The organism is Ktedonospora formicarum (assembly GCF_016587355.1).
GTDB classification, from domain to species: Bacteria; Chloroflexota; Ktedonobacteria; order Ktedonobacterales; family Ktedonobacteraceae; genus Ktedonobacter; species Ktedonobacter formicarum.
This window is the reverse complement of the sequence record NZ_BNJF01000008.1, coordinates 111,659-227,001: the sequence shown is the minus strand read 5'-3', so window position 1 is coordinate 227,001 and position 115,343 is coordinate 111,659. Positions and strand designations below refer to the sequence as shown.

Below are 115,343 nucleotides of genomic sequence, written 5' to 3'. Positions count from 1 at the left end.
AGCAGGATGTCGGATAGCTGACTATTTGCAGTTGTGCTATGAACAAAGTAAGGAGATACTGGCGCATCGGGGCCTCCATACGGGAAACCATCCGGCTTCAGTCACGGCCACCGTACAGCTCTCGCTAGAGCAGGTTGCGCTGGAACACCCTACTGCGCCCAAATTGCTCCAATTATGTGCTTTCTTCTCTCCTGATACCATTCCTGAAGATCTGCTCGTGGCGGGGGGCTCTGAACTGGAACCTGAATTAAGTGCCGCTGTGGCAGACCCCTATCAGTTCAATCTCATCTTGGCTGCCTTGCGCAGTGCTTCGCTGGTGACTCGTCATCCCGAGACAAAGACGATCTCAGTACATCGATTGGTGCAAATGGTGGTGCGGGACCTCCTTGAGCCGACGGAGACGCGCCTGTGGAGTGAACAGATCGCGCGTCTGTTCCAGCGTACGTTGCCTGATGTGACACCGGATACCTGGGGGCACTATGAACGATATCTGCCGCATATCCTTGCTTGCCTCCCTCTCTTGGAGCAAGCAAAGGAAACAGTGATAGCGTTTAGTGAGGTGCTGTATAAAGCAGGAAGCTATTTACTGGCACGTGGGCATGTGAAAGAAGCGGAGCCATTGTTGAGGCAAGCTGTCGCGATAGAAGAGCAGGCGTCTCACCCGAACACACAGAAACTGCTTGAGCGATTAGAGAAGCAAGCTGAACTCTATTGGACACAGGGCAAATATGAGTTAGCTGAGCCCCTATTGCAACGGGTTCTTGTGCTTGAGGAACAGAAACTAGATGCTTCCCATCTTCAGACTGCTGAGACGCTCTCGAACCTGGGCCTGTTGTACTGGAGCCAGGGAAAATATGAACAGGCGGAGCCATTGTATGTGCAATCGCTGCATATCCTGGAACAGGAATCGAGCACGCCTCATGAGCTCATTGCAATCACACTGGGGAACCTCGCATTACTCTATTGTAGCCAGGGGAAGTATGAACAGGCGGAGCTATTGTATGTGCGAGCATTAGAGATTAGGGAGAACCAGTTTGGGCCAGAGCATCTTAAGGTTGCCAAAACAAAAAATAATTTGGCGGCTCTCTACAGAGACCAGGGAAAGTATGAACAGGCGGAGCCATTGTACGTGCAAGCATTAAAGATCAGAGAGAAACTCTTGGGGTCAGAGCATCCTGATACGGCCTCCAGTATTAACAATTTAGGCTTCCTCTACTGGAACCAGGGAAAGTATGAACAGGCGGAGCCATTGTACGTGCAAGCATTAAAGATCAGAGAGAAACTCTTGGGACCAGAGCATCCTGATACGGCCAATAGTTTGTACTCTCTGGCGATACTCTATCGTGATCAGGAGAAATACAAGCAGGCAGAGCCATTGTTCGTTCGTGTGCTCTCCATTCAAGAACAACAGTTGGGGCCAGAACACCCAGAAACAGCCTCCAGTCTGCATGCTCTGGCTGTGATGAGACGAGTACAAGGTCTCACAGCCGAGGCACGAACTCTCTTAGACCGTGCTTTGCAGATCCGAACCCGCACGTTGGGGCCAGAGCATCCAAAGACCAAAGAAACCTTATCACTCTCTCGGCACTGTGAGCCCAAAATCACGCGTGAGCAAGAAAGAGAATACTGACAGCTGGACTGGTTGTGTTGCAAGAATTATGAAGAAATCAAAAGAAGAATGAAGTTTCTTCCTGGTGTCGTTTAAGCGACCACTCCAAAGAACCTGGCAATGAAGGCATTCTGGCCTCGCACATCTCCTTTGTTCACGACTTGTAGTTGCCCTTTCCGAATCATGTTTATCACCTCGAAGCCTTGTACGGTTTGCCAAGCTGTCTCGAAGGAAAAGAATCTCATCCCCGGCTTCGTCAACCGCTTGATGAAGCGATGATCTTGTTCGATGAGATTATTGAGATATTTCATCTGTCTTAACTCCACGTGCTGAGGCAGCGCTCCAGCGGATTTGAGCTCACCAATGGCTTTGGGATAGGCCGCGTTCTTGTCGACGTTGATTACACGAGGGGCTGATGTGATGGTTGTGACGTCAGCTAGAGCTATAGGCTGAGTCACCTGCTCAGCAACCGGACATGCCAGAGGTACGAAACGAGCAGTCGAAGCAAGTGTTTTCAGGAAGAAACGTTTCGCTGCCTCGGCATCGCGCGTCGGGCTCAAGAGAAACTCCAGTGTGTTCCCTTCGGAATCGACGGCTCGGTAGAGATAGACCCAGGCTTTTTTTGATCTTAAGATTGGTCTCATCAGCGCGCCAGGAGTCGTTGCATGCTTTGAGATATGGTTGGCAGCGTTTTTCCAGTTCCGGCGCATACCGCTGAACCCAGCGATAGATCGTCGTGTGATCAATACGCAGACCCCATTCGAGCATTATCTCTTCCAGGTCACGATAACTGAGCACATACCGCAGGTACCAGCGCACACAGAGGAGAATCGTGTCGGGCTGAAAGTGACGCCACTTGAATGAATGCTGACGACTCATCAAGGGTACTCCTCGGCTACGCCTCAAATAAAGAAGAAGTTACCATCGCGCCCTCATTCTTGCAACACAACCCTTCTCCGTGCTTTCTGATCATCAAGGCTGATTGATAGTTTTTTACGCCAGCGCAATCGCATACGTTGTTATCGCTTTTATGGGTGCATTGTTCGTTGAGGCGCGGAACTGGTAGACGTCACAGAAAGCAACCGTCTTCCCGTCTTTGAACTTCAGGAATCCATCGGCAGCGCCATTGTATCCGTGCGTGACGATCGTATTGATGATCAGTTCCACAACCTCATCACTTCGAGACCGTTGAAGTTGTGTAAGAACGTCCTGTTTTCCGCTAATACATCGGCGCCCAACCAGGTTCCAGAGGATATCGTCGGTAATTTTGCGGGCAACAAAAGCACTGTCATTGCTGACAGCTGCAACGATAAAATCTTTCAAGAAGAGTTTCTTAGGTGCATTGCCGCAATCTTCATGAACAGTAATCATCACCATGGTGATTTGTGTCCTTTGACTGGAATTCTTGGCGTTTTTCCGCCATGATTGGCCTCTTGGCCAAATTTGGTGAATCGAGATACTGATGAGTGTTTAGAGAAGACTCCTTGAATTGACCTTTGTCATTGAGTATCCCGTATAAGCTCATGGTAACATAATGAATGCGAAAAAACTTCCTCGATCTTGCTGTATCTCGCTCTAGGGGGCGTGAGCTATCTGACTCTTTTCCCTGGTTCTCATAGCCAGGGGGAGAGGAGTACCAGTTTCCACGAACCACGACCAAGGAGTATGAACAAGGATGAACGTTATGTTTGCTCTGGTGAGTGCGATGGGGAAGGGAAGTGTAATCCTGAAGATTGTTGTGCCCTGAGAGGTTGAAGGGGATGTTGGAAGTAGATCTGAAGATACTGGGAGAGGGCATAGATGGTCTGTTGCTTCTCCACTCCGCAATTTGCCTCATAGAGGGCTTTGTGCAGTGCCTGTTCTTTATCCTCATGTTTCAGTGAGTGCTCGAGGAGGAGTACTGTGATGGAAGAAGGACCAATTTCTGAGGTATTGCAACGAGTGAACCAGGTGCATGAGGAAGCGGCCCATCTGGCGCAAGAGCACGGTTGCTGCGATAGGTTTTTCCCTTTCGGGATAGGAGCGTCCGTCCATGGAGATGTTTCTCTCCTGTGTGCTCATGTTGAGGGCACAGCACGTGTTGGTTCTGGCCCCTCTTGAAGTGAGACATCGAATTGAGCAGCACCTGTCGTCTCTGACAACCACAGGCAAGTCATGTGCCACTCAGCGCGCCGTTCGGAATGCATCTCGCTTTACAAAGCGGCCAGTCATTATTACGGACTGATATTACCGACTGGCTGCTTGTAGCGCTCGGCTTCTTGGCCAGGGCTTTCATCACAAGCTTGCTTGGACGGCGTGCTAGGGAAGCGTCAAGATACGTTTGAGAGGCGTTTCAAAAACAGCATTTTCTGCTCGCAGGGGAGTTTAGAGCGTAGCTGTGTTTTTACTCATGAAACGGTTCGAGGCTGGGAAGAGAGGTTTACTCCGTTGATCGCGGACCACTTGCGAAAAAAACATTGTGGCCAAGCAGGGAGATCTTGGTATGTTGATGAAACATACATTAAAATCAATGGAAAATGGGGTTATCTCTATCGGGCCATTGATCGAGATGGCAATCTGGTCGATTCACGACTGAGTGAAAAGCGAGATATGGATGCCGCCAAACAGTTTTTCCGGCAAGCAGTTGAGATGGTTGGTCATAGTCCCGATCAAGTAACAACGGATGGGCATATATCCTCTCCCAAGGCAATCCGTGAAGCGATAGGCAACAATATACTCCATCGAACGAATACGTATCTCAATAATCGGCTGGAGCAAGATCACTAGGGCATCAAACAACGATACTATCCGATGCGTGGTTTTGGATGCTTCGAGGCTGCAGCCCGCTTCTGTCGTGTTTTTGACGAATGACGCAATTATCTTCGTCCGCGTCGGGAGATAGGAGAACCAGTTTCACTTCTGGAACAACGCCGGGCTTTCCTGGAACGACTTGCAGCTCTGCAATCATTCATCCAAGCGGCCTCATCGTTCAGAGAACGAGAGGGAAGCATACAATCTGGTAAATTTTGTGTTTTCAGTTCTGACAGAACCGCTGCAACCAGGTGGCGAAGCGACGAGCATCCTGAGTGTAAAGCACAATCGTTTTGGCAGAAAGATCGGGGCGTTCTTTTAATGTCTCCTGCCAGGCAGCAATCTCATCCCACATGGCTCCTCCTTATTCTCGGCATAGTTCCATTATCGGCTCAGTCTGATTGATCAAGGAAAGTGGGTGATCTCCCTTCCATTGTCTTTATTGATCGCAGGCTCCAGAAACTCCAGACGGAACAGCGCTTCTCCCATCAACATCAAAAAGTTCGAGGAAAGGTGTGAAGAGATCGGAATTACCGTCGAGTTGGACCTTTCGACTCGCCATGGCTTCCTGTGGTAAAAGGTGCCTTTCCTGGAGTTGGAGAAACGTTTCGACATCGGCTGTGACGACGAGGTCCGGGTTCCCGGCACTTCCATAGCTCGCTTCAAGGGAACCATTGGCAATGCGTATGGTATAGGTCTCATCATCCTCAAAGCGCAGTTCATAGACCGCTTGAAGATGACACGCTGCCTCGGATTTGAAGCGCTCACGCAACCCCAGGACCAGTGTCACGGGGCGCAAGAACTGCTCCGGCTGGCGAGGACCAAGGGATTTTGCCCCCCATCGAGTCAATGTCATCAGGATGTCCTCCAGTTCTCGGCCATAGGTGGTCAATTCATAGACGGTTGAGCCTGCTGGCGGAGGAAGCACACGACGACGAATGATGGTTGCCTGCTCCAACTCTTTCAAACGGGCAGCAAGAATGTTGGTGCCCATTCCAGGCAAGCCCTCCAACAAATCCTTATAGCGCTTTGGTCCAAGCAGCAGGTCACGGACAATCAAAAGGGTCCAGCGCTCTCCTAAAAGATCGAGTGCATGTGCCAGAGGGCAATAGTGATGGTAATTTCGCTTGTTGATCATGTGTTCAGTATAACACACGAACTATAGAAAAAGCAAGTAGGGGCTTCTGTTTTTTTGCCATTTACTTGCTTTCTCGAACTTCTTACTATATAATTTGAAAGTCCTATAAGGTTATAGGATGAGAAGAAGAGAGTGGAGGCGGCCCAGACCTGTGAAAATAGGCTCTCGGGTCGCCCGGCCATCATCTTCATCAGAAGTGGAGCGATGCGGAATGCTTCGCCAATCGTCTGTATTTCGTTACCCAGAAAGGTTTTTCCATTGAATCCATTTACTGCTCGTATTCCTGATAGCAACATCGCCAAAGAGGCCACTGAATTACTGCTTGAGGTCTCCCCGGCTTTTCTCGCCAATCATTGTCTGCGCACGTTTGTCTTCGGTGATCTGCTCGGACAAGCAGCCAATTTGAACTATGACCGAGAGATTCTCTATCTTGGTTCGCTGCTGCACGATCTTGGCTTGACCGAACGCTTCGATGGAACGGAGCCCTTTGAAATAGACGGAGCCAATGCAGCCTATGCGTTCCTGAAGGAGCATGGGCTGCCATTAGAGAAGGCTGCACTGGTACGTGAAGCTATCGCCTTGCATCTCTCCCTCGTCGCTGCCCAGAAGCAAGCGGAGATTGCGCTTGTGAGAGCCGGAGCAGGCGTTGATGTCATTGGACGCGGTCTCGAGAGCATCTCCTCGCAAGCCGTCGCCCAGGTGGTTGCCGCCTATCCACGCCTAGGTTTCAAAAAGGGTCTGATCGAGGTGTGTCGCTCCCAGGCCGAGAGAAAGCCCACCTCAACCATTGCAGGTTTGTTCCAACAAGGATTTGCCGATGATGTTTCCACTGCTCCATTTGACGAATAATGACTGGGCAGCAGCAAGAACGGACCCGTCGTCGTTTACGGTTAATACGATGGGCCACCATTCTCGACCTTATCCTCCTGGTGGTCCTTGTGTCCGCATCGCTGGGAGGGAAGAGGGAGATTGTTCGTCTTGTAGGGCCGCTGCACGGCATCAATTTCCTCCTCTTGCTCGCTATGGTGGGAACTGGGACGATTGATGGTCTATGGGGATGGTGGTTCCCGCTGGTCGTTTTGCTGACGACTGGATCACCTGGAGCCCTCCTTGGTGAGTGGATCATTGGTCGGCGCATGATGGTGCAGCAGGTCACTTCCCATGATGACGCTGCATCCGAGCGCGATGAAGATGATCCTCCCTTGTCAGAAACAAGAGAGGATCATCTGGGGAAATGAAAGGAACAGACGTGACGATCCTTCTGGATTGGCTTGTCCGGTATGGACATGTGCTGGGTGCAACATTGTGGGTTGGTGGCTATGCAGTGCTCGCCTTTCTGATCGTGCCTCGCATTGCACAAGGGACAGGCGAGGCATTCGTTCATCTCGCAATCGCCACAGTGCGCATGTTGACCTATACTGGCACGCTCACAATGGGATTTGGCCTCATCCTGATCACCAGAACGAATGGCTTCTCTAACCTCTTTGGAAGTACCTGGGGTAGCTTCATCATCGCGGGATCGGTGATTGCGATTGTGTTGCTGGGCATCGGCGATGGGGCGTTACGTCCTGCAATCCTATCGATTGGGAAAACAGGAGATGCTCCTGCCCGGTGCTTTGCTCTTATCGGGTTTGTCTTGGCGGTGCTAGCGGTTGGGGTCATGACTGGCGCGATGTTTATCGGATAAGAGACAAGGGGAAGAGAGCTACCAGATGATATCTTGTGGCTCTCTTCGCGCCTCTTTTTGTCGCAGTATCTCTCACATCACAGGAAGAAAAAAAAGATGACACAAAATACCTCTTCTTCTCGTAGAGACGAAGACAGATCCATGGAAGCTGGACCCTGCTCGAAAGGGAGAAGCAACGAGCGTATCAGCAGGCACTCCAAGCACTGACAGCACACCTACGAGGGATGTTGGTGCTCCCTGATGATCCTGATTTTGCGTTGGCACAGGCGGTCTGGATATGAACGCACTCTATTCCTTCGCACATTGCACGACGATGTTATCTACACCATCGTTGCTGAGGCCGCCACCGCTTGCTCTCCGGAGACGATAGTACAGATCCGCATCCTCGGTGTGAGATACGTCGGGTGGGCACAGATGCCACTGCCTTTGCTTACAGTGACAAACAGGCGGTGGTCTTGCTCGTCAATTCGGGATCAGGATCGAGCGAGACCAGACAGAGTCAGGTCCGCATGGAGCACGTTTGGCAGGCACTGCGGACCTATGCTGACGGTGCATATGCCAATTACCTCGCCAATGAGGAAGTCGAACGAGTGCATGAGGCCTATCCACCAACCACGTATGCGCGACTGGCAGCATTGAAGCGGCACTACGACCCGACGAATATGTTTCATCTCAACACAAATATCGTTCCTGCGACAATGGAACAGTAAAACCCGACAACCATACACGGCAGAGAAAGTGAGCCATATCGTGGAAGAGAACACCACCCGGCAAGATGGCCCTGGTGAAACAAGAATAGTTCCCAGCCAGAACCCCTGAACAAGACGCATCGCCAGGGTAGTGAAAGCCTTCCCGAAGCTGATCTTGCGTTCACCGCTGCACAGATTGATGAGCAACCAGTTTCTGCTGCCCATCTACACTGGGCGTAAGAGCGGCAAGCGCTACACGATCCCTATAAGCTGCATCGTGGTCGGCGAGACGTTACTCCTGGCAACCGATCGCCCGTGGTGGAAGAACTTGCGAAGCAGCGCACAGGTGCAGGTCTGGCTCAGAGGAAAGAAGCGAGAAGCATGGGAATTGATGCTTCGATGTCTGAGAAAACCACTCCACATCCGGCTTTTTCCATCGATATCTTGTAAATTGGGATTTACAGTCTATGTTAACAACCCGCTCTTTTGTCGCGCTTGCTTGCCTACAACGAGCGAGGTATAGTGTTTGCGGATAGTTATCATAGCCCGCCGGCGTGTTACGACGAGGAGGCACTGGAGCGTGCCAAGCACGCCTTCGAGCAGCACGGGCTGCTGGGCTGACGAGCCCTTCCAGGGCGCATCCTGCACACCGTCGACGCAGTAGGCACCTCGCTTGAGATCGTCGCCTCGATGACACATCAGGCGCAGTGCGGCATGCACGTGCAGATGCACAAAGGCGCGGCGTTCCGTCGCTTCGACCATTACCAGATCACGGTGCCGAACGTTCGCAAGACCGCCGTGTTCTACACCTCGCTCGGCTTTCGCATCGCCGATTACCTGACGGCGAGGGACCACCCGATGGGCGTGTTCCTGCACATGAAGAACACGCCCTACGACATTGTCTTCATGGAGTGGGACGGCCCAGCCGTTCACCATTTCGGCGATATCGTGTCGGACATCCCGTCCGTGCTGCGTGCTTGTGGCATCATAGGCAAGCTCGGCTGGGGCGAGGACGTGGAGTTTGGCCCGGGCAAGCACTCCCTCAGCCATTCCTACTACGTCTATCTGCTCGATCCAGGCGGGCACCGCGTCGAGCTGCTGCTGCCCCCGATCGTCTACATGGGCGGCGCCGACCTGCCAGTGGTCTGGGACGTGCGGGCGGTCAAGAGCTCCGTAGAGGCCGGGGCCTGCCGCCGCGCTCGCTCTGGTTCTCGCAGCGCTCGGGCTTCCTCGATTGCGAGGTCACCTACCCGCCGCTGACGCTCGAGAAGTCCCTCGGGCTTACCGTGACAGAGAAAGGAGACTAATCATGGCACGCGTTCCCTACCCAACGCGAGATGAATATCCAGCCGTCTACCTTGCCGCCTACGACCGCATGCTGCGCGAGCGCGGCGAAACACACTTCTTTCTGGCATTTGGCAACATACCAAACCTCCTCGATCCGCTCCTGAGCTTCACGCGCGAGATGCGGGAGGGTGCCGTCATTGAGGCACGGCTGCGCGAGCTCGCCATCATGACAGTGGCACTTGTCACCGGGGCGAGCTACGAGTTTAACCATCACTGGAACTTGGCTCTCACAGCCGGGGTGCGCCGCGAGCAGCTGGAGCAGCTCGCCGATGCCGAGACCTCGGATGTCTTCGATGAAAGGGAGCGCGCCGTCGTCCGCTACGCCCGCGAGGTGACCCTGTCACTCAAGGTCTCCGACGAGACCTGGTCCGCCCTGCGCAGGCACTTCTCCGTGCGCGAGACCATGGATGTCGTGATAGCGGTGGCCTGGTACAACGCGGTCGTCCGGATGCTGTTGCCAATGGAAATCGAGATAGAGGACTGGTACAAGCGAGGCTAGCCACCGTCTCTCATCGCCGCCGATGACCTATGCCCTTCCCGAGGAGGGGTGATCATAGCTTCTTGAACTATGAACATTTCTTGCCATTTGTAGACATTTAATGCCCTTGACTCATCTGCTCTACTTATTGCTAGTACGGCGAGTTACGTCGGAATGTACGCCTGTGGAGATCCTGTAAGACCTGGGAAACCAGACAGGTTGCTCGTTGAAGCAGGAACCGAACACCAGATATGGCTTGTCCATCTTTGGGTAAGTTTCGGATAACGGTCACCCAATGACCACCATCAATCTGACCTTCGACAACGGCCCCGATCCGGACGTCACGCACTCTCATGCTTGCGGCTCTCTGCCGACACGGCATCCTCTCGACCTTCTTCGTCATCGGTGACAGGCTCTGTGACCGCAGAGCTCTCACCGAGCGCGCCCACGCCGAAGGCCACTGGATTGGCAATCACACCTATAACCATCTCGCGCCGCTTGGTCTCGCGTCCAAGCCCGGGGCTGCCGCCTCCGAGATCGCGCACCCAGGAGCGGATCGGCAATCTCGCCCATCCGCGCCGTTTTTTCCGGCCTGCCGGCACTGGTGGTGTGATCGAATGGAGCCTTCTCAACGAGGAGGCGATCGAGCATCTGGCTCGGGGCGGCTACACCTGTGTGCCCTGGAACATGATCCCCGCGACTGTGCCTTTCCCAACAGTTGGGTCGAGAGAGCGATAAAGAGGGTGGACTAAGATCAGAGTAATTTCATAAGTCTGATCTTAGTCCACCCTCTTTATCGCATGCTATATTCTCTCGTCAGAAAAACACCGACAGACCATCTCAGTGGCCGAAGGCGTATGACGTTTCACGTTGCGGAAGATCCACGAAAGTGTGGGTCAAGGCCACTTTCTTTTATGCTCTTGGTACAATGGCCACTGGACGAATCGGCGAGCCAGTCGCGCCTTGTATTTTGAGCGGTAGGCAGACAAACAGAAATTCGTACACCTGGTCTCTGGCCAGGTCTTCAAGAAAGAGATTTTCCATGATGTAAATGCCGTGACGGACGAGTAGGATGATGTGACCAGGCATGGACATGCCATACACAGGATCCATGCGAACGTTCGTGTCCCAGGTCAGATGATCTGCGCCAACGGCTCGGATCTGCTGATCCGCGAGCCATTGTGAGGCATCAGCTTGCATGCCACCGCCGTTTAGATAGCCCGATGGATCATGCCATCGGGCTCCGTTTCCCGTGCGGATAAGAGCGACATCTCCCTCATGAAGCGTCACCTGCTGATGCAGGCAAACGGCTTCTACCTCCTGGCGGGTTACGGGTTGATTCCCATTGATCCAATCGACCCCGCGATATCCCGCGATATCAAGCAACACTCCCCGACAGAGGATGGGGGCGATGGTCTCCGCGCCCATCCTGGTAAATCCGATCGGGGTTTGGACATGGGAAGTCACTTTTTCCCCGCCATACAAGGAGAGGTCCTCGGCTACATGGCTGAGCGCGTCGATATGGGTTCCAGCGTGATCCGTGGTCGCAATGAAGCCGGATGCAGTCGTGCAAGGATCCTCGGCTCCCTCTTCATGGCGACGATGTAAGGTATACGAAAATTTCGGCACCAGCAGAGGAAGAAGTGGAGCCTCAGAAGAGCGTGGTTGTTCCAAATCATACACGTGTGTATGGGTGAAAAGATCAAAAAAATGTTCATTGTCCATAGAACCCCTCTACCTTCTACAGAACGCTCGGTGCTTGCACTGTCTCACCTCAGCGCAAATAGTGGCGTGGTGCTTTCTGTTCGAGCGTTTATGCTTAGATCAGTCCTCAGAATTGCGGAGTTGCCGAGCCAACGATGAGGACTCCGATACCTTACTGAGACCATGTGTTTCTATTGTAGCCCCAATCTTCAATAGTGAGAAACGGCACGTGAAGAATCAGGTGGTAAATTAATTGAAGGATTGATTGATTGTGCAGGTCATCCCATGGAATGCGCAACGAGATATAAGCAAGCGAGCAATAAATAGATAGAATAGATGGCCAAAAACAGACATAGGTTCTTAGCCATCATGATTCTCTCACTGCCTGTTTGAAAAGGTCACCTTTTCGCCAAGCGTCGGATCATCAAGCGAGTCATGGCAATGTAGATCATGGCTTCGCTACTCTGGGTCAAGGTTTCATAGTCCTTACTCAATCGATGACTAGGAGCAAAGCTTGAAAGAAATCTATAACACTCCAGTCGTGCTGACATCGCAAAAAACTACTATTCTCTAGAGGTCGGAAACAGGAGGAAACAGAACAGGAAGGAGTAGTAAGAAACTACCAGCAAGGCTGGTACGCTCTCGTTATTCCACCAGCTTGTGACGAATGGCAAATGCTGTGGCGCCAGCGCGGTTATTGACCCCCGTTTTGTTGAAGATGCTGGCAATATGATTGATGACGGTTCTTTCACTGATAGCCAGCATTTCACCAATATGGCGGTTACTTTTCCCGGTAGCGACCAGGCGCAGTACTTCCACTTCGCGCTCGCTGAGATCGAAGGGCAAACGTGACCTGGCGGGCTTTCGTGCACAACGGCGCAACTGGTGATGCAGGCGTTGTGCCCGGATCTGATCTCCCAGTTGCGCGAATAGCTCCAGAGCAGCTTCCAACTGGCTACGCCCGGCTTCACTGTTCTTGAAGCCATCTCTGGCTACAGCGAGATCGCCGCTGGCTTCTAGCGTCCAGGCCAGTTCAACATTGACAAAGGAAGCCGAACTATGCACTGTGACTTTCAGGCAGGGTGCCAATTCTCACTTCTCGCCTTCCTATGTCACCTTCGATCCATGATTTTCCCCCTACTCTTTCAATATACTTCGAGAGTCAGAGGTCATCCACCAGCCGAAACGCTCGCGAGACGTGATGGATTACGCCTCTGTCCAATCGGAGCAGAAGAGATGTTTGAGCAGGGATGAGGAACGTGAAAAGGAAAATGACGGCATGGACGCCCACCATCGACGTTTCATACTTCCTTGGTGTGCGGGTTCTGACATCTGGAGGAATGGAAAACGTTGCTCATCGATGATGGGAGTGGCCAAAGCATGCCAAGAACAAAATGGAGGAGAGAACCATGACACAGACATTGAGTGGGAAGGTGGCGTTGGTCACCGGAGGATCACGTGGAATTGGAGCAGCAACGGCGCGTGCCCTGGCTTCGCAGGGAGCTGATGTTGCGATAAGCTATACCAGTGATTCCTCGGTCACGAAGGCAGAGACGCTTGTGCGTCAACTCAAGGAGATGGGCGTGCGGGCGATCCCTTTCCGAGCCGATCAGGCCAATCCTGTTCAGGTCGCCGGCTTGATCGACCAGGTCGTCGCGTCTTTCGGACGCCTCGATATCCTGGTGAATAACGCCGGGATCCTGCCCAAAGGCGATGCACGATCTTTATCTGCACAACAACCACCTTCACTAGAAAAATTGTTGGAAATGACCAGTTTAATATTGGGATTCACAGGCTTGTTCGTTTGTAACAGGCTCTCAGACCCAAGAATGTCTGCTTTTTGGCATGAGAATCTTTCATCTCTTACTCCTTCTTCTTTGGCTGATCAGATGATTGAGAGAGAAGACGTAGGAACGTGGGTGGCCGTTGTTCCTGGTTGGGGCCCTGAGCTCCACCAGCTTTTTCCAGAGGAGGAAGATCAAACAAGAGCAATTGTTGTGCCTTTTGTCCTCGTCGCCTGCATAGGAGGGCGTTCGCCAGTACAACACCCATTCATGAGGACTGATGTCAATTAACGTTAACTGTGGCGATCTGAATGGGGTATCCGCTAGGCGGGGATTGCTCACCTCACGGACATGCCTGCGATCCTCTTGCAGTTCCACAGTGTATTTGGAGAGCGTCACCGCTTGATACTCAATTTTGAGTGATCCTTCATACACCCAAACAGAGACTGGTTGATGAGCCAGCCTCCGCTCCCCATACAGTTTCCAGTTGGAGAAGCGCAAAAATCCATGTTTATTACGGTTTCTCCTATATCCAGGTACGCGATATCGACATGGAAGCATTTGCTCCCATTGTTGCTCGATTGGCAAGGAAGTAAAGCCGAGAACACGACCAGGAGGAGGGAAACGGGCTGGCGAATGCGCGACGTGTTCGTTTCTGGAAAGAAACGTGCTATTGGAAGTGGGTCAGGCCCCAGAGCATGCCATTTTAGACGTCCTAAACATGATCCTTTTGCTCCTTTTTTGGTCCCGACATTTTTTCCTGTGATTTCCCGCTAAGCAGCCTCAGTACACACTCCTACCCTCTTCCTCTTACGTACCAGGCTCACAACTTTTCAAGAATGTTCTCATAAGAGGGTGGCAACGCTCCTGTATCACTGCCATTCAGAGCGTCCCATTGTCTGTGCAGAGCCGAGCAGGCTACTCTTCTCAGTTCTGCACAATGATACACATGGCCTTCTTCGCCGCATATCTGCATTTGTGGCTGCTTCTCTCAAGGAGATCAAGCATATACAAAAGGAGAGTTGCTTCAGGATCTCTACACGTGTTAGCATAGGGAAAGCGGCCGTAAGTGCTTGTATCTTTCGAGTGTAGGGCTCCCAAGGGCAGGGTACGCAACTGGCGAGGGCGGGCGGAATGTGTTAGGGTGATGTGAGAGAGGAGGGCGTAGGAATGTGCGTGGGAAGCGTATCATGGAAATGGGAACCGTCCGAGCCGTGGGCTGCGCTCCCTGTTCCTCGCTGGGATGAGCTTGAGGGGCTACATCCGCAGTGGAGTGGAGCACTTTGCAGAAAAAGCGTGTGGCAGCCTCGGCATCGCGGGTTGAGCTCAAGAGAAACGCTCGCGTGTTCCCTTCGGAATCGACGGCGCGATAGAGAGACGTCCAGGCTTTTTTTGATCTTGATGGAGGTTTCGTCCACTTTCCAGGAGTCGCTGCAGGCTTTCAGGGACGGTCGACAGCGTTTTTCCAGTTCGGGAGTGTAGCGCTGAACCCAGCGATACACGGTGGTGTGATCGACGTGGAGTCCGCGCCCGGACATCATCTCTTCCAGATCGCGAGAGCTGAGCGCGTATCGTAGGTACCAGCGCACGCACAAGAGAATGATGTCAGCCTGGAAATGACGCCCTTTGAACGGATTCTGCTCGGTCATGGGATCCTCTTTTTTTCGCCTCACTTTCGCAGATCAGCTTACTTCTTGCAACACAACCACCTTGGTTAGGCTTTTTCTCATTTGAGACGGCATGGCGTACATTACAAGGATTTGAGAGCATGAATATGCTCAGAAAAGGGCACATGCAAGGAGTGGAAAAAGGGGATGTGAGAAGCCTGATTTCCTTGGTTGCCAAGCTCTTTGAGGCGGCAATCTAAGAATGGTTGCGATGGCTACTCATGCTCCCTTTGTTCCCTCTGTGTTTCCTGCAACACATCCTAACATCCTCAGGCAATGGAATGAGCTGAGAGGATGTTCTGCCCTTGTCAATCGTTGCAATACGCGGTGACCACTAATGCTGCTGCCGATCACAGGCGTGCAAAGAAGTCGAGTCGATGAAACTGACTCACATGCACATTCGCATCTTGGCTTTGCACAGAGGAAAGCCTTGGAAGCATCACTCGTAGGAGAAGCCACGACGAAGCGTGTCTCCTCGACCCATGGAGGAAACTCGCGGCTTTGATGCCCGAGACATGCTTCAGGTCCTCTCCTCATTCATCAGAGGAGGCTCTGCTTCGACAGCAACTCACGTTTGTTCAGACTTCCACTCGCCTCCGTCTTAGCCCGTTGTACTCGTCATACCTCGCTATAACTCCCTCTTCAAAAAGTAGGTACTGACGGCCTCTGCCACTTCTCGTGGACTCCCTTCATTGATACCGAAGTGGTCGAGTGTGGGAAATTTCCTCACTTCAGCTCGTGAGAAGACCGCTGTAAGCCGATGCATATTTCCCTCTGCCAGCGTAGCCTGGTCTTTGCCGCCATACATGAGCAGAACGCACGCAGTAATTTCCCGATAAATTTCGTAGCTGTTATTCAGGCGAGCCACTTCCTTATGTTCGCGCAGGTTTTCATGGAGAAGACTCAGCTTCCGCTTCAACTCATGAGAACCCATGAATAATGGCAACAGCCGCTTCAGAAGCCAGGCTGGTGCCTTCCCCGAAGATTGAGGATTGAGGGCTCTGATGAATTCAACAAAAGCATCCAGTTTCTTCCCCTCCGCCAGTTTCTTCTCGTAGCCTGGTATCCAGCCCGCTGGGATAGAGCCGTCAATAGAGACGCCAGGCTCGTAGACAGCGACTTTGGTGAGGGCGCTGTTGTTGCGGGCAACTTCCAAGGCGATGAGTCCACCAAAACTGTGACCAACAATGAAAGACGCGCCAGTCTCACGCTGCAGAGCCCGGACATCCTCGCTCTCTTTCGTAATACTGTAATCATTGCCCTGCGGCCCGCTCAGGCCGCGCCCGCGCCGCTCGATGGTATATACAGTGAAGTGCTCGGCCAGTACATGAGCGAAGGCAGTATACTCGCTGGCGAACGAAAGGGCTCCGGGCACTATAATCACCGCAGGCCCACTGCCAATACTCAGATAACTAATTCTCGTCCCATCCTTGGAAAGCACAGTATGGGTCGTTTCTGCAGTAGTGTTTATATGGTTCTTGATCATAATGATCGCTCCTTCTTCAATTAAGGGATGGTCAGGATCTCTGCAAAAATTTATCGCAGGCTTATAGCTCTGCTTTACAAGCCAGTCGAGACAGCAAAAGCAAAATTAGTACGAGAAATCGGTGAAAGACACACTAGCACTGAGACTGATGGAAGCTCGTCTCTCTCAAGGGAGAGGAGAACGAGTCCAAGGCTGTGAATTTTGTGGAGAACGCGATAGAGCGCTGCTTGATCAACCAGTGATCCACACAGCATGGTTCTCCCTGAAACCTCGGGAAGAATGTCGAGTGTCTCAAACCATTCTTGCCAGGATGGATCCAGGCGTCCTTTGATACAGATGCGATAGTGGATGTTCCGCGCTTCCTCCTTTCGTTCAGGCTCTTTGGAGTATAAAGCCCCATCGGGTGAGCTGACATCATCCGATGGGGCGATTGTGAATGGGTGAGGGGAAAAGAAGGGGAAATTAAAGTAAAGATAGGCGTCGTGCCGCCTCACTGGCTTCAATCCGGCTGTGGACATTGAGTTTGTGATAGAGACTTTGAACATGGGTTTTCACAGTATTGACCGAGATCACCAGTTCACGGGCAATCTCTGGATTGGAGCGCCCCACGACCAGGAGACACAAAACACGCTGCTCCTGCTCACTGAGCGGCTCCAGCTGCAAGGCATCTTGCTTGCCATGTGATGTCTCTTCTGCGAGCTGTGTACCCGATTTCTGGGCAAAGGCGCGTAAGAGTATTCGCGTATAGGAAATCAGAGATGTCTCGCGTAGCTCTGGCAGGAGCGTTTTGAGCAGGATTTCCATCGTCGGGCCTTCATCCAAAAAGACGCGTTGGTAGTTCTCAGGGTGAGCCAGCCGCAATGCCTCTTGCAGAGAGAATGCAACCTGGCGATGCTCCTGGCAGGCAGCGTGGGCCAGGGCCTCCAGAATCTGGATTTCCAGAACGCTGCGCTTGCGTCCCTGAGCCTGGGCTTTCTCTTTCCAGGGGACCAATGCTTTCAAGGCGGTTTCCCCTCTCCGTTGCGCGATATGCAAACGCACGAGGAGCAGCGCTTCTTCCTGCTGAAGCATGAGCGGAAGCTCCTGTTCGGGTGCTTGGGATTGGTCAGCCTGTTGCTTTTCCTGTGCCCATCGTTCGACCGCAGAGAGATCTCCATTGGCCAGGTGCAGTCGTGCTCGGCAAGTGCGTATCACTCGCAAAGGCCAGGGGAAGCGCGTCTGCCTTTCCCAGAGCGAGAGCACCTCTTGAGCCTTTTCCGTCTGCCTGCAAACATGCAGCAGACGAGCCTGGATGAGCATGCCTGATGTCAGCACATGGACCCCTTTCGCAGGCGTTTCTCGCAAAGCCTGTGCCTCAGAGAGAGCATGCTGCGCATCAGCTAACTCATTGCGCTCATATGCAAGCTGAGCAAGACAATGATAGGCCCATGAGACGAAGAACGGCTCTGTGCTTCCGGTGGAGAGCCGCAGTTGCTCTCGCGCCAACTCCTGATCCTCATGCATGTGGGCAAGGGCCTGCTGGTAGTAGTGGGAGGCCCTGCGCAACTCGCCTTTTTCTAGGCAGACCTCTCCCAAACAGAGGGACGCCCCCAATGATCCAGCATGATCGTTGAGGTTTTTTTCTCTCCGATATCCTTCGAGAAAGTACTGCCAGGCTCTGTTTACCTCGCCTGAAAGCCTTGCCGCAAGTCCCCGCAACAAAAGCACATCAGGATACATAAAACTGTCCTCTGGAAGCCTTGGTTGAACCTGCTGGCTTAACGCAAACATGCGGGGCAAATCTTCTTGAAAGTACGCAAGGTCGGCATGGAGTTGGAGCGCTTCCCCAAGGTGTTCCCATTGCGCTGTTGCCTCAAAGCCCTGCTTTGCCCACTGAAGAAGCCGCTCGACCTGTTCCCAGGTAGCAGGTGAACGTCGATCGGTCGTAAACGTTAATGCGAGGCTAGACTGAAAACATAACTCTGGCCGAGTTCGCAAGATCTCCTCAGGCAATTGTCTCAGCCAACGAGACAGGGTATGGTACGCGTTGCGAAAGCTCTGCGGGGTGACAAAACGCTCAACAAGCCTTGCAACACGACCATAATCTTCCCCAGCCAGCGCGGCTTCAATCGCTTCGGGGAGCAGATGGTGTTGCTCATACCATTGACTGGCTTGACGACTCAGTACATGCATGGTTCCCACTCCCAGGCGACGCCGGGCTTCGTGCTGTAATGCCTGCGCCCACAACGCGTGATAGCGATACCACGGTTGTTCTCCCGGTAGAGCTTGTAGAAAGAGATTGGCACGCATCACTTGTTCCAGCACAAACTCACTATCATTTCTTCTCGTGACCGCGTCACAAAGTGAGGCATTCAAGCGGCTCAGCCCGCTAGTTTGCAGCAAGAAGTCTTGCAGTGGTTGGGGCAGTTCCACCAGAATCTCGTCCCGCATATAATCCAACAAAAAGCGGTAGCTACCACTCAAGGTGGACACATAGGCGGAGGGGTCCGCCTGTTTTTGGAGCACCAGGGCTGCGAGCTGGAGGCCTGCGATCCAGCCCTCAATGCGCGTTTGCAGCAAGGCAATATTCGCTTTTGAGAGGACGAGCCCCATGCTCTGGGTGAGAAAACGTTGCGTCTCTTCCAGGGTAAAGCGCAGATCGCTATCACGAATTTCGCTCACCTGGCCGCGCAAATGAAGACGGGGGAGGGGAAGTTCTGGATCGACGCGACTGGCGAGCAAGAGATGCACACGAGGAGGTAGATGCTCCAAAAAGAAGGTGAGGGAGGCGTGGATAGCGGGCATATTGATCACATGATAATCATCCAGGATCAGCAGGATGCGTGAGGTCTGCGCATTTCTGTCAGTCAATTCGTTGAGGAGCGCCGTGATACCAAGAGAAAGAGATTCCTGTTGCAGCAGGGTGAGCGCATTCTTCCCAATCTCTGGCCAGCATCTGCGTAGGGCTGCGATCAGCGAGGTCCAAAAGCGTATTGGGTCGTTATCCAGTGCTTCGAGAGAGAGCCAGGCGACAGGATCTTGCTGTCGTTGTACCCAGGCTGTGAGCAGCGTAGTCTTACCCCAGCCCGCAGATGCCGAGAGCAAGGTCAAAGGACGAGAAATAGCGGCATCCAGAGCCGAGAGGAGGCGCTTCCGGACAACGAGCGTGGCGGGCAGATGTGGAGGGGAGAGTCTGGTCATCACCATCATGTCGGGATCCTTGAACTCAGCAGCAGAGAAGACCATGCTGGAAGGGCCCGCAATGCCTCCCTGCGTTGTATGCCTGGAAACGGGGGGAGGAACCAGGTGCAGAGAACTCACCGCCTGCTCTCGCTTGTCACGTTTGTCACGTTTTACGCTCTGCGCAATCTCCTCTAAACGGGCGAGGGAGACGCGTGCACCTGGTCCGAGATAGCGCTTGCTGGTTTGACCGGAGCTGGTGTGATACGCATACCAGTAGCCCTGCCCGCGAGGCCGGTCCTCTTTGAACACATTGAGACGCCCCTGTTGTCCTTGAAAGGAAAAAGAGGAATGGGTCATTAGCCAGATCTGCCAGGTACCTTCGTCTCCTGGGAGGATAGATTGTGGAGGATGGTCAAGGGTCTGCAGAAGATAGCACTGGTGTTCGGCAGACCAGGTGAGAACATGTGCGGCTGGCTTTGGCATCGGTTTCCTCTTCCCAACAGACATTCCCCAACATCCCAACATCCCAACGCGGGTGAGTATAGCAGAAGCGAGAGGTGTTGGCAAGCCGGTGTAGGTGCTTAAGATGGCTGTGTTGCAAAAATGGAGAGGGGGAGCACAAAGGATGGGGCTTCGGGGCTTCACCATTGTGCTGCTGTGTTTTAAATGGTCACTCCGAATAATTCCGCAATGAATGTCGCTTGCCCTAAGCCGTCTCCTTTGCGCACTCCTTGCATTTGTCCTTTTCTTATCATATTCATCACTTCATATCCCTGTAATGTTCTCCATGCTGTTTGAAACGAAAAGAAGCCCAATCCAGGTTTGACCAGCCGTTTGATGAACCGGTGATCTTGTTCAATCAAGTTATTGAGATATTTGCACTGGCGAAGTTCGCACGTCTCTGGCAGACCCCTTGTTGTTTGTATTTCCTGAAGAGCTTTGGGATATGCTGCGTTTTTGTCCATCGTGATCACGCGAGGAGTCACCGCGTGGGAGGCCCCAAGGGTTTTCAGGAAAAAACTCTTGGCTGCCTGAGTATCGCGAGTGGCGCTCAGATGGAACTCTAGCGTGTTTCCCTGAGAATCCAGTGCGCGGTACAGGTACATCCACACGCCCTTCACCTTGACATAGGTCTCATCGACCCGCCAGGAGTCATTGGTGCCCGCCAGATGAGGCCGACAGCGCTTCTCCAACTCAGGAGCGTCGCACTGCACCCATCGATAGACCGTGGAGTGATCTACCTGGAGACCCCGTTCCCGCATCATCTCCTCCAGATCCCGATAGCTGAGCGCGTACCGCAACTACCAACGCACGCTCAGTAAAATGATCTCGGCTTGGAAGTGACGCCATTTGAATGGGTGCTGCTCCGCCATGATTGATCCTCTTTTTCTTCTTTTCTCACCATTCTGACAGATCAGCTTTCTTTTGCAACACAGCCCTTGAGAGTGGCAATGGGCTTTTCTTGAGCTTCTGGTGAGGTCAGTCCAATTCTTATAGTCTAGAGGGTTGTGGGGAATAGATTAGATGGTAAGATGAATGCAAGAAAGGCGATGCGCCAGGGAAGGGAGGTACCTCTCATACCGTAAAAATGCTATTTCATGCTCTTTTTTAGAGATTAGCACAAGCGGGGCTACTCAGACCTGCCTGGAAACCTTCCATAAAGCCGGGTTTTGGATTATAGACCCGCAATTTAGCCCTAAATCGTATGCAGCCCTCGATGGCCGAATTGTATGCCATGTTATAGGTATTATTATATTCAGATGAGTTCGTGCCAACATCCGATGGTTGTAACACTCCTTGAGATCTACCCAAACTTTGGGAGAAGGCAAAAGGTGTCACGCCAAGAGAGAATGCAAGAGCGCTAAGGAGCAATGCTCCTAACAAAATGATACATAGTTTGTTAGGGGACACTTATTCTCTCCTTCCAATATTTGATACTACTACTGCATAGGAGCAAGAAACTCACCTTATCTGTGTTACAAATTTCCTCAACGGCGGTTTAGCTACGTACTAGTATCACCTTATTCCATAAGACAACATCAGCTATTATTGCTATACACACTTACGGTTCTACCGGTATTGTCAACTTCAGGAATAAATTGAAGAGCATTTTAAGGGGTGTTGTTGATAAAAAGAAAGTAGGCCAATTGGCAGAAAATGCTAAAGAAGAGGAGGCCATAGAGAGGAGAACGATCTCCTATGTCAAGAGTGTAGGATATCATAATTGCTGTCTTTGATGCAGCTCACCTCGTGTGAAAACTCCCACCATTGCTGTCTTTGCCCCCCAGAAAAGGTGCCCTTTCCCTACAGAATTCCCACCAAACGTGTCTTTGCCCTCCAATGTATTTCACGCTTTCTGATGGCGGAACTGGCTGCTCCGCTTCTTTGCGTGCGAGAGGTGCAATGGGGGGATGGGCCTAAAGACAGCAATGGTGGGAAGAAAGACACGATTGGCGGGATCCTACTTGGCGCTTTGTAGGAAAGGAATGTGTGGGAGAATCCCAGAAAAGGTGTCTTTGAGGTTCCTGAACGGTGTTCTTTGCTTCACCTTCTGTTGCCGGATTATCTGATAGTCATTAGATTATTGAGCCGTCACGGAGAAGAGGGGAAGGTAATATTGCAGGCGTCGAGGTGTTGTTGGATGCGGTGCTCAAGGGTTTGTACCGAAGAGGTTGGTTAGTAGTGCTGATACGCGTGTGAGACGAGAGCCAAGGCCTCTTTGGCCACATCGGAAAGCGGATGGAAAAAGGCGCGGTGAAGATCTCGTTGCGCGCTGCGGGCGTTCGATAGGATCGTGGAGAGGTGCTGTTTTAGATTTGAGATACGCAGTACGGCTAGAGCGCCAAGAGGGAACGCGTGAGAACGGGAAAGTGTTCAAGGTGTTCAAATGGGGCCCAGAACCGATGAAGGGTCATCTGGTAAATGGCCTCCTCACGCTCGCAAAAGAAGATCGCCAAGGAAGCGATGGTCAGCTCGCGAGAGCCCGCGAGCGAGACCCGAGAAGAGGCAATGTGGAACGGGCTCATTGGAGGTGCGAGTGACCTGATTGACGTGTTCGTACTACATCTGCTTGGCGGTCCGAGGGAGGAAGGAATGCAGATCTTCTCAGGGTTGTGGAGCAACGCGTACTGGCAGAGGTGCGATGCGGTGTGTGCTGTGGTCCATAGGAAGGTGTTGCCTCCTGTGGTTCTTGCGCGGTGCGAGTGCCCCTGGACTGATGCTCTTTAATGGCGGGTACGACGCCACTCAACCCTTGGATACCTGAGTCCATGGGAATTTGAACATCTTACAATCTATCCTTTCGCTTTGAACTTCTTTCCAAAGTGAGACATGATCATGCCACGACTGTTTACAACAGAGAAGAGGCTCAGCATATTCCTGCTCAAAATGAATGGGTCCTTCTAAGACGTTGGTTCAAAGTGGTGCAGACGTCGAGGACGGTGCTGCTGGCAGTGTAGCTCCAAAAGCAACTGGTTCTATTGCTTCCAACGTGAGGTGGTACGATGACGAATGAACAAGGGAGAGAGCTCGTTGCCTCCTCGTAAGGACATGCCATGGCCCCCCAAAACCACGTATTCAGCTTGCTGATATGGCGGACCTTAACAGGCCAGCGTCTTCCGGAAGATGTATTTCATGAGAGCTGTATCAGGAGCGAGTGGGTTGTACCAGGTTGTTCCTGGCGACTTGTAAGAAAGCCTGAAGCACAGGTGAGAGCCATTTCTGTTTGTGCCAAATCATCTGCATGATCAGGCCGATAGGTTCTCCGCTCCAAGGCAGGACTACCAGTTTTCCCTGTTGAATCTCGGTTGTGACAGTAATTGCTGGTAGGATCGCGATTCCCATGCCTATGAGTGTGCACTGCTTGATTGCCTCAATGCTCTCAAATTCCATGATTGTTGTTGGTTGGATGCCAGCTTTATTCAGTTGATGTTGGAACTGTAGGCGATAGCTACATCCTGCCTCTGTCATCAACAGGGTTTCGTTTTCCAGATCAGATGGCAGGATTGCAGAGTACCGAGCCAGTGGATGGTCGGCGGAAGCGACTAGAAGGATGGATTCAGCCAGAAGTGATTCGGCATGTAGTGCGGTGGCTGTAATTGGCTCTTCCATCAGAAAGGCGAGATCGACCTGACCGTCGCTGACGAGGCGGCGCAGGGAGGAAAAGGGTGAAGGTGTGAGTAGAAGCCGGACTTGTGGATACGTGAGGCGGAACTGGTGAAGCACTGCGGGCAGGCGATAGGTACACAACGTTTCGGTTGCTCCAATTGTCAGTGTGCCAGTGTACCCCTTTTGTCCTGATACCGCGGTCCGTGCCTCTTCAGCTATTGTGAGTAGTTGTTCCGTATAAGGAAGCAAGCGTTCTCCGGCCTCTGTCAGCTTGATATATCTCCCCAGCCTATCAAAAAGACGCGTTCCCAAGTCTTCCTCTAGGGCCTGGATCTGGGCTGTCACAGTTGATTGGACATAATCTAATTGTTCAGCAGCTTGATGGAAGTTAAGGGTCAGAGCGAGCGTACGAAAGGTGGTGAGTTGACGAAAGTCCATGCCATTTCCTCCATTGATCAAATTTGGCGATCAGTATGATCAAATTAAATCGTTAGACATGATCGTAACATGCACCTATAATAAGTACAAGTTTATCGATGCATTCTTCTTTTCGTGATGCATCATGGTTGTAAAAAAACGCTACTTACGGATAGTATTACATCAGGATGAGGATACATTGGAGAAAATAAAATGAAGCTTTCTCAAAGAACAAAGGATGCGGACATTGGCTCTCATGAAATCTTTGCCGTGGCGAATACCCAGGCGCGTTTTAAGATGAGAACGGCTCTTGCCATCGGAATCACGATTTGCTGTTGGGCATCCTCTTTTGTCGGAATTCGTGTTGGACTACATGGGTATAGCCCAACACATCTCGCATTGTTGCGGTATCTTACAGCCTCCCTTGTGGTTGCTCTTGTTGCTCTTGTGACGCGAATGCCACTTCCAAGGTGGCGCGATGTGCCCGGTCTTGCGCTGACGGGGATTGTTGGGATTGCGCTCTATAACGTCGTATTAAATATGGGAGAACTCAGCGTTTCCGCTGGACTCTCCAGCTTTCTTGTTAATACCAATCCTATTCTCACGGCGCTCCTCTCGATGGTCTTCTTAAAGGAGCGCCTGCGTATTTGGGGGTGGGTAGGAATTCTTATCTGTGTTCTAGGTGTTTCGCTCATTTCTCTAAGTACTGGGAATGGAATCTCTTTTTCTCCTGGGGCTTTGCTCATCTTATGTGCTGCCCTTGCTCAGAGCCTCTATTTTGTCTGGCAGAAGCCGTATCTTGGGCGCTATACCGCGTTGCAGTGTACCACATATGCTATCTGGGCTGGTACGTTTGTGCTCCTGGCCTTTACTCCCGGCTTGGTGACCACTGTACAAACAGCACCATTCTCTGAGACAGCGGCAGTTATCTATCTTGGAATTTTTCCAGCGGCCCTCGGCTATGTCAGTTGGGCATATGCACTTGCTAGCATTTCCGCCACCCGCGCGGCGAGTTTTCTATATCTTGTTCCGGTAGTAACACTTGGTATCGCATGGTTCTGGTTGGGTGAGTGGCCGACATGGCTTGCGTTGTCTGGTGGTCTAATCGCCATCTCCGGCGTGACTTTGGTGAACGCACGCGGGAAACAACAGGTACACAGAAATACGCACTAAAGCAGTATTATCACACATAGCCTCAACGATTTCTTTCCAGTGGTTTGAGAGCCTGGATACTACGAGCCTGTAAGAGAGGGTGAGCATTACCCTCTTGCCGTTGAGAATGTCGGTGGGCGCAACGTTTCCAGGCCTACCGTTACCCTTTCTCTCCACTGCCAACCGATCCTGGAATCACGCGTACTGAGACCGTCCCTGCTCACTGCGAGCCCAGCAAAAACCAGTGGCTTCCCCGCCCGTAAGTCGGCCAGGGCGCGCGGGCAGTGCATCCTATAATTATGAATGAAAATTTATTCAAAGAGAGAATCGGAACATGCCCCGGACAACAACTGCAAATCATGAAATTCGCGAGGCGCGACGCGCCAAACTTCTGGATGCCGCCCGCAAGGTTTTTGTACGCCAAGGCAGGGCGATGACCATTGCTGACATTGCTGCGGAAGCAAACGTCAGTCAAGGGCTGGCGTACCGCTACTTTTTCTATGTGCTGAGGCAGGACACCAGCGGCTTTCAAGTCGGCAATGGCTTTGGGAAAGGCCGCGTTGTTATCAACATTGATCACACGAGGAGTCAGTATCATGGAAGTGGGAACCGTCCGAGCCGTGAGCTGCGCTCCCTGTTCCTCGCTGGGATGAGCTTGAGGGGCTACATCCGCAGTGGAGTGGAGCACTTTGCAGAAAAAGCGTGTGGCAGCCTTTGTGTTGCGCTGGCTCTGCACGAGGATATCCAACATGTTGCCATTCTGATCTATTGCACGCCACAGATAGTGCTTCTTGCCCCTGATGGGAAGGAAAACTTCGTCCAATGCCACGTGTCGCCACAGCGAGGACGACGATGGCGCAATGCATTGGCGCACATTTGCCCAAATTTGAGACCTCATTGCCGGACTGTCTCATAGGTCACGACAATTCCTCGTTGTGCTAAAAGCTCTTCCACATCGCGAAAACTGAGCGAGAAGCGAACATACAACCAGACAGCGTGACTGATAATTTCGGAGGGAAAACGGAAACCTTTGTAGAGGAAAGCTGCTTCATTCATTTTCATGCGTCGATTGTATCATACCGTCCTGCTTTTTGGAGGCTTTCCGTTTAAGTTGGCAGTACCCTCGCTATGGTCCCGTTGAGAGTGTTGAGAATGATGTGAAGAATGCAAAAGCGCGGTTACTCCGGAAACTCACTTTCATAAGGAGTTCTTTGTTAAGCAGGAGTTCCGTTTTATGCAAATCCTCAGACTGGCAAGAAATCTAGAGGAGGCTTGGCCGGAGAGGAGTAGTTGGATTGTTTATGAGGCAGCATTTGATGCACCATTCTCAGATACGGAGGAGACATCGCGAGAATGAGCTAGGACGTAGAGGTTCCTGAGTTTTTAGCGCATCCGATTTGGCTGGCTCATATGTTAGAAACACTCCTCAGCCAGAAACCCGAAACGGAAGAATTGTTGAGTCAATTTCCTTGCGATATCGCGACCTTGGCTGCCTATGGACTCGATATTCCCATCCTCGCCCGACCCAACTTAAGCGTACGATGTGCTCACGCATTTTTGTGCGCCCTTGAAGGCAAAGCATTGCAAGATGATTGGTTGGGACCCGACCGTCCGTTGTACGGTCTTCTGCATCTTGGCCCTCCATCAAATGTGATCCTTTTTAATGAGGCTCTCTCCCCCTCCCTGACAAATTATGTGATTGCCCATGAGATTGGGCATTTTTTTGCCGATGTGTTAGTGGTTCAGCACCGTTGGCTGGGACACGCTCTTTCCCAAAGGGTTTCGCCTCTTGCCCAGGAGATGGGTGGTCGAGCGGACCTTTAGCTCATTGGTGCGTTTCCGTCGGCTCTGTCGTGATCACGAGGGATTGCCCGAAAGCTCGGAGGCCTTCATCATGCTCGCCGCCAGCGTATGCATGTTCACCCGCCTCGCGCTGCGTGTCTCGATGTAATGGGAGCCTGACACTATCTAAGGTGGTGTTTTTCCTCAGGCTGCTACCCTGAGAAAGGGTACGGTTTATCTTTTATCTAGACATTGTGGGCGAGAGCCGAGCAGTAACCCAGGTGCTCTTGAAACAAGGAGACTAGATCTCCCTGCGCTTCATGCTCAAGCCACGCCATAACAGCCACACGAAACGCGGTCATGTAGATGCCAACCAGCACGCGCATCTCATTGCGGTTCGTGGCAGCTTCCAGGCGGGAACAAAGAGCATCGCAGATTTCCAGCTCTATCTCCATCAGAGCATGGAGATAGATGGAAGCGATTGATGGTGTCCGCACTGCCAATTGATAGCGAATCAGAAAACTGGCTCTCTGCTGCTGATACTGACTTGCCAGGTGCAGAAGGGTTGCTCTCAGTGCCGCGTGCGGCGACTCTGTTGGCGCAACTTGCTGTAGGGAGTGGACCACACCCCTCAGGGTCGAGAACATTGGCCCAAAGAGCACTTCCTCCTTGGAGGCAAAGTAGCGAAAAAAGGTGCGCGTTGACATCATTACCGCGTTAGCAATGTCCTGGATAGAGGTTTGCTCATACCCCTGTTGCTGAAAAAGTCGAAGTGCCGTTTCTTCAATGGTCGTTTGTACCAGGTGTTTCTTGCGTTCTCGCAAACTCAGCGGTTGTGCTACATCATCTTGAGAGAAAATTATGTCATTCATTTTACTTTTTTCTTCTATTGACTTATGCTGCTCAATGGCACTACAATACAAAGTGACACATGTGTCAAGTAGAAACAGTATACCCGATCTCTCACCTTTGTGCGAGTGGTCTGCTTTGAGGAGAAAAATCGTATGCGTTTTGAACAACAGGTCGCATTAGTCACTGGTGCCGCGTCTGGCATTGGTCGCGCGCTGGTCCAGCGCTTTGTGACTGAGGGAGCAGCCGTGGTCGCAGTGGATATTGTTGAAGCTCCGCTCAAGGCTCTGGTCACGGAACTGGAGCTACAGGGAGCGAAAGTCACTGCCTGTGTCGCCAATGTGGCGTCAGACAATGACGTGGAAGCCATGCTCACCACCGCTACATCTACCTATGGACGACTCGATATCCTCTGCAATAACGCGGGCATTATGGATCTCATGACGCCCGCCGCCGATGTTCCTCTCGACTTATGGGAGCGTGTCCTTGCCATCAACTTGAATGGACCTTTTCTGGCGTGTCGACGAGCGATCCCGCTGTTCTTAGAACAGGGCTCAGGCAGTATCGTCAATACCGCTTCGGAAGCTGGATTACGCGGAGGGTCCGCGGGAACGGCTTATACGGTCTCCAAACACGGGGTTGTGGGATTGACGAAGAGCATTGCCTTCCATTATGGGGAACGCGGCATTCGTTGTAATGCGGTCTGCCCTGGATCAGTAGCCACTGCCATTGGTGCTGGCAGTGGCACTCCACATGAAGCTGGCCTCAGCAGGGTGATGCCGTTCATACAAGGCAGCGCCCCTTCGCGTATCGCCGCGCCTGAAGAGATTGCCGCCGCTATTGCTTTTCTCGCCTCCAAAGATGCCGGTTATCTCAATGGAGCCATTCTTCCCGTTGATGGCGGCTGGTTCGCGGCCTGACCTTCCTCGCTCCGTGCTCGCAGCTCTTTATGGCTCTTTTTACTGAAGGAAATCTTTCGTAGAAAGAGGCCCACTTTCACCCCTAGCAAAGGAAATCGGAGATGAGGAATCTCAACAGGATCGCGATTATCGGGACCGGGGCCGCCGGTCTCACAGCCGCAGAGACATTGCGGCGACTCGGATTTGAGGAAACAATCATGATGGTGAACGCGGAGCAGACGCTTCCGTATGATCGTCCCCCTCTGTCCAAACAGGTGCTTGCTGGCACCTGGGCACCGGAGAAGGTGCTATTTCGTTCGTCATCTGTCCTGGAGAAGCTGGCCCTTGTGTGGTTTCATGGCGTTGAGGCAAACCATCTGGATATCGCCGGGCACCGCGTTGACCTCTCTGATGATCAGCGCCTGGACTTTGATGTGGCGGTCATCGCAACCGGTCTGACGCCACGTTACCTCTCTTCAGGGCATCATCTGCAAGGCGTCTTTGTCCTGAGGACCCTGGACCAGGCGCGCGCCTTGCGCCAGGCGCTCGTACCGGGGAAGCGACTGGTCATTGTTGGTGGAGGCTTTCTGGGCTTAGAAGCGGCCGCGACGGCCCACCAGTTGGGTCTGGATGTCGAGGTGATCGAGCCCTTGCCAATCTGCCTGGAAGGGCCTCTCGGCAGAGCAATCGGAGAACGCGTCATGCGCCTGCAAACAGCCCACGGGGTACGTTTGCGTAACGGTATCGGGGTACGCCGCCTGGTCGGCGACCAGGAGCAGGGGCTTGGAGGTGCTGTCAAAGAGGTTGTGTTGGAGGATGGCTCGACCGTGCCAGCGGACGTGGTGCTGGTCGCCATCGGGGCACAGCCCAATGTGAAGTGGCTTGAAGACAGCGGCCTGACGCTCCAGAACGGCATTGTGTGCGACGCCTTCTGTGAAGCTGCCCCGGACATCTATGCCGCGGGAGACGTGGCGAACTGGTACCATCCGCAGCTCAAGCGGCAGGTGCGCCTGGAGCATCGGATGAACGCCACTGAACAGGGACAGGCTATTGCGCGCAACATCCTCGGTGAGCGGCAGCCCTTCGCGCCGATGCCCTTCTTCTGGAGCGATCAATTTGACGTGAAGATCCAGATGTATGGCGTGGCATCCCGTGGAGCGGAACTTCGGATCATGGAGGGGGCGCTGCACGAAGATCGCTTTGTCGCGGCCTATTACGAAAGCGAACGCCTCGTCGCGGTGTTGGGCTGGAATAGCCCGAAGCAACTCCTCTCCTATCGACAACAATTGCTTGCGGCATATACGCCATACGAGGACGACCAACCGGATCTCAAACCACAAAATGTTTCTGGTGTCCTGTAAGATGATCAGGAAAACACATCCACGTGAAAGGAAAAAACAAGAGCAATGAAAGTCATCGCCTTGAGAAATAGATGTATTGCCAGTGGAGCCTGCGTCCTGGCCGCGAGCCAGGTATTTAACCAGCGCGACAGTGATGGTGTCGTGGAGTTGGTCCAGGAGCACCCTTCCCTGGACCAGTTGCAGAAGGTGCAGCAAGCGGTCGTGGCGTGCCCTTCCCAGGTCTTTGTCGTGGAAGAGGAAGATGACCTCTCCGAACTGACCCTGACCACGGATGACGAGGGGCTGTGATCGTTCCGTTCGCAAAGAGCCAGTCCCAAAGAGGAAGTGAACCCGCAGGACAGACGTGTTCTGCGCCATCCCCATTGTCTTTGAAAACATCCGCCAAAAGAGCCCCACGCTCCCGGCTTTCGGCCAGAAGCGCATAGAGATTGGAGAATATATAGATGAGTCAGGATCAATTGACATCTGCTAATGAAGCCAACCAGGAGAAGCTTCCTTCGTATCCCTTTCCGTTTGCCGATCATAGCCTGCAACTGCCCGAGGAGTATGATCGCCTCCGCCAACAGTGTCCAGTTGCCAGGGTCCATATGCCCTATGGTGGCGATGCGTTTATGCCCACCCGTTACAATGAGGTTGCCCAGGCCTTTGCGGACCCGAAATGCGGCGCTATCCAGGCTTCCGATGGCGATGTGCCTCGCCTGGAAGCTGGCAACGTCACCGGAACGGAAGGCTCAGAGGCAGCATCGCTTTTTACTGTCTCCGATGCACGGCATAACAAACTTCGCCGCGTGATCGGCCCGGCCTTTTCGGTGCCAGCGGCCAATAAGCTGCGTTCGCGGGTGGTTGAGGTCACTCATGGCCTGGTGGATGACATGGAGCGGAAAGGCCCTCCCACTGATCTGTTTGAGGACTACGCGATCCGGGTCCCGATGACGGTGCTCTGTGAAATGCTGGGGATTCCTCAGCAGGAAGAACACTTGTATCGCGAATCCGCACGCATCATGATTTCGACGACAGCCAGCTCCGAGGAGAAGCGGACTCAGGCCATGAAGCTGATGCAATATCTCACGCCCATTATCAAAGAGGCGCAAGCAAATCCAGGAGAGAATATCCTTGGTCTGCTTGTCCGAGCCCAGAAACAAGGGGACGAGGTGATGACGGAGCCCGAAATGTATGGGTTTGCCATGGCGATAATCGGGGCTGGCTTTGAAACAGTGAGCACGACCTTTACGAACTCGGCTTTCATTCTCCTGCAACAACCGGAGCTGGTGGCGCAGTTGCGGACACACCTGGATCAGCCAGAACAGTTGGCGAAGGCCATAGAAGAGATCTTGCGCGTTACCCCGATTGGGCATGGTCGACCACGCATCACCCGCGAGCCGGTGCAATTGGGTGAGACAACGGTTCCAGCCGGGGAAGTCGTCTTCCTCACGACGCATGCCGCCAACTACGATCTCGCCGTGTTCCCCGATGCCCGCGAAATTCGCTTTGATCGAGACATGCAGCCCATTATGAGCTTTGGGCGTGGCATTCACGCGTGCCTGGGTCAGCAGATCGCCCGCATGGAATTGCAAGTCCTCTGGCAGACGTTACTCACCAGGCTGCCAAACGTCCACTTGGCGGTCGCGCCCTCGGAGGTTCCCTGGCGCGAAGATGAGACACTAACGTTTGGCCCCGCGCATCTTCCCGTAACCTGGTAAGTCTCGCACACTCTTCCTACCAAGCAGGAACACCAACAGGGACGAGTGCTTCTGCCTGGTAGCCTGTCAATGTACAAACGTAAGGTTGAAAGAGCGGGGCGTGCAGAAGGATGTCAACTCCTCTACACCGTTATCCGCCGTAGAACGTAAGGTTGAAAGAGCAAGGCGTGCAGAGGGGAGTCAGCCCCTCTGTGTCTCTCTTCCCCTGCCGCCGCAGACGGCACACCTTACAAACGCAGTTTGACGGACTACTAAGACAACCATTGAGGAAGAATACACGAACGAAAGGAAGATCGTTATGAGTACTCCGAATCCGGCTGTATCAGAGAAAGATATATTCAGCCTGTTTAGCGGTGATAACCCTGAACTGGTTGCGAGCCCTTTTGCGTTGCTCGCGCAGATGCGGTCTACGAGCCCCGTTTTGCCTATACCGTTTCCCATCCCGGGAATGGGTAGCCGGGCATGGTTGGTGACGCGCATGGAAGAGGCAGCGCAGGTGCTCAGAGATCATGCCCACTTTACCGTCGACCCAAGTTCCATCGGTATCGCTGGCCCCTTTGGGCGCAACTCCTCCGAGAACTCCGACGCGCCTACATTCTTTACCTCCAAAACGATGCTCACGGTCGATGATCCCGACCATCGACGCCTACGCCTGCTGGTGTCCAAAGCCTTTACCCCCAGGTACATCGAAGGCTTACGCCCGCGCGTGCAGGAGATCGCCGATGAGTTGCTCGACCGCGTGCAAGCGCAGGGCCAGATGGAGATCGTCAAGGACTATGCCTTTCCCCTACCCATCAATGTCATTGCGGAGATGCTGGGGATTCCTCAAGCAGACTGGGCGCAGATTCGCGTCTGGTCGGAGGCACTGGCACATGGTCTGGGCGTGGGCAAGCGCGATCCGCAGGCCCAGGCTCATATGCGCGCCTTCGGGGAATACACCGCGCGCCTGGTAGCCGAGAAACGCCAGCATCCTGGCGATGATTTGATCAGTCAGATGATCGCCATCGAAGAGGAAGGGGATCGGCTCAGCGAAGCGGAACTGCTCTCGACGATCACTCTGCTGATCTTTGCTGGCCACGAGACAACCTCGAACCTGATCGCTACTGGCACCTTGATGCTGCTAGATCGCCCTGATCAACTTGCGAAGCTCAAAGCGGACCCTAGCCTGGTACCTGCGGCGGTCGAAGAACTGCTACGCTTCAATGGACCGGCCACCATCGCGGGACCGCGCTACGCCAGGGAAGATATTGAGCTGGCCGGGCAGCAGATCAAGCGAGGGGATGTGGTCTTCCCCATCCTGCTCTCGGCGAATCACGACGAGCGCCAGTTTCCCCAGCCAGAGGAACTGGACATTACGCGCACACTGGAGCGCCATCTCGCCTTCGGGTATGGCATCCATACCTGTCTGGGTGCGCCGCTGGCCCGCCTGGAAGGAAGCATTGCCTTTACTACCCTGCTCAAGCGCATGCCTAATCTGCGGCTGAACATTCCCCGTGAGAACATCACCTGGCACTTCAGCCTGAATTCACGAAGTCTGGCTGCCCTGCTCGTGACGTTTTAGTTGAGAGAAAGACCCATCGCTACCACGCGGAGGACAGACACAACGGAGTGGGAGGCACACTTGCCTCCCACTCCGTTGTGGAACCAGTAAGTATACCACAGCTATACCTCTGGGGTAGCCTCCGCCTTTGTCAGAACGACGGCAACCGTCATCTCACTGCTCAAAGGGAGAGCGATTGAGCACAGGGCGGGATCGCTGCTTGCCCTGTGGTTGTACCTGCGCGCACCCGCACCGCGTGAGTTCACGGACTCGTGTTCGTCTCCTAGCCCATCTCCACCCAGGACACAATTATCGGTAACAATGATACTGCCAGGGCGTGAGAGTTTGATCGCCCATTCAAGGTACTGCGGATAGGCGTCTTTGGCGGCGTCGATAAAGATCAAGTCGAACGGCTCTTCTTCCACTAACAGGGGAAGCGCCTCAAGCGCGGGGCCGACGCGGACTTCGGCACGGCCATCAACCTGGGCCTGGCGAAGATGCGCTTCAAGGGATGTTGTGCTGGCGCGCTCGTCCTTGCCCATGTGTAGGGCTTAGAAGTCCTGTGGCGTGAAGGGAAATGGGCCATTGGAGGTCATGGAGGGGAAGGCACCTGTTCGCGAAGGTGTTTTGCCTGAAAGGGGTGCCGCCACGCTTCCTCAACGATGAAGAAGCGTGGCGGCACCCCTTTCAGGCAGTGAACCCTGAGCATCAGAGAGACGTGCGTCTACTCCGGAGAGAATGTGCTCATGAGCTGAGAAACGACAGCTGAGAAACGACATGGTAACCCTGGTCGATGCTTCTCTTTTACTCTTGGGGTGCTGCTTCTATAAGGAAGCCCTGGGCTTTCCAATTGGGATAACCGCCATCCAAGGTACTCACCCGGTATCCATGCTCACGAAGCTTGGTTGCGGCTAGTTCTCCACGCGACGCTCCCTGGTGGTGCATGTTACAATAGGTAACCACAGGTCGCTCGTGCGGAATCTGTGAGAGCTGGCTTTCGAGGTTTCCCAATGGAATATTCACCGCACCTTCCACATGACCAACTGCATACTCTGCGGACCCACGGACATCAATCACGAGAGGGGGGACCTCTCCACGAAGGCTCGTGTGCAGATCGTGTGGTTTCACAAGCACATTCAGAGGCACGCGAGCCAGTAATGCAGGATCAGTGAGGATGGCCTGGAAGGTGGGGTTGGTTCGCAGGCTCTCGAGATCGGAATCACGCTTGGACACTTCAAAAAGGGTTGGTCTCAGGCGTAACGCCTCTGGCAAATGCTGCAGGGCCTTCTCAGGCTTGCCGTTTGTGGCGTAAAAGCACACCATGTTATAGATGGCGACCCCGACGCCCTCATCTGGCAATGCGCTCTGGCGGACTGCCTCGACCAGGGCCTCTTGAAGCTGGAAGGCAAGCTGCTTTTTACCCAGCTGAAAAGCGCATATGGTGAGCTGGTTGCAGGGATACCAGAACCCATAGTTCAGGACTTCATTGCGCAATCGGGTTCCTTCCAGCCAGGCGTAGTAACGGGGATCGTTGAGTTCCTCTTCGCTCATCCTTTCCACCTGTGTGATGAAGGCATTGAAAACGTGTTCCGCCTCTTCTTCTATCGCCTGGAAGGCGGAGGTCCGATAGCGGGTAAATGTCTCGACGTTGATCTGGTGGACCACTTTCATGTCTGTCCAATCAGGCGGCACCTCTCCTCGTTGCACTGTGGCCAGCTTTTGAGTCTGTAACTCTTTCCAGTGCAGCATATTTGCCACAAAGTCTTTTGCTGCCCACATGCCTTTTGTTATCCCAGTGTTCGGTGTACCTGTCGCGTTGCGCTCCGGGTCACTGAGATTAGCGATGAGATGTAACTCTTGTTGACGCGTGAAGTGGAGGAGTGCGAGGATGTGGGCTTTCATTGGTGTGTTGTTCATTGCATGATGTCCTTTCACGGGAGCTACTCAACATTTGGCTCGACGCTTCCAGAGACTGTTTGTGCAAGATATGCATGTATCTGCTCACAAAGAGCGGCGATTGCTTCAGGCCCCCCTTGAGGCGCTTGAGGCCATTCGCCGATCTTCCAGCGCCAGTACGCCTGTGGGGTTTCAGGATAGCGGGCCATAAGGTGCAGATGAAGATGTGGAACCACCTCGTAGTACGCTTCAGCATAGATTTTCTCCGCACCTGTACAGGCCTGGAGCGCTTTGCTCAGGCGCGCTATGCTCTGACCGATTGCTTGTCCTTCAGCTTCAGTCAGATCCGCCAGACCGGGAACATGGCGTTTTGTCTTCAGCAAGAGATGGCCCAGGTAACTAGGCCCCTCATCCCGACAGTAGTGATGCACATAGACGAGACGGTCTTCAAAGAGAATTCCGCCTGGAGTAGAAGGGAGATCCTTATAGGTGGTGCAAAAGGGACATGTATCCATGATTGACCTCCATACGCTGCAATAATCGACGGAGAGCGAGCATCCTTTTCTGCTCCTCTCATCGTGTGTCAGTAGCTTATCGCCTGAGTGCCGAGATCCTTACCACAATTTTTAGCAGCTTTTTCAACTGATGGAGAAGCAGGATGGTGACGGAGAGCGAAAGGCGGTAGAAGAGAGCGTATGACCCCCGATATGCTCGAAAATATGTGTAAGAAAAGCTCCTCTCACGTGATAAGAGAGCAGATACGAAGAAAGGAAAAGCTATGCAAGAAATCATCGATCTTCCAGTGCAGCAGTGCTTACCTGGCGAACGGCAGTGGCTACGGTCTGCATTGCTAGCGGATCAAAATGGGATACTGACATCGACACGTCTGCGCCTCGCTCGCATTGCGCGAGCACGAGGCGTTGAATCGCATGTCATCGACGATGTGGTACAGGATACACTACTTGAAGCATGGAGTCATCTGGAGCGCCTCCACTCTCCGGCTGGTTTTCACGCCTGGATTGACGAGATCTGTCGCAATATCTGTCGTCGCGCGGCTCGTAGGCGTGAGATGAATCTTCTCCGGCATGTACCATTGCCCCAGCCATCTTCTGCGATGGAGTATGAGAACGTCTCCAACGAGACCGACCTTCTCACCGCTGATACGCTTGATCCTCTTGAAGAACTCAGCCGCCAGGACCTGGCCCTGTTGCTTGACCGGGCGCTTGATGCGTTACCTCGCAAGACGCGCCAGATAGTGGAGATGTGTTACCTGCTTGAACTTCCTCGCTCCGAGGTTGCCGAGCGCCTCTCTCTCTCAAGTAACGCTCTGGAGGTTCGCCTGTATCGAGCACGCCGCCATCTGCGTCACATTTTCCACGGACCGTTGCGTCACGAAGCAGAAGCAATGGGATTGACGTTGGATGAAGCACTGGCTGAGGGATGGCAGCAAACCCGTCTGTGGTGTCCCCTCTGTGCGCGTCATCTGCTTGAGGGGTGTTTTATGGCAGTAGGAGTTGAGGAGAGATCGAATCTTCACCTCCGCTGTCCTGACTGTGTTCGGCGCTACCATCAGGATACGGTCCATAGTATGGGCCTGGTCCAGCTCTCAGGGCTTCACTCGTTTCGGCCTGCCTGGAAGCGGACGATGCAAGGGCTGACAGATTGCCTGCTGCCAGCGCTCCTCAAGGGCCGGCATCCCTGTTTGTCTTGTGGAGCACCAGCGTTGGTCCGTGTTGAAGGAAACGATACAGAGACACCTCTCTCTCCGTATCCCGAACGCCTTGGGATGTCTCCCTACCCATTCTGGATTCATATGTACTGTGTCCACTGCGGCAAGGACATGGGCGGACGTGGCGAGATACCCTCCGTCGATCAATTGGTCTACTGGTCGCATCCGCTCACTCAGCAGTTTTTGCTGCAGCATCCGCATTGGACCAGTGAACCAGGAAGATTGGTAGAGTATGGTGGTGAATCTGCTCTCTACTTCCAGATCGCTGACGTGGAGAGCAGCAACCACCTGACTGTTTTGGCCCATCGTCAAACCTTGCGTGTCCTAACCATCTCTTGAGAATGATAGGGGTCTGTGATGCAGAAGAACAGAAAAATGGGTGAATGAAAAGCGGTAAAACAGGCGTGAGGCCTCAACTCTCTGCGCCTGCTGCTTGCGGAAGAAGAGTGGGAGCATGTGAGGAGGATGAGGGTGAACTAAGACCCGGGCTAAGAGCAGATGTCCCCCTTTACGCCTCAGAGACCTTACCGCTTTCTTCCCATCATCTCCTAGTATTTCCGTTGCTTGATTCCCCGATGGTCTTGCTCTATGCAATTATTGAGATATTTATTGGTCCGATGCTACACACTGCTACCGAGTACCTCACGTACTGCTCGTGGATAGGAGGGATGCCCGTCGATTGTTACCCGTTCCGGAGCGTGTCCGACAACAGCGAGCGCCTGCCTGAAAAATCACTGGGCTGCCTCCATATCCCGCTTCTCACTGAGTTGCGAGTCAACCAGATTCCCATCCGCATCAATGGCCCGGTAGAGATAGCACCATTTCCCTTTGACTTTGATGTAGGTCTCATCCACATACCAGGACCGCCCTGCCTGCTCGCGTCGTTTTGTTCGCAACCCTCCGCACATCACAGAAAAATGGCGCAGTTGGGACATGAGGATTTTCTCCTCTTGCGATCATTACTTTTGTCCTGTATCCTAAGATGAGAGCTACAACGCGATGACGCCGGAATGGCTGCGAAATGATGCTCCCCGTTGGCCATGTTCCCGATCAAGTGACGACGGATGGCCATATGTCCTATCCGCGGGCCATACGTGAGACGATGAGCAGCAACGTCCAGCATTGGGTTCTGTCAGAATTCGGAGGAAGACTTGTCATGGAGGTCGTTTGCAATGTATGTTGAGAACAACGACTCATCTGCGAAGGAGTGCTCTATGACCTGCCCGCATTGCGCCTCAGCTACCACGAAAGAGCAAGCCCAGAAAACTGCGCTCGGCTATCGTCCATTCCGTTGCTCAGCCTGCAAACGCCTCTTCAATGAGCGGACAGGAACGCCGTTCAACTTCCTGGAAAATTCTACTGATATCGTCCTTCTGGTCGTTCTGTGGCGGCTCCGATACAAATTGAGCTTGCGAGATCTGGCTGAAATGTTTTTGGAGCGCGGCTGGGAGTTCACTCACGAAGCAGTTCGAGAGTGGAAAACACGATTTGCTCCACTCATGACAGTACGGTATTATCCCATGCATGGCTTCGGAAGTTTCGACTCAGTCGCTTGTTTCTGCTGTGCCTTTGACGAATTATGCAACTATTTTTGTCCGCGTGCTACTGCGGGAGAACCGGTGTCCCTATCAGATCAACGACAGTTATTCTGTGAACGACTTACTGCCCTGCAACTCATGATGCGGATGGCTTCATAGCCCAATGGATTACGGGATTGAGGATCGGCCCTGCTTTTGTGTTCTTAGTTCTGACAGAACCGTATGACATATCTGGAAAGGCTTCCAAAGATTTCTTGGCTAGATTTTGTTAAAACCATATATTATGGTCTGGTTGCTACTTTAGCAACAACAGGCTTACAAATAGCAACAGCATGGCGAGGAGCACACAGGCCCCCCAATCCAACCCAGTTGAGTCACCGCGATTGCATGGAGAGCCAGTCCTCCCACGGTAGCTCCCCCAGCTATCCCCAGGTAGAGCATAGAATTGTTCAGGGCCAGAATAACGTTCGCATGTTCAGGGGTCACACTCAAGAGACGATGCTGCTGGGGAACGAAGAGCAACGCTCCCAATAGAGCCCAGGCAAAGAGCATCAGTACTCCTCCCAGCCACGTTGTCGTTACCAGCGGAAGGACAATCTCTATAACCAATAGCAGCACCAGGGAGAGAATTAATGGACGTGTTGGTCCCACACGATCCGCGATCATGCCTCCCGACCAACTACCAAGAACCACACCCAGACCATAGGCGACCAGCATACCGCTAATGTCCATAATATGTATGTTTTGCTGCAAAAGCGGTCCAATATAGGTATAGATGGTGTAGATACCCAGATTCCACAGGAACGTGGGCAGTAAGGCCAGTACCAGGCGAGGTTGCGTGATGGGAGCGAGACGCTGCCGCAACGACGCAGCTGGCGGCGCCGAGATCCTGGGCAAACCACTGAGAAGAAAGGCCAGAAACCCTATTCCGGCAAGACCTGCGACCAGACCAAAGGAGAAACGCCAGCCAAAGAGCTCACCCACCCAGGTTCCTAGCGGAGAGCCAAGCGCAGTCGCAACGGTCAGCCCAATGACCACCAGGGCCAAAGCCTGGCCACGCTTCTCTGGCGGAGCGAGTGCGATACCCATCGTATATGCCTGCGGCGCATAGATCGCGGCGAAGCAGCCAGTCAAAATACGTGTCAGCAGCAAGATCGGAAAGGTTGGTGCAAATGCCGATGCCACATTTGCAAGACAGAAAAGGCCAAGAGAGGCAATTAAGACCCGGTGCGGTGCCAAGCGGCTCACCAGTACAGCCAGGAGAGGTGCCCCCAATCCATACGTGAGCGAAAAAGCAGTGACTAATTGTCCGGCCACACTGACGGTGATGCCTGTTTCGTGAGCGATAACAGGCAGAACTCCGGCAACAACGAAAGCATCGGTGCCCAACGCAAACATGCCCAGCGCCAGCAGGAGAATACGTGGATTAATTCTGGCCGGACGTTTCTGCCCGTCCGGCGCTAAAGATTGGACTATCTGTGCCATTGGAAAGAACTCCTTCTTTCTTCATTGAAACAATGTTTATTACATCCATAAGCAAAAGAAAAAATGCCCCAGCACTGCTGGGAAGTTTTGCTTTGTGTTGTAATAAAACAGATTACAACGCAAAGCAAAAAAAGCGCCATACTCCCTGCATTTCCTTTGGCGAGCTGTGGATCAAGATGGCAACGTGCTCGACATGCGGGTCGCAAAGCCGACGCAACACAAAGGCCGCCAAGCGGTTTTTCCGCAAGCTCCTCAAAGGACTGCAATACGTCCCACGAGTGATTATTACCGATAAGCTCAGAAGTTATGGGCAGCGAAACGCGAAATCCTGCCCGGAGTGGAACATCGACAGCACAAGCGATTGAACAATCGAGCGGAAAATTCGCATCAACCCACGCGACTGCTGAGATACTGGAGCCTTATTTCAAGCTGACGAATCTCTTCCTCTACCTTTCGGCGTAGGTCTGGAACAACGCTTTAAACAAGCTCAACCAACTGCTCCAGCAGCCGAGTCAACTCGTCTTCGGCCGCTAATTGGTAGTTGAGCAAGGGGGCTTATGCTCAACTACCAATTAGCGGGGAACTACCTCCATATTCGTTGAGAGGTAATTGAGCATCAATAATGGAACCCCTCCGCGATGCGCAAAACGCCGGTAAGCGAAGCGGATATCTAACATATTGAGTGGGAGCGGTTTTGTGTGTATTCGACTGCGCAGGGGCAGTTTTGTCCATGGTTTTAGACATAGATCCTCCTACCCCTACTTGTTGAGCTGCTGCAAGGCTGTCATCCAGTTCTCAATATGATAAGCAGATGCCAGTTTACCATTTTTCACCGTGAATATATCAATCGCCATTGTCTTAAAGCTCTTGCCGGTCGGCTTTGCTCCCCAAAACTCGCCTATGGGTGTGCCGGTAGCTTCACCTCGTACTATGATTTGATCGCCGAGCGTCTGAATATCCTTAATTGTCCAGTGCAAATCAGGGATAACTGAACCCATGTTCTTAAATACGTCGGCCAGTTGGTCGCGTGTAAGCCCGTCTTCATTTGTATGAAATGATTTGTAATCAGGATTGGCGGCTTTGGCCAGCAAGGCATTTACGTCCTTCTTGGCAGGTTGGTTCAGCGCGTCATACAACGGGGCCACGATCGCTCGTGCCTGTTCTACCGTCAATTGTGAGGCGGCCGTAGCTGGCGCAGCCTGACGTGCCGGTTCAGCGAAGGAAGTGCCAAACATCGGCAGCCCGCTCTTCGACTCTTCCTTCGTAACTTCGTCCTGCAGCACATCCCAATGTTCAGCGAGAACACCGTCGGCAATCCTCACAATGTCGGCGGCAATCCAGGCTCTTGGCTGCCCGTTGCCGGTAAAGCGACCATGAAGGAAAACATACTCTCCTTCGGCCACAATAAGCGCGTTTTCGTAATGCAATTCAGCAGGATTCGACCTGACAAGATTAAACAAGCCTTCTCTTCCGGGGGCGATATGTGCGCTATGCTGAATGTAGCGCGGCGACCAGAATTTCTCGGCAGCCTTATAATCACGTTTATTGAAGAGCGTGTTGAAAGCCTCAAGAACGAGAGCTTTGTTATCAGTAGCTTTGGTCATAGTACTTCTCCATCATAGGGTGAAACAGAAAAAGCGGTCTTGCGCAGTTCGATAGGTGCGGTTGGATGCCGAGAAGCTACTCACCTCTATCCTATGCTACTGTGCGCGGATGCTTCTGTTTTGCAATATGCTGAGCAACATATGCGAAGTCACCAGACATCGCAACACTTTCATCGACGACACTTGCAAAAGGTGGCCGCTTCCCTGCTCGCGCAGGTAGGGCAGCACGGCCTGTTGGACAATAAAAAGATGTACACACAGTGTACTGGAAATTGAAGAGACAAATCTTGGACAATCTGCTGATTTTTTGGAAAATTCCCCGATCTTTGAGGCAAGCACCCCCAATGGCCGCGCAAGGATCTCGGTATCACACACTCATCAACCGTCGCATCGAACAGACCAGGTGACATTGATCAGATAATCCCATGGCGACGGCAATCTCACATGAGCGAGAGGATTTTTCACATGGGGGAGAACATGTAGCCCCAGGGGATCAAGTCCTGGGGCATCAATTTGTGTCAACATGCGAATGCCGGAGAGAGGTTGGGGTGATGCCCATGAAGCGCCGCATTTGCCGGGTCAGGTGGCTTTGATCATAAAAGCCCACCGCAGCAGCAATCTCACCGATCGAATGTCTGGTCGTTTTGAGCAAAGAGCATGCACGTTCTAAGCGGCGTTGCAAAACATAGTGGTGTGGAGTAAAACCGGTTGTCTCTCGAAAAAGGCTTGCAAAGTGCGATGGACTCAGATCCACTTCAGAGGCAAGGTCGGCAAGGCTCAGATTCTCAGTAAGGCGATCTTCAATCAAGGATGTAACTCTCTGGAAGAAAGAGGGAGGCAGTCCTTTTGTTTTTCTGGGAAGAAGATGGGAAGTGCCAGTATAGGTATGAACAAGGTGAGCTGCTAAAGCCGTTGTCAAACCCTCTACGTAGAGGCGCCCTGTCGTTCCACCCTCAAGCAGTTCTGTCAGCAGCGCCAAACTGATAGATTCAATACGAAGATCCTTTACATTGAAATAATGAAGAAGTTCGACATGAGGTTGATTGGAGGCTTCAGCGACTTGCTGCAAGAACTCCGAAGTGAGAAGCACCTGCATATGAGAGATTCCACTTTGTTGACGCCAGGTGCTTTCTGCCCCAGCAGGAATGATTTGTATCTGTCCGCGATCTATAATATCATTTAAAAAGTGCCCGTCCCGAACTTGTTCGAGAGGGATAGAACGATCCTGATGTAAACAAATCATATGCAGGGGTAATGGGGAGTAGACATATTCTCCAGCAGCGTGATAGCTCTGCTCTACCACTATTCCGCTCCAGCCAAGCGATTTACTGGAATGCAGTACTCCCGTCAGAGGTGAAGAAAGAGCTCGTTGTTGCTGACTATCCATCTGTAGCATTATTTATACCCTTCAATTCAGAAAGCGAACGAAACATTATTGCTGTTTAATCACGAGAAACGTATATTATCCGCGTTGCTCCTCTCTCAATACCTCCCTTACCACGTTGGCTTTAAACTTGGCCGTATACATCCTTCCGATGGATGATACCTACCCTCCCTCCACTTTCGACAGCCACTTGATCTGGTCTTAATCCATAGCTCTTGCAAGTGTGACCATTGGCACATGAATAAGTCAACCTCTCTGAATATGTCTTTGAAGAAAAACAATTCTCCATTCAAAAATCTTCCTTCCAGCTCTCTTAGAGATCATTGTGCTCTGCGCGCTCTGGTGTCTCAGATATGCTTTAAGCGACCGCGACCTGGAGGAAATGATGCAAGAGCGGGGACTCTTAGTGGCTCATCCGGCGTTTCAGGAACCATTTGTTGTTGATAAATGAAAAGGGTATCAATTGGCTCCGAATGATAAAAAAGGGGATCAAGAGGTATTGTCAAGTTAATGTTTGAAGAAGCGAGAAGTAGCGAGAAAACGCTTGCTGAGAGAACGAGAGGAGGGAACTGGAGAAAAGGCCCATTATGCAGCTGATTTTTCGGTGGTAACCTCCTTCCAGATCTCAAATCGTTCCTGTAGAAGCGCACGATACTCTGAGGCGTGAGATGATGCCTTCGGGGTCGGAAATGATCGGAAATGGGGCCCAAAGGCCGAGAGGAGGCGCTGAGCGTGACCAGGAGATGTGAAACGTCGCATGGTTCGTTCTCGTTGTCTGGTGGGCTGATGCGAATTCTCAGCTCGATTGTTGAGGCCTTTGTGTTGTCGATGCTCGACGCTGGGCAGGATTTCCTTCTTAGCTGCAACAGAGCCGGCAAGCTTGTCAGTGATAATGACGTGAGGCGCATACTTGAGCCCCTTTAAGAGCTTGCGAAAGAACCTCTTGGCAGCTTGTGTGTTGCGTCGACTCTGGACCCGCATGTGGAAAGCGATACCCTTTGTAGGGTGAAGATGAGACGCTCTTTTTCATGAGGGCATTCTCTCATGAAAAAGAGCTTTTGTGTGTCGCTTCATCAACTTGACAATACCTTTTCGCAAGCTGCTCAAAGGGCTCCAATACGTTCCGCAGGTCATCATTACTGATAAGCTGAAGAGTTATGGGGCGGCGAAACGCGAAATCCTGCCTGGGGGTGAGCACCGTTAGCACAAAGGCCTGAACAATCGAGCTGAGAACTCGCATCAACCCACCCGACTTCGCGAGGAGAAAATGCGCAAATTCAAATCAGCCAAAAAGGTGCAACGCCTTCTTTCCGCGTTTGGTCCCATCTCGGGGCATTTCCAACCGCAACGTCATCGTTTGAATGCGCGAGAATACCGTGCCACGTTACAGGGTCGATTCCAGCAATAGAATGAAGTGACCGGGGTGAAACTGGTCGCCTAACCACAAAGACATCCTCACCTCTCATTGCCCTTCAGCGTCTCTCCTCGTTATAGCTCATCAATATATTTCCCCCCCACGAACAAGTTGACAATACCATCTGTACAGCCAGCATGCCAGCTATGATGCCAACGTACGCCAGTTTCCCCGGCGCGCAAGACATCGGGATAGCACTGCGATATCCAGGCTGGTTGAGCCGCACTTGGTGTGGCCAGGCAGGCGAAGCGTCCCGCAGCAGCCAGATTTTCCAGAATGGTATCGAGCCACTCGAAGGTAAAGCGATCCTCCTCAGGCTGAAGCGAAACCCAGCTAAATACGCCCAATGTTGCAACCTCAAAATGGCACTCCTGCATGAGCTGGATATCTTCGTCCCAGATAGCCCGTGGCCATTGCTCTGTGTTATAGGTCTCCCCCGTGCCAGATAAAGGGCGCGCGTGAATTTAAAGGCGCAAATGATTGCATCAAATTCTCATTTCATTTCGTTGTTTCTCAGGAATCGATCTCAGACACTTAGCTTTACTAGAATAGTACCATCCTCGGCCCGCGCCCAGGTATTTTGTGGGTGCTGTTCCTCTGGCGATGCTTCCTTGCATGATTGAGTAGTATTGATCAAGACCTCGGCAACGAGCTCGTTCCTGGCCAGGGGAAGCAGGCGAAGCGCAAGCTGATGTTTGGCCCCTGCGAGGTTGATACGCAACTGGCTGCCCTCCAGCTCGGCGCTGATGCGCGTCAGACCATCTGTATCCTGCAGGTCAAACGTACCTTCTTCCAGCAGGTACGCGTCGACCGTGATATCCGCGCAGGGCTCCTCGGCAGTGAAGGAGACAGGGGCGGTAGTCGGAATGAGCGCATTAGCACGCACATAAAGGGGAAGGGTTTCTAACGGCGTCTGTACCCGGATCGTACGCGGGCCAGCAAATATTTCGCGCGTCCAGTAATCAATCCAGCGGCCTTCTGGCAGATAGACTGTACGCTCCCCGCTGAGATTGTAGATAGGGGCTACCAGCAGTTCCTCGCCGAGCATATATTGCAAATCCATCGTGTAGGTCGAGGGATCATCCGGGTATTCGAGCACCATTGGTCGCATAATGGGCAGGCTGGTTCGCGCGGCTACACACGCATAGGTATAGAGATATGGCAGCAGGCGGTAACGCAGGCGAGCGTAGGTGCGAAAGAGCTCCAGTCCCCGCGGACCAAAATCCCAGGGAAGGCGGGTAGAATTGCCATGGGCGCGGATCATTGGCGAGAAAAGGCCAAACTGTGCCCAGCGAACATAGAGTTCTGTGGGGGGGTGGCCTGTGAAGCCGCCAACATCGTGGCTCCAGAAAGCGTGCCCACACATAGCCATGCTCAGTCCGCTACGTATGGTCGAAGCCATGGCGGGAAAGGTGCTGTTGACGTCACCACTCCACTGGGCTGCATGGCGTTGCCCGCCTGCGAAGGTGGAGCGTGCCCAGACCAATCCAGTGTGGCCTGTAACCTCCTCAGTCACTTGCGCGACAATGTCATTGTACAGCAGCGAGTAGAGATTATGGAGTTGTTCGCCTTTGATGCCACTATAAGCCAGCGCGTCGTTAGGAATGCCTTCGCCAAAGTCCGTCTTATACACGTCGGCGCCAACGCGAAGCGGTTCGCGCAGCAGCTCTTTAAACCAGACGATGGCCTCGGGGTTGGTGACATCGATGATGCCAACTGGTGGGTGGAAGCCACCCCAGATATCGACCACATATGTTTGACCTTGTGCGTTCTTGAGAAAATACCCCTTCTCATCCCCCCTGGTAAAATACTCGCTCTCGATGCCAATATATGGATGCATCCAGAGACACACCTTGAAGCCCATCGATTTCAGTTCAGCCAGCAAACCCGCGGGATCAGGGAAGAGCTCGCTATCCCATAATAGCTCAGACCAGTGGCCAAAACGTTGCCAGTAGCAGTCCAGGTGTAAGACATCACAGGGAATCTCGTGCTCACGGATGAGGCGGGCCCGGCGCAGTACCTCTTCCGCACTATCACGTTGAAAGCCCGAGGAGATCCAGGTACCTAGAGACCACTTGGGCGGAAGAATGGGAAAACTTACCAGCGAGGCATACTTCGTCACGATGCTCTTGAGATCAGGTGCGGCTATCACATAGTAGTCAAGCGCACTGTCCCGGCTAATGATGCTATAAGTAGCTGTATTGCTTGCCACCATATCAAAATCCACTGCGCTAGTGGTATCGACGAAAACGCCGTACTTGCGCGTACTCACGAAAAATGGCACATTTTTATAGGAGCGCTCGCTAAATGCCCCACCACAATCGATATTCCAGGTCGTAATGCGTTGCCCGCGTTTATCGAAATCAGTGAACTTCTCACCAAAGCCAAAGAAGTGCTCATCTGGCTCCGAGGTAAAGGTATCGTGGAATGCGACACGCTGACCATTCACCTTGCTCAGGCCAAAGGGGAGCACGGTCAACTTCATTCGTACAGCGGTAACCTCGCTGTAATTCTGCGAAAGTAGGAGGCGACCGTCAGCGTCACAAAAAGTGAGATGAAAAGGTTGAAGGGCGACCTCTATACGCAGCGCTGGCGTTTGCAAGTAAACGTATCCCTCAGAATGCGTTATCGTCATCTCGTATTCGTCCGCAGGGAGGTCGCGCGCCAGGCGTATACGCGCGGGATCGCTCTCCTCATTCTCCAGCAGCACCCGCGCGATGCCATCGGCTACCAGGGTGAGCGTAACAGTGACGGTTTCTCCGCTACACGTCTGGCCCTGTAGCACAACTCCTCGCGCATGCCGTTCTTTGACCTCTGCCTGCACAAGAAAATCAGGCCCTCCCTGGTCCTCCGCCCCGCGCACAGGAAGATGGGGCGGCTCTGTCATATACACATTGTACGGGAGCAATGGAACTTGGTCAGCCATAAGAATCTCCTCCTTCCATAGCAGTGAAATGCTTTCTTTAATAGGGCGTGCGCCGTAGGCGCGAGGGATCAAGCAAAAAAATCTGGCACACGGCGTTCTTTACTTTGGAACATGCACTCTTGACAATGGGCTTGCCATTGAGTAAGCTCACGATAGGGTCGTTTTGGGAGCGATCCCAAAGCTATTGTACATGATGTATTGCCCAAAAGTAAATGCCAGAAATTTAAAAAAAACATAGAGGTCGAAATGCCGCAATTGACGATTGAAGATATTGCCAGATTAGCTGGTGTATCTCGTTCAACAGTGTCACGGGTCCTAAATAGTCAGCCGAGCGTCCGGCCTGCTGTAAGAAATCGTGTGCAGGAAGTGATTGCCGCCTATGGATACACCCCCCAGGCAGCAGCGCGTCAGCTCGTCACACAGCGCACGCGTAGCATCGGGCTGATTTTGCCCGATAATGTCTATAACCTCTTTGGCAATCCAATTTTTGCCTTGATGGGCCAGGGAGTGAGCCAGGTGTGTACACAGCAGGGTTATCGCTCTCTGCTCTTTATGGGTCGGCAGGATATGGATGAGCAAGACATGTTTAAACTGCTGCGTGGGCGTGAGTTTGATGGGATTGTGTTAATCAGCAGCAACGCCAATGATGCCTGCGCGGCCTTTCTCAAAGAGACGGGCATTCCTTACGTGCGGATCGGCCATGAACCAGGGCAAGACGACCTCCAGTATGTAGATGTGGATAATGCCGAGGCCGCACGTATAGCGGTTAAGCACCTGATCTGGCTAGGGCACCGGCGTATCGCCATGCTGAAAGGGCTGAGCAGAGACACCTGTAGCGCCGACCGCTATCAAGGCTATAAGGAGGCTCTGGAGGAAGCTGGTATCTCGCTGGATCCGGAGCTGGTTGGTGAGGGCAATTGGTCCACCGCCAGTGGTTATGTGTTAACAAAGCGTTTTTTTGCGGCTTGAGAGGCCGCCTACAGCTCTCTTTTCCTCCAATGATATGATGGTCGCGGGTGTCATTCGGGCAGCATACGAAGAGGGGCGAAGTGTGCCTGAAGGCCTGGCGATTGTCGGCTTCGACGATCTCCCGCAGACGACAATGATCTTCCCAGAGCTAACGACTATTCGCCAACCCTGTGTGGAGATGGGTATCCGCGCTACCGAGATGCTTATTGAACAATTGGAGCATACTGAGAAAGAGCCCAAGCCGATGCATATCATTTTGCCGACCAAACTGATAATTCGTGAATCTTGTGGCTTTAAGAGCCACTCAGCTCTTTCATAACCCAGGCTCACAAATGCAATAGAAACTCTGCCATCAGGAGAACAAAACAAGTAAAAGCTTGACAAGCACTTATTTATTGGGTACACTCTTTCGTAATAAAGTTATGGGAGCGATCCCAAATATTGTTAGATCATTTTAGCAGAATAAAGAGCAGAGGTTGCAATGTTGCAATTCACGATCAAACGCGAGCAAAACCAGAGTAGGCCTGCTATTCAGATCAAGTATTGCCTTCTTCCCCAGAAACCCAACCCGGTGAGAAACCTGGCGTCAGATGATCCATGAGTAAATGCATGTAGATATTTCTAACTATCTGTGCACTCGATAGCACCTACCTTTCTAATGTATTGTTCCCCACCGTTGCACGCAAATTGTGTTGCTACTAAAACAATGCCCTCGCTATTAGGTCAACCTTTTGACCTGATGTGTATAATTCACAGGTATTTCGACGAGCGCAGGAAACACGCTTAGCTTTCTGTTTCTATTCTCGTCAATTGTGCTGTTTAGAGCGGGTACGTATGTCTAGTCAATATGTTCTGAACTAGGGAGTATGTTATCCTCGAGGGAACAAACATCATTTAGAACTGGTTGCCGCTGTTTGACATCTCTCTTTCCGCTTGTTGTATAAGGACTGAGAAGGGACTAGTGTTATGCAAGCACCAACATTACCAACTGAACCGAAGGCGGCAGGCCACCAGAGGTACACTGCTCCTAGACGCTCTCTCTGGCGGGAGATACGTGCAAATGCCTGGTCGTATATCTATGTTACGCCGATGCTTGTGCTGCTGTTGTTTTTTGTGGTCTATCCTACCTTTGCCTCGCTGGGTTATACGCTCTATCAATGGAATGGCATTGGCGACCCCTCGACCTATGTGGGTCTGGATAACTTTGTGCGCGTCATGCACGATCCCTTTTTCTGGAGTGCCTTTCTGCATACGTTCATTTATACCCTCGTGCTGGTACCTATCCAGTTACTACTTGCCCTGGCTCTGGCGCTCGTCCTCAATAATCCCAAATTGCGCTTTGCCTCTTTCTATCGCTCGGTCTATTTTATTCCAGCTGTGACTTCCCCTGCGGTCATTGGCGTTGTGATACAACTGATCCTCTCAAATTTTGGCGATAATCTGAATCAGCTTTTGTTGAGTACGCATCTAATTCATGAGCATATTGACTGGCTGGGTGATCCGCGTTTTGCGCTGGGCATCATTATCGTGATAGGCATCTGGAATACGTTGGGCTATAACATGGTCTATTTCCTTGCCGGTCTGCAAACTATCCCCTCCGAACTCTATGAAGCGGCCAGCATCGATGGGGCCAACAGCATTGCCCGCTTCTTCACTATCACAATTCCGCTGTTGCGCGCGGTTGGCCTGGTCATTCTGATTCTGGCGATTCTGGGCAGTCTCCAGGTCTTTGACCTAGTGTTGGTTTTGACCGACGGTGGCCCCTATGGCGCGACCGAGGTGGTTAACACCTATATCTATCACCAGGCATTTGGTGGTAACGCCAGAGCAGGCGTTCAACCCAATGTCGGCTTTGCCTCGGCTGCTTCATTCTTCTATGGCCTAATCTTACTTGGCCTCTCCGTAGCGCAATTGTTGATATTCCGTTACATCAATCGCCAGCGTGCCATTGAGAGCGGTCAATAAAGAGGATGCACATGGAGGATTCTAATGAGTATATTTTCTATAAGAGAGAAGCAACAAAGACCTCGCCGGTCATTCTACAACATTCGCCAGAAAGGGGGTATCGGGCTAACCCACCTCATTCTGCTCGTCGGCGGCATTATCTGGATGTATCCATTTCTCTGGATGCTGGGCAGTTCGCTGAAGACCAACGCCGACTTCTTTGATCAGGGATTGAATATTTTTCCTCGGCAGATTGAGTGGTCTAACTATTCCAATGCATGGAACGAGGCCTCTTTTGGCCAGTACTTCTTTAACACCGCCATTGTGGCGGGAACAACCGTCATCCTGGTGATGCTTTTTACTGCGATGGCTGGTTACGCGCTGGCACGTACGAATTTCCCAGGCAAGAAACTCTTGCTCGGGCTCATCGCACTGACACTCTTTCTACCACATGGCTATACTATTATTCCTGTCTTCGATCTTGTCCAGCGCCTCGGTCTGTTGGATACGCTGGCTTCAGTCGTTCTGGTGCAGGCGTCCGGCGGCATGGTTTTCAGCACATTTTTGTTCATGGGCTACTTCTCGTCTATGGAGCGTGAGATTGAGGATGCGGCACGTGTTGATGGCGCAAACTTCAACCAGCGTTTCTGGATGGTGATGTTTCCCCTAGCTGGTCCCATGCTGGCTACCGTGGCCCTATTTACCTTTATCGGCGCCTGGAACAGTTTCTTCATTCCCCTTGTCTTTACGCTAGGTGTTCCTGAACTGCGTACCTTGGCAGTAGGTATGTATGCCTTTATCGCCGAAAATAGCACAAACTGGACCTACCTAGCCGCTGGTTCGGTGATTACCCTGGGTCCTATCATGGTGGTTTTCGTTCTGCTGCAACGCTATTTCATCAATGGCGTAGCTGGTGCCGTCAAATCATAATGACATGGGTGGGAGACCGGCTTCCAGCCAGCCTCTATCATCTCAGGCCCAGGTCTCTACCCTATGCTATATCTTATGAGACAGGTAGCTCTTATAAGGAGGTGAGGCCAACAGACTGACGGTATATCAATACGTCCTGCTAGTATTCAATGAAGAGCAAGTAAAGCACGTTCAATCACTTTATTTCGTAAGCAAAGGAGCATATCGCCATGGATTTTTTATCTCGTTTCAGTCGGCGCAGTTTCGTGAAGACAGCTGCCGCTACAGCGGGGGCCGCTGCGCTGGGTGATGCCCTGGCGGCCTGTGGTGGTAGCGGTTCTTCATCAAATACGATTACACTCAACTATTGGGACTATTTTGTCAGCCAAGCTCCCTGGGTCGATAATGAGATCAAGCTGTTCGAGAAAGCGCACCCCGGTATCAAGATCAAAAAGACGATCCAATTGAACTCTTCCTATTCCAATCTCTATGCGTTGGCCGCGAAAAGTCACAAACTTCCTGATGTGGCGATGATTCCTCCCCAACCCAATTTTAATATTCAAGTCTCGCAGAGCTGGTTCATGCCGGTTGATAAGTGGGCCAATGCTGCCTGGAAAGCAAAGTTCCCTGAAGGCACCTTCCACGAAGGAAACAATGTGTTTAACGGGAAGCTCTACTCCGCTCCGATCTCTGGCGCTGCGCCCTGGCTTCAGCTCTATATCAACAATAAAGTCTTCCGCGATGCTGGTCTGGTCAATAGCGATGGCAGCGTGATGATACCCAAAACCTGGGATGATGTGACACATTTCGCTGAAACTATTACCAAGAAGAGTGGCGGCAGTACTTACGGCCTGGGCTTTGGCAACAGCGGGGGAGGCCAGTTCCAATGGTACACGCATGTTTTTACCCTGGGGGCTGGCGCGACTGGCGGCGCTTATACTATGGATTACCGTGTCGGTAAATATACCTATAACATGGATCGCAACTATTACGACTTCTTGAGCCTGTTCAAAGAGTGGAAAAACAAAGGCTATATTTACCCTAACTCGGTGAGTATCTCTGACGAGGTCAGCCGTGCCTACTTCGAGCGCGCCAAGTACGGAATGACAATTGGAGGCGTCTGGAACCAGGCTGAATGGACAACGCATAACTTCACCGATTACTCGCTAACGACATTGATCTCTCCCACGGAGACGCCAAAAGGTTACTTTCCTACAAGTCCGGGTGGTACCCTCTGGGCTATTCCTGCAGAGACGAAGCATCCCGAAGAGGCCTGGGCCTGGTTCGACTGGCTGTATAGCGTAGATGCTGGCAAACGCTGGGCGCAACAGTACAACGAGGATCTCTCGGTCTTTCCGCAGAATAACGATCCCAGCAAGATAAAATTCAAACCATTTGCTGCGTTTGTCGCTCTTGGCAATCTGGCAAAGCCTGCTCCTGATCCCAGTATACGCAATCCTCAGACGGCGCATGTGGAGGTGCAGGCGGTCAAGCCCAATTTAGATGATGTCATAGCTGGCTATTATACCGGTCAGCTTCAGGACCTTCAGGCTGCCCTTTCCGACATAGAAGGACGTATGCAGAAGGCACAGGATGACGCCGTCAAGGTAGCACAACAGAAGGGCTATAAGGTTAGCCCAGACGATTATAAGTTCACTGATTGGGACCCAACCCAACCCTATATTACCAAGCCTGCTCAGAGCTAGATATCGAGGAGTAAAGCAGCAGGAGAGAGGTGGGTCAAGGAGCCGCATCCGCAAGTAGCGGCTCCTGAATGGCATTGTTAACTTAAAAAATTTATTGATGAACTTTCACCACATCGATATCACCTTCTCCAAGATGCTTTAGAAAACACGGTCAGAAAAAGGTGTCCATGTAGAGTGTGGGAGGTGAGTGGTGATGGATGAAATGGGAAGGCACCCGCCATCTCCTGTAATCTTGGATGGGCGTGAGGAAAGAAGGATTGGAGGAAGAAGTGGTCCGCTGCGTTGCGACGAGTGGGCCATAAGTGGAAGCGGCTCGCGATGTGCAGCAGGAGCGTTGACATAAGGAATCTGCCATTCTCCCACCAAGTAGGTTGATTTCGCTCGATCACAGCAAAGCCAATCACAGCAAAGCCTCAAGTTCTCTCCAGAAGAACGCCTGAGGAATGGATAGCTCGGCAAACGCAAACGTCTCCTCAATCCGCACCGGACGGCTCATGCCCACAATTGTTGCTCCAAGACGGTGGTCACGCAGAGAAAATTCTGAGAGCTCCCCTGAACTTTCGGGCAGACGCGCTCTGGCTCGAATCACACCTAAGCTTTGGGGCAGGACCTGCCCCTCTCTCGCACGTTGGATGAGACACTCGTGTGCTGCCCGCAGGCGCGCTTCCGCACCTTCCCAATACGGCTGGTATCGGGCACACGAGGGATGAGTATCTGCTGGATCGAGATAGGCGGCCAGAAACGCTGAATAGAGATCACGTTGGATGGGACCCACAGAAGAAATGGGGCGCTCTCACTGAGGAGAAGGAGCGAGCCACCTTCTCCTCAGTACCTGCTCTCAGGTCGCCGTGAAAGATATTCCTATATAGGATATCATCAAGCTGACTCACGGTAACCCGGTCGGGGAAGAGGCGGCTGGTTGCATCCTCCAAGAGGACCTGCCCACGGATCTCGATGGTCGCGATGACCTCATAGTGTTCAGTGAAGCGGGCTGCGGCATCACGTCTGGCGTGGACGTGCTCAGGCAAATGGGACGAGAGTGACAGGGCTTTGTAACATGCATCGGATCGTCGTATCTTCTGCGAAATAGCATAGAGATCCTTACACTATTTGCTGGCCTGGGTAACACCTTCCATGAGTATTAGCAGAATGTCGGATGCGGCCTGTGCAGCGGGTCGAGGGCGTGTGCCCTCGCTTTGCCAGATCGCTGCCCCCAGAATTGCCTGACTCATGGTTTGCGCTATCGTATCTAATGGCACCCTTGGGTGAATTCCTGGCTGGATATTTAGCGTGAGCCATGCTCTAAGGAGCCTTGTGAGTTCTTCGTGCGCGGCCTGTTGCGCCCGCGCGATAACAAGGTCCATTGGATGACACCCTTCCTTCATTTCGGCAAAGTAGATAAGAACCTTCTCAATGAGCAAATGGACGAATGAGGGATCTTTTGACGGAATGGGTGGGAGTGTGTTGGCCAGGTAAATTTGAAATTGTTCATGAACAACAAGGTCAAGCAGCGCATATTTATCTGGAAAGTGCGAATAGAAGGTTCCCCGGTTCACATTGGCTCGCTCGGCTATCTCCTGAACGCTCGTTTCTGCGAACCCTTTTTCACGTACTGCTTCAACAAAGGCCTGCTTTAACATCTGCTGTGTGCGCCGGACGCGCCGATCCACACTTTTTGGAGGTGTTGCCATTTCTTTTCCCTTCTATGAAAGAAGTATGATTGCGAAGAGAGGGAATGCCAGAGACGTTTTTCATCAATCTGGCATTTCTGTTCCTTAATCAACAGAAGCCCTCAATTGCATATTGTATGCAGCCCCCTCTGACCATATCATTATAGAAAACAAGCGCTTGATAAGCAACACATGTTGGAAAAGAAATGGAAAACACATATGCTAAATTTAACAAACGATGAATTGCTGACGACAACACGCGCGGTGCGTAAGCGCCTCGACCTGTCTCGCCCAGTTGAGTTGGAAGTGATTGAGCGGTGCATAGAAATCGCCTTGCAGGCTCCGATTCCCCCTGTCATGAAGGTCCATTTTATCGTTGTGACCGACTCTGACCAGCGCCGGGCGCTCGCGGACCTCTATCGGAGAGGTAATGACCAGGTAGCCCAGGTGCGTGATCAGGCAGTTACTAGTGCCTGGACTGAGCAAGCAACGCTTACCAAAATCCTTAGTTCAGCGCAGTATCTCGCCGACCATCTTCAAGAAGTTCCGGTCTATGTCATCCCTTGCATTGAGGGTCGCAGTGACGATGCTCCTATCACCTGGCAAGCTGGCATCTGGGGTACAATTTTCCCTGCTACCTGGAGCTTCATGTTGGCGGCGCGTTCGCGTGGCCTGGGAAGTACGTTGACGGGGAATCACCTCTTTTTTGAGCGAGAGGCTGCTACAATTCTCGGTATCCCTTATGAGCAAGTAATGCAGGCTGCGCTCATTCCTGTTGCCTACACGCAAGGAACGGATTTCAAGCCTGCGCAACGTCGCCCTTTAGGTGATGTCCTGCACCGGAATCGTTGGTAGCAAAAAGCTCCTCACTATGGCGCTTCAGGTGGCATGTGAATGTCACCTGAAGCGCATCTTTCTCAGTTCTGACGAGAGGCGCTTGTTATTTTTTTCCCGAACTAAAGATTTCAAGAAGGGGTAAGACGCGAGTAAGCTGAGTCCTTTCCGCCCTTTGATTTCCGGATCAGATGGTGGGAGTTCCATCCGGTGACCTTGGTGATCTTCTCTTGACATATCGGGCAAACGCCATTCTGCTGCTTCCAGAGATAGAGAAGCTTTCTTCGTCCAAGAAGCGTGTTCGCCATTTTGATCCCAAGTCGTTCCTCAAAGTATCAGCAACATGATCTCTGCTTCAAAATGACGCCACTTGAACGGAGTTTGCGTTTCCATGCTCTTGTCTCATCTCACCTTATACTTTCACTGTACCAGATGAGATTATTTCTTGTAACACAACCCAGAGAAGAACAAACATATCAAAGAGGTAACACATATCCGCGCATTTTTGCAGATATTTCTTTTCGGTTGATCGATTATGTATTCATATGAATTAGAAAGATGGCGTTATATTTATGGGAATACCTGACAAAAATTTGATCAAAAATGTGATGTAATATCCCTATATAATCAAATAGAAAGCAGGGTAAAAACTAGAAGGCGCATCTTTTTGGGAGATTCAGACAGCGTAAGTATCCCATTCCCTATCATATGTTATTGATCAAGAGTCGTTGCAGTCTTTTAGATGAAGCTAATAAGGAAGTGTTTCCCATTGCTCCTTTATTCTTGCAATACAATTCTTAGTATATACAAGTAGGTGAAATGACTAGAATGGGCAGCAGATGCAAGTTGATTATATGCTAACACCGTCAAAATATAATCTTATTTATAGATTGCTTTTGCATAAAACATATGCTATTATTCATGCCGGGGACATATTAACAAATAGTTTATAGATGAGTATATGTAGCTTTTGCGATGTTGTTTAGTTCAATGGTCATGGATAACGGAAAGCGGATAAGGCAGAGCTAGTCGTATAGCATCGCTCATATGGAGCACGCTCTGGCGAGAAGACGTGCTACGCGAAATGACGTGCTACGCGAAAAGATCGTGCTGTTAGTCTTGCCATACTGGGAGGATGTATGTCTGACCAACTGAAAACGACCACCACCACAGTTTCTTCAACAACACACAATCGTGAAAGGTCACACGGCTCTCTTGATGCCGATATTATCATCAAGAATGCGCCAGACCCAGTTTTTGTCTCTGACCTGGAAGGCAAGATCCTCTCAGCGAATGATGCCGTCTATGAACTCATGGGCTTCCGTACTGATGAAGTGCTCGAACAATCCCTTTCTCGCTTCATCAGCCCCGAAGAGACCCGTGAGTTTACCGCAGCCTTACGCGAAGTAATTGAACGTGGCGTAACCCGTAATACCCGCCTCAATCCCCGTAGCGCTTCCGGGGAAATCATTCCTACAAGCCTCAATGCCTCAGCGCTACGTGATGAAGATGGTCGAGCCATCGGTGCGATAGGCATTCTACGTGATATGCGCGAGCTCGATAAAGCGCGTGCGTATGCTGATAGCCTGATTAAGAACGCACCAGACCCGGTCTTTGTCTCTGATCTGGAAGGTAAGATCCTCTCAGCGAATGATGCCGTCTATGAACTCCTGGGCTTTCGTACTGATGAGGTCTTGGAGCAGTCCCTTTCTCGCTTCATTAGTTCTGAGGAGACCCGTGAGTTTACCGCAGCCTTACGCGAGGTGATCGAACGTGGCGTAACCCGCAATGCCCGCCTCAATCCTCGCAGTGCCTCCGATGAGGTGATTCCTACCACGCTCAATGCCTCAGCACTACGTGATACTGATGGTCGTGTGATCGGTGCGATAGGCATTCTACGTGATATGCGCGAACTCGATAAAGCACATGCGTATGCTGATAGCCTGATCAAGAATGCTCCAGACCCGGTCTTTGTCTCTGATCTGGAAGGTAAGATCCTCTCAGCGAATGATGCTGTCTATGAACTCCTGGGCTTTCGTACTGATGAGATCTTGGAGCAGTCCCTTTCTCGCTTCATTAGTTCTGAGGAGGCACGCGAGTTTACCGCAGCCTTACGCGAAGTAATTGAACGTGGCGTAACCCGTAATACCCGTCTCAATCCCCGTAGCGCTTCCGGGGAAATCATTCCTACAAGCCTCAATGCTTCAGCGCTACGTGATAGTGATGGTCGAGCCATCGGTGCTATAGGCATTCTACGTGATATGCGCGAGCTCGATAAAGCGCTTGCGTATTCTGATAGCCTGATTAAGAACGCACCAGACCCGGTCTTTGTCTCTGATCTGGAAGGCAAAATTTTGCAAGCGAATGATGCCGTTTACGAACTCCTGGGCTTCCGACCTGATGAAGTGCTGGAGCAGTCCCTTTCTCGCTTCATTAGTTCTGAGGAGACTCGTGAGTTCCTGGCAGCCTTACGCGAAGTAATTGAACGTGGCGTTACTCGAAATGCCAAACTAAACCCCCGTAGCGCTTCTGGGGAGATCATCCCTACCACGCTCAATGCTTCAGCGCTACGCGATACGGATCGTGTCATTGGCGCGATTGGCATTTTGCGTGATATGCGCGCTTATGAGAAGGTGTTGCGAGATCTCCAGGAGTCCAAAGCAGAACTGCAGGAAAAGATTCTGGATCTGGAGAAATTTGAAGAGGTTGTTGTAGGGCGTGAGCTGAAGATGATCGCCCTTGAAAAACAAATAGAGAGCCTCATGAATCAGAGTAAGAATGTCGAACGAGGGACATAATCAATGAATGCTACGAATCTTCCTCATGTAGTGTTGATTACTACAAATGAAATGGAGCGCTTTAAAGGATTAGAACATGAGCTTGTGAACCTTTTGGAGCAACGACAGGCGCTTGAAGAGCGCGTACGTAAAGGCGAAGAGAGGAGAAGAGCTTTTATCCACATTCTCCATGATATGGCGAAGCTTAACAAACAATTGTCTGACCAGCGTAAGGCGATGATTCACATTCTGGCAGATTATGAGCAGGATCGCCGTAGTATGGTTCAACAGACAGAACGTCTGGATAATTCTCGGCGCGCGCTTCTCCATATTCTTCAGGATTCACACAATTCCAATCTGCGCCTAGAAAAAAGCCGTAAGGCGATGATACATATTATGAGCGATCTGAAGGAAACGACTGATGAGGTTAAACGTCAGGGGCAGGAACTGCGCGAAAAGCAGGAACAGCTGATACAGGCGGGTAAACTTGCCACCCTGGGTGAATTGACAACTGGAATCGCTCATGAGCTCAATAACCCTCTTAACAGTACCGCCTTGTTCGTGGGAAATGCGATTGACATGATCAGATTGGGCCTAGCAGAGACAGAGGCTCAACAACTCTTGCAAGAGTTGAATAGCGCCATGCAGCAGATTCAGAAGGCGACTAGTATTATTTCCCACCTGCGTACATTCGGGCGTGTGGCTTCGGCACGTCACGAGCAAATCAGGCTTGAGTTAGTCATACAAGGAGCATTGATGCTTCTTCAGGAACAACTCCGTTTGCGCCAAATCGAGATATGTGTCGATGTTCCCTCTAAGGAGATAATAGTGCTAGGTAGCTCGATCCAATTGGAGCAGGTGTTTCTAAATCTGCTCACCAACGCACGTGATGCTATGGTATCAAACAAGCAGAAACGCATTACTATTAAATGCGAGCTCAAAGAGAACATTGTCGAGATAAGTGTAAGCGATACTGGCACGGGTATCCCATTGGATCTGGAGAAGCGTATTTTCGACCCTTTCTTTACAACCAAAGAGGTTGGGTTAGGCACAGGTCTGGGTCTTTCTATTACCTATGGTATTATCCAGGACCACGGGGGCGCAATTTTGCTTGAGAATCATCCAGGGGAAGGAGCTGTTTTTATTATCCAACTTCCCCTCTTTGCTCCAACGGGGGGGTAGCAGTACCTCAGGAGGAAAGTAACGTGGAACTAAATCAAGGCAGAACAGGGCAAGAATATCAGCCGAAGATTATTTCCGTAATACAAACAGAACCAGCGGATGAAAAACGGAAACCACGTATTCTCCTTGTTGATGACGATAGCGCGGCGCTACAGGCTCTTTCTCGCACCTTCACGCTGCGCATGCAAGATGTTGATGTGGATACATCGAATTCCGCGCTTGATGCTATCGCACAGCTACAACTCAGAGAGTATGACGCGATAGTGAGTGACATCAAGATGCCTGGGATGGATGGGATGCAACTTTTATCAACCATTCATGCAAGTATGCCAGATATACCTGTTTTGCTTATCACTGGACATGGTGAGCATGAGTTAGCAATGCAGGCGTTGCAGGAAGGAGCATATGATTACACTCTCAAACCCATTGATCGCGATTTTTTTGTGGCAGCTGTACGGCGCGCACTCCAAACCCGCCAACTGTTTCGTCTCGTACAGGAGAAACAGCAAGCTTTGGAGCAGTATGCATGTTCCCTAGAGAGCCAGGTCGAGCAACGTACCAGCGAACTCACAGCGGCAAACCACGCAAAAGACTCTATGCTGAGTATGGTCGCGCATGAACTTGCCACACCACTTACCAGCTTAAAGGCAATGATTCAATTAGCCCAGCGCCGATTGAAACAGGGAAACATAGATAAGATCATCGGAGATATCGAGAAAATGGAGCTCTCCATTAATCGTTTGGGGGTGCTTGTTCATGACCTGCAAGACACTATGCATATCCAGTGTGATCAATTTGTATTGCATCGTAGACCCCACGATCTGGTGAAATTGTGCCAGCATGTGGTTGATGAATTTACGGCTGATAAAACGCCTGCTACTTGCGACCTTTCGCCGCCTGAGCCAATCGAAGTTGATATAGATTGCAATAGGATCAGCCAAGCTCTTCTAAATTTGCTCACTAATGCTCGCAAATATTCGTTAAAGGAAACACCTATTACGCTCAAGTTGCAACGAAGAGGAGGAGAGGTCATCCTCTGTGTGCGTGATCGCGGTTTAGGTATTTCTCCTGAACATCTATCCTCCATATACGAGCAATTCTATCGTGTTCCCAATAACAATGTCCGAGTCGGGGAATCTATTGGATTGGGATTGGGGCTCTATATTACGCGTGCCATTGTAGAAAGACACGGAGGACATATGGAGGTGCAGAGCCTTCTAGGAGAAGGTAGCACGTTTTCCATTATTCTACCAGCTCTCACTGATGGGGTAAACGCTGCACATGAGTTTACCACTGAAGCATTGTCGTTGCAGATGATGTGGACATTATGAACAGTGTCTGAGACTGGCCCCATCTCCTCGATATCGAGGAGAGCGCTTTTCACCGGTGATGTAATCTCAATAGGCAGCAACCGGTTTACCTAGTGAAGCCAAATATGCATCGACCTGCTGGTGCGAAAGAGGCTGTACTACCACTGAATTCTGAAATCTTCAATCCTGTTATTCTCCTCGTCTGCCAACCAGCAGACGAGGAGAATAACAGGAGGAAATGCTTCATATTTGCGCAGGCCAGAGGCGATTCTTTTAGCGGCCTGGTTGCTCAATCTTCTCTCCTTCGGGAGTGACAGAAGTGGTTCTGAACGAGGCTGACGGACTCAGAGAAGGTCGGCGATGACCAACCACCAGTTGGTGAAGCAAGAGTCCGAGGGCAATGAAAATGGACCCACTGAGCGGAAGGAATCCAACATGGGAACTCACTATGAGCCCTCCAACTGCTCCTCCTAACGCTGTGCCAAGATTCAGTGCTGAGTTGTTCAGGGCAAGCGTAACACTGACTTGCTCAGGGGCGGTTGTCAGGAGTTGTGACTGGAGCGGAGTCACGAAACTCCAGCCGGTCACCCCCCAGACAGTGGCAGCAAGTGCGGCGAGAATGATCGTCACCACGCTCACAGCAACGAAGTTGAGCCCCCAGAGCAAGAGCATCGCACCCAGTAAGAAGACCAGGCTCACAACGATAGTCCGGTTTGCGCCAAAGCGATCAGCGGATGTGCCACCGAGCGCGTTGCCAATGACACCAGCTATCCCGAAACCGAGCAGGATGAGAGCGAGAAAAGGCTCGCTCCCAGGTGTGAGCAGGGTTACGAGAGGGGCAATGTAGGTGTATGCCACAAACTCCCCCGCAATGGCAAACAACGTCGTGACTAGGATGGCCAGAAGAGCAGATCGACGCATCAGGCGTCCAAACATTGGGACTGTGACGATCGGTGGACGAGCAAGCTCAGGCACCAGAACCACAATACCAAGAGCGGCGAGTGCGGCGAGAGCCGCCACGACAGCAAAGGTGATGCGCCAACTGGCCAGCCCGGCGATGAATGTACCCAATGGGACCCCCGCTACCAATGCTACTGTTAGCCCACTCCAGACGAGAGCCAGAGCTCGTCCCTGTTTATCCAGAGGGGCGAGGGCAACGCCAGCGGCAGAGGCAACACCCTGGAAACTTGCCGCGCCTATGGCCGCAAGAATGCGAATGACCACCATCAGCCCATAGGAGGGAGCGAGTGCGGCCAGCACGTTTCCGACCGCAAAAATGATGAGCGCCCCCAACAACACCCGGCGGATAGGAAATCTCGTGGCTAGAGCCGTCAAGAATGGGCCAAGAAGAGCATAGGCCAGAGCGAAAATGGTCACCAGTTGACCCGCCGCGCTGATCGAGACATTGAGACCACGAGCCACATCCGGCAAAATGCCTGCAATGACGAGTCCCTCGCTTCCAATGGCAAACATGCCGAGCGCAAGCGGAAGTACCCGGATGGCCCAATTGGATGACGAAACCGCTGACGATGAATGAGTGTTCATGCGAACCTTTCTTTTTCTGAGTGACGGAAAATGGATCGCAGACGCCTCAATGAGAAGCCTGCGATCGGGATCATTTAGATTTGCGCTGTTCCTCCATCAACGAACAGCTCGATTCCGGTAATGAAACTGCTGTCATCCGATGCGAGGAAGAGGACCGCTTTCGCCACTTCGTTGGGATCGCCCAACCGCCCCATCGGCACGAGGCTCGCCAGGAAGGTCTTGATCTCTTCACTCTTATGGAATGGCGTATTGGTTTGGGCAGGACTAACGGCGTTGACACGGATCTTGCGGTCTCGGAGCTCAACGGTCCAGGTTCGTGCAAATGACCGGACCGCCGCCTTCGTGGCGCTGTAGATCGTAGACCCTCCTACCCCTTTGGAGGCGACGACTGAGGCATTCAGAATAATTGAACTGCCCTCCTGCAAGAGTGGGAGCGCCTTTTGTACCGTGAAGAGGAGTCCCTTGACGTTGGTGTTGAACAAGGAATCAACATGTGTCTCAGTGATCTCTGCTAAGGGGACAAATTCCCCTCCTCCAGCGTTGGCAAAGAGGATATCGATGCGGCCATGCTGCTGCTTCACGGTCGCGTACAAGCGATCAAGATCCGCGAGCCTTGCCACGTCTCCCTGAACGCTCGTCACATTTTTCTCAATCTGCCTGACGGCTGCATCGAGTTCGCGTTGACGACGACCCGTGATATATACATGTGCCCCCTCTGCGGCAAAGAGCTTTGCCGTCGCCAGACCAATACCGCTACTGCCACCAGTGATGACTGCGACTTTTCCTTCAAGCTTTGTCATAAATGTTTCTCCTATCAGTTAATGGAATATACTCATCGGTTGAGGCCACTGCACCCTTTCGCACAGAGTCGTGTGATATACTGAGATGATGGATAGCCTCTTGAGTTGTCCTTGTTGCCAGTCTAAAGCATCTTCGTGACCCAACCGTGAACAGAAACGTGAACAGAATACGATGAGCCAACTCTCTCTTTCTCTGTTTGGTACCCCTAAGATTCGTCATCAAGAGCAAGTATTGAAATTTCGGACACGCAAAGCATGTGCCTTATTGATCTATCTTGTCCTTGAGGAGGGCATGCACTCTCGTGAGAAGCTCATGACACTCTTCTGGCCAGACCTTGAGGAACAGCAAGGCCGTACCATCCTGCGCCGCACCTTAGCAATACTGCGCGAGGCGCTTGGGGAGACAACCGTCGCGCCTCATGAAGCTCATCTTGTCGTGGAACGGAATGCTCTGGGTGTGCGACCTACTTCTGCGATCGTGAGCAATATTGCGCTCCTGAATGCAGCGTTCGCCCGTGTCCGTTCTCATCTGGCCTTGGATCAAGTCCAGGATGAGGAGCGCCACCAGCTGGCGATACAGGTGCAAGAAGCGCTTCGTCAGATCAGAGGCGCATTTTTAGAGAACTTCTCGCTGCCTGATGCTCCGGCATTTGACACCTGGATAAGTACTCAACGCGAAGCACTTCGTCATCGTGTGAGCGTGCTTTTCGATGCCCTTTCAACATGGCAGATGGAGGGTGGAGAACTGGTCAATGCGCTTGCCACAGCCACCCATTGGGTTTCCTTTGATCCTGGCGACGAGGCTGCAACCCGGCGTTTGATGCAGATGTCTTTCATGGTGGGCAGACGCGACGAAGCCCTCCAGGTCTATGAAACAGCGCGTGCCTGGCTCTCGCGTGAACTGGGGGTCGAACCTGCTCCAGAAACGATGGCTTTGGCAGAACGACTGAGCCGAGACTTCCCCTTGCGCCTGCCAGGACCACCACAGCCCTCTTCCCAGTTTTCAGTCGCTGCGGTCCATCTTGACGGTCTCCTGGTCGGGCGAACCCGGGAATACGCGAGTCTCGTCGAGCACTATCATCGTGTAACACGCCAGGAAACGCATCTGGTGTTGCTTGAAGGCGAAGCGGGTATGGGCAAAACACGTTTAGGAACAGACTTTCTCGCATGGGCCGCGATGCAAGGTGCAGAGGTCCTCCATGCCCAGGCGTTTGCGAATGGGAGGAGCCTTTCCTATCAACTGATCGTGGATATGCTACGCCGGCGGGTAGAAGAGCAGAATGCTCCTGATGATTTGCTCAGTGATCTCTGGCTCAGCGAACTTTCACGTATCCTGCCAGAATTGCGCGACCGGTATCCAGATCTACCTGTTCCCCTCACAGACGAATCGACCGGGCACACGCGCTTGTTTGAGGCTATTGCTCGCCTAGGAATGGCGTGGGCGTCACGCCGACCGCTGGTGGTGTTTGTCGATGATCTCCAATGGATCGATATAGCCTCACGCAATGTGCTCTTTTACGCCTGGCATCAGTGGAGGGCAAGTCAGCTCCCCGTATTGCTCATTGTGAGTGTGCGGAGCGAAGAACTCCTCACGCAACCTGACCTGCAGGCGTGGCTTTTCAACCTGAAGCAAGAGGGACCCACATGTGCGCTGACCCTTGAAGCACTGCGCTACGAGGATCTTGTCCAGTGGGTCCAGTATTTGGATGCATGCGCTCTTCAGCAGGGAAGCGGAAAGACGGCAGAAAAAGAAAGAAACCGTGCAACAGCTGATGGGACTCCTTTTGTGCAATGGCTGTTCAACAAAACGCGAGGGCAGCCGCTGTATGTCGAGGAAGTGCTCAGGGCACTGCTCGAACGCCAGATGCTGCGAGCCCTTCCCCGACCCGATGGGACGTGGGCAATAAATATGTCGGTCACGGACGTAGAAATCGAGCAATGGCACGACATCCTTCCATCGAGAATACACGACACGATTCGCATGCGTCTCACATATGTCTCTTCAGTCGCCAGGCTCTTGCTCAATGCAGCATCTGTACTCTGCCACGATTTCACCCTTGAGCAACTCTGTCAAGTGACAGAGCTGTCCGAGAATGATACGCTCCAGGCGCTTGATGAGCTTCTCTGCCATCACCTGCTCATTGAGCACGTCAACGGAGCGGTTACCTACTCCTTCTCTCACGATACCCTCCGTGAAGTGGTCTACAGCGAGATCGGTGAGAGCAGGCGACGTGTCTTTCATCATCGGGTGTTGCAGCATCTCCAGGCTACTGCCGCTCCAGAAGCTATCATCGAGCACTACACACGTCATGCTGAATCTCCTTCCTCAGTGGCAGTTGAAGCATGAGCGCAAGTGACGAGGCAGCATCGCTATTGACCGATGAAGTGCATTTTTATCGAACGGATGTCCCAAATAGTCAGCACACCTGCCTGAACACGTGGAATTGAGGCAGGTGAAATACCTCAACAATCTGATCGAACAAGATCATCGGTTCATCAAACGCTTGACGAAGCCGGGGATGGGATTTTTTTCCTTTGAGACAGCCAGCAGAACCTTACAGGGATATGAAGCATATAACATGATCAGAAATGGGCAACTGCAAAAGGTGAAAAAAGGAGATGTGAGAGGCCAGGGTGTCTTGGTTGCCAAGCTGTTTGGGGTGGCAGCCTGACCGAACGAGGAGAACTCTTCACGTCATCTCCGCCTTCGTCATAGTTTTTGCAACACAACCACCTCACATGCTCTGGTCGCCCTCCTCTTTCAAGGTTTGGGGTAAACGAGGTGTGCATGGAACGTTCCATCAGTTCCAACAACATTTGTTGCACTCGAGATCTGCCGACGATGCGGCGTACAGGTTACCCTGGCGTTTTTCCAGCAATACTTTTGCCCGGAAAAAAAGAACAGGCTATTATAACCAGACGACATAGAGAGGAGAATGTTCGTGGTTGATTGCAACACGTGTGTTTATCGATTTTTCAGATGAAGAGGCTGATAGGATTTTCTGGGTCACCTGAAGGAGATTCTGAACGCCAAAAGGAATCGCGAGGCAGCCTTTCGCTCCGGCAAGTCGCGCCTTCAAACGATCCACAACGCTATTTTGATATAAGAGCATGATAATAGCTGTATGAGTAAACTGGGGCCTCGCCTTTAGTAAACGTGTTACTCCATACCCACTTTCATCAGGAAGAACACTATTAAGAAACACGAGGTCAGGAAGCAGTGCGTCAGGTTGACTCAACCAATGCATTGCCTCTACTCCATTGGAAAAACTTTGGACCACGAAGCCTTCGCAACTCAGACATGTCTCAATTCCCCCACGAATCGTGGGGGAATCGTCGATGACCATTACCCGGACAGCCCGTCGAGATGATATCGCCTCATCACAAAGACAAGACATTATTCTGCACTCCTCCTTATTATTTATTGTTCATGCTTCTCTTCTCGCTGCCATATGCTTCGCGATGAAATGGGTTGTACCCATCTCATGCGCACCCACTATTAGGCGCTCAAGCAGCACGCACGGTGTGCTCTATAGTGCCGCAGAAGCATCTCTGCATGCCGTGGGCAAATCCCATGCGAGCCATTCCCTAATTCCAGGCCCTGCTCGCACAGGCACCAGGCACAACGTGGACACTGCCATTCTACGGCACCATCTTTAGATAGTGCTTCATTGAACAGGGGGCCTTCCTGCTGCTTTTCCATCATCACTCGGCTGTTTATCGTCTTTTGATCTTCAAACATTGTTTTGCTGTTTATCATCTATCGTTCCTCTTCTAGCGTGGATAAGCACGCTCCTCTTCTCAGTCCCCCTGGAAGGAACATCATCCGGCGATTAAGCACTCAAGCGGATTCTGTCACGTCACCCTGGTTTGTCCCCTTCCTCCAAGAGAGTATAGAAGAAGGAACTGGAGAAGTCACTTCTTTTTAGGTGTCACCTCGCTTCATCTCACTTCATGTTTTCACAGTTGCCTGAAGAACTTCAGAAAAGCTCGACAAAGGATGCTATCGCTAGCCCCAAGAACACAAAGAGCGATGACGGCTGGTGACGGATATTGAGGGATCATCCAGAAGAGCAGGAAAATGTGGAGCCAAAGAGCTTTTTTTGACTTCTCAGGCAGAGCATTATGAAAGTGGGCGTGCTTTCTGTCAATCCTCATTGTTCGCTAGGCAATCTGCTATGATAAAAAGAGAAGAAAGAAGCAGAGATTGTAGAGGTTCTCCTGTTATTGTTCCCTACAATCCCAGATAGGTGTTGGCCTGTTGGAAGGTCCACATATCACAATAAGCTTACCGATGGTTCGCTATGAAGTCACCGCTCATTAGATGGCATGTTACTTCACATTACTTCACATTGTGCTGCTCCAATGAATCATGTAGAAAGGTGAGCGCCGATGGCAAAAACCTTCTACCGTGAGCGAGACTATGCGTTTGGCCAAATGATGCTCACGCTCCGGACAACCACCGGTTTCACCCAGGCGGGACTTGCTGAAGTCCTCGGGGTCTCTCGACGTGCAGTGGCAGAATGGGAAGCGGGCAGTAGTTATCCGAAAGCTGAGCACCTCAAACGTTTCATTGAGCTTGGGGTACAACAGCGGGCCTTTCCTGCTGATCAGGAAGCCGAGGAGATTCGCACCTTCTGGAAAGCAGCACACCAGAAGGTGCTGCTTGATGAGCAATGGCTGTCCCTGTTGCTTGGTCCGCAACATCTGTCGCATCATCACAAAATCCCTACCCCGATTACCCCGATCAGCGCCGATGAGGAAAGCACCCCTGCTGGACCGCGAGTGGATTGGGGTGAAGCCTTTGCGATCCCCGCCTTCTACGGGCGCGAGCAGGAACTGGCCTTCCTGACACAATGGATTGTGCAAGAACGTTGTCGTGTCGTGAGTTTGCTAGGCATGGGAGGCATTGGTAAGTCGGCGCTGGCCATCAACTTCACGCAACATACTGCCGAGCATTTTGACGTGGCGCTCTTTCGTTCGTTACGCGATGCTCCCTCGTGCGAAGCACTGCTTGATGACTGCTTGCAAGTACTCTCATCACAACGTCTGAGGACAGTACCAGACAGCCTTGAACAACGTATCGCCCTCTTGATTGAGCACTTACGAAAGGGGCGTGTGCTCATGATCCTGGACAATCTAGAGGCCATTTTGCAAGAAAGAGAGACCAAGGGACTTTTCCGTTCTGGCTTTGAAGACTACGGGAGGCTGCTACGCCGGGTCGCGGAAACAGAGCACCAGGGGTGCCTGTTACTCACTTCTCGGGAGAAACCAGCAGAACTAAGGCCACTAGAGGGCAAACACGCTCCAGTACGCTCACTACGCCTTTCTGGCTTAGATCTCGCGGCATGTGAACGGGTACTGACAGAGAAAGGGGTGGAGGGGACTCCGCAAGAGCAGACGCACCTCATCGAGGTATATGGAGGTAACCCTTTGGCCTTAAAAATTGTCGCCGAGATCGTCACCGACCTTTTCGGCGGTGCGATTGGCCCGTTCCTCGCAGGAGGCACGATAATCTTTGGTACCATTGCCAACCTACTCGATGAACAATTCGCCCGGCTCTCGGTTCTTGAGCAAACCCTACTGCGCTGGCTGGCAATTGCTCGTGAGCCAGTGACCATTGAGGAGGCACTGGCGATGTTGACCGTTCCACTACCGCGTGTCCAGGTGCTGGAAGCCGCTGATGGTTTGCGCCGCCGCTCTCTGATTGAGCCGGGACAACGTCGAGGCAGCTTTACGTTGCAATCTGTCGTACTGGAATACATAACCTCTGTGCTGATTATGGAGGTAATAAATGAGATTCAGCAGGGCAAACACGATTGCCTCATCCACTATGGATTTGAACAGGCGCATGCGAAGGAATATGTACGACATACGCAGGAACGATTGTTGGTGGCACCGCTGTTGGAGCGTCTGCAAAGCGTGTACCGTGGGCAGGCTGAAGTCGAAGAGCGCTTGCTTTTGTTGCTCAATCAATTTCGAGCATGTGACTATGCTGCCCAAGGATACGGACCTACGAATGTGATCGCGCTACTGCGTTTGCAGCGGGGGCACCTACGTGGGCTCGATCTCTCGCACCTCTCCCTTCGAGGTGCCTATCTGCAAGACTGCGAGATGCAAGACGCGTCGCTTGCTGAGTCGGTCGTCCGTGATGTCGTCTTTACGGAAGCACTCGACGCTATGTGGGCAGTGGCTGTCAGTAGCAAGGGAACATTCTGGGCAGCAGGCAGCAGGAGTGGGGAGGTGCATGTGTGGAAGGAGGAAGGGAGAATCCTTCACCTGATCTGGCGAGCACATACCGACACGATTTATACCCTTGCATTCAGCCCAGACGAGCAGATTCTGGCAACCGGAAGTTGGGATGGTACCATCAAGTTGTGGGATCTGGAGCAGGGAGCGTTGCTCTGGATGGGGTGGCACACGAATAGCGTTAACTGCGTCGCCTTTGACGCCGATGGTTGCCTGCTTGCGAGTGGGGGAGACGATGGAACAATCCAACTCTGGGATGTGTCGTCCGGCCGACATATGCAAACGCTCTCTGGTCAGGGCAAAGCTGTACATGCCGTGAGCTGGAGTCCCACTAGCCGCCTGCTGGGCAGTAGTTGCGTTAATGGAAATATTTCGCTGTGGCAGGTGCAGGGAGGACAGGGAGCGCAGCCAGTGACGCGTGCAGAGATCCTCACAGGACATACTAATTGGGTAATGGGTCTGGCCTTCGCACCTGATGGGAGGCACCTGGCTAGCGCGAGCTGGGACCGCACCGTCAAGCTGTGGGATGTAGCTAGTGGATGTGTGCTTCAGACACTCACAGGAAGTACGCGTCGATTACATTGTGTAGTCTGGAGCCCCGATGGGCGCCTTGTAGCCAGTGCCGGCCTCGATACAGCGATCTGGCTCTGGGATGTTGAACAAGGTCGGTATCGAGTGGTACTCCATGGACATAGTGCTGGTGTGCTTGCGCTTGCCTTTACCCCCGACAGCAGCAGCCTGCTCAGTAGCAGTGAAGATGGAACGTTGCGTGTATGGAATGTAGTAGATGGGCGATGTATGCGCCTCATGAGTGGGTACGTTGGCTCCCTCTTCGACGTTGCGTGGAATCCTACTGGTACACAGTTGGCAGGTGCCAGTACCAACACAAGCGTCACAATCTGGGATGTGGGCGGCGGAACAGTGCCTAGAGTCTTACGAGGACATCACTGGATCGTCCATGGAGTGGCTTGGAGCCCGGATGGAAGACTCCTCGCTAGTAGTGGGTGGGACAATTCTATCCGGTTGTGGAACCCGGAGACAGGTTCCTGTCTCCACCTGCTTCGGGACCCTGACTCCGTTGACACGATCTTCCAGGGCATAGCGTGGGAGCCAGATGGGCAGCTTTTGGCCAGTGGAAGCTATATGCGCGGGGTGCAAGTATGGGATATGCAGATGCACAAGCGCCGCTGGATCGGGTTCCCATCTCCAACCAAGCTCCGTGGTGTGGCATGGAGTCCAGATGGGAGCCAATTGGCTAGCTGTGGTGACGATGGCGGCATTTGCCTTTGGAAGCCCTCCAATGGGTCGTTGCTCAAGAAGCTTCAGGGGCACCATGGCAGGGCCGCGAGCGTTGCGTGGAATCCAGATGGGAGCCAATTGGCTAGTGGAGGAGGAAGCGAAGATGGGGAAGTCGTGGTCTGGGAGGTCGCGAGTGGAAAGGTCGTACGCGTCTTGGGCACATCCAGTGGAGGAATATCTGCGGTGACGTGGAGTCCGAGTGGTGAGGCCGTGATAAGTGGAGATTGCTATGGGAAGCTACGGTGGTGGGAGGTAGCATCGGGAAAATGCCTGGCAATCTGGGAGGGGCATGAAGGAACAGTGCAGGCATTGAGGGTGAGTCCGGATGGACACCTGCTGGCCAGCTGTGGCGACGACAGCGCCATTCGGTTATGGAATCTGGAGACAGGCGAAGTGGTACGAACATTGCGGCAAGATCGCCCTTATGAGCGACTCAATATCACAGGCATCAGAGGAATGACCGAGGCACAGAAAACCGCAATACGAGTATTGGGAGGGGCTGATGATTATTCATCATAGAAAAGTGCTTTATTTCTTGTTATATGATTCCTAATGTACATCGTATTCCGAGCATTGGTAAGCCACTTTCTCGCTTATCACCCCCCTTCCGTACAGAGGCTGCTCTTGCTCAGAATGACTTGCATTTCCCAGAAACCGGCCTTCGTGCCTCTGCGCGAAGCAAGGAGGGAAGATGAAACATTCACATTCCAACCAACATACAGGTGAGAACGCCTTTGGGCGCTTCTGCGAGACGCTGCGCAAGCGCATGAACCTGACTCAACGAGAACTAGGGAGATTTCTTGAGATAAGCGAGCAGACTATTCAGCGGTGGGAGCAAAGCAAACACTCACCCACACGAGAGCACCTCACCCAGTTGATTGTCCTTGCTCTTCAGCGCCATGCATTTACGCTTGGACAAGAGCGCGAGGAGGCGGAGCGGCTCTGGCTGACTGCAAGGCAGCAGGAGGACTTTGCTGCCTTCTGGATTCGGGCACAGCTCGCAGTAGCATCAGCGCCCTCTGCTCTTGCGGCGCGCAAACCGGTTCCACGGACCGAAGAGTGGAGGTCCTCCCAGAAGCCTCCACATCCCTCGTCGCGCTTCGATTGGGGAGATGCCTTCGATGTGCCTGATTTTTATGGGCGCCGGGCCGAGCGCTTGCAGCTTGAGCGGTGGGTACTTCAGGAGCATTGCCGGGTGGTGTGCGTGCTGGGCATGGGAGGTATCGGCAAATCAGCACTCTCGGTCTCCCTGATGCGTCAGGTGGCTCCCACCTTCCAGATGGTGGTCTTTCGCTCGATACGGAATGCTCTTCCCTGCCAGGATCTCCTCACCGACTGTCTGCAGGCCCTTTCGCCTCAACCACTACCCGCCCTGCCCTCCACGAGTGATCGATGTATCGACTTGCTGCTGGAGTGCTTCCAGACGCGACGCTGTTTGCTCGTGCTGGACAACCTGGAAACATTGCTGCAAGAGCATGATCCAGAGGGCCGCTATCGTCCGGGCTACGAAGACTACGCGACACTGCTTCGTCGGGCGGCTGAAGCGCCACACCAGAGCTGTCTGCTCATCACGAGCCGGGAGGCCCCGGCTGAACTCGAGCAATTGGAGCGTCGTCAGGTTGGCGTGCATGCGTTGTGCCTCGGAGGGCTGGAGTTGAACGCTTGCGAAAACCTCTTCGAGGAAAAGGGCCTTGTTGGTACCGGTCAAGACCGAGCTCATCTCGTCCGGCTCTATGCGGGAAACCCACTGGCCTTGAAAATTGTTGCGGAGACTATCGTCGAGCTCTTCGGGGGCGAGATCAGCACCTTCTTAGCGCAGGATACGGTCATCTTTAGCACTATTCGCGACGTGCTTGCAGAACAATATAGCCGTCTCTCGGCCCTGGAACAAGCGCTATTGATCTGGTTGGCAATTGGACGCGAACCTTTGCATGTTACTGAACTCCAGAGGATGTTAGTCCCCCAGTTGCAGGAGAAGCGGTGCATGAGGCGCTGGAAGCGTTACAACGCCGCTCACTGGTCGAGCGGAGCAAGCAGCAGGCGACGTTTACCTTACAATCGGTGATCCTGGAATATGTGACGGAGGTGCTGGTAGAGCAGGTGAGTGAGCAGATCCAGCAAGCGCGGTGGGAGCATCTGATCAGGTATGCACTTGCGCAGGCAAGGGCCAAGGAATATGTGCGGCAGGCGCAAGAGCGGCTGATTGTCTCTCCAATCCTTGTGCGCCTCCAGGTCATCTATCAAGAGACAGAAGCAGTTAAGGAATTATTAGTGCAGTTGCTCAGCCAATTGCGTACGCTAGAACAGGAGGGGCAGGGATATGGGCCAGCCAACCTCATCACGCTCTTGCGAGGGCTACGCGGACACCTACGCGGACTTGATCTTTCAGGGTTTGCCATTCGGGGGGTGTATTTGCAGAGTGTCGAGATGCAAGATACGACCTTGTCTGGAGCGTTGATCCAAGACAGCGTCTTTACCGAAGCTTTTGACGCGACCTTAGCGGTTGCCACAAGTTCTAACGGGCAGTACTGGGCAGCAGGTAGCAAGCGGGGGGAAGTGAGAGTATGGCGTGGAGGTGGCCAGATCTTACATCTCGTCAGGCAGGCACATACCGCCAATACATATGCTCTTGCCTTCAGTCCGGATGCGCATCTGCTGGCTAGCGGGAGCTTTGATGGCAGTATTACGCTTTGGGACGTAGCAAGTGGGGCTCCTCTCTGGTCGGTTTGGCATACTAAGGGGACCAATTGTTTGGCCTTTGCTCCCCATGGAGGGATGCTCGCCAGCGGAGGACATGATGCAACGGTCCGGATCTGGGATGTTCGGCAAGGTATCCACCTGCAAGATTTGCCGCACCCTGGACCAATCTTCTCTCTCGCTTGGAGCCCGAATGGGACACTCCTGGTCAGCGGCGACTTTGAGGGAACACTTCACTGGTGGGAGATGCGAACACCACAAGTAACGACCTGCCAGCGTGCGCGCTCAGGGCATTCCAATTGGGTGCGGGGACTTGCCTTTGCCCCCAACGGCAGCACCTTAGCCAGCGGAAGTTGGGATGGTACCGTCAAGCTCTGGGAGGTGAAAAGCCAATGTGTGCGCCAGACACTTGTGGGGCACGCGGAGCGGGTGCAATCATTGGCCTGGAGTCCCGATGGGCAGACGCTAGCCAGTGGTGGATTTGATCATATGATCTGGCTATGGGATGCTAAGGAGGGAAGCGCTCGGATGGTGCTGCGGGGGCATACCGCTGTGGTGAATAGCCTGGCATTCACCCCGACAGCCGCCACCTGCTTAGCGGCAGTGAAGATGGGACCCTGCGTCTCTGGGAGGTTGCCAGTGGGCAATGCATTCGTATCATACAGGGCTACGCAGCCACTCTGTATGATATTGACTGGAGCCCCGATGGCACCCAACTTGCTAGTGTAGGCTCTGATACCCTGGTGACCATTTGGGATATGAGCAGTGAGATGCCACGCGTATTGCGAGGGCATCGTTGGACAGTCTACGGAGTTGGGTGGAGTCCCGATGGGGGGTTGCTGGCTAGTAGTGGATGGGACAATACCATCCGATTATGGGACCCGAGCACGAGGATGTGCGTTTATCTCTTACGCGACATCGATCACCCTGACACACTATTCTCCGGTGTGGCCTGGAGCCCCGATGGGCGTCAACTAGCGAGTGGAACCTTTCTCCGGGGAGTGCTGGTATGGGATGGGACAACGCGCACACAACGTTGGATGGGGCGTGCACAGGCAACCTGGGTCAGACGCGTAGCCTGGAGTCCGGATAGCGTGCGACTCGCCGGAGGAGATGAAGATGGGAATGTGTATCTGTGGAACACAGCCGATGGGTCCCAGATCCTGCAGTTGCAGAGGCATCATGGGGCGGTCATGAGCGTGGCCTGGAGTCCGGATGGCACACAGTTAGCCTCTGGCTGTGGGAGTAGAGATAGCGGAGAGCTTGTGGTATGGGATATTCGAACAGGTGAGCCAATACGATTCTTAAAGGGGCATTCGGGGGTGGTCTCTGCGGTGACGTGGAGTTCGAGTGGAACGTTACTGATCAGTGGGGGAAGTGACGGGATGCTGCGCTGGTGGGATGTCTCCAGGGGCACGTGTGTGCGCGTGCGTCAGGCTCATCAAGGGATGATACAGTCGCTCAAAGTGAGTCCGGATGGACGCTGGCTGACGAGCTGCGGAGATGATGGAAGCATCATGCGTTGGGACCTACAGTGTGGCGAGTCCCTCCATGTGCTGCGTCGCGACCGTCCCTACGAGCGGCTGAATATTGGAGGAGTTCGAGGCTTGACGGAGGCACAGAAGACCACGCTGCGGATGTTGGGAGCAATTGAGAGCGCTTCAGCGGAGTAAGCTTGCTCCTATCCTCTGACTCTAACTGGTTCAGGAAACAGGAGAATGAGGAAACAAGCACGTTCACGGCGTTACATTCATCGTGATCCTACACAACAACTTCAAAGATTTCCTCCAGGAGGACTGGGGTTCGAACGAGCAAGCTATAGACCCCAGAGACCAGACGGGTATGCCCCAGTTCTCTCCCAAAGATCTGTGCAAACAGATCTGAAGGGCCATCTGCAACTCCTACATGCTGCGTAAATGCCTCGGTCGTTGCCAGAGCTATTCCGACTCGCACCACTTTCTGAATACGATCCACATCGCCCAGGAAATGGTTCTGTCAGAACTGAGTGCATAAAAGCTCACAGAAAGAGGTGGCAGTCTTTCAACTCATCATCCATTGGGTTAGGAAGCCATCAGTAGAAGGAGCCGCAGGACTGCAAGTTTTTCGCAAAACAACTATCGTTGCTCTGGAAGAGACAGGGTTTCTCTCATGAGAGAGCGTGGGCGAAAAGAGTTGCGTCATTCATCAAAAGCACGACAAAAACGTGCCGCTGTGGCGAAATTCCCAAATCCACGCATTGGATAGTAGCATTGTTTTCTTCCTCGATGGTCTTGCTCCAAACGATTGTTGAGGTATGTATTGGTTCGATGCTGGATACCACCCCAAGTACCTCACGTACGGCTCGTGGAGAGGAAGCATGACCATCAGTTGTCGCCTGTTCTGGGTGTGGCCAACCATAGCGAGAGCCTGTTTGAAAAACTACTGGGCGTCTATCCAGGAACGGTTGGGTCACCAATGGAACGGTATCCTTCTGATCTCACCGATGCGGAGTGGGCCATTCTCGAACCACTCATCCCACCTGAGAGGCCTGGTGGAAGACCATGTGACGTCGATATGCGGGCGATCCTCAATGGGATCTTTTACGTCCTGCGAGCTGATTGCGCTTGGCGCATGATCCCGCGTGACTCTCTGCCCAAATCAACGGTGTATGCGTATTTTGCTCGCTTTCGCAATGAGGGGATGTAGGAACAGATCATGGCTCACTTGCGAGAGCGGTGCCGCATCCAAGCTGGACGCGAAGCGACCCCTTCTGCCGGCAGCATCGATAGTCAATCAGTAAAGACGACCGACCGAGGAGGACCACACGGCGACGATGGCGGCAAGAAGCCCTCTGGCAGGAAAAGGCATGTGCTCGTCGATACGACCGGACTCGTCGTGAAAGTGATCGTCCATGAGGCGAATATCCAAGATCGGCAAGGTGTCCCGTTGCTTTTAGAACCCCTCGAAGGGCTGTTCCCCCGCATGAGAAAAGTGTGGGTGGATCAGGGGTATACTGGCAAAGGACGGGAATGGATCAAGGAACAGGTAGGGTGGAAAGTGGAGATCGTTCGCCAGAGTTGGCCAGCTCGTGGAGAATGGGTGCCGCATGGGGACCTCTCAGACATCAGCACGGTGTGGTTCACGTATGAACGCATCAAACCGGAACCCCAGAAATTTCGGGGAGTCCTGCCGAGGCGTTGGATCGTGGAACGAACATTTGCATGGATAGGACGTTCTCGCCGCATAAGTAAGGATTACGAATATTTAACAAGAAGTAGCGAAAGTATGGTGCATCTTGTGATGATTCGTCTCATGGTCCGAAGACTTGCCGAAACGACTGAAAGCGCCAGAGAGACCGCCCAAAGGCGTCGAGCCGCTTGAACAGCCATTCTGGACACGCTCTATGCACCTCGCTCGCCGTCTACTCTACTTTTTCCACAGCCGGCCCAATCCTGGATCATTTTCGGCCGAAACGACATCGTTTCAGAGCCAGGGAGTATCGGGCCCTCATCAGGGGAGATTCCAGGCGTGGAACGAAGTGAGTGGAAGGGACATGGCCGCCTAGCACCACATCAGCCTCCTCCCATCTTTGCCCCTTTTCTTCCTATTTCTTTTCTTTTTAGAAACATTCTTCCAGTTATTCGATAAGTTGACAATACCAATGGATAGCCCAACATACTTGTGCATCTGCGTGCAAAAAACCTTGCTGCACCCGGTGAGGGCCTTGACTTGCTCGTACGTGTACTGCGACATCGTTTGGCTTCCCGGTCAGGTTGAGGAAGGGTCCCTTGTGACCGCTTCCAGAAATGGATGCCTTCAATGGGCAAGGTTCCGTGAATTCGCCTTAGAAGCAGAATGCTTGCACCTCAGCTGACCCCGCAGCGACCTGACTGTGAAACCCATCTCGTCTAGGTGGTTCGTTTCTTTGTGCGTCCGATCTTCACGCAAAAGGCAGCGGCAGAACAGACTGCATCTCTTTCAGGTGAACCAGACCTCGAAGAGAACTTTCAACAATGATCAAGAGTACAGCCAAGAGCTGGCACAAATTGCCTGTTCATCTCAGTGCAAACATGCGTGGCGCATTCCAGCTCTGGGTGTGCGCGTTTTTGTGCTGAGCCGCTTCTGATCACAAGAACGCGATCGATCTCCATTGTTCCCAGCGTTTCACCACTTGTCGCTGGCGGTACGCCCGCTGGCGACACCGAGCAGAACAATGCTCCCTGGTGCGATGTCCTTTGATGCAAGTCAGAGGGGTCCCACAAGGGCAGGCATCGAGCCGTTGTGGATCAATAGGCGACTGTGGATACGAGAGAGGACGGAGAGAAGAGAATGAGGAGAGGGTTGTGTTGCAAGAATTATGAGGAAATCAAAATACTCATGGAGTTTCCTCCTGGTTCGATTCAAGCGACCACCCCAAAGGGTATTGTCAAGTTGATGAAGCGACACACAAAAGCCGAAGAGCATGAGAGAATACCCTCATGAAAAAGAGCGTCTCATCTTCACCCTACAAAGGGTATCGCTTTCCACATGTTGGTACAGAGTCGACGCAACACACAAGCTGCCAAGGGGTTCTTTCGCAAGTTAAAGGGACTCAAGTACGCGCCTCGCGTCATCATCACTGACAAGCTGGCCATCTCTGTTGCAGCTAAGAAGGAAATCCTGCCCAGCGTCGAGCATCGACAACACAAAGGCCTCAACAATCGAGCTGAGAATTCGCATCAGCCCACCAGACAACGAGAACGAACCATGCGACGTTTCACATCTCCTGGTCACGCTCAGCGCTTCCTCTCGGCCTTTGGCCCCATTTCCGATCATTTTCCGACCCCGAAGGCATCATCTCAACGCCTCAGAGTATCGTGCGCTTCTACAGGAACGATTTGAGATCTGGAAGGAGGTTACCATCGAAAAATCAGCTATAATGGGCCTTTTCTCCAGTTCCCTCCTCCTCTTGTTCTCTCAGCAAGCGTTTTCTCGCTACTTCTCGCTACTTCAAACATTAACTTGACAATCCCTTGGGCAATATCTCTTTGTTTCCATCCTTGGATGTGTAGTTCCTAGGCTTGTTGCCTGCGCCATTCGCGCCAGTCTTTTTTGTGTGAGGCTTGATGCTTGCTCATACCTCCAGTCTACACATCTCTCCTCAACTCAACTTTAGCTTTTTATGCAGTGATCAGTAATAGAGGAAGGTTCTTGCTTATGCGCCTCGCTTGTGGAGGAAATTCTTTCATCTGGGGAGGGAAACAAACGCTCGAAGGTGAATGCATATGGAGTCTCACCAGAGGTTCGTAGATATTCCAGGCGTTCCCGTGCCTCTTCTGCTGATGGCAGATGTCCCTGAGGAACCCACCACATAGCATAATTAGGGCCATCAAGAGGCACAAACCACTCATGACCCCGATTAATAACCTCTTGGTGTCCAGTCTTGTACACAAAGTTGGCATAATTCTCTATTGTAGCCCAAACCGAGACATTAGCGATAATTGTCTGGTCCTCATAAAGATCAGTCTCTTTCGCATTGCTACCAGGACCAGTTCTCCTCCAGATGAAGCCGGGGCTTCGTCGAGCAAGAGCATCTATTTCCCTTCTTCGGTTCACATATCCAGCCATGATAGGATTGTCATAAGGAGCTCGAATACGACCAATATTTATCTCAGCAATATAGTACATAACTGTATTCTTCCTTTTGCTTCTGTCAGTCAGAGCGCAACTTCTCTGGTTAAGGTAAAGCAGGTGTGAATAATCCGCCCTGTGAAAAAGATACAGACTGACTCTGTTTGCAACAAGATAGCGATATATTCTAGTATCAGCCACTACCAGGATAATCCGCAACTATTCTAGCACAAGCCTTCTCTTTCTATTTCTTTGCTAACCAGGTACTGATTCCTTCTAGTATCAAACCCTTCCTTGTTGCCTCTGTGCTCCCATGGCATGATTGGCCTGTGAAACTTCGTATGAGAGTGAAAGAAAGGAATGTGATGAATCTGAAGATGGAAGAAGCTTCCTGGTCTGTTGATCTCCCAGCGCCAAAACAGCACAGCAAATGGGAGGCGTTTGTTGTGATCGCGCCAGCGATCTTTATGGCCAATCTTGACACGTCGATTGTCAATGTCAGTCTACCCGCGATCGCAAAAACCTATAATACGTCTTTGGGTGGCCCTATTGAGTGGGTAGTCATTGCGTACTTAACTATCATTGCCAGCCTGCTTTTGCCGGCAGGCTGGCTTTCTGATCGCATGGGGCGTAAACGTCTGTGGATCACTGGATTAACTGTTTTTACGTTTGGCTCGATCTCATGCGGATTTGCTCCTACGCTTTTGGTGTTAATAGTGGCCAGGGGACTACAAGGGGCGGGAGCTGCTTTTATTTTTTCGATCGCACCAGCTATCCTCTCAGATGCCTTTCCAGCCCATGAGCGAGGGAAAGCTGCGGGGGTAAATGCTGTAACAGTTGCGCTTGGCTCTAGTACGGGCCCCTTGCTTGGTGGCCTACTTACGCAGTTTCTAAACTGGCGTTGGATTTTTTTGATAAACCTTCCTCTTGTGTGTATGGCAGTGTTACTTGCTTATCGTCTCCAGGGAACAGCGAAAACAACAAAGCCGCAGAAGAGTGATCAAGGAGGTGCCCTCTTGTTGGCTGTCATGCTGGGGACACTGGTTGTGGGGTTATCATTTGGAGAGTCTTGGGGTTGGCTTTCCCCTCGGTTGATCGCAGCCCTGACTATGAGTCTGGGAGCTTTGATTGGGCTGGTGTTAGTTGAGCGACGAGTAGCAGCTCCTATTCTTGACGCTTCACTTTTCCGTCAGCGAGCGTTCTTCGCTAGCATTCTCAGTTTATTGTTGTTTCATCTAGCAGTTTTTTCTGTCAACGTGCTGTTGCCATTTTACCTGGAGAACCTACGTTCTTTTCCTCCCGGGCAGGTAGGTCTTCTGCTGATACCAGTTCCACTCACTCTAGCGGTGGTTGCTCCTCTGACTGGTCGATTCTCTGATCGTTTTGGATCAGCTTCCCTAACGGCAGGAGGATTGGGTATAGTCTTCCTTGGAATGCTTTTCCTCTCCCAACTTGATGCACATAGTTCTCTCTGGGATATTGAGTGGCGGCTTCTATTGATGGGAATAGGGCAAGCGGCGTTTATCTCTCCGAATAATGGAGCCATCTTAAAAAGCTCACCACGCACAAAGTATGGCATTGCGGGAGGAATGTTAGCTGCTAGCCGTGTTGTTGGGCAAAGTATGAGTGTGTCTTTGGCGAGTGCGGTCTTTGCAGGATTTGGTGGGATGGCAGCGAGTCGACACCTCCAAACATCAGGGCTTCCTGCTGATACAATCCAGCAAGCACAGCAAGTCTTCTTACGAGGTTTGCATGTCGCATTTATCGTAAGTGCGGTAATCGCAGTTTTAGGTGTTATTGTCACTCTAGGACGTGGAAGGGAGGAGCAAACCATACACATGTTGCATGATGAATAATGCTATTCTTGAGCTTGATGATCTCCTGGCGTTGATTGTACGGACAGGAGTTGCGTTAGCTTGTTCGCTGTATCCGTTTCGGGTAAGGGCAATAGCACCCGCAACGAGAGTTGTTGATCATAGGCGAAAATCATCGTGATGGGTTGCAATACAAGTTTCCCAGCTTTGGGGTGAGAGAAGATAATGGGACGCTCACGTTGATGCTGTACTTCGTGAAAGGACCACCATTGGCGAAACTCTTCGCTCACTTGTTGGAGGTGCTCAATCATGCTCTTCAACCAGGGATCATCGAGGTGTTGTATGCTCTCCATGCGGAAGAGTGCTAACAATGTGCGGGCTTCCTCCTCCCAGTTGACCATCAAGCTACGAAGACGAGGATGAGCAAAATGGTGCCACACAACGTTGCGTTCAGCCAGAGGATAGTTTGCCCAATCATCAAGGAGGGACTCAGCCCTATTCCAGGCCAATACATTCCAATGGGCATCACGTAGATGTGCAGGTGCTGGTTCGAGAGTGCTAAGCAGATTCTGAAACGCAGGACGAACTTTTGAGCGTTCCAAAGAAGACGGAAGGGGCTGATCTGCTAGTTGGAAGAGATGTGTCTGTTCATCTTTCGTGAGTTGAAGCACTCGCGCCAGACTTTCTACAACCTTGGCAGAAGGGCGAATATCTCGTCCCTGTTCCAACCAGGTGTACCAGGTCACACTCACGTCGATCAATTCGGCAACCTCTTCGCGTCTAAGGCCGGGAGTGCGTCGTTTGGGACGTCTAGGCAAACCAATCTCTTCAGGAAGAAGCCTAGCACGTCTGGTGCGTAGAAAATCGGCTAATTCCTTTCGCCGATCGTGCTCTAAACTCTCTTGTTTGGTGGCATGCCTATTATCTCTCTGGGCCATAATTTGCCGCTCCTAACATATCTTCTTTGCTCTTCACCTCAGCATATCATGGAAATCATAGCTAAACAACCTCTACCAAAGCGCTAGCTCTTGACTCTCACCTGAGCGGAATCTACGGGGAAATTATGTTGGGATTTATGTCGCATTAGGAGGAGTATCTGGATCAGTGGTGCTGATTCGCTGATCGGAGCGACGTTGATAGAGCCCTCACACTTCGCGCTGTTGTTCACTTCCGTTCGCGTACCAATCCTGGTGAGCATCTTGTTGAGCCAGAAGCATTTCTCGCTTTTTTTGTCCAGGGTGACCGGAAACGTTTCGGCTCTGGATCAGCTTCGAGAGAAGAAGGATCCGGTTCTGATGGGTGTGAGAAACGTTTTTAAGAAAACATGTCAGCTGTTGACACTTGGAGACATCTCTGGTAGAGTGGTATTGGAAAACATGTTCTTCTAGAAAATGACACGCAAGTGACCCATCGACTTGAAGGATGTGGTGCTGCAAAGGTAGGAGGCCACCAGATGCAGTTGGTCGAACGACATCTCATTCGCCAGCATGATGCCCGCTTTGCCCTCATCGATCAGGCGGCCTTTGCTTCCAAAAACCTGTATAACCAGGCTAATTACCACGTCCGACAAGCCTTCCTTCATGAGGGAACCTATCTCCCTTACCCTGCCATCTTCCACCGCTTGAAACACCATGACGCCTATTGTGCCCTCCCTCGCAAGGTCAGTAACGCCATCCTCATTGCGCTTCACCACAATTGGAGGGGCTTTTTTGAAGGCATGAAGGCATACCGCCAAGACCCCACCGCCTTCATCGGACGCCCCAAAATCCCTGGCTATCTCGACAAAACCAAGGGCCGCTTCTTGCTCGTCTACGAGAAGAAAGCCCTGGGCAAGAGGGCCTTCAAGCGCACAGGCACACTGGTTCCATCGGGACTGCCCATCGAGATCGCGACCCAACTCCCCTGGGAGGTTATCCGCCAGGTTCGCATCATTGCACGCGCTGATGGCTACATGGTGGAGGTCGTCTATGAGCGGGAGATCCAACCGGCTGCGGTCAACCCAGCGCTTCGAGCCGCCGTGGATGTGGGCGTCAATGTACTCGCTGCCATCACCAGCGACAAGCCCGGCTTTGTGCCTCGCCTGGTGAGTGGCAAACCTCTCAAAAGCCTCAATCAGGGCTACAACAAAGAGCGTGCCAAGCAACAGCAACGCCTCGCGCATGAGAAGCGATGGACCTCGCGGCACCTGGATCGTGTGACGACGAAGCGCAATCGCCGTGTGGATGGGTATCTGCACACGGCCAGCCGTCGGATCATTGATCTGCTGGTGAGCGAAGGCATCGGGACGCTGGTAATAGGCAAGAACCCCTTGTGGAAACAGGAGGTGCGCCTGGGGCGCAGGAATAACCAGCAGTTTGTGCAGCTTCCCCATGCCCGTTTTCTTGAGCAGTTGACCTACAAGGCGCAGCTGGTTGGGATCAGGGTCATTCTTCAAGAGGAAAGTTACACCAGCAAGGCCAGTTATCCGGATGGCGATCCCATCCCATCCTATGAGGCGAGCGCGGCTGAGAAGCAGGTGTTCTCAGGCAAGCGTGTGGCTCGCAGTTGGTATCGCGCCGGGGATGGACGCCTCATCCATGCCGATCTCAACGGATCCTACAACATCTTGCGCAAAAGTAGCTCCGACCCTTTGCAAGTGGGGCGAGGAGTAGCGGGAGCGGCAGTACTCCCCAGACGGCTGGCCGTCTGAACGGATGACTTCTCGGCAGAGATGTCATCATTTTAAGATACTGTTGCTCGTCTTCTTCTTGAAAAAGTTCCTCCAAGTGTTTTTGGAAGATTTGGCATGCCTCGACCGCAAACCGAGTGGTGTGTGAATCAACAGAGGCATTCGCATCGACTTTCGTCGCATCGATGTAGAGATCTCTACAACGCAACGAAGCAGTGACCATGAAGAGTACATTGAAGATCTATGGATGCTGTTGGCTACCAAATCCTTGCATAGCCAATCACCCCAAGTGAGATGAGAAGCAGGGTTGGTTTGCCATAGCACGTTCTTCAGCCACCCTGCAACTATTTTCGCTGATGAGACAAAGCTGATGAGGTGCCCCATTGCCATTCTACTGCCTTATATTATCCTGTTGCCTGTTTTGATTGCGCTGACGCTCTCGAAAATGCCGCACTCGCATGATGTTTGCGCAAATAGGACTGCACCATCGTCGGCTGTGGCCCCGGCTCTCATCATAGTAGATCCATCTGCACTGTTGGTTTTCGCAGATCTTGATGCGTGAGGGTTCTGACTGGCTCACTACTTCTACAAATGAGACCACAATTTCGGCTTGTACCCAGCGCCAATCCTTGACCAGCGCGTCCTCTTGGAGGACATATGTGTTCTCCTGGCGCGAAAGTCGGTGACGGAAAGAAATTGCTTGCAGGTAGTCGTTGAGCAGAGCGATCTCCTCGTCTGAGAGATGTTGCCCAGCATTGAGATGTTCCACTATTCGCCTCAACTGACTGCGCAACTTGCTCAGTTCCTCCAGAACACGCTGATCAGGCACGCTTCCTATATGCAAATTCCAGCGCGTGAGAAACTGTTCGAGCCAAACAGGCTGTTTCAGCCGATCCTCAATGACTCGACCATCACCGCGATAGTCACGCCGCTCACTGCAAAAAAAATCTAGACACGCTGCTTCCATGAATTGTAACCCCCACAAATACACTTGACAATTACACTCAACTTAGGTAGTATAGCCTTTGTAATTATCTTGAGTCAACAAGACCATTACAAAGACATTGGCACGGAACAGAACCATGTTTTCCTGAAAAAGGGTGACCATGATGGATACTCCTTTGGGGAGGAGCAAACATCATCTGTTCGGTCCCTAGGAGGATACCACTACATGTCTAGTGCTCTCAAAGAGTGCCTCGCCCTCTTTCGCGAGAAACCGTTTGTCCTCTATGCTGGAGGGAATCTGATTTCGGTGGCTGGCAGCGGGATGCAAGCAATTGTTACTAGTTGGCTCGTGCTCCAAATGACGGGAACCAGTTTGAGCATTGCTCTGCTTCTGATTTTTTCTACTTTTCCGGGTATACTCTTCTCGCCCCTCATCGGTATCTTCGTTGATCGACTGGATCGTAAGGTTCTGGCAACCAGCATGGACATATTTCGCGCAGCGGTGACTGTGCTCATTCTCTTGCTCTGGGAGGGGCATTGGCTTCAGGCATGGCATCTTTATCTCGCAGAGGCACTGATCTCCCTTGGCGATCTTGCCTTTTTACCAGCAATGATGGCCTTGCTGCGTGAATTGCTCTCCAAGGAACAATTGCTCTCCGCCAACGCGACACTTGGTATGCTTCTTCAACTTGGAACAGCGTTTGGCACAGCAGGGGAGGAGTGATCATGGCCCTCTCCTCTCCTGGAGCAGTCATGGCGCTGAATGCGCTCAGCTATCTGATTTCGGCCATATGTGTACTCAAGATGCGTCGAGGCATGAGCATGCCCCAAGCACGAACGCAGGATTCTGCAGGGACGAGGAAACTGCTCACTGATCTGCAAGAGGGAGTTGCCTACATCCAGCAGCGTCCGACTATCGTTCCCCTTTATCTGGTTTTGCTCTCCTTTACCATGACGATTGCCATGCTCAATGTTCTGCTTGCGGCTTTTGCCAAAGATGTCCTGAAAGTGGGAGCCGCGGGATTTGGTTCCATTCATGCGTCATTTGCTGCCGGTGCTATTGTGGGGTGTCTCCTGCTGCCGATACTGAGGTATTGGATTGACGAGAGGCGCTTGATGATACTTGGGGTTGCGGCAACAGGTATGTGTGTGCTGCTCTTTGCACTCTCACAGAATCTGTGGATGGCGATGATGGGGCACTTCTTGATTGGCGTCTTCATTGAAACGCGGGTCTTCTATACGACAAGCGCTCAGCGTATCGTGGATCTTCGTTACCAGGGGCGGGTGTATGCCACGTTTGCAACTTTTTTCTCACTGATCACCCTGCTGATCTATCTGGGTATGGGTCTGCTGCAAGGGGTGCTTTCGCAACGTTATCTTTATGGCTTCCAGGGAGTGTTGCTCCTGTTGGTGGCGTTCTTGGTTGCACGCCCATCACTTTCGCGCCTATTCCCAAAGGATAGAGAACAGGCCCCCTCCCTGCGAAAGCAGGGGAGAAAGGAAGAAATTCCTTCTCTCCCTCGTCGGTGAATGGATGCACAAGAGGCGTGGGTACATCGATGGCTCTCTCAAAAGGGCCTTCTTATCTAGAAAGGTGTGGCTTCCTTACAAGGCCACAAGGGAGAAACGATCAATGGTTATATTAGAGCCAATGACGGAAGTCGATTTTCAGAACTATCTAGAGCCTGCTATAGCAGAATATGCTCAGGAGAATATCACGAATGGAGCGTGGACAGAAGAGACGGCTTTGGAACGGGCAAGAAAACAATATACTGAACTATTACCTCAGGGACGGGCAACGCCTTCTCACTTTCTTTTTACGATTGTTGAGGCATCCCAGCAACAGAAGGTGGGTATTCTCTGGTTTGCGCTAGAGGAGAAGCAAGGGCAGTCCACTGCTTTTGTCTATGATGTGTCTATTGAAGAGCGGTACCAGCGACACGGGTATGGTTCCCAAGCTTTCCGCGAAATGGAGAAGAAAATACAAGAGCTTGGGATCAGCAAAATTTCTCTCCATGTCTTTGGGCAAAATCACGCTGCTCAGCAGATGTACAAAAAGCTAGGTTATGTGGCTACTAGCATGGTGATGTCCAAGGTGCTTGACCACGAGTAGCATCGTTTCTTCGGAAGAAAAGAGGAGCTTATTATGGAGTAGTAGGAAGAAAATGTGGAGGCATCTCATTCCTACACCATAGTGCTCTGTCATAGCTTGATTGATGGATAGAGACGTTTGAGCTTAATACGTGCATGCGGGGTGGTAAAGCGCCATGAAATCGTGATGTGCTGCTGGTTGCGGTGTGGTTGTCAGGCAGCCACCCGCTCCTGCACGGCTTGCAACACAGAAAAGCGGCCACTCAAGGCTTGTCTTGCCAGCACGGAGAGTTCAATCTCTGCCATATTCAGGCAACTGCCATGGACTGGAGTATGGTGAATCTCCAGTTTCTGAGAAAGTTTCCACGCTTGCTGCGGCTTAAACACCTGGTAAAAAGAAGCCGGAGAATGGATGTTAAACTAAGCAAGGGAGTCACCTTCCTTACTCGTCTTCAAAACCGGACGGGTGTCTTTCGACACATCCGGCTCCTCAACGACAGAGCCTTTGTCATAGATACCGTTGTTCCGTTTTGCGTGGCGTTCATCATGGCAATGTCGGTGGAGAGCGAACTTGTTACTCAGTTCTTCTCCTCCTCCCTCGCTTTTTGGGGTGATGTGATCCACCTCGATATGGTCGCCATCTCGGAAGTGAAGTTCACACCATCGGCATTTTCCTTTTTGTTTGTGAAGGAGTTTGCCTTTGGTTCCATTCAGCAAGGGGTGTTTGCTCAGTCGGGTACTCCAGTAAAGCAGGTTTCCATCATACGGACTCGCCGCTCCTTTGACTTTAGTGTGGCGTTCGATCACTGCCTGATCATGCATCCAGAGCGTTGAGTGTTCATCGGTAAAGATCTATCTCTTTCCCTCTTTGGCATGCCAGTATTTCTGAGCGATCCATTGCTTTCCTTGCCGTGGGTGGCGTCGTCTCGCCCATCGACGAAGTTGGGCGTAGAGAACACAGCTACAGTGCTCAAAGGCATCTCTGGATACCACCGTTTTGTGGTAGTTGGTCCATCCATGTATCCTACTGTTTAACTCCTTGATGAGTTGTCCTTGGGATATGTGGCGATGCTTTCTAATCACGTCGCCAAGTTCTTTGAGATGACGTTTGACTGCTTCTTTACTCGGTGTGATGATGGTTTTGAAGCCAAGGGGGTGCCCATGTTGGTTTGCCACTCCTGTATGCGTTTTCCCCACCGGAAATTGGCGTACAGTCCATCCCAAGAAATCGAAGCCCACATTTCCCTGATAGCTCAGGAGCGTATGGGTCATTTTCGTTTTACTCGGCTTCAATTCCAGTCCCATGTCAGCTAACCACGCTGTTGCGATGGATTGTGCTTTCTTGATGCCTTCCTCTGTGGGATGTAGCACGACAAAATCATCGGCATAGCGTACCACGTGAGGGGTTTTCTCCTTGTGTGTGTAGGCAGTTTTGAGCGCCATTTCTAATCCATGAAGAGCAATGTTCGCAAGTAACGGAGAAATCACTCCTCCCCCAATGTTGCAAAACTGGTTCTGGGGTTCGTGTATCAAGTAGCGATCCCGCGTAGCCACCTTCAGGCGAGATATGGAGACGGTTTCCACGGAGCCCCACTGTATGAGAGTGAGTGTTGGACTGAGGGTGTACAGACACGAGATCGAGGAGGATGTCATGACCAAGCGATCTCACAACGTGCCCATGGTGTTGGAGGTTCAGGTCATGTTTGAGCCAAGCCGCCTTGAGCACACCGTTTTACACCACGCCTATCGTTGTCTGGTTCCTCTCATTCGACGACACCTTCCTGCTCAGCGAGTCATCACTGAACACGTTTTCTCAAGCCGACTGAGGTCGGAGAAAGGAACCTGTCATGGATGATGTTCAAGTGGGCATCTACGCCCGTGTCTCTTCAGAGCAACAGAGTGATGCCAAGACCATTGAGAGCCAGATCAGCGAGCTACGCGCTCGTGTGGCCGAGCTTGGTGTATTCCTGCCCCCTGAGCATGAATTTATCGACGACGGTTACAGTGGAGCAACCCTCATTCGGCCCGCCTTGGAGCGACTGCGTGATGTGGTGGCAGCAGGTGGTCTCGAACGCCTCTTTGTGCACTGCCCTGATCGGCTTGCACGCAATTACGCGCACCAGGTTCTTTTGCTCGAAGAGTTCCTACGGGCCGGCGTTGAGGTCAGCTTTCTCAATCGCGAAGTGGGGCAAACCCCAGAGGACCAGCTCTTACTGCAAGTGCAAGGCATGATCTCTGAATATGAGCGTGCCAAGATCATGGAACGCAGCCGTCGGGGGAAACGACATGCGGCGCAGGTAGGTGCCGTGAGTGTCTTGAGTGGAGCTCCCTACGGCTACCGCTATGTGCGCAAACACGATGGGGCAGGAGAGGCTCGCTTTGAGGTTGTGCTGGAGGAGGCTCGTGTGGTTCGCCAGGTGTTTACCTGGGTGGGACGCGATCGCTGCTCCATCGGGGAGGTCTGCCGGCGACTCACGGTAACCAAAGAGCAGACCAGAACCGGCAAAACGGTCTGGGATCGTGCGACAGTTCGGGATCTGCTTCACAACCCAGCGTACAAAGGAGCAGCTGCTTTTGGCAAGACCCATCTGGAACCATTGCGACCACGATTACGCGCCCAACGAGGGCGTCCCCTGCAGCCACGACGAGCCGTCTTCACTCAGGATGTCCCACGCGAAGACTGGCTGAGCATTCCTGTTCCAGCTCTGGTTGATGAAGCGCTCTTCGAAGCCGTCCAGGAACAACTGAGCGAAAATCAGCAACGGGCACGTATTGGGCAACGGGGCGTACGCTATCTGCTGCAGGGCTTGCTAGTCTGTCACCAATGTGGGTACGCTTACTACGGGAAAGCGATCAGTCCCAGCGCCAGAAAAGGCCACCCGCGAGCCTATGCCTATTGCCGTTGCATTGGAGCGGATGCCTATCGTTTCGGAGGTGTCCGGCTCTGCTGGAACAAGCAAGTCCGTACCGATCTGCTCGAAGAGGCTGTCTGGAATGAGGTATGCACCTTGCTCTCGGATCCGTCACACTTGGAGGAGGAGTATCGGCAACGGCTGCAGACCTCGGGGAAAGAGCCATCACCAGAACTGCGAGGGCTCCTGACAAGCCAGGGAAGGCTTCGACAAGGGATTGCTCGGTTGATTGACAGTTATGCGGAGGGGACTATCGAGAAGGCGGAGTTTGAACCAAGGATCAAACGGTTGCGCGAACGGATCGCACAGGTGCAAGAGCAGATTCGCCAGATCCAAGATGAAGCCAGCCTGGAACAGGAGCTTCGCCTCATTCTTGGGAGACTAGAAACCTTTGCGGTGAAGGTGAAAGAGGGGCTGCATGAAGCTGATTGGCTGACGCGTCGGGAGATTATTCGAACCCTTGTCAAACGGGTGGAGATTGATGAGGAGCAGGTCCACGTGATCTTTCGTGTGGGACCTCAAGCTCCTCCTTCCCCCTTAGATCACCACTCGCAATGTTTGCACTATTGCGGGAGGAGTGAGCGGAGTAGGGACGGAGCGCACCTTCCTCTCTCGCAAGAGGTGTGTTTCTCTATCCCTCTCCCCAAACTGTGCATGATACTTTCGCATCACACAGCTTTCCATCACGATCGTTTCCCAACACTTGCCCAAACGAAACTGAGCAAGGGAACACATGGTCTGGTTCGGTCGTAACGGGCATACATGTTAGCCCTGCCTTCCTTTTCCTGTGTCCATCGTGACTGCATCCCTTTGCCATGTACCAGACTTTCTCTGGCTCAGACTACTACGGATGCTCCGCCACGCAATGATCACTTCGGCCGCAGCTAGCTCAGTCTTCGAGAGACCGATCATCGCGCTTCCTACGTTCACGTAGCGATACGTCAAACATCTGACCGTAGGTCCCCTCTTTACGCCCGTCAGGCACACTCCCAGTGCCCCCGACAGGAGCCGATAGCTTGTACCCCTGTAGCTAGAGCGGTTTGGCCCGCATCAAGAGGCCGTTTCGTTGAGACGAATAGAAACTCAACTACCTCCTATCTCACACCATCTCTGTCGTTTGACAGTGTGCTCAAGGTGAGGACGCTTCAAACAAGGGTTTCTCACGTAACCCTAGTCAGACTCAGGCTAGAGATCTCGCGCTGTAACGGAGTGCCAGCGTTTTATCCCGTGTTCTCTGGGCTTCAGACAGGTTCGTGCTCTGGTTCCCCTGCCTGCCAGATCAGCCTCGGTGCCCTGGGGGAGACACCATCTCTCAAGTGGTTTTCACCTCCGAAAGTATTACCGCTACGCGCTTCGTAGCGCACTGACTCCACCCTGCGGGGTTCCGCTACGGGTTTCCTCAAATCCCTCTGCACCCATGACTCCAGCTTCGAGCCATGCTCTGATTAACCGATGCATAGCTGGATAGCTTTGGAGCTTCTGGACAAGGGCTTCATGGCTGATATGGTCGAAACAGCCAGCGATATCGGCGTCCAGGACATATTTGGCCTGTTTACAGATATCAAAGAAGATGGCACCGATGGCATCATGACCGGAACGTCCAGGGCGAAATCCATAGCTGTTAACCTAAGCAGAGGAGTCACCTCCTCCACTCGGCTTCAAAACCGTGCATGCTGATTTCTCCGCACACGGCTCCTCAATGACATGGCCCTTGTCATGGGCACTACCTTCACGCTGAGCGTGTCGTTGATCGTGGCAATGGCGATGAAGGACGCATTTGTTACTCAATTCCTCCCCTCCACCGAAGCTCCGAGGCGTAATGTGATCGATTTCCACAATGTCCTCATCTTTGAAGAGCAGTTCACACCACTTACATTTGCCCTTCTGTTTTCGGAGCAAGATTCCCAGTGTTCCACTGAACATGTAATGGTTGCTGAGTCGTTGACTCCAATACAGAAGGTTTCCATCATATGGGCTAGCTGTTCCCTTCACTTTGGTGTGTCGCTGGATATGCGTATGGCAATGATCCCATAGCTTTGATCGTTGGTCTGTGAATATCCAGCCATTGCCTTGATCCACATGCCAATATTTGTTCGATCTCCATTCTCCACTTTTGTTCGGGTGCCTGCTTTTTGCCCATTGTTGCAGTTGTAGGAAGAGGATTCTACGACAGGAACGAAAAGCTTTTGACGCAGCGACCGGTCGATGATAATTCGTCCAGCCACGTATCTTGGGGTTGAGCTCTTTGATCAGCTTTCCTTGTGATGCATGACGGTTTTTCTTGATCACTTCTCCGATTGCTGCGGTATGTCGCTTAATTGCCTCTTTGCTTGGTGTGATGATGGTCTTAAATCCAAGAAGTGGGCTGTATCCATTTGCTCTTCCTGAGTGGGTTTTTCCCGCTGGGAATTGCCTTACGGACCATCCGAGGAAGTCAAACCCTACATTTCCGTGGTATTCCTGAAATGTATGAGTGATTCTCGTTTTACTTGGCTTGAATTCCAGCCCGATGTCCTGTAACCACATTTCAAGTACCGCCTTGGCTTTCTTTACACCCTCTTCTGTTACATGAAAAACGACAAAATCATCGGCGTACCTCACGAATTGTACTTTGTTCCTCTTCGTTGGGAACGCTTGTATCAGAGCTGTTTCCATTCCATGAAGGGCGATATTGGCTGCCAAAGGTGAAATGACGCCACCCTGCGGTGTACCGCTTCTGGTTTCATCAAACACCCCATTGTCAATAACCCCTGCTTCGAGCCAGTCTTTCATGACTTGTCTCATCGCTGGATAGCTGTTGAGTTTCTTGAGCAGTGCTTGGTGGTTGATGTTATCGAAACAGCCCTTCAGGTCAGCATCCAAGACATACTTGGCCTTGTGATTAATGATGATGTGGATGGCTTCGATAGCATCATGACAGGAGCGTCCTGGGCGAAAGCCATAGCTGTTGGCTTCGAATTTGCTCTCCCATTCCGGTTCCAATGCCAGTTTGACAAGGGCCTGATGTCCCCTATCAACCATGACAGGAATCCCTAATGGCCTTTTCTCATCCTTGCCCGGTTTGGGAATATATACCCTTCTTACCGGTTGAGGAGTCAGATGTTTCCAGTATTTGGGGTGAATGCGCTCAATCATTTCAAGGCGCTGTTTGGGTGCGACAGATTTTACTCCATCTATCCCTGCAGTTTTCTTCCCTTGATTATCTTGCGTTACCCGACGTACTGCAAGCATTCGTGCCGCTCTGGACTTCATCAACAGTTTTTGGAGTTTGTGGACGGCTCGCTGATTGCCATGTTGTTCGGCTCGAAAGATGCGCTTCTGGATGCAGTAGACATGCTGCTCAAACGTGCGCCAGGGCAACTTGTTCCAACTCTCACTCTCAGGATCACGTTGTGACCTGACCCTGGGTGCCTTCGTATCTCTCATCCGTTGGCTCCTCTTTCTTCTCCGTCATCGTGCCTACGTCAGCATATCCAACAGCTTTCCTGTTGGCCTTCGCTTCTTAGGCAATCCTACTCTCAAGTGCTTGCGGCCTGGTCGCCTGCTCGTCGTATCGACCTCCGACGAGAGCTGGCTTGAGAGTTATCCCGTTCCCATGATGGGTTTTGCGTTCCTTTAGGCAGGTGCTATCCACCGGGGAGGAATGCCAGTGAAGAATGGTGCTCAACATCACTCATCCGACCTCCCATTACCTTTTGGTTCAAGTCTTTCAGCCTGTTTGACTTGTTGGACATTACGATGGTTGTAGCGCACCTTCAGTTTCCTTTGCCATAGGAACCTCGCTCAGGGGTGAACCCTCGTCAGGCTCAGAGTTTCCCCTTTGATGCCCGCTTCACGGATTGATGACCAATCGCTACCGTGGGGCCTTGCTTTTCTGCGTTCACCGCGCAGGTGAGGAATTGCGCCTCACTTCTCATCATGAGTTGTCAAGGTTCATGTCCTTGCCAGCCATCCCCTCACTCGCGTGAGTTGTTGCCTAAGCGTGGAAGTCGCCTCCCACGCTCGGCTTCAAAACCGGACATGTCACTTTCGCGTCATCCGGCTCCTCAATGATATGGCTCTTGTCATGAACACCTGTCTCAGAATGTTGTGCATGCCTTTGATCATGGCAGTGCCGATGAAGTGCACATTTGTTACTGAGTTCGTCCCCTCCGCCTGCGCTTTTGGGAACCATGTGATCGATCTCTATGTGATCCTCATCTTTGAAGAGGAGTTCACACCAACGACATTTTCCCTGCTGTTTCTGGAGCAGTTTGCTCAATGTTCCACTCAACATTGCGTGTTTTTTGAGTCTTGTGCTCCAGTAGAGTAAATTGCCATCGTATGGGCTTGCCGTTCCTCTTACTTTGGTGTGGCGTTGAATCGGTCGAGCGTTGTGCCTTCTGAGCACATGCTCTTCCTGGTCTTGGAAAATCCAGCTTGCGCCTTTTTCCATCTTCCAGTATTTTCTCACGATCCATTGCCTTCCCTTCGTCGGATGTCTTCGGTATGCCCATCTCCGCAACTGTTGATACGTCAGATGATCACAGAGGGAGAATGTTTTTGCTGCCACCACTGTTCGGTAGTAGTTGGCCCATCCTCGAATGATCGGATTCAGGGTTCCGATGAGCTGTTCTTGTGTGGCTGATCGTAACTTCCTGATTTTCTCTCCGATGTCTTCCATGTGACCTTTGATAGCCTCTTTACTTGGCGAGATGATGGTCTTGAAGCCTAATGGTTTGCCATATGTGTTCTTTCCCGTATGTGTTTTGCCTACGGGAAATTGACGAACGGTAAACCCAAGAAAATCGAAACCCGCATTCCCTTCGTAGGGCGTGAAGGTATGGGCAATCTTGGTTTTGCTTGGCTTCAATTCCAACCCGATGTCCATTAACCATGTTTCGAGCACTGCTCGAGCTCTTTTAACCCCCTCTTCGGTCGCATGAAAGACGACCAGATCATCGGCATATCGAACAAATTGTGGTTTCCCTTCTTTCGTTCGGAATGCTTCCATCACAGTGGTTTCCATTCCGTGAAGTGCTACATTCATGAGCAATGGTGAAATTGTGCCACCCTGTGGGGTACCACTTCTCGTCTCCTCAAAGGCTTCTTTATCGATAGCCCCTGCTTTGAGCCACGCTTGAATGGTACGCTTCATGGCTGGGTAGGTTTTGAGCTTGTCGAGCAGCTTTTGGTGGTTGATGTTATCGAACGCTCCTTTGAGATCGGCATCCAGGACATATTTCTCCTTTTGCTTGATCGCATTAAAGATCGCTTCGAGAGCATCATGACATGAGCGTCCTGGTCGGAACCCGTAGGAATTGGGTTCAAAACGGGCTTCCCATTCTGGTTCAAGGGCGAGTTTGGCAAGGTGCTGCCGTGCCCGCTCAATCATGACAGGAATTCCCAAAGGACGCTTCTCGTTTTTCCCAGGCTTGGGTATCCAGACTCTCCGCACAGGCGGGGAGCTAGCCTTCCAGTTCTTTGGGTGAATCTGGTCTGCCATGACAGAACGCTCCGCTGGTTTCACGGATTTCACGCCGTCGATTCCTGCAGTTTTCTTGCCCTGATTGTCCTGTGTCACCCTGCGAACTGCAAGGAGCCTGGCTGATTGAGACTTCAGTAACAATTTTTGGAGTTTGTGGAATGCTCTGGTATTGCCACGCTGACTGGCTCGGAAGATGCGTTTTTGGATGCGAAAACAATGTTGCTCTAGCTTGCGCCAGGGAATCTTGTTCCAAGCCTCACTCTCAGGATCAGGCAACGGCTTGATCCTGGGTGCTTTCCTCTTTGCCATCCGACGTATGCCTCTTCCTTCCATATCATCGTGCCGACGTCAGCATATCCTGGGCATTACCCCAGGCGTTGGCTTTTTCGGCAATCCTGCTCCCGTGCGGCTTGCGGTCTGGACACCTGCTCATCGTATCGACCTTCGATGAGAGCACACAAGGGAGTTATCCCGTTCCACTGCTCTGTTTTGCGTTGCCGTAGACCTGTACTATCCACCGGATCGTAGGTGGGTGAGCATGGAACTAGCCGAAAGGCTCCATGCACTGCAATGAAATCATTGCGATCAATACCATTTTGGTCAAGCCTGTTATCCTCCGTAGGCTTGGTACCGTTAACGATGGTTCAGGCGTACATTCGTCTCCTGGTCGTAGCAACTAGCTGGATGAGCTCCATATGAGGCTTATGTTGCTCTTCCGTGTCCTCCCTCGCTTCGCCAGATTAATATCCAGTCGCACAGGCGGAGGGATGCTGTCCGCGCTCACCTCGCGGGTAGGGAATTGCGCCCTGCTTCAGAACAGTAGTTAGCGGGTCGCACTCGGCTGAACGGTTCGCACATTGAGATTGTCCATCACCAGCACAATCTTCTTTGCATGAGGAGAGTGAATCTCGATGAGCTCGCGCAGAAAATACGCCCAATCCTCTTTTGTACGCCGTGCCCTCGCTTCAATGATGCGCTTGCCCGCAAGGGGTTCCACCGCCAGAAACACGCTGCAGGTCCTCTCCCATTCATGTTTGTCACCCTCCCACTCGGCCTGGCCTGCTCGCATTGGGAGAGGATCATGGGCCTGCGCTTGCAAGGTTTTGCCTCCCTCATCCATGCATATCAACGGATGGCTTGCATTATAGGGCCTGGTGTAAACATCGAGCACATCTTCCATGTGATACACACAATTGGCATTCGCCTCGGTGGGAATACGCCAACTCTTTTTCAGCCACGGCTTGAGCTCATTTTTTCCAAGAACAGCAATCATGTCTGGAGCAAGCAAGCTTCGATCTGAGCCAGGTAAGCAGCAGGGTTCTTGCGGAAGCGGAATTGGCGACGCCGCGCCTCATGCCGATACATCAGATGTTCACGGATCAGACGCTATAATTGATAATCTCGCAGACATAACTCTTCCGCAGTAAAGCAGGAAAAACGCGCAGCAAGCGCCGTGACCACACGAACGGAGCCGCGCACCACCAGGCTCGGAACAGCACCACGTCGTCCTGTAGGTCGTCGCTCATGATGACGTACCGCCCCGAAACATTGCTCCAGATTATGGTTGGTACGAGGAAGACCTGGTATGTCATAGCAGTGAAAGAGGCCTGGCGCAAAGCTGTTGGTCACCTTGGGAAAGTGCGCGAGAGCTGGTGCGAGTGAGCCAACGGTCGTTTGAGGATTAGCCATCTCTTGCAAGAGCGTTTCATATCATGAGCTCTCCACTTGCGAAACCAGCGAAATTTCGTGTAACCCACCTCATTTGTTTTCAAGTCCTTGAAAACAGCAGTTTCTCCTGCTATAATTATGAATGAAAATTTATTCAAAGAGAGAATCGGAATATGCCCCGGACAACAACTGCAAATCATGAAATTCGCGAGGCGCGACGCGCCAAACTTCTGGATGCCGCCCGCAAGGTTTTTGTACGCCAAGGCAGGGCGATGACCATTGCTGACATTGCTGCGGAAGCAAACGTCAGTCAAGGGCTGGCGTACCGCTACTTTACCAATAAAGAGGCCATTTTCCATGCGTTGATTGAGCAAGTCATCGAGGCTAGCCCTGCGGAATTGCATCATTTTCTCCAGATGCAAGGGACGCCGGGGGAACGGTTGGCATTGCTGGTATCGCAACTTTTCGAGGGGAGACGCACGTACCCAGAGTTTTTCCATTTACTCGATCAAGGGCAAATCATTGAGACGATGCCAAATGACCTGCGTGAACGGGTGCGCGACCAGGGCCGAGCCTTGTTGGAGTTGCTCAGACAATTGATTGTCGAAGCTCAGCAAGCTGGAGAAGTAGCCCAAGGTGATCCTGATCAGCTGGTGATTGCTCTGACAGCATATCTTGAGGGGATGAGCTGGTGGATCTTGCACAACCCGGAGCAGTTTCAGCAGCATGCGCCCTCCGTCGAGATTGCCCTACGCCTCCTCAAGGTCCCTCTGGAGCAGAAATGAGGTGCTTGCTGTCCCAATTGCTCTGGAGGCCATGTTTGCAAAACCATGAAGGGGTGAACGATAATGAATACTCCATTTCTACGCTCAAGATAGCCGAGAATCCAGGAAGGGGGATACTGGAAAGAAACGATAGAGATTTCTCGTAGAAAGTTCACACAGTATGCTAAATGAAGGTGGATAGCCTGAGAAGATGCTCCATCTCTGGAGAAGCGACAAAAGAAGTGAATTCCTAGACGATGGTAGAGCATTCTTCAGGGGAATTTCCAACTGGGAAAGAACGATCAAACAGGTGATACCAAGGGGTGAGGTAACATGAAGGAATTCCAGAGCAAAGTGGCTGTCGTAACTGGAGCAGCCAGTGGCATTGGCCAGGCACTAGCCCAAAAGAGCGCGTCATTGGGGATGAAGGTTGTGTTGGCTGATGTGGAGGAGTCTGCCCTCAAGCGGGTTGCGGAAGAGCTGAAGATGAGTGGCGCACAGGTTTTGGCTGTGCAGACCGATGTGTCCAAGGCTTCCGATGTCCAGAGGCTGGCTGAACTCACCTTCCAGACCTATGGCGAAGTACATCTACTCTTCAATAATGCTGGTGTCAGCGCTGGTTCGACGGTGTGGGAGAGCAGTTTGGCCGATTGGCAGTGGGTAGTGGGCGTCAACCTGTGGGGCGTTATTCATGGGGTTCACGCGTTTCTGCCACCTATGCTCGCTCAGAATAGTGAGGGACATATCATTAACACGGCATCAATGGCGGGATTAGTCTCCAGCCCAGGCGGCATTTATCCCGTGACGAAACATGCCATTGTCGCGCTTTCCGAGACGCTCTTCCACGAGCTAACCCTTACTGAAGCTAAAATCAAAGTTTCTGTCCTCTGCCCAGGTTTTGTGAACACGCGCATTCTGGATGCAGCTCGCAATCGTCCTCTCAATCTGCAAAATGCCTCAGTTCAAAGGGAAGCAAGCCCCCAGGAGGAGGCAATGCTGCAATTTATGCGCCAGGCGATCCAGTCTGGGATGCCTCCCTTTCACATTGCTGACATTGTCTTCAAGGCTATCCGTGACGAAAAGTTTTATATTCTTACCCATCCTGAATGGAAAGAATCGGTTCGAAGCCGTATGGACGATCTTCTCCAAGAACGGAACCCGACATTTCTTCCCGTTAGGGAAGCATAGTTGGGCGCAAATGTATTCGTTTTATGGGAGGAAATTCACTTATTGTGTAGGAAATGCGATCTTTTTCCTGTACGAGACAACATCACGTGGGAGCAGGGAGATGGTTCTCTGGTCGTTCAAGCACCTGGTACAGTAAGCAAGACGGTCACGTAACCGCTCTTCCAGCGTTGGTATCAGTGTGCTTGCGGCGTGGGTTCCGAGCAACATAACCTCTATTTCGCGTATCTAGCCGCCAAATGAGTCGCATAAGCCATTCCATGTCAGGGCGAACGGAGAGGATTGGCTCAGTAGAAGCAAGAGCGAGTTCTGTCTGCTTGTCCCAATGAGCAAGGGCGACGCCAGCGAAGAGCTCATAAGGGGTGGGTCGCGTTGCCATCCTGATATGATAGCGAAGTAGTGCACGCTTACGACGTACCAGATCGTTCTGGTTGGCCGCAGGACGCACTAATTCGTCGAGTAGGTCGAGACTCCCTACTGCCAGTGCTCGCTGAAAATGAGTTTTAACGGGTGGGATTTGTTGCTCAAGATATGTTTCAATGGGAAGCAGCGGAGCGCGAACGAGAATCCCATCCAATGCTTCATTGACAGGAGAACGCCTCGAATTGGCTGTGAAGGATGTATGAGAAAAGTCGGCACAGTAAAATTCCTTAATAAACGCTCAAGAGAAAGACCTGCTCTGCCGTGGTGGCGACGACCGCGATTGGCAAGAGCCAGCTTCGCCACCCCCCACGACGATAGTCCTGCCACATCGTCACCAGACCAATGCCAACGAGTGCGGCAATGGCCGGAGCCATCACGGTCAGGTAGTACTGGTGGAAGAAGCCAGCCACACTAAAAAAGATCCTATATTAGGAGTGAACACAGACATGTTTCAGCTCGCGACATTTGAGGAGGTTCAAAAAGTCGATCACATCGAAGTGCTTGTAGGAGCGCTGTTGCAAGTGTCAAAACCGTTCGTTTGCGGCGAACGGACGAGCCTCCGGCGCTTTTTCTGACCTTTCCTCTTGATGTAACGGATCATTTCGCCGGGAAGGAGACCCAGAATATTTGCACATATCGATCAGTCTGTTCGCTTCTTGTTTCTCAAGCGCAGAGTGGAACGTTTCTGTGACAGAAGAGCATTCTGCAACAACAGGAGAGATCACATGAGCAATGGTGGTCGATATTCTGGGCATCCCTCAACAAGAGAGATGGAGAGGTCCGTCTACCCTTGGATGATGAGCATCTCAGCCCTCATTATCAGCTTCATAAACGAATCTTGCCCTCCATAATTACTCAGGATGACAAGATTGTAGCCCAGCGTGGGAAACATCTCGAAGATCGTGGAAGCGCCCTCAGAGCCTCCAGTATGCCAGACTGAACGTATCCCATTGGTCAGCGAGTCAAGCAGACCATAGGCCTGCTTGACACTTCGCTGCGGCAACGGCATAGGAGTCCCCTGGGGTTGTTGCCCGGAAGATGCCGTTGGAACCGGTCCATTTGGGGTGGGAGGCGGCGGGACTGCAACCTTGCCTGTCATGAGCAGATCGGTGAATGAGGGGTTGAGCAAATGATGTGTTTGCAGTGCCCGACTATAGCGCAAGAGATCCTCCACGGTCGTATAGGCGTCACCTGCGGGTTCTCCAATGAAGCCTTGATTCGCACTGATATCTATGTGCTCGCTATTATAGGGATGCGCAATATCCCCCCTCCGCTCTCGCTGTGGCTTCGTGTAAAAGCGGCTTTTGCTCATGCCAGCCGCCGCGAAGACGTGCTGGTGGATATAGTCATAATAGTCCATCCCTGAGACGTGTGCGACAATCGCCCCCAGAGTAACATAGCCTGAATTGCTGTAGGAAAAGGCCGTTCCAGGAGTAGACTGTAACGGCTGCTGCTTGATAATCTCCAGCAAGCCATTCAGGGTTTCAGCAGCGCTCTGCCAGGTGGCGAGCTTGGCCTGGTAATCGGGGGCTAGATGAAAATCCCCCATCCCGGAGGTATGGGTCAATAACTGATGGATGGTGACTGAATCGGCAATGTCAGCAGGGAAACCTTGCAGATACTTGCCGATGGGATCGGTAAAGGTGAGCTTCTGTTGTTGGGCTAGTTGTGCGATGGCAGTGGCAGTGAACGACTTGGCAATTGAGGCGGTCGCATAGAGGGTCTGAGGGCCATTGGGAATATGACGTGCTTTATTCGCCATCCCATAGGCTCGCAACAGCACCGGTTTGTCTCTTTGGGCGAGGAGGAACGTGCCGGAAAACTGATCCTGTTGTGCCAGTTGCTGGACATACTGATCCAGCTCTCCTCCTGGAGCCAGCGTCGCAGGAAGGGAAGAGGTGGTGGCAGGAGCAGCAAAAGCGGACCGGTAGCCCTGAAAGGCCAGCAGACCACCAGCCGCCAGCAAAGATGTAACACCTGCCGTCTGTACGACCCGACGACGAGTTATAGGTGTATGAAAAAACGAAGGCTTCGCGTTCATGAGATTTTTTCTCTCCTTCTTCTCTTCACCTCTCATCTTCTGAGAGGTGATTCATCACATGAGGTAGCAATACAGGTGCGTGGTCCGCACGCTTGCTACCTGACACCAAGTATAGCGGGGCTCACTTGCGCCCACATCGTCTCTTGCGCCAATCTGGCCCTACCTTTCCAGACAGGTCTCTTTGTCCCTGTCTCTTCCGCCATGGCGAAAGAGGCATGCAGCAGGTGGAGAAAAGGACAATGAAACAGCGAGCGGAGGGTGATATACTAGAGCCATGACTTTTCACCGCAGATACGTCTTGGGGGCGCTATGGGCACAGAGATGCACAGACGAGGTAAGAGCGAGCAACAGAGAACATCCACTGGGAATCTTTCTCTGAAGGATCTATCTGCATCTGGATCAGATCGGCGTTCTCTGCTCTGGTTCCTCCTCTTGTGGGTGGGCGCTGTTTCTTTCTGGGGATGTGCGCGGATCCTTCTAGAAGACCAGATCAAGCTTCCGTTCAGTAGTTTTGCCATCATCATGACCAGTTCTATCCCTTCCTTACAACGTACATTGCTCCCACCGTCATCAGGTCCACTCCCGCCGCCACGTTTTGAGCATCTCTCTGCTCCTCTGAATGTGATCTTTTTGCTGTTGATGGTCTTGCATTTCCTGCTTCACTATCTGTGCCTTTCAGACAGATTCCCGCAGCGCTGGTCCTGGCTCTATTTTCTCTTCCAGGCCGGATGTGTTTTTACTCTGAGCCTCATGTGGTCCGACCTGATCATCACACTTGGGTTCTATTTGGTTCTGGTCATTGAAGCGCTGAATGTGCTCAAACAGATCAGGAACATCGTGATCATTGTCGCCTGCTTTCTTGCCCTCTTTCTTGCAACGACCATCATCCAGATACTGCAAATGACCATCTGGATGACGCTTGAGTCCGTTTTGCTTCTGGTGGTCTTTCTTATCGGGTGGATTCTGCTTTTGATTCAACAGGCCCATGCTCGCAGTCGGTTGGAAGCAGCTCATCTCCAACTGGCAGCCTTTGCGATGCGCATGGAAGAATTGACCCTGGTGAACGAGCGGCAGCGTTTGGCGCGCGAGTTACACGATACGCTGGCACAGGATTTGGTGGGTCTGACATTGCAATTGGAGCGTATCGATCAACATCTGGAGAAAAAGCGGTATGAGCGCGCTCGCGAACTGGTTCAGCAGGCCATGTCTCGCGCCCGGGCAACACTGGCGGAGGCCCGTACCGCCATCGATGATCTGCGTGCCAATGCGCTCGGCCCTCATGATCTACTCCAAGCGCTACATAGGGAGATCGATCGTTTTAGAGAGACCACATCCATCGTATGCGTCGCTGATATCGCTGCGCTTGCACAGACACCTTCTGCTCTCTGTGAGCATGTGCTGCGTGCCATCACGGAAGGACTGACCAATGTCGCCCGTCATTCCCAGGCACAACAGGTGAACATTTGCGCTCGGTTCCAAGAGGACTTCCTGACCATTGAAATAGGTGATGACGGGAGAGGCATCGAGAGCGCTGCCCTCGCCACGCTACAAGGTCACTATGGTCTTCTGGGATTGCGTGAGCGTGCTCATCTTTGTGGGGGCCACCTGATGATTGAGAGTGCAGAAGGGCACGGAACCGTACTTCGCTTGCACCTTCCCACACAGACGAGAGGAGGGGTTCTCTGATGAGAGAAGAACAACCAACCATTCGGATTGTCGTCGTTGATGACCACCTCATTGTGCGTGAGGGGCTACGTTTTATGTTGGAAGAGGCCGACGAGGGGTTTGTCCTGGTTGGTGATGCAGGAGATGGTGCCTCAGCCCTCCAGGTGGTTGGTAGAGAACAACCTGATGTGGTCCTGATGGATTTACGGATGCCGGGCATGGATGGATTGGAAACCATCAAACGTATTCGTGCCGACTGGCCGCATATTGCCGTTTTGATTTTGACGACCTATAACGAAGATGATCTCATGATACGAGGCTTGCAACTGGGAGCCTGCGGATACTTGCTCAAAGAGACGGATCGAGCAACCCTGTTTCGGGCCATCCGTGCCGCAGCGCGCAACGAGATGACGGTCCAGCCAGAGATGATGAGTCGTATTCTTTCTTATGCATCTCATGGCGCCTCTTCACCTTCTCTCTCGGCGATCCCATCTTCCCGCAAAGAAACAGATCTGACAGAGCGAGAGTTGGAGGTGCTAACAGGTCTTGTGCAAGGGGAACGCAATAAAGAGATTGCCCTGCGACTGGGAGTCGCCGAACGCACAGTACGTGCTCATTTGAGCACTATTTACATGAAGCTCAACGTGGACTCCCGTGCTCAGGCAGTTGCCCATGCTCTTCAGCACGGTCTCATTCCTCCTCATCCCTTCTAATGGATGTGCCAGAACTGAGAATGACGCAAGCCGTCGGCGACTTCCACTGTTTAGTGAGAAGAAAGTTGTTGATGCTATGACAATGTTATCCGAGCTTAGTTAATACTACTTTGGCGGTTTCTAAAAGATGAGCTATGTAGCAGGCTGGTGTGAACACAAAACATTGTCATAACGTTCAGTTTGGCTCCTTTGTTCCAAGCTCACATCTACAAAACTACCAAAGTAGTATTAATCTGATGTGCAAGTTCATACAGGGCCTCACTTTGGGTGCGAACACACCGACTCGGCCCGCTGCAAACTCCCTACTCCTGTGCGCTGTAGGCGCGAAGGTTCCGCTGTGAACTTGCACATCGCGTTCGATGGCGCAACGTACCTATCCTTACGATTAGGGCATATAACGCCGATAGGCACCGCTGTCATACGTGGACCAGACACGCGTAAAGTGCGTACCATGGCTACTGATTCGATAACCCTGTTCAAACGCACATTGGGGATCAAAAGCGCAAGCGTCGGTTACCTCGCTATGCCAATAATTATTTATTTGCAGGATGCCTCTATCTAGTGTGCGCCGAGAATCGCTATTTACATTACAATTCTTGGGATTGAGACTACTTTCAGCATGTGCGATAGCGACGATAACATCGAGCCCATGTCCTGTAAAACCCGCCTGCGCCGCCAGGGAACGCGCTTGCACATCGGAGAGTGCTGGTGCGTTTTTATCGCATTTGGCCCCCCCGACGGGATTGGAGGAGAAACGATCGCTTCTGCATATTCGTTACCTGGCCGCATGCCATTTAGCCGATATGGGCCAACTTTATCAACCCTATCGCGATGATTGCCCTCAATACTAATGACTTCACCGTTTGGATGCACCTCGACAATAATTCCAACATGAGTATAAGAATGGCCAGGTGTATGAAAGATAATAGCATCCCCTGGCTGTGGATTCGACAATCCCTTATGAAGGGTGCCATGTTTTTGTCCATAGTCCTGGTAATTAGGAACGTAGGCTATGTTAATGTTGATACCGGCCTGGCGCCAGGTCCAGCTTGCGAAAAGGGCACACCATTCCTCACAGGGTCCGTAGGGGTTGCAATTAACTCCCGTCTCGTGAACGCCACGCGCATACTCCTTACGCGCTGCCGCTACGATTTTAGCGCGAATATCAGAACCACTCGAAGCATGGAAGGGATCGCCCCACTTCCGGCTTAAGGTTTGATTATTGATAAAGCCCATGACCGTATAATGACTCCATCCAGACTTCATATATTTGTCGGATGTGAGCGGCCACCGCATAAATGTAAGATGCGTCGCTGCGTTTTTCACATAGTTGTTGGGTGCATTCGCTTGCACCATGTATACATAACCATCACTGCCACCCTGGGCGGCATCAACGCCGACAACCATAGCAATGTGACCGGCGGCACCAGGTGTAGGGCCATCCAGAATGACTAAATCTCCAGGGGATGGCACACCTTTACCGTTATCTATATACTTCCATCCATGACTTTGAAATGCTGACCTGACATTTTCATTATTCCAATATCCGATGGCGGTAGGACTGCTAGCTGGCAAAGGATGGTCTGCCACTTCATAGACGGTATGGATAAAGTAAGCACATTGCATTGGATTGGCATTCCCGGGATCAGGTATACTGCCATTATTTCCCGCCTTCAATTTTTTGAGTACTACTTGCCACACTGGATCATTGCTGTCATAGAGATTAAATGAGTTAGGCGAGATTGAATTGCCATTGATATTTTCTTTAAAACTCCGCTCCATAGCGACGCCAACGAGAACCGCATTTTGAGAATTGATCATCTGCGAGAGATCGCCATCGAGCGTATCTTCGCTAGAAACATCAGAAGCATTCAAAGCGGCATAATAGGAGGGCGCCATAGTCGTCATCCACCAGCTCCCGATACCTCCCAGCAGAAAAATTCCTCCCACGATAAGAGATAACATTTGCAGGCCTAAGGTTGATACCAGGCCTGTAAGCGAACCCATTAACCCGCCTCCTCCCCACGTCGCCCCCAGCCTTGATGGTTCAGCGCATTGCCCAGTAACCCTTTTCCCCCAGCTTGGCTCATAGATTCCTTCCTTTTTACGTCCTTCTCTTAATGAAAAGTAGCGACACTTAACGAACAAACGCAGCCCCAAGTGAAGCCCCACTGGTTGCCATCTGCGTGACCATCTGGAATTGGGTAAATTGCATCGAGATAGTTGTGCTTACAGCCTGTGACATCATCTGCCCAGCATCCACCATAGTGCGCATGGGCGCGCTACCAAGTAGCGATGGAATGCGGAAGACAAACCACAGACAGGCGATGCGCATCAGGTCAGACAATGTTCCATCCTTCAGGTTGCCGATGGGATGGTTCGGATTTCCACCCACAAAGGCCAGCACATTGCCCAGCAAGACCTGGATCACAATCAGGGCTACCACCATGACAAATTGCACCATCACGGTCGAGAGAAAGCCCTGCAACCATAGCCGCGCGACCGGCTGCCCGGCTTTGCCTGGCAAGGCCCAGCACGCGATCCCGATCGGCGCCATGACAATATAGAGGTCAATAAAGAAGAGGCGAATGATCATCTGGGCCAGAAACATCAAGGCCAGAACCTTCGTTACTGTCTTCAAAGCATTGCCGAGATCCTGTAGGTTTTTAAAGAGGTCCGAGAAGTTCAAGTCGTCGGGCACCAGTTGAAAGGTGCTTCCTGTGGCGTCATTCTCACAGTTGAAAATGACGACATCCCCTGCCTGGCCTGGTCCGGGATTCGTAGGGTGAGCCTGACCGGCACCATTGAAGAGCTGACTTGTGGTGCTGATCAAGGCATCGGACTCGTCCTTATAGTCAAGAGTGCCATCAAAATGATAGTCCGTATTATTCTCAATCTTCGTCATGTCAGTAGTAAACCGAATAAAGTCTGTGTACCACTGACGATCGACCTGTTCGGAATTATACAGATCTTCTCTTATCTTAAACTGATCGTCAGTGTTGAAGTTATTCAGATCTGTTAGCATCGTCTCAGGCATACTCAGCAGATTATTTTTTACATTATCGGGTAGCTTATCGCTATGATTAATAATGTAATCAGAGCGGTCCTTGATATTCGTATAGAGCTCCGAGGTTTTGGGATCGGTGAGTGGCGAGCCGAAGAGTTTTGTTCTTTCGGGGCTATCAAAATTGATCTTTTCCAGGGTACACACCATGTCATCCTTGAACTTTGACGCGTCTTCTTTTGTTTGGTTCCCTTTCCCATCGGGGGCCGTGCCATCTGGAGTGGGCCAGTTATCTCTTGCCTGTTGCCAGGTCACGTTGGTCTTCGTTTCAAACTCGTTTTTGCGAATCGCGCTCATCGTTGGGAAAAAGACGCGCATCGTATATTCTTTCTTCTCCCCATCGCCAAATCCCGAGGCCGAACGCTTAATATTGGGATTGGTTTGCGCGAAGGTATAGATGGTAGAGGTCATATTGTTATTGAGGCCAATGATCATCATGATAAACGTCAGGCTGATGTGGGCCGCGATGATCGCCAGCAGCACCGCTGGCAAGTCCTCGACCGCTCGCGCATAGCGAAAGACGCTGCCTGTCAGGATAATCTTGAGCCCGTTGAGCATAATGATCACGCCAAGCAAGGTGTCAACAAAGCCCAGCATCAGCCCCCAGAGCTTTTGGATGCTGCTATTGTCGACGGTGATATAGGTCGGGGTGAAGAAGAAGAGCGCGTTTCCCTTCGCGATGGGGTTCTTGATCTTATCATCTCCCGTGTAGGTATTCTTGTTGCTGCTCCCCTCCAGGCATTTTTTTATCTGCTCTGACGTGGCGTTAGGATCACTACAGGGATCATCCTGCGGCGAGAGGTGAATAACTTGCTCAAGGGGGGTGGTAATGGCGTTGAGCCCCACAGTATTGCCCGCCAGGTTTACATGTGGCGAGGCTATGGTGACCTGGAAGGCAGGAAGGACTCTAATGATAATCACCATGAGATTGACCGCGAGCACAATAAGCACCAGATCCAGGTAGCGCCACCAGCGCCGCTTCTTCTGTTGTTTATGCTTGAGCAGATGCGCTCGTCTGATATTCATCATATGCAAATCACCTTTTCTCCAGCAAAAAGCCCTATTCTCACGCTAACGAACAAATGCAGTCCCAGGTGAAGTCGCACTGGTTACCATCTGTGTGACCAGCGAGAGTGCCTTTCGACCTAACGGGCAATTGCCAGCCCAATGAAACTGGTTACCGCCTGGGCTATCATTTGCGCACGCGCGGCTTGCGATGCCACCGTTGTTCCTACAGCCTGTCCCATCATCTCTCCCGCTGCCGCCATGGTGCTCATGGGAGCGCTGCCAAAAAGTGAGGGAATACGAATGATAAACCAGAGGCAGGCCACACGCATAATATCTTTCAGCGTGCCATCATCGAGGCCTCCTATGGGGTTGTTAGGATTACCGCCCACAAATGCCAACACATTGCCCAGTAAGACCTGGATCACAATGAGCGCCACCACCATAATAAATTGCACCAGCACGGTCGAGAGAAAACCTTGCAGCCATAGCCGTGTCACTGGTTGCCCTACCCTCCCTGGCAGGGCCCAACACGCGATCCCAATCGGTGCAGTAACAATATAGAGGTTAATAAAGAAGAGGCGGACGATCATCTGGGCCAACAGCATCAAAGACAATACTTTGACAACCATTGGTAAGCCATCGGTGAGATCCTGTATATTCTTAAATAGATTTGTAAAATCTAAATCATCTGGCACGAGTTGGAAGTCCTCTCCAGTAGCGTCATGCTGGCAGCTATACCGGATAAGATCGCCTTCATTAGGAGGCGTCCCTGCCAGGAGCTTATGTATGTTTGCCCTGAGCATCGCTTCCCCGCCCTGCCCATCATTACTCAGATTGTTTTTTTTCGCCTCTGGAATGTCCTGACCGTATTTTGTCCAGGCATCATCCATCTGCTGATCCCAGGACCCCTGTTTGACAAAAGCGTCATTATACCAGGCCAGCCGATCGCTTCCGCTACTGAGTTTCTGCACATCACTATCGATCTGTGTCAATATGTTGTCCAGTTGTGTTTGCACACCATCGGGAACTTTCGCCCCATCATATTGATTTAAGAGATCATTACGCTGCTTAAAGAGTTGGTAGAGCCCTCCATTGTGATAATCTCCATTGCGCCCGAATATTCTGCTTCTCATATTGCTATCAAAAGTTGTCGACTCCCAGGTACAGACCTGATCATGAAACTGCTTAAGATCCTGTTGTGTTTGTGGTCCGCTCCACTGTTGGGCTGCTTCTTGATAGGTTTTATTTGGATTTCCATTAAATCGTGTTTTATCCTGCTCGTTAGAGGAGGGGAAAAGCACATGTAAATACAAATCCTGGGTCTTTCCACCATCCTTAAAACCCGAGGCTGAACGATGAATTTTGGGATCGTTCAGCGTAAAGGTATAAATTCCCTGTGTCATCGAATTGCCTATAGTGAGCATAGAGATCATAAATGTTAAACTGATATGGGCCGCGATAATCGCCAGGAGCACACCGGGTAAACTCTCGATCGCCTGCGCATAGCGAAAGACACTACCCGCCAGGATGATATGCAGTCCATTGAGCATAATGATAAGCACAAGGAAAACATCCACAATACTGAGGATCGCTCCCCAAATGAAGTTGACCTGGTTATTGGCAATCGTGATTTCGTAGGGGTAAAGTAGAAAAGAGGGCTCCCTTTCGAGATAGGATTCTGAATCTTAGGGTCTTTTTGGGTATAGGTATTTCGACCAGTAATACCATCCAGGCATTCTTGAAGTTGATCACTTGATGTCTTACATGCCTGAGCGAGGTCTGCACATTGACTCGATGTCGGGTCACCCTTACAATGTTCCACGATCTCCTGTACGCATTGAGCATATTGAGTCGCATCCAACACTCCACCACAAGGATTGGCATAAACCTGCGTATTGCTATGTATAAAGAGACTCTCAAGAGGAGCCGCCAGAGTTGCCAAGCCAGTAAAATTCGTCTGTTGCCCTTGCTTTTGTGGGAGACTTGGTACTGCTACCTGTTGAGAAGAGAATGCCAAAAAGCCTAGAATACTAGTAACAACAAGGATCGCGATGACAAGATCGAGAAAACGCCACCAACGTCGCTTCTGCTCTTGTCTGTCATAGGATAATAGCTTTTGTTTCGTCTTCATAGCCATAACCATTAAAATTTTTAGTTCGATAACTTCGCGTTATTAGCGAGAAGCAGCCATAGAGACGCCGCTGACCGCGAGCGATGTGACCATTTGCGCTTCCGCAATTTGTACAGCAACGGTAGTCTGCACAGCTTGCGCCATTGACTGACCAGCTGCCACCATTGTGCGCATAGGCGCTGTTCCCAGTAATGAGGGAATACGAATAATAAACCAGAGAAAGCAGATGCTCATAAGATTAACCAGTGTAATCATATCCAGATTCCCTGGTCCAACCGCTATACCGTCCGCATTTTTGGCCGGATTGACATCGGTAACGAACTTGAGGATAGCACCTGCTAAAACCTGCATTACAATCAGTGATAGCACCATCACGAACTGTACCAGAGCCGTCGAAATAAACCCTTTCAACCATAATCCCGTCACTGATTGGCCGATTTTTCCTGGTAAGGCCCAACAGGCTAATCCAAGTGGCGCCGTGACAATGTACACGATGAGAAAGAAAAGGCGAATGATCATCTGGACCATCAGCATCAAGGCCATGACCTTGAGCAGCATTCCCAATCCATTGCCCAGGTCTTGCAAGTTGTTGAAGAAGTCGGTAAATTCCAGATTTTTCTGAAGCAGTTGAGATCTGATAAGTATATCCGCTGGCATCTTGTTACATTGCCACACACCAAAAATTCTTCCATGCCAGATAGTTTTTATGAAACTTTTGTGATCGCAATATTTTTCCTTTACTTCTTTTGGCAAATTGTCGTAAACGGGAGCTTTTTGATTAATACCTATGCCAATTGTCACGTTCACTGTAAGTGGATTATTGCCCTCATCCTTTGCTATACCATTACTTTGAAAGAGATTCTGGCTCGACCATTGATACGTTTCATAGGTCAAGATATTGTTGAGGCCTAAGAAGGCAGTAATAAATGCCAGGCTGACATGAGCCGCAATAAGCGCGAGGAAGATACCAGGCAACTCCTCGACAGCCTTATCAAAACGAAAAACCATGCCCGAGAATATCACCCTGATTCCATTGAGGAGAAAGACAAGCGCAATAAAAATATCTACAATGATAAGGATGCCACCCCATAATTCTATTACCTGGGGATTTTCAACGGTATATTGATATGGCGTATAGAAAAACAAAGCGGTACTGCCGTATAGAAGATTCAGGATGGGCGATGTATCATTTGTATAAGCATCCCCATTATCATTAAAGACCCCTTCCAGACAACTCCCATCCATATGCTGGGTATCCTTGCAGTCCACATTGGCTGCTTGGGATTGGGACCCCTGCTGGCTTGTGTTCTGTGTGGTGGGAATCTGAGGCGCGGCTATCGTGGTGCTTACCTGACTGGTTTGCGATGAAGAGGTTGTCGTCACGCTCGTAGAAGATGAATGCACCAAAAGCAATAGCAGTAACACGACCTGCAAGACAACAAAGACAATGATGAGATCGATATATCGTAGCCAGCGACGCTTCTTCGGCTGCTCTGATTGTTGGCGCGAAATCCATTTTGCGAGTATCAGCATAATACAAACCCAATCTTATTGCGATATCGTTGTATATTTCCTTGTGCCAGGTAGGCAGCAGGCACCTTTTTCCCCTTCTGGGGAGGTTCAACACCGACGACAATCAATATATGACCATAGATACCATGATCCATGACTGTGAGGCCACCTATTGGGGGCATACCTGACCCATCGTTGATGTATTCCCATCCAGCCTGCTCAAATGTTCGTCTGATAGTTCTATCTTGAGGTTCTTCTCCGCCAAGAGGCGATGAGAGAATACCGAAATTACAGATAGAAACTGCTATACATTACTTATTCGTACATTTCAATTAGTATACACACAATTTGTAGTTTATAAACATAAGATTATATTTCAAGCAATAGCGCTTTACACATGCCCCTCCTGTTCTTACATCACTTGTCAGCAGACCCCACAATGGCATATTCCGAACATGCTCGTATGAACCACATCTAGCCATTCTTGATCGGGTGTCGTGAGTTTGCGCTTAGAAACATTGTCTTCTACTGCATAATTGTACGGGTAGATGGGTATTTTTCCCAGGACAGGAACCGGTCAGTTACCGGCCATGTTGCCCCAATTACTTTTAACCGTTATTCATAAATATCACTAATGTTTACATTGCATCATCATTTAATGTAGTTTTACTCATATAAAAGCTAAATTGACGCAAATCTGGCTCTTGACCACTTTTGTTACTCCCTTGAAAAAAGGAAACCTTTGAGGGGGTGATCTCTGTGAAAACAAGCGCATTAGCGCGCTTGTCCTTGAACATATGTAGGGCGTTAGAAGCCCTGGGGCGTGAAGGGGAAAGGCGGATAGTCGTTGAGGAGGCCGAGTGAGATGGTGTAGATGTGAGCGTCTTCGCGCCAGCGAGAGCGGATGTAGGGTCCCAGCTTCACGATATGGAAGACCACCTCGTGAGACTGGCGCGGGAGGTCAACGCCTGCAGGAGCGGGGAGACGGCCTCGGCAGGGAGCGCCAGGGCCAGGGCATCAGGGATGGGCTGCCCCCGTTCACGCTGGCGAGCCAGGGCTTTGAGAAAGGCATGGAGTTCGGGCGTGACGCGTCGTTTGGGGACAAAGAAGACCTCACACCAGCCCGCGGCATTGCTTAAGTGCGTATGAAGTTCAGGGAGTTGCGCTTCGACGTGGGCCAGAGCATGCTTTGGAATGTCCGTCGATCCCAGGAGCGTGGTCATGGGTGTGTCGATGCTCTGGAGGCGAGGCTCGCCGAACTGGAACCATAGTGGACATGTATTGAGTAGGTGTGAGACGAAGATCGACTTCTCTGTATTGATGCTGGAGCAGAGAGCGAAGAGAGAGGCATTCCTCATTCTCTGTTCCAGGCTAGGGCATGAGCAAGAAGTGTTTTTTGATGTACTGACAACCACGCCTCGCGCCAGAGAGAGTGCTCCACGCGACGCTGCATGCGAGTCTCTGTCTCCAGACCTGCAAGGTAACGGCCCATCCGATGCACTAATGAGGCGGCATCACGAAGTCGAAACACCGCAGGGAGCGTGAGCAACTCCTCTTCGCTTAAAGCTATCTGATGGGTGTATGCCGCCCCAAACGTCTCAATCAGATCCCATTCTTTCCCTGTTCCTAGTACATGGACAGGCCACCAAATAGGTTTGTTCTCAAAACGGGAGCGTTGAAGGAGGCAATTGCCGCTTCATCATCAAAAGATGGGAACGGCAATTCTTGTCCCGTGAACCTGCAATCACGCTCGAAAACCTCGCACGGAAAGTTACCAGGCGATCTGTCCATTGACTCCAAAGAAACCACCAGTAGGTCCATCGGCTGGCAGGGTGGCATAGGCTATGGGTGCTTTTGCACCCTGTTCGGCAGTGAGATAGCCGCTGTGCCCATTCAGGTCTGTGGCGACATAGCCAGGGCTGACCGAGTTGACTTTAATGGGCGTACCTTGTAGTTCTTTGGCGAAGAAAACAGTGAGAGCGTTCAGGGCTGTTTTGGAAGCATTGTAGGCCAGGGTGGGCGGAAACTTTGCGATGGGCGAGCCTGCATCGCTGTTGATGGACAGGGAGCCCATCTCGCTCGATACGTTCACGATGCGCCCAGCCTGGGAGTGGCGCAGCAGGGGGAGCATGGCTTTGGTGACAGCGAAGACGCCGAAGACATTGGTGGCAAAGGTCTTCTGCAAATCTTCAAACGAGAGCTGACTGGGTGGCGTGCTCCATTCGCGAACGGCGATAGCCGCATTGTTGACCAGAATATCCAGTCGCCCATAGGTCTGACCAATGAAGGCTGCGGCGGCATCGATGCTGACTTGATTGGTCACGTCGAGATGAACGACGACAGCTTCTATCTTCTCGGCACGCAATTTCTGGATGGCGGCCTCTCCTCGGGCCAAGTCGCGTGCACCAACGAGGATGGTGATGTCCTGGATACCCAACTGACGTGCGATCTCAAAACCGATCCCTTTGTTCGCTCCGGTAACGAGTGCGATCTTTTTTCCCTCTGACATGTGATTTCCTTTTAACTTTTGACAATGTTTGCTAGCACTGGGGTCCTTCAGCCCTTGTAAGCCAGGGGCTGGTGCTGTATGATGACAAAGTGAATGGTTCAGCAATCGAACCAGGGGTGGGATTGGTAAGCCCACCGACGTGCAGATTCACAACATCAATGGCATCCTGCATCGCGCCATACCCCATACGCGTGACTGTCAGATCCTCGGCCATGGTGAAGGTTCCAGCCACTGTGGCTGACAGATGAGGAGAGTCATTCGCTGAACGCGATCTCATAGAACTGTTCCTCTTTCTCTTGTCGAAACGACGACCATCACAATATGTGATACACATAGCAGTATCACATGAAGGTTCTACGATGACCAGAGTCTCTTTATCGTATGATGGAGACTGGTAGGATAAGGAGCAAGAAAGCCAATGAGCGACGAACAACGCAGGCGTGATTTCGCGGATTTTCTCCGCACGCGGCGTCTGCGCCTTTCGCCTGAAGAGGTCGGGCTGATACGTGGTGAAAGGCGACGCACCCCAGGATTGCGACGCGAAGAGGTAGCCGAGCGTGCGAATGTGGGCGTTTCCTGGTATACCCTGTTGGAGCAAGGGCGCGATGTTCACCCGTCACGGGAGGTGCTCCAGAGCATTGCCGATGCGTTACATCTCACGCCTGACGAACGGCAACACCTTTTCTTCTTTGCCAATCAGCACTACCTCGTCGAGACCTCTGCATCTGATGAGCTGGTAAGTCCCGCGTTACGTCGTGTGCTTGACGCGCTTACCCCTATTCCAGCGTACATCATCGATCGTCGTTGGAATTATCTCGCTTGGAATACGACGGCTTCGCAGATCTTTTTGCGGCCGAAGTTGGCGCCTCCATATGAATATAACGTCATCTGGCGCATTTTTACTGATCCAACGCTCCGTCATCTCAACAAAGAGCCCACTTGGGAGCAAGTGGCATTGCAAGTGCTGGAGGAATTCCGTGCTGAGAGTGTACGTTATGCCGATGAGGAATGGTTCAAATGTTTGATCGCTGATTTGCAGCGTGTAAGTCCTGAGTTTCGGGCGTGGTGGCCCCATCACAATGTACGTGGGAGAGCCGATGCGCAGAAAACGATAGAGCATCCATTGGTAGGGTGCCTGATGTTCGAGCACACAACCTTGCAGGTGCCGGCTCAGCCCGAACTCAAAGTCATGATCTATACACCACTCCCCCAGACGGGCACATTGGAAAAGCTTCAGCAGTTGATGGCCTCTTGAGCCCGCGAGAGAGGTTTATCCGAGGATCAAAACACGGGTAGCCCGCCAGCACATGGCGCACCTAGGCCCGCATTGCAGCCACCCAGTTTGGGGAAGCAGCCGCACGCGAGCGCGATCTGGCACGGGCGGAGCAGTTACGTGCATGCGCTCGCCAGGTAGAAACCGCCGTACCGCATCAGCTCCGCCATATCTTGGCGCGGCGTATGCTGAAAACAGAGGCACAACTCCCCGAAGTGCAGCGCATGCTCGGCCCTAGCCAACTTTCGACGACAGGACTCTATCTGACCCCCAGCGAAGAGGATGGGCGCGCAGCGGTGAAGCGCGCTGGTCTGTAACTGATAAGTATAGTCAGGTTGCCATTCGACCGAGTAACGCGAGAGCGGCTGCTCGCCATACTCCAATGTCAGTGTATCCTGGAAGATATCAATGAGCGTCTTTTTGGCCTGCCAAAGCCCGCTCACCGTAGAGTAGGAAATTGCGGAATTTGGCATAGCCTGCTTTGGTGAGTGTTCTTGTCTCACAGATAGCGGAAAAGGCGCAGTAGACCAGATCCGGTGCTGGTTGCATCCCTTTGATCCACTCCAGCACCGCCGTTGGGCTGTGACTTCCATCATCACGTTTCTCATGAGCCATATGCTGCTGAAAATTGTAATCTTGGTGCCACTTCTCATGAGCAGCAAGCAGATCTTCCCATGTCTGCGCGT

General features: G+C 52.0%; 93 protein-coding genes and 24 pseudogenes (3 of these 117 only partly in view). 60 read left to right on the top strand and 57 right to left on the bottom strand.

Features of this window, described 5'->3' with window-relative positions; genetic code table 11:
• On the top strand, nt 1–1,630 hold the 3' portion of the coding sequence (gene fxsT / locus K3T82_RS42485; RefSeq protein WP_220199516.1) for an FxSxx-COOH system tetratricopeptide repeat protein. The gene continues 935 nt to the left of window position 1, outside the view; 1,630 of the gene's 2,565 nt are visible here — the last part of the coding sequence; its start codon lies beyond the left edge, outside the window; it ends in the stop codon at nt 1,628–1,630.
• 71 nt (nt 1,631–1,701) lie between these two features.
• Here the strand turns inward: fxsT and K3T82_RS42480 are convergent.
• A pseudogene (locus tag K3T82_RS42480) lies at nt 1,702–2,488 on the bottom strand (IS6 family transposase).
• Between the two features lie 114 nt (nt 2,489–2,602).
• The gene (locus K3T82_RS42475; protein ID WP_220199515.1) at nt 2,603–2,986 is read right to left on the bottom strand and encodes a hypothetical protein; all 384 of its coding nucleotides are present in this window, start codon (nt 2,984–2,986) and stop codon (nt 2,603–2,605) included.
• 528 nt (nt 2,987–3,514) lie between these two features.
• Here K3T82_RS42475 and K3T82_RS42470 point away from each other — a divergent pair.
• Both K3T82_RS42470 and K3T82_RS42465 read left to right on the top strand, forming a co-directional pair.
• Nucleotides 3,515–3,709, top strand: a complete 195-nt coding sequence (locus K3T82_RS42470; protein ID WP_220199514.1) for a hypothetical protein — start codon at nt 3,515–3,517, stop codon at nt 3,707–3,709.
• A 264-nt stretch (nt 3,710–3,973) separates the two neighbouring features.
• Nucleotides 3,974–4,570: pseudogene (locus K3T82_RS42465) on the top strand (IS6 family transposase); the annotation flags it as partial.
• A 52-nt stretch (nt 4,571–4,622) separates the two neighbouring features.
• On the opposite strand, the gene K3T82_RS49520 reads toward K3T82_RS42465, so the two are convergent.
• Together K3T82_RS49520 and K3T82_RS42460 are read right to left on the bottom strand one after the other, a co-directional pair.
• Nucleotides 4,623–4,754 carry a hypothetical protein gene (locus K3T82_RS49520; protein WP_268886738.1) on the bottom strand — a complete coding sequence of 44 codons (132 nt, stop codon included), beginning with the start codon at nt 4,752–4,754 and terminating at the stop codon, nt 4,623–4,625.
• Between the two features lie 84 nt (nt 4,755–4,838).
• Entirely contained in the window at nt 4,839–5,537 is a 699-nt protein-coding gene (locus K3T82_RS42460) for a winged helix-turn-helix transcriptional regulator (RefSeq protein WP_220199513.1), read from the bottom strand.
• Between the two features lie 258 nt (nt 5,538–5,795).
• Here K3T82_RS42460 and K3T82_RS42455 point away from each other — a divergent pair, with 258 nt between their 5' ends.
• The 4 genes from K3T82_RS42455 to K3T82_RS42440 all read left to right on the top strand — a co-directional run bounded on the left by K3T82_RS42455 (nt 5,796) and on the right by K3T82_RS42440 (nt 7,934).
• A complete protein-coding gene (locus tag K3T82_RS42455) occupies nt 5,796–6,386 on the top strand; it encodes an HD domain-containing protein (protein WP_220199512.1) in 591 nt (196 codons plus the stop codon).
• The gene (locus K3T82_RS42450) at nt 6,386–6,775 is read left to right on the top strand and encodes a hypothetical protein (protein ID WP_220199511.1); all 390 of its coding nucleotides are present in this window, start codon (nt 6,386–6,388) and stop codon (nt 6,773–6,775) included. Before K3T82_RS42455 ends, K3T82_RS42450 begins: the two co-directional genes overlap by 1 nt.
• Nucleotides 6,772–7,224, top strand: coding sequence for a hypothetical protein (locus K3T82_RS42445; RefSeq protein WP_220199510.1), 453 nt, complete (start codon nt 6,772–6,774; stop codon nt 7,222–7,224). Before K3T82_RS42450 ends, K3T82_RS42445 begins: the two co-directional genes overlap by 4 nt.
• 404 nt (nt 7,225–7,628) lie before the next feature.
• A complete protein-coding gene (locus tag K3T82_RS42440) occupies nt 7,629–7,934 on the top strand; it encodes a BBE domain-containing protein (RefSeq protein ID WP_220199509.1) in 306 nt (101 codons plus the stop codon).
• A gap of 444 nt (nt 7,935–8,378) precedes the next feature.
• On the opposite strand, the gene K3T82_RS50620 is transcribed toward K3T82_RS42440, so the two are convergent.
• Nucleotides 8,379–8,633 (bottom strand): hypothetical protein, encoded by a 255-nt coding sequence (locus K3T82_RS50620; RefSeq protein WP_420799407.1) that lies wholly within the window; start codon nt 8,631–8,633, stop codon nt 8,379–8,381.
• Between K3T82_RS50620 and K3T82_RS50615 the strand changes: the two genes are divergently transcribed.
• Both K3T82_RS50615 and K3T82_RS42425 read left to right on the top strand, forming a co-directional pair.
• The gene (locus K3T82_RS50615; RefSeq protein WP_420799406.1) at nt 8,604–9,173 is read left to right on the top strand and encodes a VOC family protein; all 570 of its coding nucleotides are present in this window, start codon (nt 8,604–8,606) and stop codon (nt 9,171–9,173) included. The two genes, K3T82_RS50620 and K3T82_RS50615, sit on opposite strands and share 30 nt — an antisense overlap.
• 49 nt (nt 9,174–9,222) lie before the next feature.
• Nucleotides 9,223–9,759: a carboxymuconolactone decarboxylase family protein gene (locus K3T82_RS42425; RefSeq protein WP_220199506.1), complete on the top strand. Its 537-nt coding sequence runs from the start codon at nt 9,223–9,225 to the stop codon at nt 9,757–9,759.
• Nucleotides 9,760–9,889: 130 nt separating this feature from the next.
• On the opposite strand, the gene K3T82_RS42420 is transcribed toward K3T82_RS42425, so the two are convergent.
• Entirely contained in the window at nt 9,890–10,093 is a 204-nt protein-coding gene (locus K3T82_RS42420) for a hypothetical protein (protein WP_220199505.1), read from the bottom strand.
• Between K3T82_RS42420 and K3T82_RS50610 the strand changes: the two genes are divergently transcribed.
• The gene (locus tag K3T82_RS50610; RefSeq protein WP_220199504.1) at nt 10,092–10,490 is read left to right on the top strand and encodes a polysaccharide deacetylase family protein; all 399 of its coding nucleotides are present in this window, start codon (nt 10,092–10,094) and stop codon (nt 10,488–10,490) included. The genes K3T82_RS42420 and K3T82_RS50610 overlap by 2 nt on opposite strands.
• A 160-nt stretch (nt 10,491–10,650) precedes the next feature.
• Here the strand turns inward: K3T82_RS50610 and K3T82_RS42410 are convergent, their stop codons facing one another.
• The 3 genes and pseudogenes from K3T82_RS42410 to K3T82_RS42400 form a co-directional block, all read right to left on the bottom strand.
• Nucleotides 10,651–11,463, bottom strand: coding sequence for a cyclase family protein (locus K3T82_RS42410; RefSeq protein ID WP_220199503.1), 813 nt, complete (start codon nt 11,461–11,463; stop codon nt 10,651–10,653).
• A 377-nt stretch (nt 11,464–11,840) separates the two neighbouring features.
• Nucleotides 11,841–11,942 (bottom strand): annotated as a pseudogene (locus tag K3T82_RS42405) (IS5/IS1182 family transposase); the annotation flags it as partial.
• Between the two features lie 145 nt (nt 11,943–12,087).
• Nucleotides 12,088–12,531 carry a response regulator transcription factor gene (locus tag K3T82_RS42400; RefSeq protein ID WP_220199502.1) on the bottom strand — a complete coding sequence of 148 codons (444 nt, stop codon included), beginning with the start codon at nt 12,529–12,531 and terminating at the stop codon, nt 12,088–12,090.
• A gap of 320 nt (nt 12,532–12,851) precedes the next feature.
• Here K3T82_RS42400 and K3T82_RS49515 point away from each other — a divergent pair, with 320 nt between their 5' ends.
• The gene (locus K3T82_RS49515) at nt 12,852–13,517 is read left to right on the top strand and encodes an SDR family NAD(P)-dependent oxidoreductase (RefSeq protein WP_307811377.1); all 666 of its coding nucleotides are present in this window, start codon (nt 12,852–12,854) and stop codon (nt 13,515–13,517) included.
• Between the two features lie 979 nt (nt 13,518–14,496).
• Here the strand turns inward: K3T82_RS49515 and K3T82_RS42390 are convergent.
• A pseudogene (locus K3T82_RS42390) lies at nt 14,497–14,875 on the bottom strand (IS6 family transposase); the annotation flags it as partial.
• Between the two features lie 59 nt (nt 14,876–14,934).
• Here K3T82_RS42390 and K3T82_RS50605 point away from each other — a divergent pair.
• Nucleotides 14,935–15,093: pseudogene (locus K3T82_RS50605) on the top strand (IS6 family transposase); the annotation flags it as partial.
• A 428-nt stretch (nt 15,094–15,521) separates the two neighbouring features.
• Here K3T82_RS50605 and K3T82_RS42385 read toward each other — a convergent pair.
• From K3T82_RS42385 to K3T82_RS42375, 3 genes and pseudogenes are all read right to left on the bottom strand, one after another.
• Nucleotides 15,522–16,379, bottom strand: coding sequence for an alpha/beta fold hydrolase (locus K3T82_RS42385; protein WP_236031891.1), 858 nt, complete (start codon nt 16,377–16,379; stop codon nt 15,522–15,524).
• Between the two features lie 462 nt (nt 16,380–16,841).
• Nucleotides 16,842–20,024, bottom strand: coding sequence for a winged helix-turn-helix domain-containing protein (locus K3T82_RS42380; protein ID WP_220199500.1), 3,183 nt, complete (start codon nt 20,022–20,024; stop codon nt 16,842–16,844).
• A gap of 179 nt (nt 20,025–20,203) precedes the next feature.
• Nucleotides 20,204–20,914, bottom strand: a pseudogene (locus K3T82_RS42375) (IS6 family transposase).
• Between the two features lie 1,549 nt (nt 20,915–22,463).
• Between K3T82_RS42375 and K3T82_RS42370 the strand changes: the two are divergent.
• On the top strand, nt 22,464–22,769 hold the full coding sequence (locus tag K3T82_RS42370; RefSeq protein ID WP_220199499.1) for a hypothetical protein: 306 nt from the start codon (nt 22,464–22,466) through the stop codon (nt 22,767–22,769).
• A 417-nt stretch (nt 22,770–23,186) separates the two neighbouring features.
• On the opposite strand, the gene K3T82_RS42365 is transcribed toward K3T82_RS42370, so the two are convergent.
• Complete coding sequence (locus tag K3T82_RS42365) at nt 23,187–24,086, bottom strand: LysR family transcriptional regulator (protein WP_220199498.1); 900 nt, start codon at nt 24,084–24,086, stop codon at nt 23,187–23,189.
• 192 nt (nt 24,087–24,278) lie between these two features.
• Between K3T82_RS42365 and K3T82_RS42360 the strand changes: the two genes are divergently transcribed.
• Complete coding sequence (locus K3T82_RS42360; protein WP_220199497.1) at nt 24,279–25,238, top strand: DMT family transporter; 960 nt, start codon at nt 24,279–24,281, stop codon at nt 25,236–25,238.
• 313 nt (nt 25,239–25,551) lie between these two features.
• Nucleotides 25,552–25,701: pseudogene (locus K3T82_RS49510) on the top strand (TetR family transcriptional regulator); the annotation flags it as partial.
• Between the two features lie 198 nt (nt 25,702–25,899).
• Here K3T82_RS49510 and K3T82_RS42350 read toward each other — a convergent pair.
• A pseudogene (locus K3T82_RS42350) lies at nt 25,900–26,279 on the bottom strand (IS6 family transposase); the annotation flags it as partial.
• Between the two features lie 348 nt (nt 26,280–26,627).
• Here K3T82_RS42350 and K3T82_RS42345 point away from each other — a divergent pair.
• Nucleotides 26,628–27,041 carry a hypothetical protein gene (locus K3T82_RS42345; protein WP_220199496.1) on the top strand — a complete coding sequence of 138 codons (414 nt, stop codon included), beginning with the start codon at nt 26,628–26,630 and terminating at the stop codon, nt 27,039–27,041.
• Nucleotides 26,992–27,168: pseudogene (locus K3T82_RS42340) on the top strand (transposase); the annotation flags it as partial. The gene K3T82_RS42345 and the pseudogene K3T82_RS42340, both read left to right, overlap by 50 nt.
• Nucleotides 27,169–27,244: 76 nt before the next feature.
• On the opposite strand, the gene K3T82_RS42335 reads toward K3T82_RS42340, so the two are convergent.
• Nucleotides 27,245–27,871 carry a TetR family transcriptional regulator gene (locus tag K3T82_RS42335; RefSeq protein WP_220199495.1) on the bottom strand — a complete coding sequence of 209 codons (627 nt, stop codon included), beginning with the start codon at nt 27,869–27,871 and terminating at the stop codon, nt 27,245–27,247.
• Nucleotides 27,872–28,003: 132 nt separating this feature from the next.
• Between K3T82_RS42335 and K3T82_RS42330 the strand changes: the two genes are divergently transcribed.
• From K3T82_RS42330 to K3T82_RS42310, 5 genes are all read left to right on the top strand, one after another.
• Entirely contained in the window at nt 28,004–28,768 is a 765-nt protein-coding gene (locus K3T82_RS42330; protein WP_220199494.1) for a glucose 1-dehydrogenase, read from the top strand.
• A gap of 101 nt (nt 28,769–28,869) precedes the next feature.
• Nucleotides 28,870–30,108 (top strand): NAD(P)/FAD-dependent oxidoreductase, encoded by a 1,239-nt coding sequence (locus K3T82_RS42325; protein WP_220199493.1) that lies wholly within the window; start codon nt 28,870–28,872, stop codon nt 30,106–30,108.
• 45 nt (nt 30,109–30,153) lie between these two features.
• The gene (locus tag K3T82_RS42320; RefSeq protein ID WP_220199492.1) at nt 30,154–30,396 is read left to right on the top strand and encodes a ferredoxin; all 243 of its coding nucleotides are present in this window, start codon (nt 30,154–30,156) and stop codon (nt 30,394–30,396) included.
• A gap of 155 nt (nt 30,397–30,551) precedes the next feature.
• Nucleotides 30,552–31,808 (top strand): cytochrome P450, encoded by a 1,257-nt coding sequence (locus K3T82_RS42315; RefSeq protein WP_220199491.1) that lies wholly within the window; start codon nt 30,552–30,554, stop codon nt 31,806–31,808.
• 298 nt (nt 31,809–32,106) lie between these two features.
• Entirely contained in the window at nt 32,107–33,369 is a 1,263-nt protein-coding gene (locus K3T82_RS42310; protein WP_220199490.1) for a cytochrome P450 family protein, read from the top strand.
• 101 nt (nt 33,370–33,470) lie between these two features.
• On the opposite strand, the gene K3T82_RS42305 is transcribed toward K3T82_RS42310, so the two are convergent.
• The 3 genes from K3T82_RS42305 to K3T82_RS42295 form a co-directional block, all read right to left on the bottom strand.
• Entirely contained in the window at nt 33,471–33,890 is a 420-nt protein-coding gene (locus K3T82_RS42305) for an O-methyltransferase (protein WP_220199489.1), read from the bottom strand.
• 262 nt (nt 33,891–34,152) lie between these two features.
• Nucleotides 34,153–35,265: a rhodanese-like domain-containing protein gene (locus K3T82_RS42300; protein ID WP_220199488.1), complete on the bottom strand. Its 1,113-nt coding sequence runs from the start codon at nt 35,263–35,265 to the stop codon at nt 34,153–34,155.
• A gap of 23 nt (nt 35,266–35,288) precedes the next feature.
• A complete protein-coding gene (locus tag K3T82_RS42295; RefSeq protein ID WP_220199487.1) occupies nt 35,289–35,759 on the bottom strand; it encodes an HIT family protein in 471 nt (156 codons plus the stop codon).
• A gap of 263 nt (nt 35,760–36,022) precedes the next feature.
• Between K3T82_RS42295 and K3T82_RS42290 the strand changes: the two genes are divergently transcribed.
• Complete coding sequence (locus tag K3T82_RS42290; RefSeq protein ID WP_220199486.1) at nt 36,023–37,312, top strand: RNA polymerase sigma factor; 1,290 nt, start codon at nt 36,023–36,025, stop codon at nt 37,310–37,312.
• A gap of 439 nt (nt 37,313–37,751) precedes the next feature.
• Here the strand turns inward: K3T82_RS42290 and K3T82_RS50600 are convergent.
• Nucleotides 37,752–37,836 (bottom strand): annotated as a pseudogene (locus tag K3T82_RS50600) (DDE-type integrase/transposase/recombinase); the annotation flags it as partial.
• Nucleotides 37,837–38,187: 351 nt separating this feature from the next.
• Here K3T82_RS50600 and K3T82_RS42280 point away from each other — a divergent pair.
• Complete coding sequence (locus K3T82_RS42280; protein WP_220199485.1) at nt 38,188–38,670, top strand: hypothetical protein; 483 nt, start codon at nt 38,188–38,190, stop codon at nt 38,668–38,670.
• Nucleotides 38,671–38,826: 156 nt separating this feature from the next.
• Here K3T82_RS42280 and K3T82_RS42275 read toward each other — a convergent pair whose 3' ends face one another.
• Nucleotides 38,827–39,996: an MFS transporter gene (locus K3T82_RS42275; RefSeq protein ID WP_220199484.1), complete on the bottom strand. Its 1,170-nt coding sequence runs from the start codon at nt 39,994–39,996 to the stop codon at nt 38,827–38,829.
• A gap of 148 nt (nt 39,997–40,144) precedes the next feature.
• Between K3T82_RS42275 and K3T82_RS42270 the strand changes: the two are divergent.
• Nucleotides 40,145–40,396 (top strand): annotated as a pseudogene (locus tag K3T82_RS42270) (DDE-type integrase/transposase/recombinase); the annotation flags it as partial.
• Between the two features lie 358 nt (nt 40,397–40,754).
• Here the strand turns inward: K3T82_RS42270 and K3T82_RS50595 are convergent.
• From K3T82_RS50595 to K3T82_RS42255, 4 genes and pseudogenes are all read right to left on the bottom strand, one after another.
• Nucleotides 40,755–41,120: pseudogene (locus K3T82_RS50595) on the bottom strand (ester cyclase); the annotation flags it as partial.
• A gap of 93 nt (nt 41,121–41,213) precedes the next feature.
• Nucleotides 41,214–41,600: pseudogene (locus tag K3T82_RS50590) on the bottom strand (nuclear transport factor 2 family protein); the annotation flags it as partial.
• Nucleotides 41,601–42,108: 508 nt separating this feature from the next.
• Nucleotides 42,109–42,996, bottom strand: a complete 888-nt coding sequence (locus K3T82_RS42260; RefSeq protein WP_220199482.1) for a helix-turn-helix domain-containing protein — start codon at nt 42,994–42,996, stop codon at nt 42,109–42,111.
• A gap of 573 nt (nt 42,997–43,569) precedes the next feature.
• A pseudogene (locus K3T82_RS42255) lies at nt 43,570–43,980 on the bottom strand (DDE-type integrase/transposase/recombinase); the annotation flags it as partial.
• Between the two features lie 94 nt (nt 43,981–44,074).
• On the opposite strand from K3T82_RS42255, the pseudogene K3T82_RS42250 reads away from it, so the two are divergent.
• Nucleotides 44,075–44,392 (top strand): annotated as a pseudogene (locus K3T82_RS42250) (DDE-type integrase/transposase/recombinase); the annotation flags it as partial.
• 80 nt (nt 44,393–44,472) lie between these two features.
• On the opposite strand, the gene K3T82_RS42245 reads toward K3T82_RS42250, so the two are convergent.
• Both K3T82_RS42245 and yicI read right to left on the bottom strand, forming a co-directional pair.
• Complete coding sequence (locus K3T82_RS42245) at nt 44,473–44,775, bottom strand: beta-galactosidase (RefSeq protein ID WP_236031890.1); 303 nt, start codon at nt 44,773–44,775, stop codon at nt 44,473–44,475.
• Between the two features lie 149 nt (nt 44,776–44,924).
• Complete coding sequence (gene yicI, locus K3T82_RS42240; RefSeq protein ID WP_220199481.1) at nt 44,925–47,324, bottom strand: alpha-xylosidase; 2,400 nt, start codon at nt 47,322–47,324, stop codon at nt 44,925–44,927.
• A 246-nt stretch (nt 47,325–47,570) separates the two neighbouring features.
• Here yicI and K3T82_RS49505 point away from each other — a divergent pair, with 246 nt between their 5' ends.
• From K3T82_RS49505 to K3T82_RS42215, 5 genes are all read left to right on the top strand, one after another.
• On the top strand, nt 47,571–48,293 hold the full coding sequence (locus tag K3T82_RS49505; RefSeq protein WP_220199480.1) for a LacI family DNA-binding transcriptional regulator: 723 nt from the start codon (nt 47,571–47,573) through the stop codon (nt 48,291–48,293).
• Nucleotides 48,283–48,612 carry a LacI family DNA-binding transcriptional regulator gene (locus tag K3T82_RS49500; RefSeq protein ID WP_220199479.1) on the top strand — a complete coding sequence of 110 codons (330 nt, stop codon included), beginning with the start codon at nt 48,283–48,285 and terminating at the stop codon, nt 48,610–48,612. Before K3T82_RS49505 ends, K3T82_RS49500 begins: the two co-directional genes overlap by 11 nt.
• Nucleotides 48,613–49,259: 647 nt before the next feature.
• Entirely contained in the window at nt 49,260–50,258 is a 999-nt protein-coding gene (locus tag K3T82_RS42225; protein ID WP_220199478.1) for a carbohydrate ABC transporter permease, read from the top strand.
• Nucleotides 50,259–50,282: 24 nt separating this feature from the next.
• The gene (locus tag K3T82_RS42220; protein ID WP_220199477.1) at nt 50,283–51,167 is read left to right on the top strand and encodes a carbohydrate ABC transporter permease; all 885 of its coding nucleotides are present in this window, start codon (nt 50,283–50,285) and stop codon (nt 51,165–51,167) included.
• A 209-nt stretch (nt 51,168–51,376) separates the two neighbouring features.
• Nucleotides 51,377–52,852 carry an ABC transporter substrate-binding protein gene (locus K3T82_RS42215; RefSeq protein ID WP_220199476.1) on the top strand — a complete coding sequence of 492 codons (1,476 nt, stop codon included), beginning with the start codon at nt 51,377–51,379 and terminating at the stop codon, nt 52,850–52,852.
• Between the two features lie 400 nt (nt 52,853–53,252).
• Here K3T82_RS42215 and K3T82_RS48655 read toward each other — a convergent pair.
• The 3 genes and pseudogenes from K3T82_RS48655 to K3T82_RS42200 form a co-directional block, all read right to left on the bottom strand.
• Nucleotides 53,253–53,627: pseudogene (locus K3T82_RS48655) on the bottom strand (hypothetical protein); the annotation flags it as partial.
• The gene (locus K3T82_RS42205) at nt 53,608–53,880 is read right to left on the bottom strand and encodes a hypothetical protein (protein ID WP_220199475.1); all 273 of its coding nucleotides are present in this window, start codon (nt 53,878–53,880) and stop codon (nt 53,608–53,610) included. The gene K3T82_RS42205 and the pseudogene K3T82_RS48655, both read right to left, overlap by 20 nt.
• Nucleotides 53,881–53,958: 78 nt before the next feature.
• Entirely contained in the window at nt 53,959–54,543 is a 585-nt protein-coding gene (locus K3T82_RS42200; protein WP_220199474.1) for a TetR/AcrR family transcriptional regulator, read from the bottom strand.
• A gap of 198 nt (nt 54,544–54,741) precedes the next feature.
• Here K3T82_RS42200 and K3T82_RS42195 point away from each other — a divergent pair, with 198 nt between their 5' ends.
• The 4 genes from K3T82_RS42195 to K3T82_RS42180 all read left to right on the top strand — a co-directional run bounded on the left by K3T82_RS42195 (nt 54,742) and on the right by K3T82_RS42180 (nt 60,646).
• Nucleotides 54,742–55,377, top strand: coding sequence for a nitroreductase family protein (locus K3T82_RS42195; protein WP_220199473.1), 636 nt, complete (start codon nt 54,742–54,744; stop codon nt 55,375–55,377).
• A 1,118-nt stretch (nt 55,378–56,495) separates the two neighbouring features.
• Nucleotides 56,496–58,154, top strand: coding sequence for a PAS domain-containing protein (locus tag K3T82_RS42190; protein ID WP_220199472.1), 1,659 nt, complete (start codon nt 56,496–56,498; stop codon nt 58,152–58,154).
• 3 nt (nt 58,155–58,157) lie between these two features.
• Nucleotides 58,158–59,315, top strand: a complete 1,158-nt coding sequence (locus tag K3T82_RS42185; protein WP_220199471.1) for a sensor histidine kinase — start codon at nt 58,158–58,160, stop codon at nt 59,313–59,315.
• 23 nt (nt 59,316–59,338) lie between these two features.
• Nucleotides 59,339–60,646, top strand: coding sequence for a hybrid sensor histidine kinase/response regulator (locus tag K3T82_RS42180; RefSeq protein ID WP_220199470.1), 1,308 nt, complete (start codon nt 59,339–59,341; stop codon nt 60,644–60,646).
• 252 nt (nt 60,647–60,898) lie between these two features.
• Here the strand turns inward: K3T82_RS42180 and K3T82_RS42175 are convergent, their stop codons facing one another.
• Both K3T82_RS42175 and K3T82_RS42170 read right to left on the bottom strand, forming a co-directional pair.
• Entirely contained in the window at nt 60,899–62,170 is a 1,272-nt protein-coding gene (locus tag K3T82_RS42175; RefSeq protein ID WP_220199469.1) for an MFS transporter, read from the bottom strand.
• A 74-nt stretch (nt 62,171–62,244) separates the two neighbouring features.
• A complete protein-coding gene (locus K3T82_RS42170) occupies nt 62,245–62,970 on the bottom strand; it encodes an SDR family NAD(P)-dependent oxidoreductase (RefSeq protein WP_220199468.1) in 726 nt (241 codons plus the stop codon).
• A 292-nt stretch (nt 62,971–63,262) separates the two neighbouring features.
• On the opposite strand from K3T82_RS42170, the gene K3T82_RS42165 reads away from it, so the two are divergent.
• Complete coding sequence (locus K3T82_RS42165) at nt 63,263–65,317, top strand: ATP-binding protein (RefSeq protein ID WP_220199467.1); 2,055 nt, start codon at nt 63,263–63,265, stop codon at nt 65,315–65,317.
• Nucleotides 65,318–65,396: 79 nt separating this feature from the next.
• Nucleotides 65,397–65,642 (top strand): annotated as a pseudogene (locus K3T82_RS42160) (DDE-type integrase/transposase/recombinase); the annotation flags it as partial.
• Between the two features lie 237 nt (nt 65,643–65,879).
• Here the strand turns inward: K3T82_RS42160 and K3T82_RS42155 are convergent.
• Nucleotides 65,880–66,368: a response regulator gene (locus K3T82_RS42155; RefSeq protein WP_220199466.1), complete on the bottom strand. Its 489-nt coding sequence runs from the start codon at nt 66,366–66,368 to the stop codon at nt 65,880–65,882.
• Between the two features lie 994 nt (nt 66,369–67,362).
• Between K3T82_RS42155 and K3T82_RS42150 the strand changes: the two genes are divergently transcribed.
• The 5 genes and pseudogenes from K3T82_RS42150 (at nt 67,363) to K3T82_RS42135 (ending at nt 74,888) form a co-directional block, all read left to right on the top strand.
• Nucleotides 67,363–71,037, top strand: coding sequence for a WD40 domain-containing protein (locus K3T82_RS42150; RefSeq protein WP_220199465.1), 3,675 nt, complete (start codon nt 67,363–67,365; stop codon nt 71,035–71,037).
• 172 nt (nt 71,038–71,209) lie between these two features.
• On the top strand, nt 71,210–72,583 hold the full coding sequence (locus tag K3T82_RS42145; protein ID WP_220199464.1) for an NACHT domain-containing protein: 1,374 nt from the start codon (nt 71,210–71,212) through the stop codon (nt 72,581–72,583).
• A gap of 362 nt (nt 72,584–72,945) precedes the next feature.
• Nucleotides 72,946–73,671 (top strand): annotated as a pseudogene (locus K3T82_RS49730) (WD40 repeat domain-containing protein); the annotation flags it as partial.
• 113 nt (nt 73,672–73,784) lie between these two features.
• A pseudogene (locus K3T82_RS49725) lies at nt 73,785–73,919 on the top strand (WD40 repeat domain-containing protein); the annotation flags it as partial.
• Nucleotides 73,920–73,973: 54 nt separating this feature from the next.
• Complete coding sequence (locus K3T82_RS42135; RefSeq protein ID WP_220199462.1) at nt 73,974–74,888, top strand: WD40 repeat domain-containing protein; 915 nt, start codon at nt 73,974–73,976, stop codon at nt 74,886–74,888.
• Between the two features lie 88 nt (nt 74,889–74,976).
• On the opposite strand, the gene K3T82_RS42130 is transcribed toward K3T82_RS42135, so the two are convergent.
• Nucleotides 74,977–75,189 carry a RidA family protein gene (locus tag K3T82_RS42130; RefSeq protein WP_220199461.1) on the bottom strand — a complete coding sequence of 71 codons (213 nt, stop codon included), beginning with the start codon at nt 75,187–75,189 and terminating at the stop codon, nt 74,977–74,979.
• 140 nt (nt 75,190–75,329) lie between these two features.
• A pseudogene (locus tag K3T82_RS42125) lies at nt 75,330–75,633 on the bottom strand (DDE-type integrase/transposase/recombinase); the annotation flags it as partial.
• Nucleotides 75,634–75,669: 36 nt separating this feature from the next.
• On the opposite strand from K3T82_RS42125, the pseudogene K3T82_RS42120 reads away from it, so the two are divergent.
• The 3 pseudogenes from K3T82_RS42120 to K3T82_RS42115 all read left to right on the top strand — a co-directional run.
• Nucleotides 75,670–76,575 (top strand): annotated as a pseudogene (locus K3T82_RS42120) (IS5 family transposase).
• A gap of 53 nt (nt 76,576–76,628) precedes the next feature.
• A pseudogene (locus K3T82_RS48650) lies at nt 76,629–76,759 on the top strand (IS6 family transposase); the annotation flags it as partial.
• A gap of 962 nt (nt 76,760–77,721) precedes the next feature.
• A pseudogene (locus tag K3T82_RS42115) lies at nt 77,722–78,109 on the top strand (DDE-type integrase/transposase/recombinase); the annotation flags it as partial.
• A 236-nt stretch (nt 78,110–78,345) separates the two neighbouring features.
• On the opposite strand, the gene K3T82_RS42110 reads toward K3T82_RS42115, so the two are convergent.
• A complete protein-coding gene (locus K3T82_RS42110; RefSeq protein ID WP_220199460.1) occupies nt 78,346–78,861 on the bottom strand; it encodes a DUF3291 domain-containing protein in 516 nt (171 codons plus the stop codon).
• A gap of 308 nt (nt 78,862–79,169) precedes the next feature.
• Here K3T82_RS42110 and K3T82_RS42105 point away from each other — a divergent pair, with 308 nt between their 5' ends.
• Nucleotides 79,170–80,660, top strand: a complete 1,491-nt coding sequence (locus K3T82_RS42105; RefSeq protein ID WP_220199459.1) for an MFS transporter — start codon at nt 79,170–79,172, stop codon at nt 80,658–80,660.
• Between the two features lie 2 nt (nt 80,661–80,662).
• Here K3T82_RS42105 and K3T82_RS42100 read toward each other — a convergent pair whose 3' ends face one another.
• The gene (locus K3T82_RS42100; RefSeq protein ID WP_220199458.1) at nt 80,663–81,556 is read right to left on the bottom strand and encodes a helix-turn-helix transcriptional regulator; all 894 of its coding nucleotides are present in this window, start codon (nt 81,554–81,556) and stop codon (nt 80,663–80,665) included.
• Between the two features lie 515 nt (nt 81,557–82,071).
• Here K3T82_RS42100 and K3T82_RS42095 point away from each other — a divergent pair.
• Complete coding sequence (locus K3T82_RS42095) at nt 82,072–83,307, top strand: RNA-guided endonuclease InsQ/TnpB family protein (protein WP_220199422.1); 1,236 nt, start codon at nt 82,072–82,074, stop codon at nt 83,305–83,307.
• 370 nt (nt 83,308–83,677) lie between these two features.
• Here the strand turns inward: K3T82_RS42095 and K3T82_RS42090 are convergent, their stop codons facing one another.
• On the bottom strand, nt 83,678–84,253 hold the full coding sequence (locus K3T82_RS42090; protein WP_220199457.1) for a CGNR zinc finger domain-containing protein: 576 nt from the start codon (nt 84,251–84,253) through the stop codon (nt 83,678–83,680).
• Between the two features lie 204 nt (nt 84,254–84,457).
• Between K3T82_RS42090 and K3T82_RS49495 the strand changes: the two genes are divergently transcribed.
• The 3 genes from K3T82_RS49495 (at nt 84,458) to K3T82_RS42075 (ending at nt 86,344) form a co-directional block, all read left to right on the top strand.
• Nucleotides 84,458–84,955 (top strand): MFS transporter, encoded by a 498-nt coding sequence (locus tag K3T82_RS49495; protein ID WP_220199456.1) that lies wholly within the window; start codon nt 84,458–84,460, stop codon nt 84,953–84,955.
• A 2-nt stretch (nt 84,956–84,957) separates the two neighbouring features.
• Nucleotides 84,958–85,761, top strand: coding sequence for an MFS transporter (locus K3T82_RS49490; protein WP_220199455.1), 804 nt, complete (start codon nt 84,958–84,960; stop codon nt 85,759–85,761).
• A 103-nt stretch (nt 85,762–85,864) separates the two neighbouring features.
• Complete coding sequence (locus tag K3T82_RS42075) at nt 85,865–86,344, top strand: GNAT family N-acetyltransferase (protein WP_220199454.1); 480 nt, start codon at nt 85,865–85,867, stop codon at nt 86,342–86,344.
• A 398-nt stretch (nt 86,345–86,742) separates the two neighbouring features.
• Here K3T82_RS42075 and K3T82_RS48640 read toward each other — a convergent pair whose 3' ends face one another.
• Together K3T82_RS48640 and K3T82_RS48635 are read right to left on the bottom strand one after the other, a co-directional pair.
• Nucleotides 86,743–87,144 (bottom strand): HNH endonuclease, encoded by a 402-nt coding sequence (locus tag K3T82_RS48640; protein WP_236031889.1) that lies wholly within the window; start codon nt 87,142–87,144, stop codon nt 86,743–86,745.
• Between the two features lie 30 nt (nt 87,145–87,174).
• Entirely contained in the window at nt 87,175–87,975 is an 801-nt protein-coding gene (locus tag K3T82_RS48635) for a group II intron maturase-specific domain-containing protein (protein ID WP_268886733.1), read from the bottom strand.
• Here K3T82_RS48635 and K3T82_RS42065 point away from each other — a divergent pair.
• The gene (locus tag K3T82_RS42065; protein ID WP_220199453.1) at nt 87,974–88,177 is read left to right on the top strand and encodes a hypothetical protein; all 204 of its coding nucleotides are present in this window, start codon (nt 87,974–87,976) and stop codon (nt 88,175–88,177) included. The genes K3T82_RS48635 and K3T82_RS42065 overlap by 2 nt on opposite strands.
• A complete protein-coding gene (locus tag K3T82_RS42060; protein WP_220199452.1) occupies nt 88,170–89,987 on the top strand; it encodes a recombinase family protein in 1,818 nt (605 codons plus the stop codon). The genes K3T82_RS42065 and K3T82_RS42060 overlap by 8 nt, the downstream gene beginning before the upstream one ends.
• A gap of 612 nt (nt 89,988–90,599) precedes the next feature.
• On the opposite strand, the pseudogene K3T82_RS42055 reads toward K3T82_RS42060, so the two are convergent.
• From K3T82_RS42055 to ltrA (K3T82_RS42045), 3 genes and pseudogenes are all read right to left on the bottom strand, one after another.
• Nucleotides 90,600–90,857: pseudogene (locus tag K3T82_RS42055) on the bottom strand (reverse transcriptase domain-containing protein); the annotation flags it as partial.
• Nucleotides 90,858–90,860: 3 nt separating this feature from the next.
• Complete coding sequence (gene ltrA / locus K3T82_RS42050; protein WP_220199451.1) at nt 90,861–92,660, bottom strand: group II intron reverse transcriptase/maturase; 1,800 nt, start codon at nt 92,658–92,660, stop codon at nt 90,861–90,863.
• Between the two features lie 550 nt (nt 92,661–93,210).
• On the bottom strand, nt 93,211–95,010 hold the full coding sequence (gene ltrA, locus K3T82_RS42045; protein ID WP_220199450.1) for a group II intron reverse transcriptase/maturase: 1,800 nt from the start codon (nt 95,008–95,010) through the stop codon (nt 93,211–93,213).
• Between ltrA (K3T82_RS42045) and K3T82_RS42040 the strand changes: the two genes are divergently transcribed.
• On the top strand, nt 94,907–95,152 hold the full coding sequence (locus K3T82_RS42040; protein WP_220199616.1) for a hypothetical protein: 246 nt from the start codon (nt 94,907–94,909) through the stop codon (nt 95,150–95,152). The genes ltrA (K3T82_RS42045) and K3T82_RS42040 overlap by 104 nt on opposite strands.
• 372 nt (nt 95,153–95,524) lie before the next feature.
• Here the strand turns inward: K3T82_RS42040 and K3T82_RS42035 are convergent, their stop codons facing one another.
• Together K3T82_RS42035 and K3T82_RS42030 are read right to left on the bottom strand one after the other, a co-directional pair.
• Nucleotides 95,525–95,881 carry a transposase gene (locus K3T82_RS42035; RefSeq protein ID WP_236031906.1) on the bottom strand — a complete coding sequence of 119 codons (357 nt, stop codon included), beginning with the start codon at nt 95,879–95,881 and terminating at the stop codon, nt 95,525–95,527.
• 206 nt (nt 95,882–96,087) lie between these two features.
• The gene (locus K3T82_RS42030) at nt 96,088–96,390 is read right to left on the bottom strand and encodes a hypothetical protein (protein ID WP_220199448.1); all 303 of its coding nucleotides are present in this window, start codon (nt 96,388–96,390) and stop codon (nt 96,088–96,090) included.
• Between the two features lie 152 nt (nt 96,391–96,542).
• Between K3T82_RS42030 and K3T82_RS42025 the strand changes: the two genes are divergently transcribed.
• Nucleotides 96,543–97,154 carry a TetR/AcrR family transcriptional regulator gene (locus K3T82_RS42025; RefSeq protein WP_220199447.1) on the top strand — a complete coding sequence of 204 codons (612 nt, stop codon included), beginning with the start codon at nt 96,543–96,545 and terminating at the stop codon, nt 97,152–97,154.
• 312 nt (nt 97,155–97,466) lie between these two features.
• Complete coding sequence (locus K3T82_RS42020) at nt 97,467–98,321, top strand: SDR family NAD(P)-dependent oxidoreductase (protein WP_220199446.1); 855 nt, start codon at nt 97,467–97,469, stop codon at nt 98,319–98,321.
• 145 nt (nt 98,322–98,466) lie between these two features.
• On the opposite strand, the gene K3T82_RS42015 is transcribed toward K3T82_RS42020, so the two are convergent.
• From K3T82_RS42015 to K3T82_RS42005, 3 genes are all read right to left on the bottom strand, one after another.
• Complete coding sequence (locus K3T82_RS42015) at nt 98,467–98,895, bottom strand: lantibiotic dehydratase (RefSeq protein WP_220199445.1); 429 nt, start codon at nt 98,893–98,895, stop codon at nt 98,467–98,469.
• Between the two features lie 73 nt (nt 98,896–98,968).
• Nucleotides 98,969–99,151 carry a hypothetical protein gene (locus K3T82_RS42010; protein WP_236031887.1) on the bottom strand — a complete coding sequence of 61 codons (183 nt, stop codon included), beginning with the start codon at nt 99,149–99,151 and terminating at the stop codon, nt 98,969–98,971.
• 374 nt (nt 99,152–99,525) lie between these two features.
• Nucleotides 99,526–100,782: a serine hydrolase domain-containing protein gene (locus K3T82_RS42005; RefSeq protein ID WP_220199444.1), complete on the bottom strand. Its 1,257-nt coding sequence runs from the start codon at nt 100,780–100,782 to the stop codon at nt 99,526–99,528.
• A gap of 522 nt (nt 100,783–101,304) precedes the next feature.
• On the opposite strand from K3T82_RS42005, the gene K3T82_RS42000 reads away from it, so the two are divergent.
• Both K3T82_RS42000 and K3T82_RS41995 read left to right on the top strand, forming a co-directional pair.
• On the top strand, nt 101,305–102,468 hold the full coding sequence (locus K3T82_RS42000; protein ID WP_220199443.1) for a sensor histidine kinase: 1,164 nt from the start codon (nt 101,305–101,307) through the stop codon (nt 102,466–102,468).
• Nucleotides 102,468–103,160, top strand: a complete 693-nt coding sequence (locus K3T82_RS41995; RefSeq protein ID WP_220199442.1) for a response regulator transcription factor — start codon at nt 102,468–102,470, stop codon at nt 103,158–103,160. Before K3T82_RS42000 ends, K3T82_RS41995 begins: the two co-directional genes overlap by 1 nt.
• Nucleotides 103,161–103,545: 385 nt before the next feature.
• On the opposite strand, the gene K3T82_RS50585 is transcribed toward K3T82_RS41995, so the two are convergent.
• The 8 genes from K3T82_RS50585 to K3T82_RS41955 form a co-directional block, all read right to left on the bottom strand.
• Complete coding sequence (locus tag K3T82_RS50585) at nt 103,546–103,854, bottom strand: transglycosylase SLT domain-containing protein (protein ID WP_220199441.1); 309 nt, start codon at nt 103,852–103,854, stop codon at nt 103,546–103,548.
• A complete protein-coding gene (locus K3T82_RS41985) occupies nt 103,743–105,167 on the bottom strand; it encodes a CHAP domain-containing protein (protein ID WP_220199440.1) in 1,425 nt (474 codons plus the stop codon). Before K3T82_RS41985 ends, K3T82_RS50585 begins: the two co-directional genes overlap by 112 nt.
• 130 nt (nt 105,168–105,297) lie before the next feature.
• The gene (locus K3T82_RS41980; protein WP_220199439.1) at nt 105,298–107,253 is read right to left on the bottom strand and encodes a hypothetical protein; all 1,956 of its coding nucleotides are present in this window, start codon (nt 107,251–107,253) and stop codon (nt 105,298–105,300) included.
• A 116-nt stretch (nt 107,254–107,369) separates the two neighbouring features.
• On the bottom strand, nt 107,370–108,809 hold the full coding sequence (locus K3T82_RS41975) for a hypothetical protein (protein WP_220199438.1): 1,440 nt from the start codon (nt 108,807–108,809) through the stop codon (nt 107,370–107,372).
• Nucleotides 108,810–109,405: 596 nt separating this feature from the next.
• Nucleotides 109,406–110,896 carry a hypothetical protein gene (locus K3T82_RS41970; protein ID WP_220199437.1) on the bottom strand — a complete coding sequence of 497 codons (1,491 nt, stop codon included), beginning with the start codon at nt 110,894–110,896 and terminating at the stop codon, nt 109,406–109,408.
• An 899-nt stretch (nt 110,897–111,795) separates the two neighbouring features.
• Nucleotides 111,796–112,233, bottom strand: a complete 438-nt coding sequence (locus K3T82_RS41965) for a hypothetical protein (RefSeq protein WP_220199436.1) — start codon at nt 112,231–112,233, stop codon at nt 111,796–111,798.
• Between the two features lie 413 nt (nt 112,234–112,646).
• A complete protein-coding gene (locus K3T82_RS41960; protein WP_220199435.1) occupies nt 112,647–113,384 on the bottom strand; it encodes an SDR family oxidoreductase in 738 nt (245 codons plus the stop codon).
• A 31-nt stretch (nt 113,385–113,415) separates the two neighbouring features.
• Nucleotides 113,416–113,661, bottom strand: coding sequence for a hypothetical protein (locus tag K3T82_RS41955; RefSeq protein ID WP_220199434.1), 246 nt, complete (start codon nt 113,659–113,661; stop codon nt 113,416–113,418).
• A 141-nt stretch (nt 113,662–113,802) separates the two neighbouring features.
• Between K3T82_RS41955 and K3T82_RS41950 the strand changes: the two genes are divergently transcribed.
• Together K3T82_RS41950 and K3T82_RS49485 are read left to right on the top strand one after the other, a co-directional pair.
• Complete coding sequence (locus K3T82_RS41950; RefSeq protein ID WP_220199433.1) at nt 113,803–114,639, top strand: helix-turn-helix transcriptional regulator; 837 nt, start codon at nt 113,803–113,805, stop codon at nt 114,637–114,639.
• A gap of 71 nt (nt 114,640–114,710) precedes the next feature.
• Nucleotides 114,711–114,974 carry a tyrosine-type recombinase/integrase gene (locus K3T82_RS49485; protein ID WP_220199606.1) on the top strand — a complete coding sequence of 88 codons (264 nt, stop codon included), beginning with the start codon at nt 114,711–114,713 and terminating at the stop codon, nt 114,972–114,974.
• Nucleotides 114,975–115,062: 88 nt separating this feature from the next.
• On the opposite strand, the gene K3T82_RS41940 is transcribed toward K3T82_RS49485, so the two are convergent.
• Nucleotides 115,063–115,343, bottom strand: partial view of a hypothetical protein gene (locus tag K3T82_RS41940; protein WP_220199432.1) — the 3' portion only. The gene runs 22 nt beyond the window's last position; only the last 281 of its 303 coding nucleotides appear in the window; its start codon lies off the right edge, out of view; its stop codon occupies nt 115,063–115,065.
• Nucleotides 115,264–115,343: the beginning of an IS110 family transposase gene (locus K3T82_RS41935; protein ID WP_307811386.1), read on the top strand. It continues 409 nt past the right edge of the window; only the first 80 of its 489 coding nucleotides appear in the window; it begins with the start codon at nt 115,264–115,266; its stop codon lies off the right edge, out of view. The genes K3T82_RS41940 and K3T82_RS41935 overlap by 102 nt on opposite strands.

Coding starts and splice junctions, on each gene's coding strand:
- K3T82_RS42475 (WP_220199515.1), bottom strand. CDS start 2,986: ATGGTGATGATTACTGTTCATGAAGATTGCGGCAATGCACCTAAGAAA.
- K3T82_RS42470 (WP_220199514.1), top strand. CDS start 3,515: ATGGAAGAAGGACCAATTTCTGAGGTATTGCAACGAGTGAACCAGGTG.
- K3T82_RS49520 (WP_268886738.1), bottom strand. CDS start 4,754: ATGTGGGATGAGATTGCTGCCTGGCAGGAGACATTAAAAGAACGCCCC.
- K3T82_RS42460 (WP_220199513.1), bottom strand. CDS start 5,537: ATGATCAACAAGCGAAATTACCATCACTATTGCCCTCTGGCACATGCA.
- K3T82_RS42450 (WP_220199511.1), top strand. CDS start 6,386: ATGACTGGGCAGCAGCAAGAACGGACCCGTCGTCGTTTACGGTTAATA.
- K3T82_RS42445 (WP_220199510.1), top strand. CDS start 6,772: ATGAAAGGAACAGACGTGACGATCCTTCTGGATTGGCTTGTCCGGTAT.
- K3T82_RS50615 (WP_420799406.1), top strand. CDS start 8,604: ATGACACATCAGGCGCAGTGCGGCATGCACGTGCAGATGCACAAAGGC.
- K3T82_RS42425 (WP_220199506.1), top strand. CDS start 9,223: ATGGCACGCGTTCCCTACCCAACGCGAGATGAATATCCAGCCGTCTAC.
- K3T82_RS50610 (WP_220199504.1), top strand. CDS start 10,092: ATGCTTGCGGCTCTCTGCCGACACGGCATCCTCTCGACCTTCTTCGTC.
- K3T82_RS42420 (WP_220199505.1), bottom strand. CDS start 10,093: ATGAGAGTGCGTGACGTCCGGATCGGGGCCGTTGTCGAAGGTCAGATT.
- K3T82_RS42410 (WP_220199503.1), bottom strand. CDS start 11,463: ATGGACAATGAACATTTTTTTGATCTTTTCACCCATACACACGTGTAT.
- K3T82_RS49515 (WP_307811377.1), top strand. CDS start 12,852: ATGACACAGACATTGAGTGGGAAGGTGGCGTTGGTCACCGGAGGATCA.
- K3T82_RS42385 (WP_236031891.1), bottom strand. CDS start 16,379: ATGATCAAGAACCATATAAACACTACTGCAGAAACGACCCATACTGTG.
- K3T82_RS42380 (WP_220199500.1), bottom strand. CDS start 20,024: ATGCCAAAGCCAGCCGCACATGTTCTCACCTGGTCTGCCGAACACCAG.
- K3T82_RS42370 (WP_220199499.1), top strand. CDS start 22,464: ATGGCCTCCTCACGCTCGCAAAAGAAGATCGCCAAGGAAGCGATGGTC.
- K3T82_RS42365 (WP_220199498.1), bottom strand. CDS start 24,086: ATGGACTTTCGTCAACTCACCACCTTTCGTACGCTCGCTCTGACCCTT.
- K3T82_RS42360 (WP_220199497.1), top strand. CDS start 24,279: ATGAAGCTTTCTCAAAGAACAAAGGATGCGGACATTGGCTCTCATGAA.
- K3T82_RS42345 (WP_220199496.1), top strand. CDS start 26,628: ATGTTAGAAACACTCCTCAGCCAGAAACCCGAAACGGAAGAATTGTTG.
- K3T82_RS42335 (WP_220199495.1), bottom strand. CDS start 27,871: ATGAATGACATAATTTTCTCTCAAGATGATGTAGCACAACCGCTGAGT.
- K3T82_RS42330 (WP_220199494.1), top strand. CDS start 28,004: ATGCGTTTTGAACAACAGGTCGCATTAGTCACTGGTGCCGCGTCTGGC.
- K3T82_RS42325 (WP_220199493.1), top strand. CDS start 28,870: ATGAGGAATCTCAACAGGATCGCGATTATCGGGACCGGGGCCGCCGGT.
- K3T82_RS42320 (WP_220199492.1), top strand. CDS start 30,154: ATGAAAGTCATCGCCTTGAGAAATAGATGTATTGCCAGTGGAGCCTGC.
- K3T82_RS42315 (WP_220199491.1), top strand. CDS start 30,552: ATGAGTCAGGATCAATTGACATCTGCTAATGAAGCCAACCAGGAGAAG.
- K3T82_RS42310 (WP_220199490.1), top strand. CDS start 32,107: ATGAGTACTCCGAATCCGGCTGTATCAGAGAAAGATATATTCAGCCTG.
- K3T82_RS42305 (WP_220199489.1), bottom strand. CDS start 33,890: ATGGGCAAGGACGAGCGCGCCAGCACAACATCCCTTGAAGCGCATCTT.
- K3T82_RS42300 (WP_220199488.1), bottom strand. CDS start 35,265: ATGAACAACACACCAATGAAAGCCCACATCCTCGCACTCCTCCACTTC.
- K3T82_RS42295 (WP_220199487.1), bottom strand. CDS start 35,759: ATGGATACATGTCCCTTTTGCACCACCTATAAGGATCTCCCTTCTACT.
- K3T82_RS42290 (WP_220199486.1), top strand. CDS start 36,023: ATGCAAGAAATCATCGATCTTCCAGTGCAGCAGTGCTTACCTGGCGAA.
- K3T82_RS42280 (WP_220199485.1), top strand. CDS start 38,188: ATGACCTGCCCGCATTGCGCCTCAGCTACCACGAAAGAGCAAGCCCAG.
- K3T82_RS42275 (WP_220199484.1), bottom strand. CDS start 39,996: ATGGCACAGATAGTCCAATCTTTAGCGCCGGACGGGCAGAAACGTCCG.
- K3T82_RS42260 (WP_220199482.1), bottom strand. CDS start 42,996: ATGCTACAGATGGATAGTCAGCAACAACGAGCTCTTTCTTCACCTCTG.
- K3T82_RS42245 (WP_236031890.1), bottom strand. CDS start 44,775: ATGCAGGAGTGCCATTTTGAGGTTGCAACATTGGGCGTATTTAGCTGG.
- yicI (WP_220199481.1), bottom strand. CDS start 47,324: ATGGCTGACCAAGTTCCATTGCTCCCGTACAATGTGTATATGACAGAG.
- K3T82_RS49505 (WP_220199480.1), top strand. CDS start 47,571: ATGCCGCAATTGACGATTGAAGATATTGCCAGATTAGCTGGTGTATCT.
- K3T82_RS42225 (WP_220199478.1), top strand. CDS start 49,260: ATGCAAGCACCAACATTACCAACTGAACCGAAGGCGGCAGGCCACCAG.
- K3T82_RS42220 (WP_220199477.1), top strand. CDS start 50,283: ATGAGTATATTTTCTATAAGAGAGAAGCAACAAAGACCTCGCCGGTCA.
- K3T82_RS42215 (WP_220199476.1), top strand. CDS start 51,377: ATGGATTTTTTATCTCGTTTCAGTCGGCGCAGTTTCGTGAAGACAGCT.
- K3T82_RS42200 (WP_220199474.1), bottom strand. CDS start 54,543: ATGGCAACACCTCCAAAAAGTGTGGATCGGCGCGTCCGGCGCACACAG.
- K3T82_RS42195 (WP_220199473.1), top strand. CDS start 54,742: ATGCTAAATTTAACAAACGATGAATTGCTGACGACAACACGCGCGGTG.
- K3T82_RS42190 (WP_220199472.1), top strand. CDS start 56,496: ATGTCTGACCAACTGAAAACGACCACCACCACAGTTTCTTCAACAACA.
- K3T82_RS42185 (WP_220199471.1), top strand. CDS start 58,158: ATGAATGCTACGAATCTTCCTCATGTAGTGTTGATTACTACAAATGAA.
- K3T82_RS42175 (WP_220199469.1), bottom strand. CDS start 62,170: ATGAACACTCATTCATCGTCAGCGGTTTCGTCATCCAATTGGGCCATC.
- K3T82_RS42170 (WP_220199468.1), bottom strand. CDS start 62,970: ATGACAAAGCTTGAAGGAAAAGTCGCAGTCATCACTGGTGGCAGTAGC.
- K3T82_RS42165 (WP_220199467.1), top strand. CDS start 63,263: ATGCACTCTCGTGAGAAGCTCATGACACTCTTCTGGCCAGACCTTGAG.
- K3T82_RS42155 (WP_220199466.1), bottom strand. CDS start 66,368: ATGTCTTGTCTTTGTGATGAGGCGATATCATCTCGACGGGCTGTCCGG.
- K3T82_RS42150 (WP_220199465.1), top strand. CDS start 67,363: ATGGCAAAAACCTTCTACCGTGAGCGAGACTATGCGTTTGGCCAAATG.
- K3T82_RS42145 (WP_220199464.1), top strand. CDS start 71,210: ATGAAACATTCACATTCCAACCAACATACAGGTGAGAACGCCTTTGGG.
- K3T82_RS42135 (WP_220199462.1), top strand. CDS start 73,974: ATGAGCAGTGAGATGCCACGCGTATTGCGAGGGCATCGTTGGACAGTC.
- K3T82_RS42110 (WP_220199460.1), bottom strand. CDS start 78,861: ATGTACTATATTGCTGAGATAAATATTGGTCGTATTCGAGCTCCTTAT.
- K3T82_RS42105 (WP_220199459.1), top strand. CDS start 79,170: ATGAATCTGAAGATGGAAGAAGCTTCCTGGTCTGTTGATCTCCCAGCG.
- K3T82_RS42100 (WP_220199458.1), bottom strand. CDS start 81,556: ATGGCCCAGAGAGATAATAGGCATGCCACCAAACAAGAGAGTTTAGAG.
- K3T82_RS42095 (WP_220199422.1), top strand. CDS start 82,072: ATGCAGTTGGTCGAACGACATCTCATTCGCCAGCATGATGCCCGCTTT.
- K3T82_RS42090 (WP_220199457.1), bottom strand. CDS start 84,253: ATGGAAGCAGCGTGTCTAGATTTTTTTTGCAGTGAGCGGCGTGACTAT.
- K3T82_RS49495 (WP_220199456.1), top strand. CDS start 84,458: ATGTCTAGTGCTCTCAAAGAGTGCCTCGCCCTCTTTCGCGAGAAACCG.
- K3T82_RS49490 (WP_220199455.1), top strand. CDS start 84,958: ATGGCCCTCTCCTCTCCTGGAGCAGTCATGGCGCTGAATGCGCTCAGC.
- K3T82_RS42075 (WP_220199454.1), top strand. CDS start 85,865: ATGGTTATATTAGAGCCAATGACGGAAGTCGATTTTCAGAACTATCTA.
- K3T82_RS48640 (WP_236031889.1), bottom strand. CDS start 87,144: ATGCATGATCAGGCAGTGATCGAACGCCACACTAAAGTCAAAGGAGCG.
- K3T82_RS42065 (WP_220199453.1), top strand. CDS start 87,974: ATGACCAAGCGATCTCACAACGTGCCCATGGTGTTGGAGGTTCAGGTC.
- K3T82_RS48635 (WP_268886733.1), bottom strand. CDS start 87,975: ATGACATCCTCCTCGATCTCGTGTCTGTACACCCTCAGTCCAACACTC.
- K3T82_RS42060 (WP_220199452.1), top strand. CDS start 88,170: ATGGATGATGTTCAAGTGGGCATCTACGCCCGTGTCTCTTCAGAGCAA.
- ltrA (WP_220199451.1), bottom strand. CDS start 92,660: ATGAGAGATACGAAGGCACCCAGGGTCAGGTCACAACGTGATCCTGAG.
- K3T82_RS42040 (WP_220199616.1), top strand. CDS start 94,907: ATGCGAAAACAATGTTGCTCTAGCTTGCGCCAGGGAATCTTGTTCCAA.
- ltrA (WP_220199450.1), bottom strand. CDS start 95,010: ATGGCAAAGAGGAAAGCACCCAGGATCAAGCCGTTGCCTGATCCTGAG.
- K3T82_RS42035 (WP_236031906.1), bottom strand. CDS start 95,881: ATGGAAGATGTGCTCGATGTTTACACCAGGCCCTATAATGCAAGCCAT.
- K3T82_RS42030 (WP_220199448.1), bottom strand. CDS start 96,390: ATGGCTAATCCTCAAACGACCGTTGGCTCACTCGCACCAGCTCTCGCG.
- K3T82_RS42025 (WP_220199447.1), top strand. CDS start 96,543: ATGCCCCGGACAACAACTGCAAATCATGAAATTCGCGAGGCGCGACGC.
- K3T82_RS42020 (WP_220199446.1), top strand. CDS start 97,467: ATGAAGGAATTCCAGAGCAAAGTGGCTGTCGTAACTGGAGCAGCCAGT.
- K3T82_RS42005 (WP_220199444.1), bottom strand. CDS start 100,782: ATGAACGCGAAGCCTTCGTTTTTTCATACACCTATAACTCGTCGTCGG.
- K3T82_RS42000 (WP_220199443.1), top strand. CDS start 101,305: ATGACCAGTTCTATCCCTTCCTTACAACGTACATTGCTCCCACCGTCA.
- K3T82_RS41995 (WP_220199442.1), top strand. CDS start 102,468: ATGAGAGAAGAACAACCAACCATTCGGATTGTCGTCGTTGATGACCAC.
- K3T82_RS41985 (WP_220199440.1), bottom strand. CDS start 105,167: ATGGGTTCGCTTACAGGCCTGGTATCAACCTTAGGCCTGCAAATGTTA.
- K3T82_RS41980 (WP_220199439.1), bottom strand. CDS start 107,253: ATGATGAATATCAGACGAGCGCATCTGCTCAAGCATAAACAACAGAAG.
- K3T82_RS41970 (WP_220199437.1), bottom strand. CDS start 110,896: ATGCTGATACTCGCAAAATGGATTTCGCGCCAACAATCAGAGCAGCCG.
- K3T82_RS41965 (WP_220199436.1), bottom strand. CDS start 112,233: ATGAGGAATGCCTCTCTCTTCGCTCTCTGCTCCAGCATCAATACAGAG.
- K3T82_RS41960 (WP_220199435.1), bottom strand. CDS start 113,384: ATGTCAGAGGGAAAAAAGATCGCACTCGTTACCGGAGCGAACAAAGGG.
- K3T82_RS41955 (WP_220199434.1), bottom strand. CDS start 113,661: ATGAGATCGCGTTCAGCGAATGACTCTCCTCATCTGTCAGCCACAGTG.
- K3T82_RS41950 (WP_220199433.1), top strand. CDS start 113,803: ATGAGCGACGAACAACGCAGGCGTGATTTCGCGGATTTTCTCCGCACG.